We start from the raw sequence: 112,639 nt of genomic DNA on the forward strand, positions 1-112,639 counted from the left end.
CGGGAAGAGCTGCCACTTGACGCCGAGGAAGTACTGCGCGATCGGTGCCAGGACGATGGTCGGAATGCCCAGCACCAGCAGGGTGAGCACCAGCGTCGAGTTGTCGAAGATGCTGGCCCGGCGGATGCCGGCGATCACGCCGGCGGTGACGCCGAAGATGATGGCCACGGCCAGCGCGATGAGCGCCAGCCGCACGGTGACCGGCCAGGCCTGCTGAAGGATGTCGCCGATCTGCCGGCCGGTGAGCGACTGGCCCAGGTCGCCCTGGAGCAGGTTCTTGACGTAGTCGAGGTAACGGTAGAAGAAGCCGCCCACGCCGGTCTGGTCCAGGTGGTACTTCTGCGTCAGGTATGCCCGCTGGGCCGCCGTCACCGGCCGCTCCCCGGCGAGGGCCTGGATCGGGTCGCCCTGCCCGGCGAACATCAGCGCGTAGACGATCAGCGTGGTCCCGAAGAACGCGAGGACCATCTGCAGAAGGCGCCGCAGGATGAAGCGGAACATGCTTCCCAGTCTCTCTGGAAAAACGCAAATGGTGCGCTGGATGACATCTCTGGCGTACCGGAAGTTGGCGAGCCTGCCCTCCGGTCCGGACCTGCCACGTGCTCGGGCCACCCGGGTTGCCCCGGGTGGCCCGTGCCGCGGTCAGGTCAGCTGGCCGCCTCGATCTTGACGAGGTTGACCCGCTGGAACAGGTCCATCTGGACGTTCTTGACCTTGCTGGAGTGCCCGTACACGTTCTCGCCGAAGCGGAGCGGGATCACCGGCATGTCCTTGGCCAGGATGTCCTCGGCCTGCTGGTACTTCTTGATCGCCTCGGCCTGGGTCGGCGCGGCCGAGCCCTCCTTGACCAGGCGGTCGAACTCCGGGTTGCTGTAGCCGTAGTAGTTCGACGAACCGTTGGTGCTGTACAGCGGCCCGAGGTAGTCCTCCATGGACGGGTAGTCCATGACCCAGCCCATCCGGAACAGACCCACCGGCTGCTTCTTCTCGACCTTGGTCAGGAGGTCGGCGAACTTCGGCTCGGCCGAGCCGACGCAGTCGACGCCCAGGTTGGCCTTGAGCTGGTTGCAGGTCGCGTCGACCCAGTCCTTGTGACCGCCGTCCCCGTTGTAGGAGATGGTGATCTTCGACGGGCCGCCGGCGGCCTGGTAGAGCTTCTTGGCCTCGGCCGGGTTGAACTGACCCGCGGCGCCCGTGGTGTTGTCCCGGTAGCCCGGCAGGACCGGCGAGACGAACGAGCGGGCCGACTGCTGCGACCCCTTGAAGATCGACTTGGTGATCTCGTCACGGTCGATCGCCATCGAGATCGCCTTGCGCACGTCCGGGTTGCTGTAGTCCTTCTCGAAGGTGGGGAAGGCCAGGAACTGGAACGACGACATCGGGCTGGTCTGGTAGTTGTCGCCCAGGTCGGTCGGCGCGGTGCTCAGGTTCTCGGTCGGGATCGTCGGCAGCACGTCGAGGTTGTCCGACTGCAGGTCCGAGTACGCCGCGGTGAGCTGCTGGTAGACCCGGAACTCGACGTCCTTCACCTTGGGCTTCTCGCCCGGGTAGGCGTCGTAGCGCTCGACGTCGAGCTTGCTGTCGTGCTGCCAGGTGCCCTTCATCTTGAACGGGCCCTGGCCGATCGGCGCCTGCTCGTACGAGTCGTTGAGCACGCCCGGCGCGGAGAACGCGGCCTCCGGCAGCGGGTAGAACGCGGTGTAGCCGAGCATGGACTTGAAGTCGATGTACGGCTCGGCGAGCGTCACCTGGAAGGTCAGGTCGTCCACCTTCTTCAGGCCGGACATCGTCTTGGCCTTCGGCTTCTCGCCCTGCAGGTCCTGGTAGCCCGCGATCTTCTCGAAGAAGTAGCTGGCGCCCTGGCCGTTGGGCGCGTACGCGCCGTAGTTCCAGGCGTTGATGTAGTCGTCGGCCGTGACCTTCTCACCGTTGTGGAAGGTGAACCCGTCCTTGAGCTTGATCGTCCAGACCTTGTTGTTGTCGGACGGCGTCACCGACTGGGCCGCGACCTCGTACGGCTTGTTCTGCGCGTCGTAGTCGACGAGCGGGCTGAACAGGCCGGCGAGCACCTGCGAGCCGGACGTTTCGGTGGTGTTGGTCGGAACCAGGTGCTGCGGCTCAGAAATCTGGATACTGACCGCCGCATCCTGGGCGCTGCCGCTCGATCCGCCGTTCCCACCGCTGCCGCAGGCCGCCAGGCCCAGCGTCACCACGAGCGGGAGGGCGGTCCAGGCGGCGAGTCTACGAACACGCATGGACTCTCCTCATCTCCTCACGCTGCGCAGTCAGGCCCGGCGCTGGGTAACGCTGCGCAACGATCGGTAACGGTAGGTCGCGGTCGGCCCGGTCGACAACGAGTGCGTTGCGAAGCGATAACGGAACGTGCCGACACGGCTTGTCGGCGCCGGCCGGTTCTGGTAAGGCGCGAGCGGTTCAAGGGCTGCCACCATGGCCTTCCCGACCGCCGCGTTGTGCCGCCCCGGGCCCGTCGCCGTCACTTCCGGTGAGTCTGCGACCGCCGTCCTGGCCGTCCCGCCTGGCATCGGCCGTCCCGATCCGGCTGTGGCGCGATACACAGATGGTCACTCTCGGTGACTATCCCCACGTCACGGTTCGTCACCGTTCACCGTCGTCGGCCCCGCGGGCTCGGGGCGTGAGACGATCCAGTCGTGACGGCGACGATCCTGGACGGCAAGGCGACCGCGGCGGAGATCAAGGACGAGTTGCGGGCACGGGTCAAGGCGCTGGCGGAGCGCGGCATCACCCCCGGGCTGGGCACGGTCCTGGTCGGGGAGGACCCCGGCTCCCAGGCGTACGTCAACGGCAAGCACCGGGACTGCGCCGAGGTGGGCATCGCCTCGATCCGTCGGGAGCTGCCCGCCGACGCGACCCAGGAGCAGCTCGACGCGGTGCTCACCGAGCTGAACGCCGACCCGGGCTGCCACGGCTACATCGTCCAGCTGCCGCTCCCGGCCCACCTGGACACCCAGCGGGCGCTGGAGCTGATCGACCCGGACAAGGACGCCGACGGCCTGCACCCGGTCAACCTGGGCCGGCTCGTGCTCGGCTACGACGCCCCGCTGCCCTGCACCCCGCGCGGCATCGTCGAGCTGCTCCGCCGGCACGACGTGCCGCTGCGCGGGGCGAAGGTGGCGCTGGTCGGCCGGGGCAACACCGTCGGCCGCCCGCTCGGCCTGCTGCTCACCCGGCGCAGCGAGAACGCCACCGTGACGCTCTGCCACACCGGCACGCTCGACCTCGCCGCGCACACCCGGGAGGCCGACATCGTGATCGTCGCGGCCGGCGTGCCGGGCCTGCTCACCGCCGACATGGTCACCCCGGGCGCGACAGTGGTGGACGTCGGCATCACCCGCGTGATCGGGGCCGACGGCAAGGGCCGCTACACCGGCGACGTGGACCCGGAGGTCGCCGGGGTGGCCGGGAAGCTGGTGCCGATGCCGGGCGGCGTCGGCCCGATGACCCGGGCCATGCTGCTGACAAACGTCGTCGAGCGGGCCGAGCGGCAGCACTGAGTCGCCCAGGCACGTCATAACCGTCCGCCCCTGGCCCGATCGGTGCCAGGATGGCTGATACGGTCCGGAAAACCGACTGGTATCAGGGAGTGGGACGACCATGGGTAAGAAGGTCACTGTCGTCGGGGCCGGCTTCTACGGCTCCACCACCGCACAGCGCCTGGCCGAGTACGACGTCTTCGACACCGTCGTGATCACCGACATCGTGGAGGGCAAGCCGGCGGGTCTCGCGCTGGACCTCAACCAGTCGCGCGCCGTCGAGGGCTTCGAGACCAAGGTCGTCGGCGTCACCACCGGCCCGAACGGCGAGGGCTACGAGGCCATCGAGGGCTCGGACGTCGTCGTCATCACCGCCGGCCTGCCCCGCAAGCCGGGCATGAGCCGGATGGACCTGCTGGAGACCAACGCCAAGATCGTCCGCCAGGTCTCCGAGAACGTCGCCAAGTACGCCCCCAACGCCGTCGTCATCGTCGTCTCCAACCCGCTCGACGAGATGACCGCGCTGGCCCAGCTCGCCACCCAGTTCCCGAAGAACCGGGTGCTCGGCCAGGCCGGCATGCTCGACACCGCCCGGTTCACCAACTTCGTGGCCGAGGCGCTGAACGTGCCGGTGAAGTCGGTGAAGACCCTGACCCTGGGCTCGCACGGCGACACCATGGTCCCGGTCCCGTCGAAGAGCACCGTGAACGGCAAGCCGCTGCGCGAGTCCATGCCGGCCGAGCAGATCGAGGAGCTGGTCGTCAAGACCCGCAACGGTGGCGCCGAGGTCGTCGCGCTGCTGAAGACCGGCTCGGCGTACTACGCCCCGTCGGCCGCCGCCGCCCGGATGGCCAAGGCCGTCGCCGAGGACTCCGGCGAGGTCATGCCGGTCTGCGCCTGGGTCGACGGGCAGTACGGCATCTCCGGCGTCTACCTGGGCGTCGAGGCCGAGATCGGCGCCGAGGGCGTCAAGCGGGTCGTCGAGACCGACCTGGACGCCGACGAGCTGGCCGCCCTGAAGGAGGCCGCCGAGGCCGTCCGCGCCAAGCAGGCCGACGTAGCCAACATGTGACCCCAGAACCACCCCGGAGGGGCGGGCCGGCCAACGCCGACCCGCCCCTCCGCACATCCCGGCCCCACCCCCGGCCGGTTGATCATGAAGTTATTGCCACCCGCCTCGGCGTGTCGTGGCAATAACTTCATGATCACCGGGGCTGGGCGGGGGTGGGGTGGGGGTCACGGTGGGGGGTGAAGGGGTTGCCCAGGTGGGGGGTGGCCAGGGTTGCCGGGGTTACGGCGCGCAGCAGGCGGGTGCGGGTCGTTGCTGCCTGCGTCGGGTTTTCCTCGTGGGCGTAGGCCAGCGTCGGGTCGAGCAGTTGGAGGGTGTGCACCAGGAGGTCGCCGGTCACCAGGAGGCGGTCGGTGCCGTCGTCGACAAGCACGGACTGGTGGCCGGGGGTGTGGCCGGGCGTGCTCAGCACGCGTACCCCTGGGGACAGGGTCATGTCGCCGTCGACCACCCGGAGCTGGCCGGCGGCGCGCAACGGCCCCAGGAGCCGGGCCGGCAGTTCGGGGTGGAACAGCTCCAGCGCGGCCAGTTCGGCGCGCTGCACCAGGTGGTCCGCGTTCGGGAAGAGCGGGCCCGCCCAGCCGATGTGGTCGGTGTGCAGGTGGGTGAGCACCACGGTGCGGACGTCCGCCGGGTCGATGCCGGCGGCGGCCAGCTCGGCCGGCAGCCGGCCCGGCACCGGGGCCCAGCTCGCGGCGAGCGCGTCGGCCGGGCCGATCCCGGCGTCCACCAGGGTGACCGGCCCGTCCCCGGCTCGCAGCGCGAACGCGCGGAACGGCAGCCACCAGCGGCCGTCCGGGGTGACGCTGTCCGGGTCCCGCAGGTCGGCCTCGCGCCACTGCTCCACGGTGGCGTCCGGGAACGCCTCGGCGCGCGGCTGGAAGAAGGGACCCGCCCCGTCGACCAGGGCGGTGACCGTGATAGACCCGACCGTGTGAGTCAGCGGCATCCGGGAAGGATGTCACCGCGGCCCGTCCCGGGCGACCCCGTTTCCCGCGGGGTGAGGCCGGCTGGGGAGCCCCGGTCAGTTTCCAGTACGCTCGTACTGCTTGAGCACGTGTCCCCCGAGAGGAGCGCCGGCCGATGGCGAAGATCAAGGTAAACAACCCGGTCGTGGAGATCGACGGCGACGAGATGACCCGGATCATCTGGAAGCAGATCCGGGAGCAGCTGATCCTGCCGTACCTCGACGTCGACCTGCACTACTACGACCTGTCGATTGAGAACCGCGACGCGACCGACGACCAGGTCACCGTCGACGCCGCGAACGCCATCAAGGAGCACGGCGTCGGCGTCAAGTGCGCCACCATCACCCCGGACGAGGCCCGGGTGGAGGAGTTCGGCCTGAAGAAGATGTGGCGGTCGCCGAACGGCACCATCCGCAACATCCTGGGCGGCGTGGTCTTCCGCGAGCCGATCATCATGTCGAACGTGCCGCGGCTGGTCCCCGGCTGGACCAAGCCGATCGTCATCGGCCGGCACGCGCACGGTGACCAGTACAAGGCGACCGACTTCGTCGTTCCCGGCCCGGGCAAGGTGACGATCACCTACACCCCGGCCGACGGTGGCGCCCCGATGGAGATGGAGGTCGCCAACTTCCCGGGCGGCGGCATCGCCATGGGCATGTACAACTACGACGAGTCGATCCGGGACTTCGCCCGGGCCTCGTTCCGGTACGGCCTGGACCGCAAGTACCCGGTCTACCTGTCGACCAAGAACACCATCCTCAAGGCGTACGACGGCCGGTTCAAGGACCTGTTCGCCGAGGTGTTCGAGAACGAGTTCCGGTCGGAGTTCGAGGCCGCCGGCATCACGTACGAGCACCGGCTGATCGACGACATGGTCGCCGCCGCGCTCAAGTGGGAGGGCGGCTACGTCTGGGCCTGCAAGAACTACGACGGTGACGTGCAGTCCGACACCGTCGCGCAGGGCTTCGGCTCGCTGGGCCTGATGACCTCCGTCCTGCTCTCCCCGGACGGCCGCACCGTCGAGGCGGAGGCCGCGCACGGCACCGTCACCCGGCACTACCGGCAGTGGCAGAAGGGCGAGAAGACCTCGACCAACCCGATCGCCTCGATCTACGCCTGGACCCGGGGCCTGGCCCACCGGGGCAAGCTGGACAACACCCCGGCGGTCACCGAGTTCGCCAACACCCTGGAGCAGGTCATCGTGGAGACCGTCGAGGGCGGCCAGATGACCAAGGACCTCGCGCTGCTCATCTCGCGGGACGCCCCGTGGCTGACCACCGACGAGTTCATGAACGCGCTGGACGAGAACCTGGCCCGCAAGCTGTCGGCCTGACCGTCACGGTTCGCACCGGAGCCCCGCCGGCCTGGCCGGCGGGGCTCCGTCGTGTCGGCCGGTGGCGTCACCCGGGGCGGGCACGCCTCGTTGAACAGGGTGGACGTGATGCCAGTCCCGTCCAGGAAGGTTGACCGCGGTCGTCTCGCGCCTTGAGCGCCGATCAGCCAACCTTCCCGGCTGTCGCGCACAGCCAGCCGTCCCTTCCCTCGCGGGGGGCCCTGTCCCGGGCCCCCCGCGCCCTGTTGTGGGGCGGGCGGTCAGGCGGCGCGGAGCAGTTCCGCGGCCCGCTCGGGGGCGATGTCGTTGATGAAGACGCCCATCCCCGACTCGGAGCCGGCCAGGTACTTCAGCTTGTCCTTCGCGCGCCGGATGCTGAACAGCTGCAGGTGCAGGTGCCCCAGCTCCCGGTCGACGTGCACCGGCGCCTGGTGCCAGGCGGCGATGTACGGCATGGGCATGTCGAACAGCCCGTCGAAGCGGCGCAGCACGTCCAGGTAGAGCGGGCCGAAGGCGTCCCGCTCGGCGTCGTCCAGGGCGGGGATGTCCGGCACCGGGCGGTGCGGCGCCACGTGCACCTCGAACGGCCAGCGGGCCGCCGCCGGGACGTACGCCGTCCAGTGCTCGTTGCTCGCCACCACCCGGTCGCCGGCGGCGCGTTCGGCGGCGAGCACGTCGGCGTAGAGGTTGCCCCCGGTGCGCGCGAAGTGCCGGCGGGCGGCGGCCAGCATGGTGCGGGTCCGCGGCGTGACGAACGGGTACGCGTAGATCTGGCCGTGCGGGTGGTGCAGGGTCACGCCGATCTCCACGCCCCGGTTCTCGAACGGGAAGATCTGCTCGACGCCGGGCAGCTCGCTCAGCGCCGTGGTGCGGTCGGCCAGCGCGTCGAGCACGGTGCGCACCCGCGCCGGGGGCAGGCCCGCGAACGAGGCGTTGTGGTCGTCGGTGAAGCAGACCACCTCGCACTTGCCGCGCCCGGGCCGGACCGGGGTGAACGGGGTGATCTCGGCCGGCTCCTCGGCGACCCGCTGGCTGAGCGACGGGAACCGGTTCTCGAAGACGACCACGTCGTAGTCGGGGGCGGGGATCTCGCTGAGCCGGTCACTCCGGGAGGGGCAGAGCGGGCACTGGTCGGCCGGGGGGAGGAAGGTCCGGGTCTGCCGGTGGACCGCGACCGCCACCCACTCGTCGGTCAGCGGGTCGTACCGGAGCTGCGAGGCGTGTGGCGGCGGGGGCAGCTCCCGCCGGTCCGGCTGGTCACGGACCGCGTCGTCCCGCTCGTCGAAGTAGATCAACTCGCGGCCGTCGGCCAGCTCGATCTGCGTACGCTTCACTCCGCACCCTCCGTGCCCGCCACGATCACCAGCTCGCCCACCCTGTCCTCGAGTACCCGTCGCGCGTCCGGTGCCAACCGGTCGTCGGTGACCAGCACGTCCGCCGCGTCCAGGCCGACGATCGAGGAGATGCCGACCGTGCCCCACTTGGTGTGGTCGGCGAGCACCACGAGCCGGTCGGCGGCCGCCACCAGCGCCCGGTCGGTGTCCGCCTCCATGAGGTTGGGGGTGGTGAAGCCGGCGCGCTCACTGATCCCGTGCACGCCGAGGAAGAGCAGGTCCAGGTGGAGCGCGCCGATCGCGGCCACGGCCAGCGGGCCGACAAGGGCGTCCGAGGGGGTGCGCACCCCGCCGGTGAGCACCACGGTCTGGTCCGGCCGGCCGCCGACGTGCAGGATCTCGGCCACCGGCAGGGAGTTCGTCACCACGGTCAGGCCCGGGACGTCGGTAAGGCGGCGGGCCAGCTCGGCCGTGGTGGTGCCGGCGGAGAGCGCGATGGCCGCGCCGGGGCGTACGAGCTGCGCGGCCCGGTCGGCGATGGCCGCCTTCTCCCCGGACTGCCGCACCGACTTGGCCCGGAAGCCGGGCTCGTCGGTCGAGCCGGGCCCGGCCAGCGTCGCCCCGCCGTGCACCTTGGCGAGCAGGCCCTGCTCGTGCAGCGTCTCCAGGTCGCGCCGGATCGTCATGTCCGAGACGCCGAACTCGGCGGCCAGCTCGGTGACCCGGACGCCTCCGACGGCGCGGACCCGTTCCAGGATGACCGCCTGCCGCTGCCGTGCCAGCACCCGCCGTCACCTCCCGACTCCCGACCCCGTCTCCACGCGGTCGAACGCGTTCCAACAAAGACGAACACTACCGCGCAGCGGAGGACAACGGAAGCAGACGCGGAACCGCCGCCGTCCCGGGGAGCGGGGCGGCGGCGGCCGGTGGGTCGGTGGTGCGGGATCAGGCGGGCTGGAGGCGGGGCTCCACCCAGCCGGTCTCGGTGAGGTGTTCCATCACCCGCTGCACCGCCTCCTCGACGGTCATGTCCGTGGTGTCCACCACCAGGTCGGCGTCGGTCGGCTCCTCGTACGGGTCGTCGATCCCGGTCATCCCGGTGATCAGGCCGGCCCGGGCGCGCGCATACAGGCCCTTGCGGTCGCGCTGCTCGCAGACCTCCAGCGGCGTGGCCACGTGCACCAGCAGGAAGCCGGCACCGGCGGCCTGCGCCATCTCGCGGGCGGTGGCGCGGGCGGCCGCGTACGGGGCGATCGGGCAGCAGATGCCCACGCCCCGGTGCCGGGCGATCTCGGCGGCCACCCAGCCGATCCGGCGCACGTTGAGGTCGCGGTCGGCCTTGCTGAAGCCCAGCCCGGCCGAGAGCTCGCGGCGCACCACGTCGCCGTCGAGCAGGGTGATGGTCCGGTCGCCACCCTCGCGGAGCACGTCGGCCAGGCCGCGGGCGATCGTCGACTTGCCGGAGCCGGACAGGCCGGTCAGGAAGATCACCAGGCCGCGGTGCCGGCGCGGCGGGCGGGCCCGGGCCAGCTCCTTGGCCACCGCCGGCGGCGTGTGCCACTCGGGCAGCGGGAAGCCCCGGTCCAGCAGGTCGTCGATCTCCTCCTGGCTGAGCGCCAGCCGCCGGTTGCGCGGCGGGATGTCCTCCCGCCAGCGCCACTGCCCGTCCCGGTTGTCGTAGGCCAGTTCGCGGGGCACGAGCACCCGCAGGCCGGCCCCGGAGAGCATGCCCTCGGTGGAGAGCAGGTGGGTCACCCCGTACGCGGCGGCGACCCGCGCCCGCAGCAGCGCGTCGCTGATCTCGTCGCGTCGCTTCGCCAGCGGCACCGCCACCAGCGTGGCCGGGGGCATCCGGTCGCGGGCGGCGAACACGCTGCGCACCAGCGCCTCGGCCGGCAGCCCGCCGATCGCCTCCTCGCCCGCCGGGATCAGCACCAGCAGGTGCGCGCCGAGCGTGCGGGCGGCGTGCGCGATCTGCGCGAGCTGCGGCCGGTGCAGCGGACGGTCGGCGAAGACCCCCAGCACCCGCCCCGGGGGCAGCAGCCCCCGCACCTCGTCCGGGCTGCGCCGCAGCCGCTGGAACGGCCCGTGACCGCCGTCGCCCAGCCGGCGGACCGCCCCGCCCACCCCGGCCGTGCCCTCGCGGACCTGCCAGACGTCGGTCACGTCCATGGCGGCCACCGGGGCGCCCTCGCCGTCGGTGAGCACCAGCGCCCGGCGCAGCGGGTCGTCCAGCACCAGCCCGTCGGCCAGCGCGGCCGGCACCTGGAGCGTCACCGGCACCGGCCACGGCGTGCCGTCGGCGAGCCGCCCGCGCCGGCCCAGCGAGGCCAGGTCGGCCCGCGTCATGAAGCCCGTCAGCGGGGCGTACGCCCCGGTCAGCAGCAACTCCAGATCGGCCAGCTCAGCGGGCCTTGGCGCGTACGCCGGCGCGTCCCGCAAAACGTCCTCGGGCAGCACCCACCCGTTGCTCATCGAACCCCCAACTCACCGGCCGGCACACAGTTTCTCAGCCCACCGGCGATCGGTCGAGAGCGCCACTCCACCTCCCGGTCACCGGCCGGCAAACCGGCCGTCGCGGGGCGTGTCAGCCGGCGGCGGTGAGCGGGGCCGCGCCGAACGAGACGGCGAACCGCTCGCACCAGATCGAGACGCTGGTCAGCCCGGTGAAGTCGGTCCCGGCCGGTATCTCGTACGCCTGGTCGCCGCGGTTGCCCTTGAGCGGGCCGAGCGCCACGTGCCGGCCGTCGTCGAAGACGTGCCACCCGGACGGCCCGGTGCGAACGGGCTGGTCGGTCAGCCAGACCTGAAGATCCGGACCGTTCGAGGTGTCCAGCCCGACCAGTTCCAGCCGGTGCCGGCCGTCGGCGGTGCGGACGATCCGGGCCGCACCGCGGGTCTCGTGCTCGTGGCTGACGAAGTCGCCCCGGCTGACCAGCACCGGCCCGGTGGACGCGGGGGAGGCGGACGGCGTGGCGGCGGACGGCGTGGCGGCGCCGGGCGGGGGCGCCGGCTCGGCGGAGACCGCCGTGAGCTCCTCGTGCACCTCGGTGTCGGTGACCAGCCTCCACGGCTGGAACCAGTACAGGCCGGCGGCCGCGCCGGCGGCGAGGACGGCGACCGCGACCCAGGTCAGCGGCGCGCGTAGCAGGCGGATCGGCATGCGTCGAGTCTCCCGGCGCGGCGGCCCCCGGTCACCGGTCCGGCCGCTTACGGAAGCCTTACCGACCCGTCCGGGCGGAATCAGGGGCAACCCCGAGCGTTTCCCTGTGTCCAGGGGGGCCCGGGCTTCCTACGCTGGGCGTCGTGACACTGCTCGCGACCGAGTCGCTGACCAAGACGTACGGAGGCCGGGTCACCGCGTTGGCCGACCTCACGGTGTCGGTCGAGCCGGGGATCATCGGACTGGTGGGCGCGAACGGCGCCGGCAAGTCCACCCTCATCAAGATCCTCCTGGGCCTGCTCGCCCCGACCAGCGGTCGGGTCTCCGTGCTCGGCCTCGACCCCACCACCGACCCCGCGGCCGTCCGGGCCCGGGTCGGCTACATGCCCGAGCACGACGCCCTCCCGCCCGACCTCTCCGCCGCCGAACTGGTCACCCACCTCGGCCGGATCAGCGGGCTGCCCCGCACGGTGGCCCGGGAGCGGGCCTCCGAGGCGCTGCGGCACGTCGGCCTGCACGAGGAGCGGCACCGGGCCGTCGGTGGCTACTCCACCGGCATGAAGCAGCGGGTGAAGCTCGCCCAGGCCCTGGTGCACGACCCCGACCTGCTGCTGCTCGACGAGCCGACAAACGGCCTCGACCCGGCCGGCCGGGACGCCATGCTGGCCCTGATCCACCGGATCGGCACCGAGTTCGGCATCTCCGTGGTGGTCTGCTCGCACCTGCTCGGGGAGGTGGAGCGGATCTGCGACACCCTGGTCGCCATCGACGGCGGCCGGCTGCTGCGCGCCGACCGCATCTCCGCCATGACCACCGCCACCGACGTGCTCGCCGTCGAGGTGAGCGAGGGCACGGACGAGCTGGCCGCCCGGCTCGCCGCGCTCGACCTGCCGGTGTCCCGGGAGGGGCGGCTGCTGCTCGTCCCGCTCGCCGACGACGGCACCTACGACCTGATCATCGGCGCCGTCGCCGAGCTGGACCTGCCGCTGCACCGGCTCGACCAGCGGCGGCACCGGGTGGCCGAACTCTTCGCCACGAGGGAGCCCAGCCATGTCTGAGCCGACCGGCGTCATCCACGACATCGGCTACCAGCGCTACACCGGCCCGCGGCTCGGCCGCCGGCACGTGTTCGGCGCGCTCTACCTGCACGGCCTGCGCACCGCCTTCGGGCTGGGCCGGTCCGCCAAGGCGAAGATCTTCCCCTGGCTGGTGATGGGCATCGTGCTGATCGTCGCCGCCGGGCTGACCGCGGTACGCACCCAGACCGGCCAGGTCGTCATGACGTACGCCCAGTTCGCCGACTCGATGAGCTGGCTGGTCATCTTCTTCGTCGCGGTGGTCGGGCCGGAGCTGGTCTCCCGCGACCTGCACAGCGGCGTGCTGCCGCTCTACTTCTCCCGCCCGCTGCCGCGCGGCGACTACGCGCTGGCCAAGCTCGGGTCGCTGGCCACCGCGCTCTGGCTGCTGCTCGGGGCGCCGCAGCTGGTGATGTTCCTGGGCGCCGCGTTCACGACCAAGGACGGGATGGGCGGGGTCTGGGACGAGCTGCTCGACCTGCTGCCCGGCCTGCTCTACGCGGCGCTCTGGGCGGTGGTCTTCGCCTCGGTCGGGCTGCTCATCGCCTCGCTCACCGGCAAGCGGGCGTTCGCGGCCGGCGGCATCGTGGCCGTGTTCCTGATGACCGCCCCGATCGTCGGCATCCTGTCGATCATGCCGTCCCGCACGGTCAACGAGTTGTCGATGCTCGGCTCGCCCACCGCCCTGATCCACGCCGTCGGCGAGTACACCCTCGGCGACCTGCTCGTACCCGGTGGGAACAAGGACTATCAGATCGGCGGCTTCGGGCCGGTCTACGTGGCCGCCGCCGTGCTGCTGGTGGCCGGCTGCGTCACCCTGCTGCTGCTGCGATACCGGAAGGTGGCCGCCCGATGACCACGATCAGCGCGGAACCGGCGGCCCCGGCCACCCCCGCCTCCACCCTCGACCTCGCCGGCGTCTCCCGCTGGTACGGCAACGTGGTGGCGGTCAACGACGTCACCATGCGGCTCGGGCCCGGCGTGACCGGCCTGCTCGGCCCGAACGGCGCCGGCAAGACCACCCTGCTGCACATGATGGCCGGCTTCCTCTCCCCGTCCCGGGGCGCGGTCACCCTCGACGGAGCGCCGACCTGGCGCAACCCCGAGGTCTACCGGCGGCTCGGCCTGGTCAGCGAGCGGGAGGCGGTGCACACCTTCCTCAGCGCGTACGAGTTCGTGCTGGCCAGCGCCAAGCTGCACCGGCTGCCCGACCCGGAGGCGGCGGCCCGGCGGGCCATCGCGCTCGTCGAGATGGAGGACGCGCAGGACCGGAAGATCGGCACCTACTCCAAGGGCATGCGGCAGCGCACCCGGGTGGCCGCCGCCCTGGTGCACGACCCGCGGGTGCTGCTGCTCGACGAGCCGTTCAACGGCATGGACCCGCGGCAGCGGCTGCACATGATGGGCCTGCTGCACCGCCTCGGCGACGCCGGCCGGACCATCCTGTTCAGCTCGCACATCCTGGAGGAGGTCGAGCAGGTCTCCGGCACGGTGCAGGTGATGGTCGCCGGACGGCTGGCCGCCTCCGGCGACTACCGCACCATCCGCCGGCTGATGACCAACCGTCCGCACGTCTTCCGGGTCCGCTCCACCGACGACCGGGCCCTCGCGGTCGCGTTGATGGCCGAGGAGTCGGTGACAGGTGTGGAACTGGGCCGGGACGGGCTGACCGTGCGGGCCGGCGACTACGGCGCCTTCACCCGGGCGCTGCCGAAGATCGCGCTGGCCCGGAGCCTCCGGGTCCGGTCGCTGACGCCCGAGGACGAATCGCTGGAGAGCGTCTTCTCCTACCTGGTGGGGAGCTGAACGATGTCGACCGTTTCCTGGATCACCGCGCGCGGCCTGTTCGGCAGGCGCCGGTTCCTGCTGCTCCTCCCGCTGCCCGGGCTGCTCCTGGCCCTGGCGATCCTCTCCCGCTCCCTCGGCGTCGACCCGGGCGAGTGGGGGCCCGCCGTGCTGGTCGGGCTCGGCCTGGCCGTGGTGCTGCCGGTCGTCGCGCTGATCGTCGGCACCGGCGTGCTCGGCGCGGAGATCGACGACGGCACGGTGGTGCACATCCTGACCAAGCCGCTGCCGCGCTGGCAGATCGTCCTGCCGAAGCTGGCGGTGGCCGCCGGCGTCACGGCGGTCACCGTCGCCGTGCCGCTCTACGTCGCGGGCGTGCTCGCCCATTCGGTACGCCTCGGTCTGGCGCTCGCCGCCGCCGCGTCGATCGGGGCGCTGGCGTACTGCGCGTTCTTCGTCGCGCTCAGCCTGCTCACCCGGCGACCGGTGCTGCTCGGCCTCGTCTACGTGCTGATCTGGGAAGGGTTGCTCGGCAACTTCGTGAGCGGCACGAAGGTGCTCTCCATCCAGCAGTACGTGATCGCCCTCGCCGACCGGATCGCGCCGACCGAACTGCTCGCCACGGACGTGTCGGTGCCGGTCGCCGCGGTGATGAGCGCGCTGATCGCGGTGGGCTTCACCGTCCTGGCGATCGACCGCCTCCGCTCGTTCAGCGTGGCCGGCGAGACCAGCTGACCCGCGGCACCGGGCCCCGCCCGACGCGACCGGTCGAGGTCGGTCGGGCGGGGCCACCGTGCGGCAACTCAGAAGGCGCAGGCCACGACGAGTTCGGTGGTGCGGTCGGGCAGCAGGTCGAGCTTGGCGATCCGGCCCGCCGCCCGCACGTCGTCGGCCACCAGCGTGAGCCGGTCGAGCAGGGCGGCCGGCCCGAGCGCCTCGGCCAGCGGAACGTCCGCCTTCATCGACAGCTTCCGCTCCGACTTGGCCCGGCGCACCTGGCCCAGCGCGTCGGCGGCCAGCCGCAGCAGCTCCGGGTCACCCGGCCCCTGCACCGCCCGGCCCACCTCGTACGTGGTGGGCCAGGTCGCCCGGTGCACCGAGCCGTACCGCCACCACGACCAGACCTCCTCGGTGACGAACGGCAGCACCGGAGCGAAGAGCCGCAACTGCACCGAGAGCGCGGTGGCCAGCGCCGCCCGGGCCGAGTCGGCCCCCGGCCCGGTGCCGTAGGCGCGCTCCTTCACCAACTCGATGTAGTCGTCGCAGAACCGCCAGAAGAACGCCTCCGTGGCCATCAGCGCGGCCGTGTGGTCGTAGCCGTCGAAGGCGGTGGTCGCGGTGGCGACCACGCCGGACAGTTCGGCGAGCATGGCGGTGTCCAGCGGCGCGGTCGCCGGGGCGCGCAGCGCGTCCGCGGCGCCCAGCCCGAGGGCGAACTTCGACGCGTTGAGCAGCTTGGTGGCGAGCCGGCGGCCCACCTTGATCTGTGCCGGGTCGAAGGCCAGGTCCATGCCGGGCTTGCCGCTGGCGGCCCAGTAGCGGACCGCGTCCGAACCGTGCTGCTCCAGCAGGCCCATCGGGGTGACCACGTTCCCCTTGGACTTGGACATCTTCTTCCGGTCGGGGTCGAGGATCCAGCCGGAGAGCACGGTGTCCCGCCAGGGGAGCACACCCTGCTCCAGGTGCGCCCGGACCACCGAGGCGAAGAGCCAGGTGCGGATGATGTCGTGCCCCTGGGGGCGTAGGTCCATCGGGAACACCCGGCGGAACAGGTCCTCGTCGGTCTCCCAGCCGCCGACGATCTGCGGGGTCAGCGACGAGGTGGCCCAGGTGTCCAGCACGTCCGGATCACCCACGAAGCCGCCCGGCACCCCGCGCTGCGCCTCCTCGTAGCCCGGCGGCGGCTCGCTCGACGGGTCGATCGGGAGCACCGATTCGTCCGGTGTGAGAGGCTGGGACCAGTCCGGCTCGCCAGCGTCGTCGAGCCGGTACCACACCGGCACCGGCACGCCGAAGAAGCGCTGCCGACTGACCAGCCAGTCACCGGTCAGGCCGCCCACCCAGTGCTCGTAGCGGTGCCGCATGTGCTCCGGCGCCCAGCGCAGCTCGCGCCCCCGGGCCAGCAACTCCTCGCGCAGGCCGGCATCCCGGCCGCCGTTGCGCAGGTACCACTGCCGGGTGGACACGATCTCCAGCGGCCGGTCGCCGCGCTCGTAGAACTTCACCGGATGCGTGATCGGGCGCGGCTCGCCCACCAGGTCACCGGCATCGCCCAGCAGTTCGACCACCGTCCGCCGGGCGCCGTTCACGGTCTGCCCGGCCAGGGCCGCGTAGGGCTCGGCGGGCACGCCGGCCGGCGGCTCCGGCAGCAGCCGGCCGTCCCGGCCGATCACCACCCGGGTGTCCAGCCGCAGCTCCCGCCACCAGGTCACGTCGGTCAGGTCGCCGAACGTGCAGACCATCGCGATGCCGGTGCCCTTGGCCGGATCGGCCAGCGGATGCGCCCGCACCGGCACGTCGACCCCGAAGACCGGGCTGCGCACCGACGCGCCCACCAGGTCCGCGTAGCGCTCGTCGTCCGGGTGGCACACCAGCGCCACGCAGGCCGGCAGCAGCTCCGGCCGGGTGGTGTCGATCAGCACCTCGCGCCCGGCCGGGCCGTGGAAGCGCAGCCGGTGGTAGGCGCCCGGCCGCTCCCGGTCCTCCAGCTCGGCCTGGGCCACCGCCGTGGCGAACCCGACGTCCCAGAGCGTCGGCGCCTCGGCCTGGTACGCCTCACCCCGCGCCAGGTTGCGCAGGAACGCCCGCTGGCTGGTCGCCCGGGCCGCCCGCCCGATCGTGGTGTAGGTGAGCGACCAGTCCACCGACAGCCCGAGCCGCCGCCACAGCGCCTCGAAGACCTTCTCGTCCTCCGCGGTGAGCACCTCGCACAGCTCGATGAAGTTGCGCCGGGAGATCGTCGTCGGGTCCTTCCGCGCCGCCTCGCTCACCGGCGCGGCCGGCGGCCGCCAGTCCGGGTCGTAGGGCAGGGCCGGGTCGGGGCGCACCCCGTAGACGTTCTGCACCCGCCGCTCGGTGGGCAGGCCGTTGTCGTCCCAGCCCATCGGGTAGAAGACCGTCCGGCCGCGCATCCGCTGGAACCGGGCCACCGTGTCGGTGTGCGTGTAGGAGAAGACGTGCCCCATGTGCAGCTCGCCCGATACGGTCGGCGGCGGCGTGTCGATCGCGTAGACCTCCGACCGCTCCTTGCCGCGGTCGAACGCGTACGTCCCGTCCTCCTGCCAGCGGCGCGCCCAGGTCTCCTCGATGCCGTCCAGGGTCGGACGCTCGGGGACGCCGGCGCGGGCCGTCCTCGCCGTGTCGGTCATCAGCCGATCGTAGGCAGCCGATCCGTGCCGCTCCACGCCTTTCGGCCTCGTGGCGGTATCCGGCGCGCCGCCATCATCGGGGCCGGTCAGATCAGAGAGTCGCGCCACTGGCGGTGCAGGGCGGCGTACCGGCCGCCGGCGGCCGCCAGTTCGGCCGGGGGCCCGTCCTCCACGATCCGGCCGCCGTCGAGGACCAGCACCCGATCCGCGATCTCCACGGTGGAGAGGCGGTGCGCGATCACCAACGCGGTGCGGTCCCGCAGGACGCTGTGCAGCGCCCGCTGCACCAGGCGCTCGGTCGGCACGTCCAGCGACGAGGTGGCCTCGTCGAGGATGAGCACCCGCGGGTCGGCCAGGAACGCCCGGGCGAACGCGACGAGCTGTCGCTGCCCGGCGGAGAGCCGGCCGCCGCGCCGGTGCACGTCGGTGGCGTACCCGTCGGGGAGCGCGGCGATGAAGTCGTGCGCGCCGATGGCCCGGGCGGCGGCCTCCACGGCGGCGTCGTCGGCGTCCGGCCGGCCGAACCGGATGTTCTCCGCGACCGAGCCGCTGAACAGGTGGTTCTCCTGGGTGACGAGCACCACCGCCCGGCGCAGTTCGGCGTCGGCCAGGTGCCGCAGGTCCACCCCGTCCAGGCTGACCGTGCCGGACGCCGGGTCGTGGAACCGGGCCAGGAGCTTGGCGATGGTGGACTTGCCGGCGCCGGTCGGCCCGATCAGCGCGACGGTCTGCCCGGCCGGCACGGTCAGCTCCAGCCCGGACAGGATCGGCGCCTCCGGCCGGTAGCCGAAGTGGACCCGGCGGAACACCACGGCGCCCCGCCCCGGCCCGGCGGGCAGCGGCACGGGCCGCGCCGGCTCGGCCACCGCCGGCCGCTCGTCGAGCACCCCGGCCAGCTTCTCCAGCGCGGCGGTGGCCGACTGCAACGCGTTGTAGAACTGGCTCAGCTCCTCCATGGGCTCGAAGAACCGGCGCAGGTAGAGCAGGAACGCGGCGAGCACACCGACCTCGGTGCGCCCGCCCAGCACCCGCCAGCCGCCGTAGCCGAGCACCGCCGCGGCGGTCAGGTTGCCGATCAGCCGGATGCCCGGCGAGTAGACCGCGATGAGCCGGAACGCGTGCAGGCTGGCCTGCCGGTAGTCGTCGTTCACCGCCGCGAAGATGCGCTGGTTGCGGGGCTCCCGCCGGTAGGCCTGCACCGCCCGGATCCCGCGCAGCGACTCGACGAAGTGCACGATGACCAGCGCCACGGCCTCCCGGGTCCGCCGGTACGCCCCGGCGGAGGCGCGGGCGAACCAGCGGGACAGCGCGAACAGGAACGGGAAGGCGAGCAGGGTGACGGCGGCCAGCGGCAGGTCGAGCCAGAGCAGGATGCCCGCCACCGACAGCACCGACAGGGCGGCCATCACCAGCTTGTCGATCCCACCGTCGACAAGCTCGGCGATCGAGTCCAGGTCGCTGGTCAGGCGGGACACCATCCGGCCCGAGGTGTAGCGCTCGTGGAAGCCGACGTCGAGGTGGAGGAAGTGGCCGTACACCCGCTGGCGGAGGTCGACCAGGACGGCCTGGCCGATCCGGGCGGCGAGGGCGAGGAAGGCGCGCCGGGTGGCGTACTCGGTGCCGGTGGCGACGATGAAGGCGGCGGCGACGGCGACCAGCGGGCCGGGGTCGCCGGCCCGCAGCGGTCCGATGCCCCGGTCGATACCGAGCATCACCAGGTACGGGCCGGCCATCGCGGCGGCGTTCTGGGCCAGCAGCAGCGACACCGCCAGGCCGAGCCGCGCGCGGTGCGGGCGGAGCAGCTCGCGGAGCAGGGCCCGGCTGCGGGCCCGGAGCCGCGCCACCGCCTCGGGCGACGAGTCCTCGGCCCGGCTGCGGTCGGCGTCGGGGTCGACGGCCCGCCCCCGCCACCGGGCCAGGTCGGGGTCGGGGTCACCGCGCTGCCGGGCCGGGTCCGGCTCGCCGCGCTCGCGGGACGGGTCGGGGCCGTCGCGCTGCCCGGACGGGTCGGCGTCGGGGTCGCCGCGCTGTCGGGGCACGCGGGGGGCGGACCCGCTCACGAGCGCACCAGGCCGACGCCGTCCGCCCACCGTTCCGGCTCGGCGGAGAGCACCGCCCGGTAGGCCGGCACCCCGGCCAGCAGCTCCGAGTGGGTGCCGACGGCGACGATCCGGCCGCCGTCGAGCAGCGCCACCCGGTCGGCGAGAGCCACCGTGGACGGCCGGTGCACCACGAGCAGCGCGGTGGTGTCCCGCAGCACCCGGCGCAGGGCCGCCTCGACCAGCGCCTCGGTGTGCACGTCGAGCGCGGACAGCGGGTCGTCGAGCACGAGCAGCGCGGGCCGGCCGAGCACCGCGCGGGCCAGCGCGAGCCGCTGCCGCTGCCCGCCGGACAGGGAGAGCCCCTGCTCGCCGACCCGGGTGGCCAGCCCCCACGGCAGGTCGTACGCGAACTCCGCCTGGGCCAGCGCGAGCGCGGCCCGGACCTCCTCCTCGCCGGCGTCCGGCCGGCCCAGCGTCAGGTTCTCCCACACCGACATGGAGAACAGGGTCGGTTCCTCGAAGGCCACCCCGACCAGCCGGCGCAGCGAGTCGAGCCGCAGGTCGCGCAGGTCGTGCCCGTCCAGGGTGATCCGGCCGCCGGTCACCTCGTGCAGCCGGGGGACCAGGGACAGCAGGGTGCTCTTGCCGCAGCCGGTCGCCCCCACCAGGGCCAGCGTCTCGCCCGGCTCAACGGTCAGTTCCACCTCGCGCAGCACCGGCGCCGGGCTGCCGGGGTAGCGGAAGCTCACCCGCTCGAAGCGGAGCCGGCCGCGCACGTCGGCCCGGCCCACGGCGCGGGCGTGCGGGGCGTCCACGATGCTGGGCGGGGTGTCCAGCACCTCCTGGATCCGGTCGGCGGCGGTCGCCGCCTCCTGCCCGTTCGCGATGATCCAGCCGAGCGACTGCACCGGCCAGATCAGCATGAGCTGCAGGCTGACGAAGGCCACCAGCTCGCCGATGGTGAGCCCGCCCCCGGCCACGGCGGCGGCGCCGGCCACCAGCACCACTCCGAGGGTCAGGTTGGGCACCAGGTCGAACAGCGCGGAGGTGCGGGCCAGCAGCCGGGCCTTGCCGATCCCGGTGTCGTGCAGCCGGCGGGCGCCGGTGGCGAAGCGGGCGGCCAGTTCCGGCCCCCGTCCGTACGCCCGCGTGGTGCGCAGACCCTGCGCGGTCTCCTCCACGAGCGTGGCCACGTCGCCCTGCTGGTCCTGCATCCGGCGGGACGCCGCGTGGTAGTGCCGGGCGAACCGCCGGCTGATCAGGAACAGCGGGACCGCGCTGGCGGCCACCAGCAGGCCGAGCCACGGGTGCAGCCGGATCAGCAGCACCACCACGGCGGCGTAGGTGATCAGGTTGAGCACCAGGAAGAGCAGGCCGAAGGAGAGGAACCGGCGGATCACCGAGAGGTCGCTGGTGATCCGGGAGAGCAGCTGGCCGGACTGCCACCGGTCGTGGAAGCCGGCCGGCAGGCGTTGCAGGTGGGCGTAGATGTCGGCCCGGATGGCCGCCTCCATGCCGACCGAGGAGGAGGACTGGGTCCACCGCCGGATGAAGATCAGCACCGCCTCGGCCAGGCCGAGCAGCAGGGCCAGGGCGCCGAGCCGGAGCAGCCCGGCCACGTCGTGCCGGGCCACCGGCCCGTCCACCACCCGCTGCACCACGAGGGGCACGGCAAGGCTCGCCGCCGTGGCGGCCAGCGCGGCCAGCAGCAGCCACGCGAACTCCGCCGCGTGCGGGCGGAGGTAGGCACGCAGTCGCCAGAGGTTGTGCAGCGGGTGGGGACGGGCGCCGTGACACGCCGCGGGGTTGCCGTCGCTCTGCGCAGGCACTACCCGACGGTAGCGGCACCGGGCGACAGTCTGGCTGTCAGCTAGCCGTCACGCGTCCCTCATGCCCGAGAAGCCACTTCTTCACGTCCAGACCCCAGCGGTAGCCGCCGAGCGTGCCGTCGGTGCGCAGCACCCGGTGGCAGGGCACGAAGAGCGCGGCGGCGTTGCGGGCGCAGGCCGCCGCGGCGGCGCGGACCGCGGCCGGCCGACCGGCCAGCGCGGCGAAACCGGTGTACGTCACCGGGTCGCCCGGCTTGACGTCGCGCAGCACCTGCCAGGCGTGCCCCATGAATGCGCCGCCGGTGCGCTGCTCGACCGGGACCGTGTCGATCGCGGCCAGGTCCCCGGCCAGGTAGGCGCGCACGGCGGCGGTCACCGGCCCGAGGTCGGCCCGCTCGCGCAGCGCGCCGCGCAGTCCGGGGTGGACCAGGGGCACGAGGGAGGCCGGGTCGGCGGTGAAGCCGGCGGCGCGTACCGCCCCGTCGGGTCCGGCCAGCACGCTGAGCGGGCCGGCGGGGGTGTCGATGACGGTGCTGTCCAGTGTGGTCATGCCGCTCTCCAGAGTCGGATCACCGCGTACGACCGCCAGGGGCGCCAGCGGTCCGCGTACGCGTTCAGGGTCTTCGGGTCGTCGGGCAGGCCGAGCGCGGCGGCGCCCCGGCGTACGCCCAGGTCGGTGGGGAGGAGGACGTCGGGGTCGCCGAGCGCGCGCATGGCCACGTAGCCCGCGGTCCACGGCCCGACGCCGGGCAGCGCGGTCAGCCGCCGCACCGCTTCCTCCCGGTCCCCGCCCGGGGCGAGGTCCAGCGAGCCGTCGGCGACGGCCCGGGCCACCGCCCGGATCGTCTCCCGCCGTGCCGCCGGCATCCGGAAGGCCGTGTCCCCCGCGGAGAGCACCTCCTCCGCGGTCGGGAACGCCCGCAACCCCCACGGTCGATCATGAGGTTCGCCGCCGTTCTGGAGATCGACCTCGCCGCCAACCTCATGATCGACGGTCGGGGTGGTGGTGGCCGCCAGGAGGTGGGTCAGGGTTGTTCTCGCCGAGCGGAGGGAGATCTGCTGGGTCGTTATCGCGCGGACGGCCATTTCGAAGCCGTCCACGGCGTGCGGGAGGCGGACGCCCGGTTCGGCCTCCACGGCGGACGCCAGGGTGGGGTCCGCCGCCAGGGTGGCGTCGACCGCGACCGGGTCGGCGTCCAGGTCGAGCAGGCGGCGGCAGCGGGCCACCGCCGGGGCCAGGTCGCGCATGTCGGCCAGCCGCAGGGTCGCGGCCACGTGCCCGTCGGCCGGGGTCAGCGACACCGTGCCGGGCCCGTGCGGCAGGCGCAACCCCCGGTGGTACGCCCCGTCGCGCACCTCCTCGACGCCGGGCAACGCGCGCAGCGCCAGGAAGTCCAGCAGCGCTCCCGCGTGCAACGGCGGCCGGTACGCCAGCCGCAGCGTGATGGTGCCCGCCCCGCCGACCGCCCGCCGCCCGCCCCGGCTGACCCGCAGCTCGGACGGGGTGGCCCCGTACACCTCGCGGACGGTGTCGTTGAACTGCCGGACGCTGCCGAACCCGGCGGCGAACGCCACTTCGGCCAGCCCGAGCCCGGTCGTCTCGATGAGGATGCGCGCCGTCTGCGCGCGCTGCGCGCGGGCCAGCGCCAGCGGCCCCGCGCCCAGTTCGGCCCGGAGCATCCGGTGCAGGTGCCGCTCGGTGTAGCCGAGCCGCGCCGCCAGCCCCGGCACGCCGTCCCGGTCCACCACGCCGTCGGCGATCAGCCGCATCGCCCGCCCGACCACATCGGCCCGGACGTCCCACTGCGGCGAGCCCGGGGCGGCGTCGGGGCGGCAGCGGCGGCAGGCCCGCAGCCCGGCGCCCTGCGCCGCGGCGGCCGACGGGAAGAACCGGACGTTCTGCCGCTTCGGCGTCGTCGCCGGGCAGGACGGCCGGCAGTAGATCCCGGTCGACGTCACGCCGGTGTAGAACCAGCCGTCGAACCGCTGGTCGCGGCTGTCGACGGCCCGGTAGCACCGCTCGAAGTCGAGTTCCATGACACCGATCCTGCCTCGCAGGTCGGGCCCTCGGCTGGCGGGATTCGGACGCGGCCGTGCGCGGCCGTCTCCGGCGCTCGCTTACGCGGCGGGCGCGGCCGCCCTCGGCGCTCGGCGGACGCGTCACCGCGGCCGCCTTCGGCGCTCGCGGACGCGGCGCTCGCGACCGCCTTCGGCGCTCGTCGCGGCCGTCGGTGGAACGCCACGGAGGTCACCGGGTCAGGACACCTCCATGGCGTTCCACTCACCGTCGGGGCGCCCGGTCGCGGAGCAGGGTGACCCGGCCGGGCGCCGCCCGCGAACCAGCCCGGATCAGCCGCGCGGGGTCGGGGTGGGGGTGGGCCAGGGCTCGCCCGGGCCGCTGGGGGAGGGGACCGCCGTCGGGTCGCCCGGACCGCTCGGGCTCGGCACGGGGGCTCCGGGCCGGCTCGGCCGGCCCGGCGGTGTGGCGCTGGGGGAGGGCGCCGGTTCGCCGGGCGGGCTCGGCACGCTGGTCGCCGTGCCGCTCGGGGACGGGACGACCGTGGGTTGGGCGGGGGACGGTGGCGCGGTGGTGCCCGCGGGGGCCGGCGGCGCCGACGGGGCGGCCGGGCGGGGCGCGTCCCCGCCGCCGGCCGCCAGCGCGATCGGCGCGCCGATCAGCACGGCGGCCACCGCGCCCGCCGCGCCGAGCGTCAGCGTGGTGCGCCGGCGGTTCCGGAACCGGCGTTCCGCCGGGGTCAACGGGTCCTGCACTGTGGGTGCCTCCTCGGCCAGGTCGGAGAGGGTGGCGCGGATGAGGTCCTCGAAGGGCGTGGTCACCGCCGTACCTCCAGGAGTTCGACGTCCGGCAGCAGTTGGCGCAGCCGGGTCACCGCACGATGGGTCCGGCTGCGTACGGTGCCGACCGTGCAGCCCAGCGCCTCGGCGACCTGGGTCTCCGTGAGGTCCTCGTAGTAGCGCAGGACCAGCACCGTGCGCTGGGCCGGCGGCAGCAGCCGCAGCGCCGCCCGCATCGCCAGGCGTACGTCGGTGCCGCCGCTCGGGTCCGGCTGGACCGCCTCGTCGGCCCCGGTGAGCGCCCTCTCCCGGCGTCGCCCCAGCCGCCGCCACCAGCTCACCTGTTCCCGGTACATGACCGTGCGCAGGTAGCCCTCCGGGTCGGCGTGCCGCAGCGCCCGCCATCTCGGGATGGTCCTGGCCAGCGCCGACTGGAACAGGTCCTCGGCCGCGTGCCGGTCGCCGGTGAGCAGGTAGGCCACCCGCATCAGCGCCGGCGTGCGGCTGGTCACGAACTCGGCCAGCCGGGCCCGGTCGTCCTCGTCCACCCACCCTCCCGCTCGTCGTCGTCACAGATACAGACGCCCCAGCTCAGGCCAGCTATCCCTGGCGTGGCAACGGATTCCGCCGGAGAAAGTGTCGGTAGTGGCCGGTACGGTCCCGCCACCAACTCAAGAAAAGGTGCGGGGCATGGCGAGCGTGGCCGGGCGGGGTGTCCGCTGATGCGGTCGGGGCGGACACGGCTGGACGGTGTGGTGGTGCAGGGCTTCTACGACCGGATGCGGGTGGTGGCGCCGGCCGCGTACGGGGCGATCGAACGGGACCGGGCCGACGACCCGGGGCGTGCCTTCGCCGACACCGCCTGCGGCCGGCTGGTCGGCTCGCTCGACGCGGCCGGGCTGCGGGCGCTCGGCATGTGGGCGCACCACTGGTGCATGCGCTTCTACGACGACGACACCCGGGTCGGCCTGCGGCTGGTCCGGGAGCTCGCCGGTCGCGCCGGGCTGGGCTGGACGGTCGACGAGGTGCGCTGGCTGCTCGACCAGTCCTACGCGGCGGCGCCGTCCGCCGCGCACCGGTTCACGCTGCCGCTCGCCGCGGCGGCGGAACTGCCGCCCGGCGCGCTGCCCGAGGGCGTGGCCGCCGACGCCCCGGCCGACGCCTGGCGCCGGCTACGCGCCGGCTGACCCACCAGCCGACGACGCACCGGCTGACCCACCAGCCGACCGCGCGCCGGCTGACCCACCAGCCGACGACGCGCCGGCTGGCCGACGTGGCGCCCGTGCGCCTGCTGCTCGACCTGTCGGCCGGGCGCCGGCCGACCCACCCGCTGGCCGCGCGCCGGCTGGTCGGCCCGTCGGCCGCGCGCCGCCCGGTCGGGGAGTTGGCCGAACACCATGGCGGCGACCGCCACCGCGAAGCCGGTGAGCTGGGTCGGGCTGAGCGCCTGCCCCAGCACCAGCCAGCCGAGGGTCGCGGCGGTCAGCGGGCTGAGCGCGCCGAGCACCGACACCCGGGTCACCGGCAGCCGGGCCGCGCCCCGGAACCACAGCGCGTACGCCAGCGCGGTCCCGGCCAGCCCGAGCCAGGCGTACCCGAGCAGGGCCGGCCCGTCCGGCGCGGGCGGCGCGCCCTCGACGGCGGCGGCGACCGGCACGATCAGCAGGCCACCGGCGACGAGCTGCCAGCTGGTCGCGGCCAGGGTGCCCACCCCGGGCGGCCGGCCCCAGCGGCGGGTGAGCACCAGCCCGGCGGCCATCGCCGCGGTGCCGGCCAGGCCGGCGGCGACGCCGAGCGGGTCGAGGCCGGCGCCGGGCCGGAGCACCACGAGGGCGACCCCGGCCGGGGCGGCGAGGGCGGCGAGCAGCGCCGGCCGGCCGGGCCGGTCGCGGAGCAGGGCGACGGTGAGCACGGCGACCAGCAGCGGCTGGGCGGCCCCGAGCACGGCCGCGGTGCCGCCGGGCAGCCGGTACGCGGCGACGAAGAGCAGCGGGAAGAACGCCCCGATGTTGAGCGCGCCGAGCAGGGCGGCCCGCCCCCACCAGACGCCGTGCGGCCGCCGGCGGGTCAGCGCGAGCAGCAGCAGGCCGGCCGGCAGGGCGCGGATCGCGCCGGACCAGAGCGGCCGGTCGGCGGGCAGCAGCTCGGCGGTGACCAGGTAGGTGGTGCCCCAGGTGGTGGGGGCGACGGCGGTGAGCGCGGCGTCGGTCCAACGGCGGGTCATGACGACCTTCTTCCCTCGCTGCTAAGTAGCTTACGACTAAACTAATCAGTCCCGAGCGAAAGGGGAAGTGCGAGGTGCGGCACAATCGACAGCCGTGGCAACGGACGACGTGGATCTGATCGTCGAGCAGTGGCGGCGGGAGCGGGCCGGCATGCGGCCCGAGCCGATGGCCGTCTTCGGCCGCATCTACCGGCTGGCCCGGCTGGTCGGCGACCGCCAGGAGAAGGTGTACGCCGGCTGGGGCATCGGCCGGGGCGAGTTCGACGTGCTCGCCGCGCTGCGCCGGTCCGGCCCGCCGTACACCCTCGCGCCGAAGGCGCTCGCGGCCTCGCTGATGCTCACCTCCGGCGGGATGACCGGCCGGCTCGACCGGCTGGAGCGGGCCGGCCTGGTTCGGCGTGCGCCCGACCCGGCCGACCGGCGGGCGCTGCGGGTCAGCCTCACCGACGAAGGTCGCCGGGTGGTCGAGGAGTCGGCCGAGGCCGGGCTGGAGGTGCAGCGGCGGATCCTCGACGCGCTGCCCCCGGCCGACCGGGACCGGCTGGCCGATCTGCTGCGCGACCTGCTCGCCGCGGCGGAGGCGGAGCCGCCGGATCGGGCAGGATGATCTCCATCGTCACCGACCGGAAGGACGGCCATGCCCGCCACTGAACCGACAATCGTCGCCACCAGCATGGGCTTCTTCAGCCGGCACCGCGGCCCCTGGGACGCCCGGCCCAGCCAGCTCTTCGACCTGATGGCCGATCTGGCGCAGGCCGGCGAGGCGCCCCGGGTCTGCTACCTCAACCAGGCGGTGGGCGACCAACCCACCTCGTTCACCGTCTTCTACGGCGCCTTCGCCGGCACCCGGTTCCGCCCGTCCCACCTGGCGCTCTACCCGATGCCCAACGTCGAGGACATCCGTGCCCACCTGCTCGCCCAGGACATCATCTGGGTCGGCGGCGGCAGCGTGGCAAACCTCTGCGCGGTGTGGCGGGTGCACGGCCTGCCGGAGATCCTGCGCGAGTGCTGGGAGGCCGGCGTGGTGCTCGGCGGGGTCTCCGCCGGGTCGATCTGCTGGCACGTCGGCGGCGCCACCGACAGCTACGGCCCGACCCTGCGGCCGTTCACCGACGGGCTGGGCTGGCTCCCGTACGGCAACGGCGTGCACTACGACAGCGAGGACCAGCGCCGGCCGCTCATGCACCGGCTGGTGGGCGACGGCACGCTGCCGACGAGCCACTGCACCGACGACGGCGTCGGGCTGATCTACCGGGGCACCCGGCTCGCCGAGGCCGTCGCCGACCGGGAGGGCGTGGCCGCGTACGAGCTGACCCGCGCCGAGGACGGCACCGTGCGGGAGACCCGGATCGAGCCGCGCCTGCTGCCCTCCTGACCGGCGGGCGCGCCGGCGGGCGGTGACCGCCGTCCCTTTTCCGGCGCGGGCGGACCTGCCTGCCCGGTGCCGGCGGCGAACCGCGTAAGCTGGCTCGTCGTGAGTCTCACCATCGGCATCGTCGGCCTGCCCAACGTGGGCAAGAGCACCCTGTTCAACGCGCTGACCAAGAACGACGTGCTCGCCGCGAACTACCCGTTCGCCACCATCGAGCCGAACGTCGGCGTGGTCGGGCTCCCCGACGAGCGGCTGAACAAGCTGGCCGAGATCTTCTCGTCGCAGAAGGTGCTGCCGGCGCCGGTCTCGTTCGTCGACATCGCCGGCCTGGTCCGGGGCGCCTCCAAGGGGCAGGGCCGGGGCAACGCGTTCCTGGCCAACATCCGCGACGCCTCGGCGATCTGCCAGGTGGTGCGGGCCTTCTCCGACCCGAACGTGGTGCACGTCGACGGCAAGGTCTCCCCGGCCGACGACATCGAGACGATCAACACCGAGCTGATCCTGGCCGACATCCAGACCCTGGAGAAGGCGCTGCCCCGGCTGGAGAAGGAGGCCAAGCTCCGCAAGGACCGGGCCGCCGCCGTCGAGGCCGCCAAGAAGGCCGTCGAGGTCCTCGACGGCGGCACCACCCTGTACGCGGGCGCCGCCGCCGCCAAGATCGAGCTGGAGCACCTGCGCGAGCTGCACCTGCTCACCACGAAGCCGTTCCTCTACGTGTTCAACGTCGACGAGGCGGAGCTGGGCAACGCCGAGTTCCTCGACGAGCTGCGCGGCCTGGTCGCCCCCGCCGAGGCGGTCTTCATGGACGCCAAGATCGAGTCCGAGCTGGTGGACCTGCCCGAGGAGGAGGCCCGCGAGCTGCTGGAGTCGATCGGGCAGTCCGAGCCGGGGCTGGACCAGCTCGTCCGGGTCGGCTTCCGCACGCTCGGGCTCCAGACGTACCTGACGGCCGGCCCCAAGGAGGCGCGGGCCTGGACCGTCCCGGTCGGCGCGACCGCGCCGGAGGCCGCCGGGGTGATCCACAGCGACTTCCAGCGCGGCTTCATCAAGGCCGAGGTGGTCTCCTACACCGACCTGGTCGAGGCCGGATCGATGGCGGCGGCGAAGGCCGCCGGCAAGGTCCGGATCGAGGGCAAGGAGTACGTCATGCAGGACGGCGACGTCGTGGAGTTCCGCTTCAACGTCTGAGCCTGGCCCGCGTGGGGCACAACCGGGCCCTCAGGGCCAGTGCGACGTGAAGATCCAGTCGAGGCCGTCCTCTCCCTGGCTGTCGAGGTGTTCGGCACGGTGGAGGCCGGCGCGCACAGCGACCCGCTGGGAGCCTGTGTTCCCGGGGCGGACCCGGGCGACGACCGGATGGCCGCGACCGTGCGCGCTGGCCCAACCGACGACGGCGGTGGCCGCTTCGGTGGCTATCCCATCGCCCCAGGCGGACGGGTCGAGGCGATAGAACAGGTTGAGGACCTCGCGGCGCCGCAACGCCATGACCTTGATGCCGCAGAAGCCGAGGCGCTTCCCATCGGCATGGACGACCCCGTACCCGAAGCCCCAGCGCTGCCAGTGCTCGTCCCACCGCCGGTAGCGGTCCTCCGCCTCGGCGCGGGTGCTCAGCATGTCGCTCGGGTTGTGGGCACAGGCTCGCGGGTCACTGTGGATGGCGTGGATCAGGTCGATGTCGGCGGGAGTGGGGCGGCGCAGTGACAGCCGTGGGGTCACCAACTCCTCGTTGCCGAAGCCTCGATCGCCCATCACGGCACTGTACGAGCCGTCGCTGGGAGCGCGGAGTGTCGGTGCCCATGGTTAGCCTGCTGGCGTGGCTGAATTCACTGACGCCGATCTGCGCGGCTCCCGGTTCGAGCGCGTCGACCTCAGCGGCGCCCAGCTGAGCACCGTCGATCTGTCCGGCGCCCGGTTTCGCGGGGCCGACCTGAGCGGGGTCACCATGCGCGGCGTCGATCTGGTCGGCGTGGACATCCACGGCGAGATCGAGAACCTGACGATCAACGGCGTCGACGTCGGGCCGCTGGTCGAGGCGGAGCTGGACCGGCGGCACCCGGACCGGGCCAGGATGCGTCCGACCGACGCGGCCAGCTTCCGCGAGGCGTGGGACATTCTCGAGCGGCTCTGGGGCGAGACCGTCGAACGGGCCGGCCGGCTGCGACCCGAGCTGCTGCACGAGTCGGTCGACGGTGAGTGGTCGTTCATCGAGACGCTGCGGCACCTCGTCTTCGCCACCGACTCGTGGGTGAGGCGGGCGATCCTCGGCGACCCGTTGCCATGGGACCCTCTGGACCTCCCCTGGGACGAGATGCCGGACCTCCCCGGTGTGCCACGGGACCGGGCGGCTCGACCGTCCCTCGACGCGGTTCTGGCGCTGCGCCGCGACCGGATGTCCACCGTGCGCCAGGTCATCGAGGGCCTGACCGACGAGTCGCTGGACGCCCACACCGCGCCGGTGGAGGGCCCCGGATGGCCGGAGCCCCGCAGCTACCCGGTGCGGAAGTGCCTGCTGATCGTCCTCAACGAGGAGTGGCAGCACCGGCTCTACGCCGTACGCGACCTGGCCATCCTGGAGGCACGCGAGGCTGGCTGACGGGGGTCAGCTCGGGGTGAGGAGGCAGAACTCGTTGCCTTCCGGGTCGGCGAGGACCTTCCACGGGACATCCAGGTCGACGGCGGTGGCGCCGAGCGTCCGCAGCCTGGCCGCCTCGACCTCCAGGTCGTCACCCGGGTACGGGCGGACGTCCAGGTGGACGCGGTTCCACACGGTCTTCGCGTCGGGTGTGCGGACGAACCGCAGATAGGGGCCGACGCCCTTGGCGGAGCGCAGCACCGCCTCGTGGTCGGTCACCTCATGCAGAATCCAGTCCATGGCCTCGCCCCAGAAGCGGGCCATGGCTCGTGGGTCCGCGCAGTCGACCACCACGGCGGCGATCGGTCCGGTGTCCCGGTAGAGCTCCCGGGGCTCCAGCACGCAGAACTCGTTGCCCTCCGGGTCGGCCAGGACCGTCCACGGGACGTCGCCCTGGCCCACGTCGGCGGGCGTCGCGCCGAGATCCTTGAGGCGTGCGACCAACTCCGCCTGGTGGGCCGCCGAGGTGGTGGCGAGGTCGATGTGGACCCGGTTCTTCACCGTCTTGGGTTCCGGGGAGACGACGAGGTCGACGCAGACGGCCACGGGGTCGGGGTAGACGAAGCCCTCGGGTTCGAGGTTGGTCACGCCGGGTCCCTCGCTGGAGACCTCCCAGCCGAGCACCTCCGCCCAGAAAGCGCCCAGCGCTGAGTCGTCCCGAGCCTTCATGTTGATCTGCACAAGCCGCGTCGCCATGCCGGCGATCTTAGGGACCCGTCGAGCCGGCGGCGGTGCCCGGAGTGCCCTGAAGTGTAGACGGCTCACTCAGCCCTCGGTCGGGACGAGGATCCGCTCGTGCAGGGCGTCCCGGCAGCGCAGCAGGCGCACGGTGATCTCGTCGAACAGCGCGGGATCGGTCCGGCCGCCGCGCCACACGGCCCGCAGCGCGGCCTGGCCCACGGCCAGTTGGGTGGCCGCCCCCTCGACGAGGTTGGCGTACTCGTCGCGGACCGCCGGCCCGGCGGACCGCGCCGCCTCGCGGGCCGCGACCAGCGGCGCTCCGGTTCGCGCGAAGATCGCGTCGGCGTCCGCGTCACTCGCGCCGATCCGGGACAGCATGTGTTCCAGGTCGGTCGCCGCGACGGTCATCCGACCGACCGCCACCAACGTCTCCTCCGCCAGCTTCACCACGCCGCGACCCTACCGCCGCCCGGACGCCGAACGTCAGCCCGCGCGCAGGGCGTCGTCCACTCCGGTCTCCCGGCGGCCCAGGTGGACGGGGTCGCGGCCGGAGACCACGTCCACCGCGGCCTTCACGCACGCGCCGTACTCCCGGGTGGCGCTGATCCGCCAGCGGTCCGCGTACCGGCGGGCGGTGTCGTCGCCCACGCCGTTGGCCGCCACGCCGAGGTGCCGGCAGAGGGCGACGGCGCGGGGCAGGTGGAAGGACTGGGTCACCACGGTGGCCCGTTCCACGCCGAAGACGCGCCGGGCCCGTGCGCAGGAGTCGTAGGTGTCGAAGCCGGCGTGGTCCAGCACCACCTTCTCCGCCGGCACGCCCCGGTCGACAAGCCAGCGCCGCATCGCGTCGGGCTCGTCGTAGTCGTAGTTCATGTGGTCGCCGGAGACCAGGATGACCCGGACCTTGCCGGCGGCGTAGAGCCGCTGGGCGATCTCCAGCCGGCCGGCGAGGAACGGCGACGGGGTGCCGTCGGCCTCCACCTTGGTGCCCAGGACCAGGGCGACCGGGGCTTCCGGCACGTCGGCCTCGGCGAACAGGTGCCCGTCGGCGCCGTCGCGGACCCACACCACGCAGGCCGCGGTGCCGGCGGCCAGCAGCGCCGCGCCGGCGACGACCACCACCAGGGCACGGCGGATCCGGCGTACGGTCGGTCTGCGGCTGGTGCGCCACTCCCTGACCCTTGCGAACAGCCCCCGCATGCGGGCGATTCTGTCAGGTGGCGGCGAGCACCGGGTTCCCTGCGGCAGGAGGAGGACGAGATGGCGAAGCGGCATCCCGCGCTGGCGCGGCTCGACGTGCTCGTCGGCCGGTGGAGCGTGCAGCCCGAGGTGGAGGGCCTGGGCGTCGGCTGGACGGAGTTCGCCTGGGTGGAGGACGGCCGGTTCCTCCGCCAGTTCAGCGACGCGGAGCCGGTGCCGGAGACGGCGCCGCGGGCCTGGCGGGAGAACAACCCCATGCCCACCACCCAGCTCATCGGCCTGGACGACGCGGGGGAGGAGTTCACGGTGCTCTACGCCGACGCCCGCGGCGTGCACCGGGTCTACCGGATGACGTTCGGCGACGGCCATTGGCGGATGTGGCGGGCGGCGCCCGGCTTCCACCAGCGGTTCACCGGGACGCTGCGCGAGGACGGCACCGCCATCGACGCCCGCTGGGAGCGGTCCGAGGACGGTGCCGACTGGGCGCTCGACTTCCGGTTGGCCTACCGGCGCTGACCGCGTCCTCGCCGCCGGGTCACCGCGTCGCCCGGGCGAGCACGATCAGCTCTCCGTCGTCGCTCGCGCCGGCCGGCTCTCCGGCCCAGCCGCCGAGCACCCGTTCGACGGTGAAACCCGCCCCGGTCAGGGCGGCCCGCAGTTCCGCCTCGGTGCGGAAGCGCAGCGTGCCGGGGCTGCGCATCTCCGTGCCGTCGGGCAGCAGGTAGTGGTGCAGGAAGCCGACCAGGCCGTCGCGGACCTCGGTCAGCTCGGTCCAGCCGTCCACGGTCGTACCGTCGGGCAGGGTGAGCCGGCGGCGGGAGTCGGCGGGGTTCCAGCGCTCCCAGCGGCGCGCGGCCGGATCGCGCGAGTCGAACGCCAGCCGGCCGCCGTCGACAAGGGCCCGGCGCAGGTGCCGGAGGGTGTCCGCCCACGCCGCGTCGTCCCGGATCTCCTGCGCCACGTGGCTGGTCAGCACGGCCACGTCGTACGCCGCGTCGGGCAGCGCGGCGGCGGTGCCGGAGATCCAGGTGAGCCGGTCGCCGCCGGGCTTGGCCCGGGCCGCGGCGAGTGAGCCGGGACCCGGGTCGACGCCGGTGACCCGGTGACCGGCGGCGGCCAGGGCCAGGGTGAGCCGGCCGGTGCCGCAGCCGAGGTCCAGGACGCGGAGCGGCGCCGCCCCGACGAAGCGGAGGAAGAAGTCGTCGTCGCGTCCCCACGCGTTCTCCGCGTCGTAGAGCGCCGCCGGCAGGTCGACCGGCACCTCAGGAGATGTGGTGGAGGATGACGTTGTGCACGTGGTGGGCCTTCTGCGCGCCCCGGAACTCCACCTCGTAGGTGTGTGTGCCGACGTGGACGGCGATCGCGCCGGTGGAGAAGAACGAGCCGCCCCACGACTTGTTGCTCACCACGCTCACGCTGGTGATCTTCGCGTACGGGATGCTCGTGATGGCGTACCGCTTCCCGACGAAGGAGCGGTCCTGGATGATCACCCGGCGGTCGGTCAGGCCGATGAAACCGGTGCCCGTGCCGATCGCGTCGTAGACGGCGATGATCTGCTCGCCGGGCAGGAGCCCGCTCTGGATCTGCTGGAACTGTTCCCTGCGGTCGTACGTCGGGTCGGCCATGTCCCCGACGGTAGGCGGAGCGCGCCAGCCGGAAACGCCGGCAGCCCCGTCCTGCTGGACGGGGCTGCCGAGGTCAAGGTCAGTGGTCGACGCGCGGGTCGTGGTCGCGGCTGCGGCTGCCGGCCTTGGCCAGGCCGCGGCTGATCAGGTAACCGACGGTCAGCAGGGTGATGTACCACCAGGCCTTGTCGGCGGCGAAGTAGTCGCCACCGTTGTTCGAGGCGCCGTCGCCGACGGCGTTCGAGGCGATCAGAACGCCGATGACGGAGAGCAGGTAGACGGCCAGCTCGGTGGTCTTCCAGGCCGGCTTGGTCTCCTCCCCGTGCCGGTGCAGGTGCCGGACGTCGCGGTCGACGTGGTCGGTGTGCACGTGGTCGGTTGCCCGGTTCGTGGCCGCGGTGGGCGTCGTCATGGTCAGCTCCTAAAAGGGGTTATCGCACATTCCGTCGCTTTCGGGAGCCTTGCGGCTCCCTGTCACGGAAGTCCTACCCAGTTGGAATTAGTTGCTAACCGGAAACTTTCAGGAACCTGCCAGGAAACCGCTCAGGGGGCGGTGACCGCGCGGACCGCGTCCTCGATGCGCGCGGCCAGCAGCACCTCACCCTCGGTGAGCGGCTCGCCGTCGCCGTGGCCAACCTTGATGTGGGTGCGGTCGGCCCGGCGGCTGATGTCCGGGCGCAGGCGCAGCGCGTCGGCCACCACGGCGACCCGCTCGGTGAGCGCGGCGTGCTGGGTGTCGTCGAGCACGAGCGTGCGTCGGATCTGCTCGCCTTCGCGGGTCCAACCGGACAGCAGGGCGAGGGCGTCGCTGAGGTAGTCGTGCTTGGCCCGGCCGTTGAACAGCACGCGCATCACCGCACCTCCCAGGCGTCGTTGCCGGCTTGTGGCCAAATCGTCGCCATCCCGTGTCCCAGTCGACGCCCTCTAGTCTGTCGCCGCACAGATGGTGTGTCCACGCCCACACTTCCGTGTTCTGCTGACCTGACGGTCGACTCAGCTACCCAAACCGCCGATTGATCTGGCACGCTGGACGCCCGTGCGGACCGAACGGGTAAGCGGGAACGGGCAGGACCGGCGGGAGCCGAGAGTGGTCGTCGGTGCGGCGATCATCATGGACGGCAGGGTCCTCGCCTGCGAGCGCTCCGCGCCACCGGAGGTGGCCGGTCGCTGGGAGTTCCCCGGCGGCAAGGTGGAGCCGGGCGAGATCGAGACCGACGCGCTGGTCCGCGAGTGCGCCGAGGAACTCGGTGTCCGCGTGGAGATCGGCGACCGGCTCGGCCGCGACGTGCGGATGGCCCACGGCCGTTCCGTCCTCCGGGTGTACCTGGCCCGCCTGCTCCACGGTGACGAGCCCAAGGCCCTGGAGCACTCCGAACTGCGCTGGCTCTCCGCCGCCGAACTCGACACCGTCGACTGGCTGCCGGCCGACGTGCCGATCGTCGCCGCCCTGCGCCCGCTGCTCGCCGGCGGCTGAGCGCCGGAAGCGGACGCGAGGGCGGAAACGGGACGGGGGCCGGCGGCATGTGCCGCGGCCCCCGTCATCGTTGTCGGCGTGCTGCTCAGTGCTTCGGCTCGTCCTGCTGCGGGTGGGCGAAGTTCAGGTGCTCCGGCGGCAGCGGGAAGGTCACGTCGTCGCCGAACGGCGACGGCGCGGCGGCCCGGTCGAAGGTCAGTTCGGTCAGCGGCAGCTTGCCGTTGACGTCGACCGCGGGGGCGGTCGGGTGCGGCACCTCGCGGTGCCAGTTGACGCCCTGCTGCGCCTGCCGCTCGGCCACCGCGTCGTGCGAGCCGCCGGCGTGCGAGTGCACCCCGCCGTGGGCGGCGCTGGCGGTCACGGCGCCGCTCGAATGCCCGCTGGTCACGCTGGTCTGAGGCACCTGACCCCTCCGGAAGATCTTGCTACCAAGCCACACAAGGGGATCGTACCTGCGGTCGACGACCCGCTCCTTCATGGGGATGATCCCGTTGTCGGTGATCTTGATGTGCTCGGGGCAGACCTCGGTGCAGCACTTGGTGATGTTGCAGAAGCCGAGACCCATCTCGGACTGCGCGTACTCCTTGCGGTCGGTCTTCGCGTCGAGCGGGTGCATGTCCAGCTCGGCGGCCCGGATGAAGAACCGGGGACCGGAGAACGCCTGCTTGTTCTCCTCGTGGTCGCGGATCACGTGGCAGACGTTCTGGCAGAGGAAGCACTCGATGCACTTGCGGAACTCCTGCGAGCGCTCGACGTCGACCTGCTGCATCCGGTAGTCGCCGGGTGCCACGTCGGCCGGCGGCGCGAACGCCGGGGTCTCCCGCGCCTTCTCGTAGTTGAACGAGACGTCGGTGACCAGGTCCCGGATGACCGGGAAGGTGCGCAGCGGCGTGACCGTGACGGTCTCGCCCTCCTCGAACGTCGACATCCGGGTCATGCAGCTCAGCCGGGGCTTGCCGTTGATCTCCATGGAGCAGGAGCCGCACTTGCCGGCCTTGCAGTTCCACCGGCACGCCAGGTCCGGCGCGTCGGTGGCCTGGAGCCGGTGGATCACGTCGAGGACGACCTCGCCCTCGTTCACCTCGACGGTGTAGTCCTGCAGGTCGCCGCCGTTCTCGTCGCCCCGCCAGATGCGGAAGGGTCGCTTGGTTCCCATCAGTTGCCCGCCTCCTCGGTGAGGGCGTCGAACTCGGCGAGTTCCTCGTCGGTCAGGTACTTGGCCAGCTCGGCCCGGTCGAACAGGGAGATCAGCTCCGGGCGCATCTTCGGCAGCGGCTTCTGGGTCAGCCGGACCGCGTCGCCGTCGAGCGAGCAGACCAGGTTGACCCGCCGCCACTTCGGGTCCATGCCCGGGTAGTCCTCCCGCGTGTGCCCGCCGCGCGACTCCTGCCGCTCCAGCGCGGCCTTCGCGGTGCACTCGGAGACCACCAGCATGTTGCGCAGGTCCAGGGCGAGGTGCCAGCCCGGGTTGTAGCGCCGGCCGCCGGCCGCGCTCACCTTGGCCACCCGCTCGCGCAGCTCGGCCAGCCGGGCCAGCGCGTCGACAAGCTCGCCCTCCCGCCGGATGATGCCGACGAGATCGCCCATCACCGCCTGGAGGTCCTGCTGGAGGGTGTACGGGCTCTCGCCGGTGTCCCGCTGGAGCGGGGCCAGCGCCGTCTCCACCGCGGCCTCCACCGCCCTCACCGACACCGCCGGGCGCGAGGTGAGCTGATCGGCGTACGAGGCGGCGTGGCCGCCCGCCCGCTTGCCGAAGACCAGCAGGTCCGACAGTGAGTTGCCGCCGAGCCGGTTGGAGCCGTGCATGCCGCCGGAGACCTCACCGGCGGCGAAGAGACCGCGCACGGTGCCGTACGCCGCGCCGGAGTCCGGGTCCACCTCGACGCCGCCCATCACGTAGTGGCAGGTCGGGCCGACCTCCATGGGCTCCTTGGTGATGTCGACGTCGGCCAGCTCCTTGAACTGGTGGTACATCGAGGGCAGCCGGCGGCGGATCTCCTCGGCCGGCAGCCGGGAGGCGATGTCCAGGAAGACGCCGCCGGCCGGCGTGCCCCGACCGGCCTTGACCTCGCTGTTGATGGCGCGGGCGACCTCGTCGCGGGGAAGCAGCTCCGGCGGGCGCCGGTTGTTGTCCGGGTCCTTGTACCAGCGGTCCGCCTCGGCCTCGTTGTCCGCGTACTGCTTGCGGAACACGTCGGGGACGTAGTCGAACATGAACCGCTTGCCCTCGGAGTTCTTCAGCACCCCGCCGTCGCCGCGGACCGACTCGGTGACCAGGATGCCCTTCACCGAGGGCGGCCAGACCATGCCGGTCGGGTGGAACTGGAGGAACTCCATGTTGATAAGCGTCGCGCCGGCGCGCAGCGCGAGGGCGTGACCGTCCCCGGTGTACTCCCAGGAGTTCGAGGTGACCTTGTAGGAGCGCCCGACGCCGCCCGTCGCGAGGACCACGGCCGGGGCCTCGAAGAGGATGAACTCGCCGGACTCGCGGTAGTAGCCGAACGCGCCGGCGACGCGGTCGCCGTCGAGCAGCAGCTCGGTGATGGTGGTCTCGGAGAAGACCCGGATCCGGGCCTCGTAGTCGCCGAGCTCCCGCTTGTCCTCCTGCTGGAGCGAGACGATCTTCTGCTGGAGGGTGCGGATCAGCTCCAGGCCGGTCCGGTCGCCGACGTGCGCCAGCCGCGGGTACTCGTGGCCACCGAAGTTGCGCTGGGAGATCTTCCCGTCCTTGGTGCGGTCGAAGAGCGCCCCGTACGTCTCCAGCTCCCAGATCCGCTGCGGCGACTCCTTCGCGTGCAGCTCGGCCATCCGGAAGTTGTTGAGGAACTTGCCGCCGCGCATGGTGTCCCGGAAGTGGACCTGCCAGTTGTCCCGGGAGTTCACGTTGCCCATGGCGGCCGCCGCGCCACCCTCGGCCATCACCGTGTGCGCCTTGCCGAACAGCGACTTCGAGATGATCGCGGTCTTCTTGCCGGCCAGCCGGGCCTCGATCGCCGCGCGCAGGCCGGCGCCGCCGGCCCCGATCACGACGACGTCGTAGTGGTGTCGTTCGATTCGCGTCTCAGTCATGTCCAGGCTCTCAGTTGATGAACCGCAGGTCGTTGAACCAGCCGGCCGCCACCGCCATGACGTAGAAGTCGGTCAGCGCCAGGGTGCCGAGGGTGATCCAGGCGAGCTGCATGTGCCGGACGTTCAGCCAGGACACGCCGGTCCAGGCCCGGTAGCGCAGCGGGTGCTTGGAGAAGTGCTTGAGCCGCCCGCCGATGATGTGCCGGCAGGAGTGGCAGGAGATGGTGTACGCCCAGAGCATCACCACGTTGACCAGCAGGACGATGTTCCCCAGGCCGAAGCCGAAGCCCTTGGGCGAGTGGAACGCGTAGATGGCGTCGTAGGTGTTGATCAGCGAGATGATCGCGGCGGCGTAGAAGAAGTAGCGGTGCAGGTTCTGGCCGAGCAGCGGGAACCGGGTCTCCCCGCCGTACGCCTGGTGCCCGTCCGGCACGGCGCAGGCCGGCGGCGACAGCCAGAACGACCGGTAGTACGCCTTGCGGTAGTAGTAGCAGGTGAGCCGGAACAGCAGCAGGAACGGCAGGGTCAGCGCCGCGTCCGGGATGATCCACCAGCCCGGCAGGAAGCTGCCGAAGTGCGAGGAGCCCTCGACGCACCGCTCGGTGACGCAGGGGGAGTAGAACGGCGTCAGGTAGTGGTACTGGTCCACCCAGTACCACTTGTGCATGAAGACCCGGACGGTCGCGTAGATGACCCAGGCGCTGAGCCCGACGACGGTGATCAGTGGCGCGAACCACCAGCGGTCGGTCCGCAACGTCTTGGCCGCTATCGCGGCGCGTGCCCGCGCCCCTCGCGGCCTCGTTGCCGTTGATGTCATTCGAGTCGTCTCCCTGACGGCGCCCTTCGCGAGGGCGGCGGATCACACCTTCCATACCGGTCAGCGGACCGGCGAGACCGCGTCCACTGCCACGTCTTGCGCACGCACAGGCCGCACCGGCGAACCGGCGCAGCTAAGTGACACACGTTACGCCGATCTTCGCGGCGCGGCCGCGCAACGCAGTGTCCCGTGTGTCCGGGAGGTTGGAAAGACCCGAACCAAGATCAATATCTTGAGCCGTCAGCCGGAGGCGCCACCGGTGAAGTTCCAGGACGCCAGCCGCAGCGCCGGAGCCTCCCACCAGGAGCCGTCCATCCGGTCCGGTTGACGGACCGGCGCCCGCCCGAGGCCGAGCACCCGGCCCGGACCCAACGCCCGCGGGTACGACTCGGTGAACCGGAAGTCCCGCACCGCCCGGGTGGGCACCCCGTCCTCCACCAGCCACACGCCGTTGCGGGTCAGCCCGGTGACCACCAGTTGCTTCGGATCGAGCACCCGGGTGTACCAGAAATCGCTGACCAGCAACCCCCGTGCCATCCCGGCGACCAGCGCCGCGGTGTCCGGGTCGGCCACCGCGCCGGTCACCCCGGCGCTGAGCTGCCCGGCGGCCACCCCCGTCGGGGCGCCGGTCGGCAGCAGGCGGAGGTTGTGCGGCAGCGGCCCGAAGGTCGACGCGCCGACCATCCCGTGCCCGGTGGACCCGGTGCCCGCCTCGGCGCCGCTGCGCCGGTCGTGCGCCACCGCGCGGGTGGTGCCCGCCTCGACCAGCGGCAGCGCCCGCCGGGGTGTGCCCTCCAGGTCGTACGGCAGCCCGGAGGCGTGCGGCGGGTCGTCCACCAGGGTCACCGCCGGGTCGAACTGGGCGGCGCCCGGCTCGGCGAAGGACTGCCGCTCGGCGTACCGCTTGCCGTTGAAGCCGTACCAGGCGAGGTTCTGGAGGAGGTCGGCCACGGCGGCGGGTTCGAGCACCACCTCGTAGCGGCCCGGGGGCAGCTCGACCGGGTCGGCCGCGGCCCGCGCCTTCGCCGCCGCCCGCGCGCCGAGGGCTCCGCCGTCGAGGTCGGCGAGACGGTCGGCGGACTGCCGGGCCACCCCGTCGGCGCCGCCGGCCCGGGCGATGCCGTCCATGGCCGCCTCGGCCGCCCGCCCCACCGCGGAGTGTCCGGCCGAGTTGGCGAACGCCCCGGACCGGTACGCCGTCCGGCAGTAGCCGGCCGCCTCCAGCCCGTCGACCGCGTCCACGAAGGCGCGTACCCGGGCGGCCCGCTCGTCGGGCGAGGCGGCCGCGGTGGCCTCGTCGACGGCCGCGCCGGACGGGACCGGCGTGGGCGGGGTGAGCCCCGGCCAGGCCGGGTCCGGCGGGCAGAGCCGCGCCGCGGAGAGGGTGCGCTCGACAAGCGCGGTCAACCCGTCGGGGTCGACCAGGCTGCCGCTGCCCGCGGCCGTCCGGCCGTCGGCGTGCAGCCGGAGCCGGACCGTGGTGCCCGACTCGGCGACGTTCTGGTGGATGAACGAGTTGGCGAACCGGGTCAGCGCCAGGTCGGCCCGGGTCACCACCACCTCGGCCTCGGCGCCCGGCCCGGCCAGCCGCCGGACCAGCTCGACCACACGGCCGGCGAGGTCCACCTCGGTCATGCCCGCACCCCCACCCGGACGTCGCGGAAGCGGGCCGGCGCGGCCGGATGGCCGGTGTGCCCGGTCTGGCCGGGCTGGCCCTTGCCGCAGTTCGGCGTGCCCCACGGCACGATCTCGGACGAGAGCATGTCCATGGAGCGCCAGAACACCGGCCCGATCCCGGTGTAGGTCGGGTTGCGCAGCATCCGCCCCCGCCGGCCCTTCTTCACCTCCCAGCCGACCTCGCAGCCGAACTGGAAGTTGAGCCGCTTGTCGTCGATCGACCAGGACCGGTTGATGTCCATGAGCACCCCGTCGTCGGTGGCGGCGATGATCTCGTCGAGCGTGTGCGGGCCCGGCTCCAGGCCCACGTTCGTCATCCGCACCATGGGCAGCCGGGCCCAGCCGTCCGCCCGTACGCTGCCGCCGTAGTCGAGGCCCGCGACGGCGGCCGAGTCACGGCCGGCGAGCACCCCCACCCAGCGCCCCTCGCGGACCGCGTCCCGCCTGGCCGCCGGGGAGCCCTCGTCGTCGAAGCCGAAGCTGCCCAACGCGCCGGGGATCGTCGGGTCGATGGTGACGTTCATGAGCTCCGAGCCGTACCGCAGCGTGCCGAGCCGGCTCAGGTCCAGCCAGGACGTGCCGGCGAAGGCGGCCTCCCAGCCGAGGATCCGGTCCAGCTCGATGGCGTGCCCGACCGACTCGTGGATCTGGAGGGCGAGCTGCTCGCCGCCGAGGATGAGGTCGGTCTCGCCGGAGGGGCACTCCGGGGCGGTGAGCAGCTCGCGGGACTCCTCGGCGATGCGGGCGGCGTGTGCGGCCAGGTCGAGCGACGTGACAAGTTCCCAGCCGGTGGTGCCGTACTGCCCGCGGTAGCTCGGATAGGAGCGGCGCTGTGTCTCGCCGTCGCCGATCGAGGTGGCCGAGATGCCGCCGCCGCACTCCCGGATGCGCTGGTCGATGCGGTGCCCCTCGCTGGAGACGAACCACTTGGTGGTGTCCCAGATCTGGTAGAGCCCCTCGGCCAGGTCGGCGCCGTGCTCCCGCATCGTCGCCGTGGCGCGTACCAGCAGATCGCCCTTGTCGGTGAGCGGCACGCCGAGCGGGTCGACCTCGCAGGTCGAGGCCCAGCTCGCCACCGTCGCCTCGACCGCGACCAGGTCGATCGGCGGGCCGGGGACCCGCGCGCTCGCGGTGGCGATCGCCGCGGCGCGCCGGCCGGCGTCGCGCGCCGCGGCGTCCGACAGCTCGGGTACGGCGTGGAAGCCCCAACTCGACCCGACCAGGGCGCGGACGCCCAGCCCGATGCTCTCGTCCTGGGTCAGCTCCTCGATGTCCCCGTTCCGGGCCGACATCGACTCGTAGCGGCGGTGCATCACCCGCGCGTCCGCGTACCGGGCTCCCGCGTCGAGGGCGGCCTGGACGGCGGCTGTCGCCGCGTCGAATCCCGTCATGCGCCGACCCTAGGCGACCGGCCCGACATCCGTCAGGAGACGAGATCGTTCGGTCGGATCGTCTCCCGCACCGCCTCCGTCAGCTTGAGCACCGAGCCGGCTGGCCAACGACTCGACAAGTGGTCGCCGTGAATGTCCCAGGTGAGGACTGTTCAGGTCGGAAACCCAGTCGTTACGCTCAGGCCGCTGACAGGCCGCCGCTTGTAGCTTATTTTCGCCTCCAGGAGTTTGCTGTAGGTTCTCTTCACCACTGAGGGAGGCGGTCATGGGCAGGTCGGAGTCGGTGCCGTCCGGGGAGCCGGACCGTCCCGAGGTGCCGGAGCAGCGCTCCGGCGAGGGCCCCTATCTCCAGGTCACGGACCTGCGGGTGCGGTTCGACACCGAGGACGGCGTGGTTCGCGCGGTGGACGGGGTGTCGTTCTCGGTGGAGCGCGGTCGCACGCTGGGCATCGTGGGGGAGTCGGGGTCGGGCAAGAGCGTCACGTCGCTGGCGATCCTGGGTCTGCACAACGCCAAACGGGCCACCATCACCGGGGAGATCTCGGTGGGTGGTCGTCAGGTGGTGGGGCTGCCGGAGGAGGAGGTGCGGCGGCTGCGGGGCCGGGACATGGCGATGATCTTCCAGGATCCGCTGTCGGCGCTGCACCCGTACTACACGGTGGGGAAGCAGATCGCGGAGGCGTACCGGGTGCACCACCCGCGGGCGGGGAAGCGGGAGGCGCGGACCCGGGCGGTGGACATGTTGGGTCGGGTGGGGATTCCGCAGCCGGGGAAGCGGTTCGATCAGTATCCGCACGAGTTCTCCGGGGGTATGCGGCAGCGGGCGATGATCGCGATGGCGCTGGTGAACGATCCGGATCTGTTGATCGCCGATGAGCCGACCACGGCGTTGGATGTGACGGTGCAGGCGCAGATCCTGGATCTGCTCAGCGATCTCCAGGCGGAGTTCCGGTCGGCGATCATCCTGATCACCCACGACCTGGGCGTGGTCAGCCAGGTGGCTGATGACGTGCTGGTGATGTACGGGGGTCGGGCGGTTGAGCACGGGAGTGTGGAGCAGGTGTTGCGGCGGCCGCAGCATCCGTACACGTGGGGGTTGTTGTCGAGTGTGCCGTCGTTGCACGGCGACGCCGACGCGGACCTGATCCCGATCAAGGGCAACCCGCCGTCGTTGATCAATCTGCCGTCGGGGTGCGCGTTCCATCCCCGCTGCCGGTATGCCGGCCGCAACGGTGACCGCTCCCGCACCGAGGTGCCCGAGCTGCGGGCGGCCGGGGAGGCGGGGCACCTCGTGGCCTGCCACCTGCCGGCCGAGGAGCGCACCCGGCTCTACCAGCAGGACATCGCCCAGGTGGGAGTGGCCCGATGAGCACCGAGACCGAGCCGCTGCTGCGCGTGCGGGGGCTGACCAAGCACTTCCCGGTGCGCGAGGGCTTCCGCGCCAAGGGCGCCGTCCGGGCGGTCGACGGCCTGGACTTCGACGTCCGCCCCGGCGAGACCCTCGGTCTGGTGGGGGAGTCCGGCTGTGGGAAGACCACCACCGGTCGGATGCTGGTGCGGTTGCTGGAGCCGACCTCCGGCAGGATCGAGTTCGCGGGGCGGGACATCACGCACGCCCGGCGGGGTGCGTTGCGGCCGTTGCGGCAGGACCTGCAGATCATCTTCCAGGACCCGTACGCGTCGCTGAACCCGCGGCACACCGTCGGGCGGATCGTGGCCATGCCGTTGCAGGTCAACGGGATCAACCCGCCGGGCGGGATCAAGAAGCGGGTCCAGGAGTTGCTGGAGCTGGTCGGGTTGAACCCGGAGCACTACAACCGCTACCCCCACGAGTTCTCCGGCGGGCAACGCCAACGCATCGGCATCGCCCGCGCCCTGGCCCTGCGGCCGAAGCTGATCGTCGCCGACGAACCCGTGAGCGCGCTCGACGTGTCGATCCAGGCCCAGGTCATCAACCTGCTACGCGACCTGCAACGCGACCTCGACCTGGCCTTCGTCTTCATCGCCCACGACCTGGCCGTCGTGCGGCACTTCTGCCACCGCGTCGCCGTCATGTACCTCGGCACAATCGTCGAGATCGGCGACCGCGACGACATCTACACCCGCCCCCAGCACCCCTACACCCGGGCCCTGCTGTCCGCGATCCCCGACGTCACCACCCTCGGGCCCGCCGGGCGCATCCGGCTCACCGGCGACGTGCCCACCCCACTCAACCCGCCGTCGGGCTGCCGCTTCCGCACCCGCTGCTGGAAAGCCCAGGAACGCTGCGCCACCGACGAACCCGCCCTGGTGCCCCGGGACGGCGGTAGGCAAGCGACCGCCTGCCACTTCCCGGAGACGGGAACGATCAGCCAGGGCGCCGGACCGGTCGCCGTGACCGCCGAGGAGGTGTCGAAATGAGCCTGTCCCCTGTCGAGGGCGTGGCGCTCGCCGAGATCGAGTCCAGCGGTGAGAGCCCCGAGGAGAAGGGACTCGTCGGGCGCTCGCCCGGCCAACTGGTCTGGAGCCGGCTGCGCCGGGACCGCACGGCACTGGTCAGCGGCATCGTGCTGGCACTGTTCATCGTCGCGGCAGTGGCCGCGCCGCTGCTCGAGCGGCTCTACGGGGTGTCGCCGAGTCAGCAGTTCGGCGACCTGCTGGACAGCACCGGCATGCCGCTCGGCTACGTCGGCGGGGTCAGCGGCGACCACTGGTTCGGGCTCGAACCCGGCCTGGGCCGGGACATCTTCATCCGGATGATCTTCGGCATCCGCACCTCGCTGCTGATCGCGCTCGGCGCCGCCGTCGTCACCACGGCGATCGGCGTCGTGCTCGGCATCGTCGCCGGCTACCTGGGCGGCGTGGTCGACTCGGTGATCATGTGGGTCACCGACGTCGCCCTGGCGATGCCGTTCCTCATCTTCGCGTTGGCCGTGGTCCCGACGTTCTCGCTGCGGTTCTACGGTCCCCGGGACGCGGTGCCCACCTGGTTCGCGGTGGCCACGTTGATCGTGGTGTTCGCCGCCTTCGGCTGGACCGGTACGGCGCGGCTCGTCCGCGGGCAGGTGGTGTCGCTGCGCGAGCGGGAGTTCGTCGAGGCCGCCCGGGCCAGTGGCGCCGGGCTCGGCCACATGCTCTTCCGGCAGTTGCTGCCGAACATCTGGGCGCCGATCCTGGTCGCGTTCTCCCTCGCGGTGCCGTCGTACGTGACCGGTGAGGCGGCGCTGTCCTTCCTCGGTGTCGGGCTGCCCGAGTCGGTGCCCAGCTTCGGTCGGATGATCTATCGCAGCATCGACTACCTGCAGACCGACCCGGCGTACGTCTTCTTCCCGGGCATCACCATCTTCGCGCTCGTGCTGGCGTTCAACCTCTTCGGCGACGCGCTGCGCGACGCGCTCGATCCGAAGTCGTCACGGTAAGGGGTTCGGCGCCATGGTGCGGTTCCTGCTGAAGCGGCTGCTGCTGGCGGTCTCGGTGCTGCTCGCGGTGAGCATCGTCAGCTTCCTCATGTTCTTCGCGCTGCCGCGCGACCCGGTGACCGGCATGTGCCCGAAGAACTGCAACGCCGAACGCCTGGAGCGGGTGCGGACGGAGTTGGGGCTGAACGACCCGAAGCCGACGCAGTACGCCAACTACATGAAGGGCATCTTCGTCGGCCGTGACCTGGGCAGTGCCCAGGGCGGCGAGTGCGAGGCGCCCTGCCTCGGCTACTCGTACGTCAACAGCGAGGCGGTCAGCGACACCTTCGCCCGGGTGCTGCCGGTGACGTTGAACATCGTGCTTCCCGCGGCCGTGCTCTGGCTCGCTCTCGGGGTGGGGCTCGGGATGATATCCGCGCTGCGCCGGGGCTCGCTGCTCGACCGCGTCTCGATCGGACTGACGCTGACCTTCGCCTCGTTGCAGCTCTACTTCGTCGGCGCCCTGCTCTTGCTGATCTTCGTCTACACCCTCAAGATCCTGCCCACGCCGCGGTACGTGCCGTTCCTCGACAACCCGGTGGAGTGGGCGCGCGGGCTGGTGCTGGCCTGGGTGACCCTGGCGCTGCTCTTCTCCGCGATCTACGCCCGGCTGTCCCGGGCGCAGATGCTGGAGACGCTCTCCGAGGACTTCGTCCGCACCGCCCGGGCCAAGGGCGTGGCGAAACGCAAGGTCTACGGCCGGCACGCGCTCCGGGCGGCCATCACGCCGATCGTGACCATCGCCGGCATCGACGTGGGCGCGGCGCTCGGCGGCACGGTCATCACCGAGACGACGTTCGGCATCCAGGGGCTGGGGCGTACCGCCGTGGAGGCGGTCCGCCAGGGGGATCTACCGACCATCATGGCCACCGTGCTGATCTCCGCGCTCTTCGTGGTCGTCGCGAACATCGTGGTCGACCTGCTCTACGCGTACATCGACCCGCGGGTGCGCCTCGGCTGAGCTCGCGTGTCGCCGTCGATTCGTTATCTGCCCGAAATTTACCGCGGATGAAAGCTGAGCGAAGCTTTTCTTCATCGGACCCGGAGGAGTGAGCATGCGAGCAAGACTCGCCACCGCCATGGGCGGTGCGATGGCACTGGTGGTCGCACTCAGTGCATGCAGCAAGAACACCGGCGACAACGCCGACAACGTGGACACCAACAAGCCGCGCAGCGGCGCCATCGCGACCGACCCCAAGGACTCGCTCGGCCCGGCGGCGGAGGTTCCCGGCGCGGCCAAGGGCGGGACCTTCTACATCCTGCGCGAGAACAAGATCTCCCACCTGGACCCCCAGCGGGTCTACTCGTTCGCCGGCCTCATGGGCAGCCAGCTCTACGCCCGGTTCCTCACCACCTTCAAGGACGACGGCAAGGGCAACGTGACCCTGGTCGGCGACCTGGCCGAGACCCCGGGCAAGAACGTCAACAACGACTGCAAGGTCTGGGAGTTCAAGATCAAGCAGGGCGTCAAGTTCGAGGACGGCCGGCCGATCACCTCCAAGGAGATCGCGTACGGCATCGCCCGCTCGTTCGACCCCGACCTGACCGGTGGCCCGACCTACATCCAGGAATGGCTGGCCGACAGCCCGCAGTACGACACCAAGTGGAACTTCAAGGCCAACAAGACCTCGTTGCCGCCGGGCCTCAGCACCCCGGACGCGCAGACGCTGCGCTTCGAGTTCAACAAGCCGCGCTGTGACCTGCCGTTCGCCGTGTCGCTGCCGGCCACCGCGCCGCTGCCGCCGGACAAGGACACCGGCGTCAACCTGGACAACCAGCCGTTCTCGTCCGGCCCCTACAAGTTCACCAAGATCACGCCCGGCGTGGAGATGGTGCTGGAGCGCAACGCGAACTGGGACCCGGCGACCGACCCGGTGCGTCACGCGTACCCGGACAAGTTCGTCTGGTCGCTCGGGGCGGACCAGGCCACCCAGACCAACCGGGTCCTCGCCGGCACCGGCAACGACGCCGCGGCCGTGGCCACCGGCGGTGTGCCGTCCGAGCTGATCGCGAAGGTCACCGGCGACCCCAAGCTCAAGGAGCGGATGATCGTCGCCGCCACGCCGAACGCGTTCCACCTGAGCATCAACACGACCCGGGTCACCGACCTGTCGGTGCGGCAGGCCATCAACTACGCGATCGACCGCAGCAGCATCACCAAGAACCTCGGCGGCCCCTACGGCGCCGTGCCGCTCACCACCCTCCTGCCGCCGACCACGCTCGGCTACAAGCAGTTCGACGCGTACCCGGCCGGTGAGAGCGGCAACCCGGAGAAGGCGAAGGAGCTGCTCGCCGGCAAGCCCGTGAACCTGGTGCTCGGCACCGGCGACGAGACCTGGCAGCAGGAGACCGCCACCCAGGTCAAGGCCGCCCTGGAGAAGGCCGGCTTCACCGTCACCATCAAGCCCATCCCTGCGGACGGCTACCTCGACTTCGTGAAGAAGAAGAGCAACCCGTGGGACATCTGGGTCGACTCGTGGGCGGCCGACTGGCCCAGCGGCGCGGCGATCCTGCCGGTGCTCTTCGACGGTCGCGCCATCAAGGCCGAGGGCAACAACAACACCTCCCAGCTCAACAACGACGCCATCAACGCCGAGTTCGACCGGGTGCTCGCGCTCGACCCGGCCAAGCAGGCCGAGGAGTGGAGCAAGGTGGACGAGAAGCTCATGAAGGAGTCGGCGCCGGCGGTCCCGCTGTACAACGAGGTCGTCTCCGTCGCGCACGGCGAGAAGGCCGGTGGCCTCTTCATCGGCAGCATCTTCGGCTGGCCCAGCTTCGTGAACGCCTACGTGAAGCAGTGACGGCCTGACGTGCGGGGCCCCGGCCGATCCGGCCGGGGCCCTCGCGCGTCACAGGTGCCGGCGGACGAAGTCCAGCTCCAGCCGGAGCAGCCGCTCGGCCACCCCGCCGGCGGCCATGTGGGTGGCACCGGTGAGCGGCAGCACGGCGTGCGGCCGGCCGGCGGCCAGCAGCGCCGCCGAGAGCCGCAGCGAGTGCGCGGCCAGCACGTTGTCGTCCACCAGGCCGTGCACCAGCAGCATGGGCCGGGCCTGTGCCGGGTCGCCGACCGGCTCGGCGGCCAGCTCGACAAGCGAGTGGTGGGCGTACACGTCCATCCCGTCGTCCGGCATCCCCAGGTAGCGCTCGGTGTACGCGGTGTCGTACAGCGTCCAGTCGGTGACCGGCGCGCCGACGACCGCGCACCGGAACAGCTCCGGGTGGCGCAGCACCGCGAGCCCGGCCAGCCAGCCGCCGAACGACCAGCCGCGCACCGCCACCCGCTCCAGGTCCAGGTCCGGGTGCTTGCCGGCGAGCGCGGTCAGCGCGTCGACCTGGTCGGTCAGGATCACGTCGGCGACCCGCCGGTGGATCGCCTTCTCGAAGGAGGGGGCGATGCCGGGGGTGCCCCGGTTGTCGATGGTCACCACGGCGAAGCCCTGCTCGGCCCACCACTGCCGTTCCAGCCAGGCCCCCCGCGCCGCGATCACCTCCTGGTGGCCCGGGCCGCCGTAGATGTCCAGCAGCACCGGCAGCTTCGTGCCCTTCACGTGCTCACCGGGGTAGAGCACCGCGCTCGGCAGCCGCCGGTCGGTCACCCGGACCAGCGTGGGCCGCGGCGCGTACGGCGGGGTCGCCGCGCGCGAGGCCAGTTCGCCCACCTCACGGTCGCCGTGCCAGACCCGCCACCGGGTGCCCGGGTGCTCCAGCGAGGCCACCCCCACGACCAGCGTGCTGCCGCCGATCGCCGCGGTGTGCCAGCCGGGGTCGCTGCCCATCCGGCGGGCATCCACCCCGCCGCCGATCGCCGTCCGCACCCGGTAGAGGTGACGCTGGCTCGGCTCGCCCTCGCTCGCCTCCACGAGCAGGTCCGCCGCCGAGTTCGGGCCGGCCGGCAGCCGGCCCACCACCCGCCGCACGTAGAGCGAGGGCGGGGTGAGCAGGGTGCCGTCGGCGAACAGGCAGCGGGCGTCGTACCCGTCGTGGGCCAGCTCGCCGCCGACCAGCACCCGGCCGTCGGGCAGATGGGCCGGGGTGCCCGGGATGGGCTCCACCCAGCGCGGGTCGGCCAGCTCCGCGTGCACCTGCGTCTCCCCGGTGCGCGGGTCCACGGCCAGCACCAGCCCGTGCTGCTGCGACCGCCGCAGCACGGTGATCAGCGGGCCGCCGTCGGCCCAGTCCACCGACGTGAGGTACGGGTAGGTCTCCCGGTCCCAGTGCACGTCGACCCAGCCGCCGTCGAGGTCGAGCAGGTGCAGGCTGACCTCCGCGTTCGGCCCACCCGCACGGGGGTACGCGACGGACGTCGGCGGGCTCGTCGGGTCGGACGGGTCGTGCAGGTACCAGCGGTCCAGCCGGGACTCGTCCACCCGCGCGGCCAGCACCGAGCGCCCGTCGGGGGACCACCAGTAGCCGCGGAACCGGCCGAACTCCTCGGCCGCGATGTGCTCCGCCAGCCCCCAGGTCACCCCGCTGTCCTCGCCGGCGAGCAGGTTGTCCGTGCCGTCCGGTTCGACCACGCGCAGCTGGCCCCGGCGTACGCCCTCGGCGGCGTCGGTCACGTAGGCCAGCCGTTCGCCGGTCGGGTCGGGACGCGGGTCGATCACCGGGCCGACGGCGGCCACCTCGACCACGTCGCCGTGCACCAGGTCGGCCCGGAACAGGCGGCCGGCGAGCGCGAACGCGGCCACCCGGCCGGCGCCGTCCAGGGCGTACGAGCCGATGCCTGCGGCGCTGAGCCGCAGCCGCTCGCGCAGCGCCCGCTCGCCCGGCGCCAGCTCGACCGGTTCGCCGTCCGTGCCGAGCAGCACCGCCGGGTCGGCGACGAGGTGCTCCTCGCCGGAGGCGACGTCGAGCAGCCAGAGCGCGTCGGCCGGGTCCTCCGGCCCCGACGAGCGCAGGAAGATGACCCGGGAGCCGTCGTCGGCGACGGAGACGGAGCGCGGCGCCCCGTGGCTGAACCGACGGGTGCGGGCGGCCAGCTCGGGAAAGTCCACGCCTGTAGAGAGTAGGCGCGCGCCGGGCGTGATGTGGCCGACCTGGGCGGACGCGTAAGCGCCGAGCGGGCAGGACCGCCGGTTAGAGTGACGGGCGTGACGACGCTGCCCGACCGACGCCTGCTGCTGGTCCACGCGCACCCCGACGACGAGTCCATCGGCACCGGCGCGACGATGGCGCACTACGCCGCCACCGGCGCGCACGTCACACTGGTCACCTGCACGCTGGGCGAGGAGGGCGAGATCCACGTGCCGGCGCTGGCCCAGCTCGCCGCGGCCGAGGCCGACCAGCTCGGCGGCTACCGGATCGGCGAGCTGGCGGCCGCCTGCGCGGCGCTGGGCGTCACCGACCACCGCTTCCTCGGCGGCGCGGGCCGCTACCGCGACTCGGGGATGATGGGGCTCGCCACCAACGAGCACCCCCGGGCGTTCTGGCAGGCCGACCTCGACGAGGCCGCCGGTTACCTGCTGGAGGTCATCCGCGAGGTCCGCCCGCAGGTGATGATCACGTACGACCCGAACGGCTTCTACGGACACCCCGACCACATCCAGGCGCACCGGGTGGCCATGCGCGGCGTGGAACTGGCCGCCGCCGAGGGCATCGCCCCGGCGAAGGTCTACTGGACCGCCATGCCGCGCGGCGTGCTGGAGGCCGGCCTGGACGCGTTCACCGAGGCGTCGGACAACCCCTTCGCCGGCATCGAGAGCGCGGACGAGCTGCCCTTCGGCACCCCCGACGAGGGGATCGCGGCGCGCGTCGACGCCACCGACCAGCACGTCGCCAAGGAGGCGGCGATGCGGGCCCACGCCACCCAGATCCCGGCCAACTCCTGGCTCTACTCGATCGCCGGCAACTTCGGCGCCGAGTTCATGGGGGTGGAGTACTTCACCCTCGCGGTCGGCGAGAAGGGCCCGGGCAGCGGCCCGTACGGCTGGGAGGACGACCTCTTCGCCGGGTTGGCGCTGGACGGGCCGGACCGGTTCCCGGTCACGGCGGCCGGCCTCCGGTGACGCTGCCCGCCGTACCCATGTCGGTCGCCCCCGAGCAGGAGCCCGCCGCGCCGCCCGAGCCGTCGGGCCGCGCGGTCGACCTCGTGCTGCGCGTCGCCGGCGGGGTGGTGGCGGTCTGGGCCGGCGTCCTCGCCGCGGTGCTCGACCTGCTCTTCGCCACCTGGGCCTGGGAGGTGGTCCAGGGCCGGTCCGGCGGTGCCGGCAAGGCCCTGGTCGGCACCTCCCTGGCGGTGGGCGGGATCGCCGCGGCGGTGGTGCTGACGGTGTTGGTGAGCTGGTTCGCCCACGTGGCGGTCGGCACCCGCTGGGCGGCGGCGCTGCCGGCCCTGCCCTGGTTCGTGGTGATCGTCGCGGGCGGTTTCCGCACCGTCGAGGGCGATCTCGCGCTCAGCGGCGACAACGTGCTCGGCCTCGGGCTGATCGTGGCGGGCGCGATCACCTTCGCGGTGATGGGTTTCCGGCAGATCGTGGTGCCGCCGGCCGTCCGCTGAGGGTGCAGACGCCGCACAGGTTGCGGTGGTAGATATCTCTGCCAGGAGCCCACCGTGGGGGCGGGCGGTACGGCGGGAGGCGTGCGATGTTCCAGCGGTGGCGTGCGGTCGGCGTGCTGGCGGCAGCGTTGTTCGTGGTCAACGTGGTGGCCCGGCTGGTCATCAAGTTCGCCTACCCGGACGACGACACCGCCGCCGGCCGGGTCTCGCTGGTGATGTTCCTGGTGATCGGGCTGATCCTGGCCGCCACGGCGTTCCGCTGGGGCGCGGACCGGCCGGCCGGCCACTGGGCCGGCGACCTGGCCGTCGCGGTGGTCGCGGCGCTGGCGCTGACCGTCTTCGTGGGCCCGTTGCTGGTCGGCGAGAACCCGTTCGAGGGCGGCGCCGGGCTCTTCTTCGCCCAGATCTGGCTCTACCTGGCGTCCACCGCGGCCGGTGTGCTGGTCGGCTACCTGACCCTCACCGCGCTGGGCCGCGACTACCGCTCCCGCCAGCTCAAGCGCTACGCCGAGCTGAAGGCGACAAAGCCCCGCAAGGTCGTCCGCCGCTGAGGCGGACCCCGCCCGGCGTCGGCCCTGGGGGCGCGGCGTCCGGGCGGGATCGGTCCGCTGCGGCGTGCGGCTGTCGTGCGCCGGCTACGGCCGTGGCTGCCGCGTGCCGGGCAGGGGCGGCGAGTCGACCGACTCGACGGCCTGGCCCCCGTCGGTCGTGATCATGGTGCCCTCCGGCGTGACCACCTCGTCCACCCGGTCCACCTCCGGCGGCACCATCGAGGCCACCACCCGGTCCGCCGCCGCCAGGGTCGACGCCCCGTGACGGGTGTCGCCGGTGACCCGGACCGGCTGCCGGTCGCCCGCGTCCGCGCCGGCGTCGTGGGCGCCCGACCGGCGTCCCGGGACGCGGGCGCCGGCGCCGGCGTCCGCCGCCTCCCGCGGTGCGGGCGTGCGGGCGGCCGGGGCCGCCGGCAGCGCCGGCAACGGGTTCGCCTCCGTCCCGGCGCCCTCCAGCTCCGCGGCGCGGCGCTCGATCTCCTCGACCTCCGGGGCCTGCGGCGCGACGTCCGCCAGTTCCGCCGCCCGCCGCTCCACCTCCGCGAGCTCCGTCGCGTCCGGTGCCGCGCCCGCCGGCGTCGCCGCACGGCGCGTGGTCGAACCCGAACCGCTGCGCGAGCCCGAGTTGCTGCGGGAGCCGGAACTGCCACTGGAGCCGGAGCTGCCATGAGAGGCGGAGCTGCCTCGCGAGCCGGAGCTGCCCCGCGAGCCCGAGCCGCCGCCGGAACGGGTGGTCTTGCGGCCCTCGCGCAGGGCCCGGATGAGCGCGTCGACCAGGTCGGGCTTGCGCATGTCGGCGGTGCCGGTGACGCCGCGTCGGCGGAGGCGGTCGCGGAGCTGGTCGACCGTGAGGCGGGCGATCTCGCTCTCGTTGACGTCGGGGGTGTTCGGTGTCTGGTTGCCGGGCCGCTCACCACCCGACCGGCGCGCGGTCGAGCCGGAGCCCGAGCCGCCGCGAGAGCCGGAGTTGCCGCCTGTGCCGGAGCCGCTGCGGGACCGGGTGGTCGTGCGGCCCTCGCGCAGGGCCTGGATGAGCGCGTCGACCAGGTCGGGCTTGCGCATGTCGGCGGTGCCGGTGACGCCGCGTCGGCGGAGGCGGTCGCGGAGCTGGTCGACCGTGAGGCGGGCGATCTCGCTCTCGTTGACGTCGGGGGTGTTGGGCGTCTGGTTGCCCGGCTGCTCCCCGCCGTTGCCGCGACCGCGGGGCGCGGTGCCCGGGCGGCCGCCGGTGCCGCGCCGGCCGGGTCCGGAGGCGGGCGAGGACCGGTCGCGACCGGAACCCGAGCCGCCCCGTGAACGGGTGGTCTTCCGGCCCTCGCGCAGGGCCTGGACGAGCGCGTCGACCAGGTCGGGCTTGCGCATGTCCGCCGTGCCGGTGACACCGCGTCGGCGGAGCCGGTCGCGGAGCTGGTCGACCTTCAGGCGGGCGATCTCGCTCTCGTTGATGTCGGGGGTGTTCGGCGTCTGGTTGCCGGGCTGGTTCTTCGTCGCCGCCGCGCCGCTGCCGCGCCGCGCCGTGTGCTGCTTGGCCATCGAGCAGGTCCTTCCTCACCGGGGTACGGCTCTCTCCGTACCCCGGACGACCTGCCGGAACCCTTCGATCAGTCCGGGGCGACGCGGGTCAGGTAGGTGTGGTGGGTGGTGAAGCCGAGCCCCTGGTAGAGGGCCACGGCGCCGGTGTTGCGCTGCTCCACCTGGAGGAACGCGTGGGTGGCGCCCTCCGCGCGGCCCCAGTCGGCCAGCGCCCGCATGACCGCGCCCGCGAACCCGCGCCGCCGGGCCTCCGGCAGCACCTCGATCAGCGTGAGGCCGAGCCAACGTCCCTCGCCGGTGACCGTGCCCCGGCCCACCGCGAGCAGCCGGCCGTCCACGTGCAGGTGGGCGAAGCGGATCCGGTCCACGGCGGTCAGCACGTGCCGGGCCTCGTCGGGCAGCCCACCCTTGCGGCCGGCGGCCACCGCCAGCCACTCGGCCGAGGGCGTCGGGGCCAGCCCGACCGGGGGCAGGTCGGGGCGCCCCGGAGGCAGCGCGGTGAGCGGCGCGGTCTGCACCAGCACCGGCGGCCGGGCCGTCCAGCCCCGCGCGTCCAGCTCGGCGCCGACCGGCGCGGCCAGCGGCAGCGGGGTGTTCACCATCGCGGGCTGGCCGCGCTCGGCGTACCAGCGCTGCACCGCGTCCAGCGCGGCGGGCAGCGGGCGGTCCGGGTCGCCGACCGGCAGCGCGCTGTTCGCCCGGCCGGTCCAGCCCGCGGCGCTGCGCAGCAGCCAGTCGCCGAGCCGCCCGCGTACCGGGGCGGGCCACGCCTCGTCGGCGGCCAGCTCCAGCGCGACGACGGCGGCGGCGGTCGGCCGGCGGGCCGGCGGCACCCGCTTCGCCCGGTGCACCTGGTCCACCGGGACCCGCAGCCGGCCCCGGTCGGTGGCCAGCGTGATGTGGGTCTCGCTCAGCTCGACCAGTTCGCCGAGCGCGTCCGAGAAGAGCGGTCGGCCTTCGCGAATCCCCACAATCCGGCGGACCACGATCCGGTGTCCCACGTCCTGCTGTCGGAGCACGATCGACCCCCTCCCCGGCGAGATACTAGGCTCTAACCGTCGCGGATGATCGCGACGAGTCTTGCGGAGGAGAAGACCGGTGACCTACATCATCGCCGAGCCGTGCGTGGATGTGCTCGACAAGGCATGCATCGAGGAGTGCCCGGTCGACTGCATCTACGAGGGCAATCGGATGCTCTACATCCACCCCGACGAGTGCGTCGACTGTGGTGCCTGTGAGCCGGTCTGCCCGGTCGAAGCGATCTTCTACGAGGACGACGTCCCGGAGCAGTGGAAGGACTACACCGGGGCGAACTACGAGTTCTTCGAGGACCTGGGCTCGCCGGGCGGCGCCTCCAAGATCGGCAAGGTGGAGAAGGACGCGACCTTCGTGGCCGCGCAGCCGCCGCGCGGAGAGGGCCACTGAACCGGCCCGCGCCGGTCTCGTCGCGGCTGCCCGACTTCACCTGGGACACCCTGGACGCCGCGGCCGCGACGGCCGCGGCGCACCCGGACGGTCTCATCAACCTGTCGATGGGCACGCCCGTCGACCCGGTGCCGGCGCTGATCCGGCAGGCGCTGGCCGACGCGTCGAACGCGCCGGGCTACCCGCTGACCGCGGGCACCCCCGCGCTGCGGGACGCCATCGCGGCCTGGGTGGCCCGCGCCTGCGGTGCGGGCGTCGACGGGCTCGGTGTGCTGCCCACGATCGGCTCCAAGGAGCTGGTCGCCTGGCTGCCCACGCTGCTCGGTGTCGGCCCCGGAGACGTGGTCGTGGTGCCGTCGATCGCCTACCCGACGTACGAGGACGGGGCCCGGCTGGCCGGCGCCACCACGGTGCGCAGCGACTCGCTGACCGCCCTGGGCCCCGACCCGCGCGTCCGGCTGGTCTGGGTGAACTCGCCCGGCAACCCCACCGGTCGGGTGCTGCCCGCCCGTCACCTGCGCAAGGTCGTCGACTGGGCGCGCGAGCGCGGCTCGGTGGTCGCGAGCGACGAGTGCTACCTGCCGCTGGGCTGGGACGCCGATCCCGTCTCGGTCCTCTCGCCGGAGGTCTGCGGCGGGTCGTACGAGGGCGTGCTGGCGGTGCACTCGCTCTCCAAGCGCTCCAACCTGGCCGGCTACCGGGCCGGCTTCGTGGCCGGTGACCCGGCGCTGGTGGCCGAGCTGCTCAAGATCCGGAAGCACGCCGGGATGATCGTGCCGGCCCCTGTGCAGGCGGCAATGGTGGCCGCGCTGGGCGACCAGGCGCACGCCGACGCGCAGCGGGAGCGCTACCGGGTCCGGCGGGAGAAGCTGTACGCCGCGTTCACCGGCGCCGGGTTCACCGTCGAGCACTCCGAGGCGGGGCTCTACCTCTGGATGACCCGGGACGAGGACTGCTGGGACACCGTCGACTGGCTGGCCCGCCGGGGCATCCTGGTCGCCGCCGGCGTCTTCTACGGCCCGGCCGGTGCCCGGCACGTCCGGGTGGCGCTCACCGAGTCGGACGAGCACGTGGACGCCGTCGCCGGCCGGCTCGCCCAGCTCTGACGGTCCCGGCGGCCGGCCCGCGCGGGTCCGGCCGCTGTGACGACACGGCGGCCGACCCCCGGAGAGGGCCGGCCGCCGCGGCGCATCAGTCGTTGATCTGCTCGAACACCCGCAGCAGCGTGTCCCGGCTGTGCTTCTCCAGGAACTCGCTGGCCATCAGCTCCTGCACCTGCACGGTCCGGCCGTCGTGGAGGGTGATGACAGCCTTCAGCGGCACCCGCTTGGTCACCTCGACGGAGCGGATCTCCTCGTAGGGCAGGAACGGGTTCCGGCTGGCCACCTCGGCGACCGGCGTCGCGCTCAGCACCTCCTTGAGGCGCTTCTCACCCTCGTGCGCCTTCCCCGGGTCGGGGACCAGGACCAGGCCGTTGTCCAGGACGTACACGTCGTGCTCCCGGCCGTCGATCTTGATGTTGGCGAGCGCGGCGATCAGGTCGGCGTTCCGCGCCGAGGCCCGGGTCTGGACCACCGTCGACTGCCGCACGTCGACGCCCAGCTCGGCCAGCCGGGCGAGCGCCACGTCCAGGGTCTCCGGGGCGACCGCCAGCTTGGCGATCTCGGCCAGGTCCCACGGCTCGCCGGAGCGACCGACCAGCCGGGCGGGTTCGGACCAGGAGAGCTGCCAGTACGCCCGGCCCGAGCGGACCGCCGCGTTGTCGAGCAGCGTCTCCATCGGGCCGGCGAAGGCGGCCGCCGCCTCCCGGCGGGTGGCGTCGGTGAAGAACTGCTCGGCGAACTCACCGAGCCGGCCGGCGCGGACCAGTTCCAGCACGGTGGGCAGGCCCGGCTCCGGCGTGCCGGTGAACCGGCCGACCGCGCGGTAGATCCGGTCCGCCTGCTGCTGCACCCCGGCGGCGATCGACTCGGCGATGAACTCCGGCCAGGGCAGCAGCCGCCGGGAGCCGTGCGCGACGATCAGGCTCTGGAGTGCCCGGCCGGCGCCCACCACGTCGGAGAGCAAGGTCCAGGCCGGCCGGTCGTCCGGCGTGACGTGCACCGGAGGGATCTGGTCCATCGCAGCGACGCGGGCGCCGATCGGCGGGTGGGTGTCCCAGCGGGACGCCGGCCCCTCCGGGGCGTTCTCCCGCAGCTTGTCGATCTCGTCCCGACGCGCCTGGAGGAGATGGCCGAAGCCGCCGAAGAAGTCGTCCGGCGCCAGCCCGACCGACCAGCCCGGGTCGACGTACCGGGTCTCGTAGAAGCGCCAGGCCGCGTCGAGGGCGGGCAGGGTCCGCAGCGCCGAGGCCGCGGCCTGGTGCCCGGCGATCCGCACCGACGCGCGGTCCGCCTCCAGCTCCTGGCGACGCGACGCGGCGTTGTCGACAAGCAGGTAGAGCTTCGCGTACTGCTTGAAGACCCAGCCGATCGGGTTGCGCGGGCTGATCCGCTCGATGGTCTCGCCGATGGCCAGCCGGCCCCGGTAGGCGACGCCGCCCAGCCGGGTGTGCTGGCCGGAGTAGTGGCCCAGCTCGTGCGCCAGCACCGAGCGGAGCTGGTCGATCCGCATGGCCTGGAGCAGCGGCAGTCCGACGTAGAGGGTGCGCCGGCCACCGATCAGACCGAGCAGGCGGCTCTGCTCGCCCACCGCCGCGTTCACCTCGGGCACCAGGCGGATCTCGTCGGGCGCGCGGGTGCCCACCGCGGTGGCCAGCTCCCGCACCGTGGCCCAGAGCCACGGCGCCGCCCGCTCGTCCAGGATCAGGCCGGGCGCCGGCTCGTTCTTCGTACGGATGGCCTTCCAGAGCCCGACCCCGACGGCGCCGAGGGCGACGACCAGCGGGAGCAGCAGCTTGCCGGTGACCAGGCCGTTGGTGTGGCTGAACAGCCAGACGCCGAGCGCGGCCACGGCGGCGAGCTGGAGCAGCGCGACGACGTAGAAACCGATCAACATGACCACCGAGGCGAGCGCCCGGTACGTGGCGGACATGTGCTTCCTTTCCCCCGCTTGGACCGGCCCGTCCGGTGGGCCGCCGGGGGACCGTACGACGTGAGCGCTGCTCGGACAACCCCCTTCCGTGCCCATCCGGGCCGCCCTACGATCTCCGTCGACACGCACGGGGGAGGACGAGAGCATGTGGCCGTTCCGGCGGAGGACGAAGCAGCAGAGTGGACCGGCGTTGCCGCTCGACTGGACGATGGGTGACCCGGCCGCCGGGGCGCTGTTCGAGGCGCTGGCCCGGCGGGACTGGCGGGCCGCCCGGGACGTGCTGGTCACCGTCACCGACCCGGACCACCAGGCGTTCTGCCTGTACGCCGCCGGCCGCGTGCCGGGCGTGCAGGAGTGGATCGGCGAGTGGGCCGACGCCGAGCCGCGCGCCACCCTCCCGCTGCTGGTCCGGGGCACCCACGCGGTGCACTGGGCCTGGGAGGCCCGGGGCGGCGCGTCCTCCTCGCTGACCAGCCAGGAGCAGTTCCGCGAGTTCCGCAAGCGGCTGACCTTCGCCGAGAACCTGCTGGACGAGGTGGCCGCGCGGGACCCGGACGACACCACCGCCCGGGCCTTCCTGGTCACCTCCGCGCGGGGCCGCCAGGTGGACCGGGACGAGGCGGCGCGGCGCTTCGCCGACGTGGTCGCCCGGCACCCCTGGCACCGGCTGGCACACGTCCAGATGCTCCAGTACCGGTGCGCCAAGTGGTTCGGCAGCGACGAGGAGATGTTCGAGTTCGCCCGGAGCGCGGCGGCGAAGGCGCCGGCCGCCAGCGGCCTGACCCATCTGGTCGCGGCGGCCCACCTGGAGATGTGGTTGAAGCTGCCGGCCGGCGAGGACGACGCCCACCTCCGCGATCCCGAGGTGCTCGCCGAGCTGCGCGCCGCGGCGGACCATTCGGTGCGCCACCCGGAGCACGGCCGGTACCCGGGCTGGCCGCAGCCGCACAACAACTTCGCCATGTGCTTCGCGGTGGGCGGTGACCACGCCGCGGCGGCGGAGCGCTTCCAGGCGCTCGGCGACCTGGTCACCGAGCTGCCGTGGTCGTACCTCGGGGATCCGGGGAGCGCGTTCACCCGCTGGCGGCGGACGGTGACGGACAGCCAGGGCTGAGCGCCGGACGGTATCCTCGGCGGGACTTGCAGCGGGGCCGGGTCGGCTCCGGACGACGGGACGCCGAGGTGGGCCGATGGTGGGCGGGGCCGGCGGGCAGGCACGCGTGGCGGTGGTCGGCACCGGCCTGATCGGGGGGTCGGTGCTGCTCCGGCTCCGCGACGCCGGGGTCGACGTGGCCGGCTGGGACCCGGATCCGGCGACCCGGCGGCGGCTCGGCGAACAGGGCGTCGGCGCGCCGGACACCGTCGAGGAGGCGGTCGCCGGCCGGGACGTGGTGTTCCTCTGCGGCCCGCTGCCCACCCTGCCCGCCACGCTGGCCCGGGTGGCCGCGACCACCGACGACAGCTGCGTGCTCACCGACGTGGGCAGCACGAAGGCCGAGGTGGCCACCGCCGCCACCACGCAGGGGCTCGGGCACCGGTTCGTGCCCGGCCACCCGATGGCCGGCGCCGACCGGGCCGGTCTCGGCGCGGCCAGCACCGGGTTGCTCGACGGGGCGGCGTGGGTGCTCTGCCCGGGGCCGACCGGGATGGCCGCGTTCCGGCGGCTCGCCGCGCTGCTCATCGACGTCTTCCACGCCCGGGTGGTGCCGATGTCCGCCCCGGAGCACGACAGCGCCGCCGCGCTCGCCTCGCACCTGCCCCACCTGCTCGCCGGCGCGCTGGCCGGCACTGTGCAGCGCTCGGCCCTGCGCGACGCGGTGCTGGCGCTCGCCGCCGGCAGCTTCTCCGACGGCACCCGCGTGGCCGGCGGCCCACCCGAGCGGACCGCGAACATGCTGCTCGGCAACCGGGAGCGGGTGCTGGCCGAGCTGGACGCGGTCCGGGCCTACCTCGACGACCTGGCCGAGGCGCTGCGGGCCGGCGACCCCGGGAAGCTGGCCGGCCGGCTGGCCGAGGGCCGCACCGCACGGGTCGCCCTGCGCGGGCGCGCGTTCACCGCCCACCGGCGGGAGTTCCCGGCCGCCGCCGACCACGCCGGTGAGCTGGCCTACCTGCGGGAACTGGGCGCGGCCGGCGGCCACCTGACCGGCTGCCGGGTGGCGGGCGGCGCGGTCACCTACACGGCGCACCTTCCGGTCACCCCGCCACTAGGCTGAGGACCATGGCGGACGCACCGGTCGTGGCGGTACGCGGCGAGGCGTACCGGGAGGTGGCTCCCGAGCTGGCCCGGTTCACGGTGACCGCGACCGCGCGGGACCGCGACCGGGAGACCACGCTGACCCGGCTGGCCGAGCGGACCGCCGCCGTGCGGGTGCTGCTCGACGCGGCCGAGCCGGCCGTGGAGCGGCGGGAGACCGGCCAGCTGCGGGTCTGGCCGGAGACGAAGCGCTCGGGTGAGCGGGTGGTGGCCTACCACGGCAGCGTGACCACCACTGTCACCGTCGTCGACTTCACCGCCCTCGGCGAGCTGATGCTGCGCCTGGCCGACCAGGAGCAGGTCGAGGTGGCCGGCCCGTGGTGGTCGTTGCGGCCGGACAGCCCGGCGTACCGGGAGGCCCGGCACGCCGCGATCGCGGACGCCCTGGCCCGTGCCCGGGAATACGCCGAGGCGCTCGGCGCCCGGGTGACCGCCCTGCTGGAGCTTGCCGACACCGGCCTGACCGCCGCCCCGCCCATGATGTCCAAGGCGGGCTTCGCCCGGGCCGGGGAGGCCGCCCCCGAGCTGGAGCTGGATCCGCAGCCGCAACCGGTGCAGGCGGCGGTCGAGGCCCGGTTCACCATCAGCGAACCGGTGCTCGGCTGATGCCGCCCGCGCAGGTGCTCCCGCTCGGCGAGCTGGTGGACCGGGCCCGCGCCCTCGCCGCGGACGGCCCGCGCCAGCTGCTCGGCGTCGCCGGGGCGCCCGGGGCGGGCAAGTCGACGCTGGCCGAGCGGCTCGTCGCCGAGGTCGGTCCGACCGCCCGGCTGGTGCCGATGGACGGCTTCCACCTCGCCCAGTCGGAGCTGGTCCGGCTCGGCCGGGAGGCGCGCAAGGGCGCGCCGGACACCTTCGACGTCAACGGCTTCGTCTCCGTCCTGCGCCGGCTGCGCCGGCTGGAGCCGACCTCGGTGTGGGCGCCGGCGTTCCGCCGCGACCTGGAAGAGCCGGTCGCCGGGTCGATCGAGGTGCCGCCCGAGGTGCGGCTCGTGGTGACCGAGGGCAACTACCTGCTGCTGCGCGACGACCCGTGGGAGGAGGTGCGCACGCTGCTGCACCAGATCTGGTTCCTCGACCTGGACGCGGAGCTGCGGGTGCGCCGGCTCACCGCCCGGCACGAGGCGTACGGGAAGTCGCCGGAGCAGGCCCGTGCCTGGGCGCTCGGCAGCGACGAGGCGAACGCCCGGCTGGTCGCCGGCACGGCCGAGCACGCCGACCTGGTGGTCCGGCTAGCCGACCCGCTGCCGGGGTGACGGCACGGCCCGGCGCAGCAGCCGGGCCACCACCGCCCGCTCGCGGATGAACTCGGCCGCCTCCGGATAGCCGCTGTGGTTGCGGATCGGCGGGTCGGCCACCTCGCCCCCGGTGGGGTGCAGCGCCTCGGGGTCCACGACCGGCACGTCCCGTTCCCCGGCGCTGACCTGCCAGCCCAGCGGGTCGGTGTCGCGCCAGAAGTTGGTCCAGGCGACGTGGCCGCCGGGCCAGGTGAGCGCCCGGGCCAGGGTGCGCAGCCGCTCCGGGCCGAAGTACGCGGGAAAGACCCGGCCGTAGAGCCGGGTGAGCTGGCAGCCGTAGGAGAAGAACCAGATCCGGCGCCGCCAGCGACGGGGCAGCTGGAGCAGCATGGCGGCGCAGATGACGGTGCCCTGGCTGTGCCCGGAGAGGATCACCCCGTCCATCCGGTCGGGGTGCAGCGGGGGGAGCGCGAGCAGCCCGGCGACCCGGGTCTGGAGTTCCGGCACGGCGCGCTCGGCGTAGCTGGGCGGGGCGAGCGGGTGTGCGGCGCGGGGCCAGAAGGTGCCGACGTCCCAGATGACGCCGACCGAGCGGCGCACCGTGTCGGTGCGGTAGACCAGCAGTCCGAGGGCGCTCATCACCACGGGCAGCCAGCCGAGCATGGTGTCGCCCTGGTTGGCCGTCCAGTGGACGACTGTCTGCCAGCCGGAGGGGGCGAGCGGGCTGGGTCGGCTCCGGGACAGCGCGGCCGCGCAGCAGAGCGTCACCAGCACCACGGAGACGGTCGCGTAGCAGCCGACAAGCCGGGCCGCGTGCTCGCCGACCAGCCGGTGCAGCGCGCGGAACGTGCTGACGTCGCGGCAGCGGCGCCTGTCGTGCGCGGAGAGGCCCTCGCCGTCGGTGGTGAGCGCGGCGTACTCGGCCCGGCGCAGCGACTGGAGCAGCACGCCCGCCCGGACGAGCAGCGCGAGCAGGGCGACCAGGCCGATCACGCAGGCCAGCCCCGCCCAGAAGACCGCGAGCGGGGGCACCACGCGGCTGTGGCCGCTCGGGTCGGCGCGGCTGTCGAGCCGGTCGCTGACCCAGTAGAGCAGGCCGGCGCAGTAGGCCACGGCCATCAGCCAGCCGAAGCCGGCGATGAGCGCGGGCGCGCGTCCGCCCCAGGCCAGATCGGTGTACGCGCCGAGCGGCTGCACCGGCACTGCCGGCCGGGTGCGCGGCAGCAGCAGCCCGGTCAGGGCGACCGCGATGGCCGGCACGGCGAGCATCCAGACGCTCAACCCGTCCGGTGCGCCGGGCAGGCCGGGCAGGCCGCGCTCGATCCAGGCCACCCCGAGCGGCAGCAGCGCGCTGCCGGCCACGGGGCCGACCAGCGCCCGCCGCCCGGAGCGGTTCACCGCGCCGATGGTGACCAGCAGCAGCAGTTGGTACGTGGCGAGCCAGGCGACCGCCGTGTCGTACCCGGGCAGCGACCGGTCGGTCCGGCAGCCGGCGATGCCCGGGTCGGCGACGCACCCGGTGGGCGGCCGGTACGCGGACAGCGGCCGGCCGGCCGGACCGTCGGGCAGGAGCAGGAGGGTGAACGTCCCGACCAGCCCCAGCCCGGTGAGCAGGGCGACGGCGGCGCTCCACCGGCCGAGCGGGGTGGCGCCCTGCCGCCGGGTCAGCCAGGGCCGGCCCAGGGCGACCACCGCGACCGCCACGACGGTCGTGAGCACCCCGACGGTGCCCCAGGCGACCGCGGCCCGCGGCCCGCGGGGCGGGTCCATGATGATCACCGCGGCCACCGGCACCGCCGCCGCGACCACCGCCCCGGTGCACAGGTGCAGCACGGCCGCCCGGCGCAGTTGCCCCTCGCCGTTCCAGAAGGTCGGGTCCTGGAGCGGGTTCTCCAGCGGCTCCGGCCGCTCGATCGGGAAGCCGTCCTGGCCGGGGTGCGGTTCGGCGGGCATCTCCGCCTCGTACTGGTAGGTGCGCCAGGCGACCAGGCCGAGGCCCGCCAGCAGGAGCAGCGGCAGCAGCAGCCCCACGGCGAGCGCCCGGGTGTCCTCGCCCCACCACTGGTTGCCGAGGAACTCCCACGGGCCGGGGAGGTGGCCGAGGCAGTCCGGGCCGACGCACTGCCAGCCGATCAGGTCCACGCCGATGCCGGTCGCCGTGAGGACCAGGGTGGCGGTGAGGCTCAGGCAGAACAGCCGGATGAGCCAGGCCGTGATCCCGGAGCGGCTGGCCCAGCGTTCCTGGTCCGGGTCGGCCGGGATGCCGGTGCGGGCGTAGAGCGCCACGTTGGCCAGGGTGAAGGGGAGCAGCAGCGTCCACAGGGCCCGCTCGACGTCGCGCCGGGTCCGCGCGCCGGAGGTCAACTGCCCCCAGCTGTACGCCTCGACCGTGATCGGGTCGTCCCGGCCGGCGGTGCTGGCGCGGTAGAAGCCGGTGACCGCCCCGCCGGCGACCAGCCCGGGCTGCGCCCCGTCACCGCCGGGGCCGGGGCGCAGCCCGAGCAGTTGGTCGGGCGGGGTGTTCGACACCCCGTGGACCCGCAGTTCGAGCACCCGTTCCATCGCGCCCCCTGGGTGAACCGTTCACTACCCAGAGTGCACCCTCCGTGCGGAATCCGCACTCCTGCCGAAGGGTCGTTTTGGCAGCTCAGATGGGCTGTTCGAGGTTCCGGACCGGGCGGGCGGGGTTACCCAGGGCCACCACATTGGGGGGAAGGTCCCGGGTCACCACGGCGCCCGCGCCGACCACCGTGTTCTCCCCGATGGTCACGCCGGCCAGCACGATGACCCCGCCGCCGAGCCAGACGTTGTCGCCGATGGTGATGGGCTCGGCCGCCTCCCACTTGTCCCGCCGGGCCGCCGGCTCGACCGGGTGGGTGGCGGTGAGCAGTTGGACGTTGGGTCCGATCTGGACGTCGGCGCCGATGGTGATCCGGGCGACGTCCAGGAACACGGCGTTGAAGTTGACGAAGCAGCGCGGCCCGAGGTGGGTCTGGTGGCCGTAGTCGCAGTGGAACGGTGGCCGGACCCAGGTGTCCTCGCCGACCGAGCCGAGCAGTTCGCGCAGGGCGGCGAGGCGCCCCTCGGGGTCGTCGGCGGAGCTGCGGTTGAAACGCTCGTTGAGCCGGGCGGCCCGGTCGAGGTCGGCGGTGATCTCGGGGTCGTCGGCGATGTAGGGCTCGCCGGCGAGCATGCGGTCCTTCATGGCGGTCATCCGGGGATCATGCCGGCCCTGGCGGTGGATGAGGTACCGGTTCAGTCGGATTGGCGACTTCCGATTGCATACGCGGTATGCAATTCTGGCTCTCTGCGTCGATGTACCCCCATCGATGAAGACGCCTGACGAAGGAGGAACGTTGCGCCGAAACCGAAGAAGAATCGCCGGCCTCGGCCTCACCCTGGGGCTGGCGCTGGGCGTGCCCCTGCCGGCCTCCGCCGCCCCGCCGGCGGCCCCGGACGGCACCACCGCCCCCGCCGCGGCGCCCCGCGCCGGCACGCCGGTCACCGTCACCCTGATCACCGGCGACCGGGTCACCGTCACCGGGGGCGGCCAGGCGGCGGTCCGTCCGGGCGCCGGCCGCGCCGGAATCGGCTTCCTGGTCGGCCGGGAACGTGGCCACCTCACCGTGGTGCCGCAGGACGCGCTGCCCCTGGTCCGGGCCGGCCGGGTCGACCGGCGGCTGTTCGACGTCACCGGACTGGTGGCGGCCGGCTACGACGACGCCCGGCGGGACACGCTGCCGCTGCTGGTGTCGTACCGGCCGGGATCGGCCCGGCGGGCGGCGGCCTCCGTGGCCGGCACGCGGGCGACCCGCGACCTGCCGGCGATCGGCGGCGCGGCGGTGGTCGCGACGAAGGCCGACGCCGGCGCGGTCTGGGGCGCGGTCAGGGCGGACCGGGCCGGCGCCCGGGTCGACGCGGCGGGGGATGTCGACCGGATCTGGCTGGACGGCCGGCGGCGGGTGACGCTGGACCACAGCGTGCCGCAGATCGGCGCCCCCACCGCCTGGGCCGCCGGCTTCACCGGCAAGGGGGTCAGCGTCGCGGTGCTCGACACCGGCGTCGACCTCAGCCACCCCGACCTGGCCGGCAAGGTCGCCGACGCGCGCAACTTCAGCGAGGCGGTCGAGTCGGACGACATGGTCGGGCACGGCACCCACGTCGCCTCGATCATCGCGGGCAGCGGGGCCGCCTCCGGCGGGAAGTACCGGGGCGTCGCCCCCGACGCCACGCTGCTCTCCGGCAAGGTCTGCGAGAACCAGGGCTGCACCGAGTCGGCGATCCTCGCCGGCATGCAGTGGGCCGCGGCCGAGAAGCACGCCACTGTTGTCAACATGAGCCTCAGCGGCGCGGACTTCCCCGAGGTCGACCCGCTGGAGCAGGCGGTCGAGACGCTGACCGCGCAGACCGGCACCCTCTTCGTGGTGGCCGCCGGTAACGACGGCGCCGACGGCTCGGTCGGCTCGCCGGCCACCGCCGACGCCGCGCTCGCGGTCGGCGCGGTCGACCGGGACGACGCCCTGGCCGACTTCTCCAGCCGCGGGCCCCGGGTCGACGGCGGGCTCAAGCCCGACATCACCGCCCCCGGCGTCGAGATCGTGGCCGCCCGGGCCGCCAACGGCGCCATCGGCGACCCGGTGGGGGAGAAGTACGTCTCCCTCTCCGGCACCTCGATGGCCACGCCGCACGTGGCCGGCGCGGCGGCGCTGCTCGCCCAGCAGCACCCCGGCTGGACGGCGGGGCGGTACAAGGCCACCCTCATGGCCTCGGCGAAGCCGCACCCCGACCAGACGGCGTTCCAGCAGGGCGCGGGACGGGTCGACCTGGCGCACGCGATCACCGAGCAGGTGACCAGCGACCCGCCGAGCGTCTCGTTCGGGGTGGCGGCCTGGCCGCACGGCGACGACCAGCCGACCGCCCGGACGGTCACCTACCGCAACGGCGGGACCGCCCCGCTCAGCCTCGAGCTCACCGCCGAGGCCACCGGCCCGGACGGCCGCGCCGCACCGGCCGGCATGTTCACCCTCGGCGCGTCCCGGCTCACCGTGCCGGCCGGCGGGACGGCCCAGGTCACCGTCACCGCGGACACCCGGCTCGGCGGCCTGGACGGCTACTGGACCGGCCGGCTGGTCGCCCGCGCGGGCGGCGCGACAGCCGTCACCCCGCTGGCGGTGAACCGCGAGGTGGAGAGCTACGACCTGACCGTCGCGCACCGGGACCGGGCCGGCACGCTCACCGGTGACTACTTCACCACCCTGATCGGGCTGGACGGCGTGGTGTACCGGGACGTCTACGACCCGGACGGCGAGGCGCGGATCCGCCTCCCGAAGGGCCGGTACGGCGTGAACAGCCTCATCTACCGCCCCGGTGACGAGGGCTGGACCGACGTGTCCATGCTGGCGCAGCCCGAGCTGGTGGTGAGCGGCGACCAGCGGCTCACGATCGACGCGAGGCGGGCGAAGCCGGTCCGGTCCACCGTGCCGCAGCGCGGCGCGGCCCCGCTGCTGATCGACCTCTCGGCCAACTGGTCCACCGACGACTTCTCCGCCGGGTTCGGGCTCTGGGCGTCGAGCTTCGACGGCCTCTACAGCGGACAACTCGGGCCCGCTGTCTCCGACTCCCTCTTCGTCGGCGCGCTGGCCAGCCAGTGGACCGAGCCCACGGCACCGGAACGCAGCCCGTACTTCTACGCCCTCAGCGAGGTGTTCCCGGGCCGGATGCCGACCGGGTACGTCCGGCACTACCGGCCGGCCGACCTGGCCACCGTGACGCACCGGTTCGCGGCCGGCTACGCGGGGCTGGAGAACGAGCGGATCGTCTTCCCGGAGTCCGACTACAACATCGGCGGTTCGGCGATCGTCGTCCCCGTGCCGGTGCCGGGCAGGCGGGTCGAGCACTACAGCACGAACCGCACCCGCTGGAGTTCCGAACTGGACTTCGGCCAGCGGGGCGAGGACGGCTGGCTGGAGGTGCGGGCGGTCCTGGCGTCGGTGCCCACCCGGTACCGGGCCGGCCGGACCTACCGGGAGGACTGGAACAGCGCGCCCTACGGGCCGTCGTTCCCGCAGCCGCGCTGGCCGGAGCAGGGCATCACGCGCAACGGCGACACCCTCGCCGTCGACCTGCCGCTGCACAGCGACGCCGCCGGCCACCCCGGCGGCTCGCTCAACGACACCGAACGAACCGCCCTCTACCGCAACGGGAAGCTGCTCGCCGAGCAGGCCACCCCCGGGTACGGCGATTTCCCGGTGCCGCCGGGCGCGGCGAGCTACCGGCTGGAGACCTCGGCCACCCGGGGCTTCACCGACCTGAGCACCGAGGTGTCGGCGAGCTGGACGTTCCGCTCCCGGCACGTCCCGGGTGACGACTGGGTGCGGCTGCCCGCCATGGCGGTCCGCTTCGCCCCGCCGCTGGCCGTGGACAACAGCGCACCGGCCGGCCGGAGCTTCACCATCCCGGTGACGATCCAGCGGCAGCCCGGCGCGCCGGCCGCCCCGGTCGCGGCGCTGACCGTCGACGTCTCGTACGACGGCGGGAAGACCTGGCGGAGGGCGGCCCTGCACCGGCAGGGCGCGGGCTGGGCGGCCATCGTCCGGCACCCGGCCGGCCCCGGCTACGTCTCGCTGCGGGCCGCCGCCCGGGACGACGCCGGCAACACGGTCACCCAGCGGATCATCCAGGCGTACCGCCTGCGGTGAACCGGTCGTCCGGGCCCGCGGTGGTCCGGACGGCGGGCGGGCCGGGGTGTCGTGCCCCGGCCCGCTCCGCGCCGCCGGTCAGTCGTTGGCGTGCAGCGCCGCGTTCAGCTCGATGCCCCGGCCGGTGCGCGGCTTCGCCTCCAGCGCGCCGGTCACCGAGTTGCGCCAGAACAGCAGGCCGTCCACCCCGGACAGCTCCCGGGCCTTGACCACCCGGCCGTCCGGCAGGCTGATCTTGGAGGCGGCGGTGATGTAGCAGCCCGCCTCCACCACGCAGTCGTCGCCCAGGGTGATGCCCACCCCGGCGTTCGCGCCCACCAGGCTCCGCTCGCCGATGCGCACCTTCTCGGTGCCGCCGCCGGAGAGGGTCCCCATGATCGACGCGCCGCCGCCGATGTCGGAGCCGTCGCCGACCACCACGCCCTGCACGATCCGGCCCTCGACCATCGAGGTGCCCAGCGTGCCCGCGTTGAAGTTGACGAAGCCCTCGTGCATCACGGTGGTGCCGGAGGCCAGGTGCGCGCCGAGGCGGACCCGGTCGGCGTCGGCGATCCGCACGCCGGCGGGCACCACGTAGTCGGTCATCCGGGGGAACTTGTCGACCCCGTGGACGCTCAGGTGGCGGCCGGCGGCCCGCTCGATGACCCGCAGCTCGTCGACCCGCTCCGGGGGGCACGGCCCGGCCGACGTCCAGGCCACGTTGGCCAGCTTGCCGAAGATGCCGTCGAGGTTCACCTCGTTGGGCCGCACCAGGCGGTGGGAGAGCAGGTGCAACCGGAGGTACGCGTCGGCGGCGTCCTTGATCGGGTCGTCCAGCGAGCCGATCACGGTGACCACCTGGACGGTACGCAGGCCGGGCAGCGCCCGCTCGCCGATCGCGCCGGGCGGCAGGTCGAGCACGTCGGCCTGGTCCTCGCCGGGGACCAGCGGCAGCTCGCCGAGCCCCAGCTTGCCGGTCGGGTACCAGGTGTCCAGCACCTGGTCTTCAGCGGTGATCGTGGCCAGGCCGATGCCCCAGGCAGACTGTGCGGTCGTCACGAAAATGACGGTACCGTGCCACACATGCAGAACCCGTTGACCCCCGAGGTCTTGGCCGATCCGGTGGCGCTGACCCGCGCGCTGGTCGACATCGAGTCCGTCTCCCTCAACGAGAAGGCGATCGCCGACTGCGTCGAGGAGGTGCTGCGCGGCGTGCCGCACCTCACCACCTACCGGCACTCCAACACGGTCATGGCGCGTACCGACCTGGGCCGGGCGCAGCGGGTGGTGCTCGCCGGCCACCTGGACACCGTCCCGCTGAACGACAACTTCCCGTCGACCATGCGCGGCGACCTGATGTACGGCTGCGGCACCTCCGACATGAAGTCCGGCGTGGCCTTCGCGCTGCACCTGGCGGTGACCCTGCCCGACCCGCGCTACGACGTCACCTACTTCTTCTACGAGGCCGAGGAGATCGAGTCGAGGTACAACGGCCTCACTCTGGTCTCCCAGGCGCACCCGGAGTGGCTGGAGGCCGACTTCGCGGTGCTGCTGGAGCCGACGTACGGGATCGTCGAGGCGGGCTGCCAGGGCACCATGCGGGCGATCGTCACCACGCACGGCGAGCGGGCCCACGCGGCCCGGTCCTGGCACGGGGTGAACGCCATCCACGGCGCGGGCGAGGTGCTGCGCCGCCTGACCTCGTACGAGGCGCGGCGGGTGACCATCGAGGGCTGCGACTACCGCGAGGGCCTGAACGCGGTGCGGATCACCGGCGGGGTGGCGGGCAACGTCATCCCGGACCGCTGCGAGATCGAGATCAACTACCGGTACGCCCCGGACCGTGACCCGGCCGCGGCCGAGGCGCACCTGCGGGAGGTCTTCGCCGGCTTCGAACTCGCGGTCACCGACGCGGCGGCCGGCGCGGCCCCGGGCCTGGACAACCCGCCGGCGCAGGAGTTCCTGGCCGCGGTCGGCGCGGCCCCGATCGGCAAGCTGGGTTGGACGGACGTGGCCCGGTTCGCGGCCATGGGCATCCCCGCGCTGAACTTCGGTCCGGGCGACCCCAACCTGGCCCACCACAAGGACGAGCACGTCGAGCTGACCAAGATCCGCGACGGTGCGGCCACCCTGCACCGCTGGCTCGCCTCGTCCTGAGGAGACGACCGGGGGCCCGCGTCGCCGACGCGGACCCCCGGATCGACCGGCCGGACCGTCAGACGGTGCTGGTGAGCGGCGTGTCCGTCTCGGTGCTCTCGCCGGTGAGGTCGGTGTGGTGGGCTTCCATCATCCGGGCGCGGCGGCGCTCGGCCACCACGTCACGGATCCGCCGCTGCATCTGCCGGCGGATCCGGATCATCTCGCTGTTGCTGATCAACGCTGGCTCCTCCCCCGAAGGCGCGTCGCCGGGGCATACCCGGTATGTGAATAGTAAGACGTACGAGCGAGCGATTTAGTTGCCCATGATCACGAAGAATTTCTCCGGCTCGGCCGCCTCCGCACCGCGCCGCCCCGCCTCCACTACGGTGGCCCCATGAGCCAGAGCGACGGACGGCCGGCCGGCCACGGGCCGAGCGGGGAACGGCACCGGGGCGCCGTCACGCTGCGCAACCGGGCCATCCCCACCAGCACCGCCGACCAGCGGCTGCTCGACTCCCGGGGCCGCGGCGACTGGAAGACCAAGGACGCCTGGCGGGCGCTGCGCATCCTGTCCGAGTTCGTCGAGGGCTTCGACACCCTCGCCGACCTGCCGCCCGCGGTCAGCGTCTTCGGCTCGGCGCGGAGCAAGCCGGAGAGCTTCGAGTGCCGGCTGGCCGAGGAGCTGGGCGGCGCGCTGGCCCGGGCCGGCTACGCGGTGATCACCGGTGGCGGGCCGGGCGTCATGGAGGCGGCCAACCGGGGCGCCGGCCAGGCGGGCGGGCTCTCCGTGGGGTTGGGCATCGAGTTGCCGTTCGAGCAGGGCCTCAACGACTGGGTCGACCTGGCCATCGACTTCCGCTACTTCTTCGCGCGCAAGACGATGTTCGTCAAGTACGCCCAGGCCTTCGTGGTGCTGCCCGGCGGCTTCGGCACCATGGACGAGCTGTTCGAGGCGCTCACCCTGGTGCAGACCGGCAAGGTGACCCGCTTCCCCGTGGTGCTGATGGGCGTCGACTACTGGCGGGGCCTGCTCGACTGGCTGCGGGACAGCATGGCCGCCGAGGGCAAGATCGGGCCTACCGACCTGGACCTGATCTGCCTCACCGACGACGTCAACGAGGCGGTCCGGCACATCGTGGAGGCCGAGGCGGTGCTCTCCGCCGAGCAGGAGGCGGTCCGCGAGGAGGCGGTCGCCCGGGTGGCCGCCGACCAGCAGGCCGCCGCCGAGGCCGCCCCCGAAGGGCCGGCGGAGCAGGGCTGACATGGCCAACGTCTGCGTGTTCTGCGCGTCCTCACGTACCCTCGACGCCCGCTGGCTGGACCTGGCCACCGAGACCGGCGCGGCGCTCGCCCGGCGCGGGCACACCCTGGTCAGCGGCGGCGGGTGCGTGGGGATGATGGGCGCGGTGGCCGACGGGGCGCGGGCAGCCGGCGGCCGGACGCTTGGTGTCATCCCGCAGGCCCTGGTCGATTTGGAGGTCGCCGACCTGGCCTCCGACGAGCTGCTGGTCACCGACGGGATGGCCAGCCGCAAGACCCTGATGATCGACAAGTCGGACGCGTTCGTCGCCCTGCCCGGCGGGCTCGGCACCCTGGACGAGCTGTTCGAGGTCTGGACGACCGCCACCCTGGCCATGCACGCCAAGCCCATGGTGCTGGTGGACGCCGACGGCTTCTACCGCCCCCTCCTCGACTGGCTGCGCACCCTTGCCGACCAGCACTTCCTCAAGCCCGCCGGCCTGGACCTCCTCCTGGTGGCCGACACGCTCCCGGAAGCCCTCGACCTCCTGGACGCCCGCCTCATCTGACCCGCCCCCGCTGGTCGCGCCCACCGCGGTCGATCATGAGGTTGACGGCGGAGTTGATCTCCCTGGATGCCGCCAACCTCATGATCGACGTGAGCTGGCGTGGGGCGGCGGGCGGCGGGTTTTCCGGTGTCGTACCGGCGTGGTGGGATGTCGGGGATGCAGGCGTACCGGTTGGTGCGCCGGCCCGGTGGTGTGGGGGCGGGGGTCCCCCAGGTCGCCGGGGCGGGGCAGGGGGGTGGTCGGTCCGGTGGGCCGGCCGGCACGGAGCCGCGATCCGGGGGGTCCGCGGGCGATGCCGCGCACCCGCCGCCGCTCCGGCCGGATCCCGTGCAGGCCGAGGTCGTCGCGCACACCGACGGGCCGATGCTGGTCGTCGGCGGCCCCGGCACCGGCAAGACCGGCACCCTGGTCGAGGCGGTCGCGGCCCGGGTGGCCGAGGGCGTCGACCCGGAGCACGTCCTGGTGCTGACCTTCGGCCGGCGGGGCGCCACCGACCTGCGCCACCGGATCGAGGCGCGGATCGCCGGCGACGGCCACCGCGTCGTCCGCGAGCCGCTGGTGCGCACCTTCCCGGCGTACGCCTTCGGGCTGCTCCGCCGCGCCGCCGCCGAGCGCGGCGAACCCTCGCCCCGGCTGCTCACCGGCCCCGAGCAGGATCTGATCATCCGCGAGCTGCTCGACGTGGTGGGCGAGGAGCCGGGTGACGACCCGGTCGGGTGGCCGGAGGATCTGCTCCCGGCACTGCGCACCCGGGCCTTCGCGCAGCAGCTCCGCGACCTGCTCATGCGCGCCGCGGAGCGGGGCGTCGGCCCCGTCGAGCTGGCCCGGCTGGGGGAGAAGCTGGGTCGCGCCGACTGGCCGGCCGCCGCCCGCTTCCTCAGGGAGTACGTGGCCGTCCTCGCCCTGCGCGACGTGAGCAACCGGGGCTCCATCGCGTACGACCCCGCCGAGCTGGTCCGGGCCGCCACCGGCATGCTCCTCGACGACCCGGAGCTGCTGGCCGCCGAGCGCCGCCGGCTGGCCCACGTCTACGTCGACGAGCTGGCCGACACCGACCCCGCCCAGCTCGACCTGCTCGCCGTCGTGGCCGGCGGCGGCAAGTCCCTGGTCGCCTTCGCCGACCCGGACTCCTCCACGTACGCCTTCCGCGGCGCCGACCCCACCGGGGTCACCACCTTCCCGCACCGGTTCCGCACCGCCTCCGGCGCGCCGGCCGCCCAGGTCACGCTGACCACCTCCTACCGGGCCGGCCCGCGGCTGCTGGCGGCGACCGCCCGACTGGCCCGCCGGCTGCGCGGGCCGGCGGCGCACCGGCGGCTGCGCCCGCTCCCCGACGCGCCACCCGGCACCGTGGAGGTACGCACCTTCCGCTCGGCCACCAGCGAGTCCGCCTGGCTGGCCCACGCCCTGCGCGAGGCACACCTGCTCGACGGCGTGCCCTGGTCCCGCATGGCGGTGCTGGTCCGCTCCACCGGCCGTCAGCTGCCCTCGCTGCGGCGCGCCCTGCACACCGCCGGGGTGCCGACCGTGGTGCACGGCGAGGACCTGCCGCTGCACCTCCAGCCCGGCGTGGCCCCGCTGCTGCTCCTGCTCCGCTGCGCGCTCGACCCCGACCGGCTCGACGAGGAGTCGGCGGTCGCCCTGCTGCACTCGCCGCTGGGCGGCGCGGACCCGCTCGCCGAGCGGCGGCTGCGCCAGGGGCTGCGGGCGCTCGCGCTGGCCGCCGGCGACCGCCGCCCCTCCGGCGAGCTGATCGTGGAGGCGCTACGCGACCCGGCCGAGCTGGCCACCGTCGAGCGGCGCTGGGCCGCCCCGGCGCAGGCCGTGGCGCACCTGCTGGACACCGCCCGGCAGGCCGCCGCCACCCCCGGGGCGACCGCCGAGGACGTGCTCTGGGCGGTGTGGCGCGAGAGCGGCCTCGCCGAGCGCTGGGCCGGTGCGATCACCCGCGGCCGGGCGGCCACCGGGGAGCACGAGACCGCGCAGCGCTGGCGGGCCGAGGCCGCCGACCGCGACCTTGACGCCGTCATGGTCCTCTTCGACGCGGCGGCCCGGTTCACCGACCGGCTGCCCGGCGCGCGCACCGAGGTCTTCCTCGACCACGTGCTCGGCCAGGAGCTGCCGGCCGACACGCTCGCCGCCAGTGCCGACCGGGGCGAGGCCGTACGCCTGCTCACCGCGCACGCCGCCAAGGGCCTGGAGTGGGACCTGGTGGCCGTCGCCGGGGTACAGGAGGGCGTCTGGCCGGACCTGCGGCTTCGCGGCAGCCTGCTCGGCTCCGAGCGGCTGGTCGACGTGCTGGCCGGGCGCGCCGACGGCGCCGGGCTGCGGGCCAGCCTGGTCGGGCAGACCTCGGCGCTGCTGGACGAGGAGCGCCGGCTGTTCCACGTCGCCGTGAGCCGGGCCCGGCGCCGGCTGCTGGTCACCGCTGTCGCCTCGGCGGCGGTCGGCGGCGACGACCACGAGGAGCAGCCCAGCCGCTTCCTGCACGAGCTGGCCGCCATCGACCCGCCCGCCGTCGGCGGAGGCGGCACCGCACCGCCCGGCCCGGACCCCGGACCGCGCCCGAGCGGCCCGACCGGCGGCACCCCGACCGGCCACGGTCCGACCGGCGGCGCCCCGACCGGCGGCGCCTCGACCGGCCACGGTCCGACCGGCGGCGCCGCAGCCGGCGTGGCGCCGGACGGGCCGGTGCCGGTGGGGGACGAGGACCCGCAGGACGGCACGCCGGGCGCGCTGCCGGTCACCCTGCCGCCGCGCGGGCTCACCCTGTCCGCGCTGGTGGCGGAGCTGCGTACCGCGGTCACCGACCCGGCGGCGCCGGTCACCCGGCGGCGCGCGGCGGCGGCCGAGCTGGCCCGGCTGGCCGCCGCCGGGGTGCCCGGGGCGCACCCGGACGACTGGTGGGGGCTTCGTGGCCTTTCCGACGACCGGCCGCTTGTCGACGAGGGCGAGCCGGTGCGGGTCACCCCGTCGGCCATGGAGAGCGCGCTGCGGTGCAGCCTGCGCTGGCTGCTGGAGCGCCACGGCGGCAGCGCCCCGGCCAGCGCCGCGCAGGGTGTCGGCAACCTGGTGCACGCCGCCGCCATGCTGGCCGAGGACGCCAGTGTCGACCGGACCGCCCTGCTGGAGTACGTGGCCGCCCGGTTCGACGCCATCGAGCTGGCCGCCCGCTGGATGGTCGGCCCGGAACGGGCCCGCGCCGAGGCCATGGTGGACAAGCTGCTGCGGTGGCTGGCCGGCAACCCGCGGCGGCTGCTCGCCATCGAGCACGAGTTCGCGGTCCGCCTCGACGACCCGCGGCGGCCGGTCGAGCTGACCGGCCGGGTCGACCGGCTGGAGGTCGACGCCGACGGGCGGCTCGTGGTCATCGACCTGAAGACCGGCAAGTCCACGGCGGTCACCGAGCGGGAGGTGGCCGAGCACCCGCAGCTCGGCGCCTACCAGGCGGCCGTGGAGGCGGGGGCGTTCGCCGACTTCGGCGAGGAGTCCGGGGGCGCCGCGCTCGTGCAGCTCGGCACCGGTGCGAAGGACGCCAAGGAGCAGGCGCAGCCGGCCGCCGGGGAGGGTCCCGAGGCCGGCTGGGCCACCGCGCTGGTCCGGCGTACCGCCGACACGATGGCCGCCGCCACCTTCGCGGCCGTCGCCAACTCGAAGTGCCGGGTCTGCCCGGTGCGGACGAGCTGCCCGGTCTCCGGCCAGGGTCGCCAGGTCGTCGAGCCGCCCACGGAGCAACCATGACGACGCAGCCGACCCTGTTCAGCGCCACCGCCACGCCGGCGCCCCGGACCGCCGACGCGGGCCCCCGCTACACCCCGGTCGAGCTGGCCAAACTGCTCCGGCTGCCGGCGCCCACCCGGGAACAGGCGTCGATCATCGCCGCGCCGGTGGAGCCGCTGCTGGTGGTGGCGGGCGCCGGCTCGGGCAAGACCGAGACGATGGCCGCGCGGGTGGTCTGGCTGGTCGCGAACCAGTACGTCCGCCCCGAGCACATCCTCGGCCTCACCTTCACCCGCAAGGCCGCCGGCGAGCTGGCACACCGCGTACGCACCCGGCTCGACCAGCTCATCCGCCGGCTCGGCCGGCAGGGCCGGGACCCGCACGAGGACCCCCTCGCGGGCGAGCCGACGGTCTCCACCTACCACTCCTACGCGGGCCGGATCGTCACCGAGCACGGGCTGCGCGCCGGCTACGAGCCGACCACCCGGCTGCTCACCGAGGCGTCCCGCTGGCAGCTCGTCGACCTGCTGGTTCGCAACTACGACGGCGACATGTCCGAGGTGGACCGGATGCCGTCCACCATCACGGACGCGGTGCTCGCCCTGGCCGGCGAGCTGGACGAGCACCTGGTCGACCCGGACGAGCTGGCCGCCTGGACCGGCCGGTTCTTCGCCGAGGTGCAGTCCCGGCCCGGCCGGGTCTACGCCGACGTGCGCAAGGCCCTCCAGCTCCAGCAGACCCGGCTGAAGCTGCTCCCGCTGGTCCGCGCGTACGCCCGGCGCAAGGACGACTTCGAGGCCATGGACTTCGCCGACCAGCTGGCCCGGGCCGCCCGGGTGGCCCGCGACCACCCTGGCGTCGGCGTGATCGAGCGGGACCGGTTCCGGGTGGTGCTGCTCGACGAGTACCAGGACACCAGCCACGCCCAGGTGGTGCTGCTCAACGCGCTCTTCGGCGGCGGCCACCCGGTGACCGCGGTGGGCGACCCCTGCCAGTCCATCTACGGCTGGCGGGGGGCCAGCGCCGGCACGCTCGACCGGTTCCCCACCGAGTTCGCCCGCACCGACGGGGCCCCCGCCGAGGTGCTCGGCCTCACCACGAGCTGGCGCAACCGGCCGGAGATCCTCGGCGTCGCCAACGCGCTCTCGGTGCCGCTGCGGGCGGCCGGCGCCCGGGTGCCCGAACTGCGCGCCGCGCTCAGCGTCCGCGACCCCATCCCGCACCGCAGCCCCGGCGGGCGGGCCGCCGGCACCGTGCACTGCGCGCTGCTGGAGACGTACGCCGACGAGGCCGAATGGATCGCGGACAGCGTGCTGTCCGCCTGGCGGGGCGCGGCCGGGATGCCGGACTCCCTGCCCGAGCACATCCCGGCGCACCGGCGCCCCACCACGGCCGTGCTGGTCCGGCTGCGCAGCCAGATCCCGGCGATCGAGGCGGCGCTGCGCGCCCGGGGGCTGCCGGTCGACGTGGTCGGGCTGGGCGGGCTGCTGGACACCCCGGAGGTCCGGGACGTGGTCTGCACGCTGCGGGTGCTCGCCGACCCGACGGACGGGGCGGCGCTGCTGCGGTTGCTCACCGGCGCGCGCTGGCGGATCGGGCCGCGCGACCTCGTCGCCCTGCACCGGCGGGCCCGGGCCATCGCGCGGGCCCGGCGGGAGGTGACCGGTGACGACGGGCCGGAGATCACCGTGGACGCGCTGGACGAGGCCACCCTCGTCGAGGCGCTGGCCGACCTGGGGCCGGCGCAGGCGTACTCGGCGGAGGGGTACGCGCGGCTGCGGTCGTACGGGATGGAGCTGGCGCTGCTGCGCTACCGGCTGGACCAGTCCCTGCCGGAGCTGATCGCGGACATCGAGCGCACCATCGGCCTGGACGTGGAGGTGGCGGTCCGGGCCGGCCGGGACGGCGCCGGCGACGCCGGGCTGGCCCGCGCCCACCTGGACGCGCTCGGCGACGTGGCGGCCCGGTTCAGCGGCGAGACCCCCGGCGCCACGCTGGCCGGGTTCCTCGCCTACCTGGCCGCCGCCGAGGACGAGGAGCGCGGCCTGACCCCGGGCGAGGTCGAGGTGGTGGAAGGCGCGGTGCAGATACTCACCGCCCACGCCGCCAAGGGGCTGGAGTGGGACGTGGTGTCGGTCGCCGGGCTGACCCGGGGCGTCTGGCCGGGGCCGGTGCGCAACTCCGACCACTGGCTGGGCGGGCTCGGCGTGCTGCCGTTCCCGCTGCGCGGCGACGCGGACGGGCTGCCCGAGCTGGGCCTGTCCGGGGCGGAGGACCAGCGCGGGGTGGCCCGGGCCGTGGAGGAGTTCACCGACGCCTGGCGGGCGCACGACGAGCGGGAGGAGCGCCGCCTGGCGTACGTGGCGGTGACCCGGCCCCGCCGGCTGCTGCTCTGCTCCGGCTACTGGTGGGGGGAGGGGACGAAGCGGTTCCGCGGCCCCTCGGTCTTCCTCCGCGAGGTGCACGACGTCTGCCTGGCCGGCGGGGACGGCCACCTGGTCGACGCCTGGGCGCCCGAGCCGGCCGGGGACGCGGTCAACCCGACCACCGAGACGGTGCTGCGGGCCGAGTGGCCTGCCGACCCGCTCGGCGCCCGCCGTCCGGCGCTGGCCGAGGCCGCCGCCCTGGTCCGCCGCTACCTGGCCGACCCCGAGGCGGCCCGCCGCGAGGAGTCCCTGCTGGCGGCCGCCGCGCCGCCCACGCCGGCACCCGCCGACGACGCGGCCACGCCGGCACCCGCCGGGGACGCCGGCACGACGGCGCCCGTCGAGGACGCCGAGGTGGCCCGCTGGCGGCGGGAGGCCGACCTGCTCCTCGCCGAACGGGCCGAGCTGGCCCGGCGGGCCGAGGCGGTCGAGGTGGAGCTGCCCGGGCACCTGTCGGTGACCCAGCTCGTGGCGCTGCGCCGCGACCCGGAGGCCCTGGCCCGGACGCTGCGCCGCCCCATGCCCACCGAGCCCAACCCGTACGCCCGGCGGGGCACCGCCTTCCACACCTGGCTGGAGCAGCGCTTCGGCGCCGACCGGCTGCTCGACGTGGACGAACTGCCCGGCGCGGCCGACGACGACGCCGCCCCGGACGAGGCGCTCACCGAACTCCAGGAGCGCTTCCTGGCCAGCGAGTGGGCCGACCGGGTGCCGGTGGAGGTGGAGGTGCCCTTCGCCACAGTGATCGCCGGGGTGGTGGTCCGGGGCCGGATGGACGCCGTCTTCGCCCGTCCCGGTGGCCGCTTCGACGTGGTCGACTGGAAGACCGGCCGGCAGCCCGCCGGGCGGGAGGCGGACGCCGCCGCCGTGCAGCTCGCCGTCTACCGGCTGGCCTGGGCCGAGCTGGCCGGGGTGCCGGTCGACCGGGTCGGCGCCGCCTTCCACTACGTCCGGGACGGGGTGACCGTCCGCCCGGCCGACCTGCTCGACGCCGAGGGGCTGACCGCGCTCGTCGCCGCGGTACCGGAATTTTCGACAGAGGGCGCGGCGTTGCGGAGATCGTGGTAGGTTAGGCGCGTTGCAGTTTTGGTTTCCAGAGACTCTGTGTGCGCCTGGCGGATTGTGGCCCCAGGCGCTCTTTGTTGTGTCCGGAGTTCTCCGGGCGGGGCGACCAGCAGCGACAGGTACACCGCGCACACGCGTGCGGCGTGCTCCTCTTCGGTCCGCAACAGGTGCGGGTCCGAACGTTCCGTCAAGGAGACGAAACACATGGCAATTGGCACCGTCAAGTGGTTCAACGCTGACAAGGGCTTCGGCTTCATCACCCCGGACGACGGCGGCGCCGACGTCTTCGCCCACTTCTCGGCGATCCAGACCTCCGGCTACCGGAGCCTGGACGAGAACCAGCGGGTCGAGTTCGAGGTGACCCAGGGCCAGAAGGGCCCGCAGGCGGAGAACATCCGTCCGCTCTGATCTTCGGATCATCCGGTAACACCCATCGCGCCCCCCGGGCGCGGTGACGGGCCGGTCCGCTGCGCCGCCCACCCGCTCCGCGGGACGTGGCGTGCTGCGGCGGGCCGGCCCGTACCTTTCGGTTCGTGCTTGTGACCACCGGCCACGCCGGTGACGCGCCGCTCGTCGGCGCCCTTCCTCGACACGTGCCGCGTCGAGGAAGGCTTTTCGCATGACCATGACCGTTCCCACCTTCGCCGCCACCGGCCTGGCCCCCGCGCTGGTCACCGAGCTGGCCGCGCAGGGCATCACCGAGCCGTTCCCCATCCAGGCGGCGACGCTGCCGGACTCGCTGGCCGGCCGCGACGTGCTCGGCCGCGGGCGCACCGGCTCGGGCAAGACGCTGGCCTTCGGGCTGCCGCTGCTGCACCGCACGGCCGGTCGCAAGGCCCGCCCGGGCCGCCCGCTGGCGCTGGTGCTGGTGCCCACCCGCGAGCTGGCCCAGCAGGTCACCGCGGCGCTCACCCCGTACGCCCGGGCGCTCGGCCTGCGCTGCGCCACCGTGGTCGGCGGGCTCTCCCTCCAGCGGCAGGCGGACGCGCTGCGCGCCGGCGCTGAGGTGCTGGTGGCCACCCCGGGCCGGCTGCACGACCTGATCGACAGGCGCGACGCCCGGCTCGACCAGGTGGCCGTCACCGTGCTCGACGAGGCCGACCAGATGGCCGACATGGGCTTCCTGCCGCAGGTGACGAAGCTGCTGGAGCAGGTCGACCCGAACGGCCAGCGGATGCTGTTCTCGGCCACCCTGGACGGCGGCGTGGACCGGCTGGTCCGCCGCTTCCTGAGCAACCCCGTGTCGCACTCCGTCGACCCGGGCACCGCCACGGTGACCGCCATGACCCACCACGTGCTGCACGTCGAGGCGGAGGACAAGCCGGCCGCGCTGGCCCACATCGCCGCCCGCGAAGGCCGCACCATCCTGTTCATGGCCACCAAGCACCGCGCCGACCGGGTCGCGCGCCAACTGCTCGCCAAGGGGGTACGCGCCGCCGCGCTGCACGGCGGCAAGACCCAGCCGCAGCGCACCCGGATCCTGGAGCAGTTCCGCACCGGTCACGTCACCGCGCTGGTGGCCACCGACGTGGCGGCCCGGGGCATCCACGTGGACGGGCTGGACCTGGTGGTCAACGCCGACCCGCCGACCGAGGCGAAGGACTACCTGCACCGGGGCGGCCGGACCGCCCGGGCGGGGGAGTCCGGCACCGTGGTCACACTGGTCCTGCCGGAGCAGCGCCGGGACGTCTCCCGGCTCATGACGGTCGCCGGCATCACCCCGCACACCGCCCGGGTACGCCCCGGCGACGAGGAACTGACCCGCGTCACCGGCGCCCGCCAGCCCACCGGCGTCCCGGTCACCCTCACCCCGCCGCCCGCGCCGCACGCCGCCGCGGCCTCGCGGCCGTCCCGCTCCCGCCGCCCGCGCCGCCGGGGCTGATCCCGACGTCAGGACGCGGCGGCGCGGTCGGCCAGCAGGTCGGCGAGGGTGGTCCGGTCGACCACCAGGGCGATCGCGCCGTCCACCGCCAGCCAGACGTCCCGCAGCCCGGCGGCCACCCCGTGGTAACCGGCGTGGTCGGCGGGCATGCCCCGGACGCTCGTCAGCGCGCCGCCCACCGCCCGCAGCACGTCACCGACGCTGATCTCGGCGGCCGGGCGGGTGAGCGCGTACCCGCCCTCGTTGCCGCGGTGGCTGTGCAGCAGCCCGGCCCGACGCAGGTCGAGCAGGATGCCCTGGAGGAAGCTGAGCGGGATGTCCTGGCGCTCGGCCAGGCTCGCCGCCTTGACCAGCTCGCCGGCGCCGAACCCCCCGTCGCCGGTGGACCCGGCGGCGTCGGCGACGGCGAGCATGGCCCGGAGCGCGTAGTCGGCGCGCGCGGAGACGTACACGGCGTCAGTTGCCGGCCTGGTCCAGCACGCCCCAGCGGCGGCGGATCGCCTTGTCGGCCGCGCCGAACGCGGCGTCCACCAGCAGGCCCACCACCAGGATGACGATCATGATGGCCATCAGCCGGGGCGCCTCGCTCAGCTCCCGGGCGTAGGTCAGCTGCGCGCCGATCGAGGTCCGGGTGGCGATGACCACCAGCAGCTCGCCGGCCATCAGGCTGCGCCAGGCGAACGCCCAGCCCTGCTTGAGTCCGGCCACGATGGCCGGCAGCGCGGCCGGCGCGATGACGTACCGGTACAGGTCCAGCCCGCGGGCGCCGAGGTTGCGTCCGGCCCGGACCAGCAACGGCGGCACGTAGTCCACGCCGTGGATGACGCCGTTTGCCACCGACGGCGCCGCGCCGAGCACCACCACGAAGAAGATGGCCTGCTCGCTGAGTTGGAAGAGCAGGATCGCGAGGGGGAACCAGGCGATCGACGGCATGGTCTGCAACGCGGTGATCATCGAGCCGAGCGCGGCGCGGAGCACCTTCACCCGGGCCACCGCGAGACCGAGCAGCAGGCCGACGGCGACCGCGGCGGCGAAGCCCACGGCGGCGCGGCGGGCCGTGGTGGCCAGGCCGTGCCAGAGCGCCGGGCTGGCCACGTAGTGGCCCAGGTCCTCGAAGACGACCACCGGCCCGGGCAGCGCCCACGGGTCCTTCCAGCCGGTCCAGACCACGGCCTGCCAGAGGGCGACGGCCAGGGCCAGCGCGGCCAGCTTCGGCCAGGTGGTCGACCAGACCCGGCGCAGCCGGGACGGCGCCTTCTCCCGGCCGGCGATCTCCAGGGCGTCCAGGCCGGAGATCTCCGCGTCGGTGCGCGGCGCTCCAGCGAGCGTGTCACTGGCCATGGCGGCCCACCTCCGTACGCAGCCGGTCGGTGACGTCGGCGGCGATGGCCGCGATCTCCGGCGAGTCGATCCGCCGGGGTCGCGGCACGTCGACCTCGGTGGAGTAGATGATCCGGCCGGGCCGGCTGGACAGCAGGATGATCCGGTCGGCGAGGCGGGCCGCCTCGCGGACGTTGTGGGTCACGAAGATCACGGTGAGCTTCCGCTCGGACCAGATCCGCTCCAGCTCGTCGTGCAGGATGTCCCGGGTCATGGCGTCGAGCGCGCCGAACGGCTCGTCCATCAGCAGCACCGGGGTGTCCAGGGCCAGGGTGCGGGCCAGCGCGACCCGCTGCCGCATGCCGCCGGAGAGCTGGTGCGGGCGCTTGCGGGCGAAGTCGGCCAGGTGGACCGTCCGCAGCAGCTCGGCGACCCGAGCCCTGCGCTCGTTGCGGGGCAGCCCGCGAAGCTTGAGCGGCACCTCCACATTGCCCTCGACGGTGAGCCACGGGAAGAGCGCCGACTCCTGGAACATGAGGCCGGGGTTGACCCCCTCGCCCAGGTCGATCCGGCCGCCGCTGGTCCGGTCCAGCCCGGCCACCAGGTTGAGCAGGGTGCTCTTGCCGCAGCCGGACGCGCCGACCAGGCAGACGAATTCGCCGGGGGCCACGTCCAGCGAGACCCCGTCCAGGGCCAGGACGGCGTGCTCGCCCTGGCCGTACACCTTTGTCACGCCGCGCAGCGCGACCGAGCCGGTCGCGCTGCGCGGGGTCGTCGTGGTCGACGTCACGGCTGGACGACCTCGGCCTTGCCCTGCGCCTTGAGCACCTCGTTGAGGTACTTCAGGTCGTAGAGGCCGTTCAGGTCCACCGGCTGGGTCAGCCCGACGGCGACGGCGTGGTCCAGCCCGGCCTTCAGCGAGGACGGGATGGGGTCGTTGGTGAACTCCAGCGTGGGCCAGGCCTGCTTGATCAGCTTGAGGTCCAGCGGCTTGCCGGTGATCTTGCCGATGTGGTCGGAGATGGCCTGCTGCGCCTCGTCCGGCTTGCTGTTGACGAACTCGTTCGCCGCGACCTGCCCCTCGACGAGCTTCTTCACCACGTCCGGGTGCGCCTTGAGGAACTTGGTGCTGACCAGCAGGTTGGTGATGACGAACTTCTTGTCCGGCCAGAGGTCGCGCTCGTCGACGAGCACCTTGCCGCCCGCGTTGACCAGCCGGGAGACGAAGGGCTCGGGCACCCACGCGCCGTCGATGGCGCCGGTGCCGAAGGTCTCGACGGTCTGCGCGTTCTCCTGGGGGACCACCTTGACGTCGCCGCCGCCCTCCTTGGTGGTCTGGAGGCCCTTCTCCTTGAGCCAGTAGCGCAGCGCGACGTCCTGGGTGTTGCCGAGCTGCGGCGTGGCGATCTTCTTGCCGCGCAGCTGCTCCACCGAGGTGATCTCCGGCTTCACCACCAGGGCCACGCCGCCGGACGCGGCGCCGGAGACGACCCGGACCGCCTCGCCCTTGGACTTCGAGAAGGCGTTCACCGTCGGGTTCGGACCGATGTACGTGGCGTCGAGCGCGCCGGAGAAGACCGCCTCGATGGCCGCCGGGCCGGCGTTGAAGGTCTTGGTCTCCAGCGTGACGCCGCTGCCCAGCTTCTCCTTGAAGATGCCCTTCTCCACGCCGACCACGGCCGGCGCGTGGGTGATGTTCGGGAAGTAGCCCAGGCGCAGCGTGACCGGACCGGAGCCACCGGCGGCGTCGTCGCTGTCGTCGCCGCAGGCCGCGGTGGCGCCCAGGGTGGCCGCGCCGACCACGGCGAGGGTGGCCAGGGTGACCAGGCGGCGGAAGGGGAGCCGTCTCATCGTGTATCCAATCCGCAGTATTCCTACTTAGTTGGTAGGAAGACTGGGGCAGGCGCCGAGCGGCGTCAAGACCCATCCAGAATCCGGGACGCGCGACCTGGGGATTCTTGGCAATTCCCACCTGTTCGGTGGAGATAGTGGCGCCGGTCGGCCCCCGCTCCACACCGCCGTCCGGTGGGCCCGCGCACACCGCCGGTGCGGGCGCGGCGGACGCGTTAGGGTCGATCACGTGCCGACGCGGAGAGCGAGAATTCCAGCGACGAAATACCCGGTCGAGCGGTTCACCCTCGACAACGGCCTGCGGGTGGTGCTCACCCCCGACCGCAGCGCCCCGGTCATCGGGGTGGCGGTGGTCTACGACGTCGGCATCCGGTCCGAGCCGGAGGGGCGCACCGGCTTCGCCCACCTCTTCGAGCACCTGATGTTCCAGGGCTCGGAGAACCTGGAGAAGCTGGCCCACTTCCGGCACGTCCAGGGCGCCGGCGGCACCTTCAACGGCTCCACCCACCTCGACTACACCGACTACTACGAGACCCTGCCCAGCAACGCGCTGGAGCGGGCGCTCTTCCTCGAGGCCGACCGGATGCGCGGCCCCCGGCTGACCGAGGAGAACCTGCGCAACCAGGTCGACGTGGTCAAGGAGGAGATCCGGGTCAACGTGCTCAACCGGCCGTACGGCGGGTTCCCCTGGCTCACCCTCCCGCCGGTCATGTTCGACACGTTCCCCAACGCGCACGACGGCTACGGCTCCTTCGACGACCTGGAGTCCGCCACCGTCGGTGACGCGGCCGACTTCTTCCGCCGCTACTACGCCAGCGGCAACGCAGTCCTCGCGGTCAGCGGGGACGTCGACGTGGCCGAGGCGACAGCGCTCATCGAGCGGCACTTCGGCGACGTGCCGGCCCGCCCCGCCCCGGAGCGCCCCGACTTCGCCGAACCCGACCTCACCGCCGAGCGGCGCACCTCGTACACCGACCAGCTGGCCCCGCTGCCGGCGGTGGCCGGCGCCTGGCGGGTGCCCGACCCGGTGACCGACTTCGCCGGCTACCTGCCGTACGTGGTGCTGGCCGAGGTGCTCACCGACGGCGACGCCTCCCGGCTTGTCGAGCGGCTCGTCCAGCGGGACCGCTCGGTCACCAGCCTGGGCGGCTACCTCGGCTTCATGGGCGACCCGTTCGACGTGCGCGACCCCACGGCGCTGCTGCTCCAGGCCCACCTGCCGCCCGGCGGCGACGTCGACAAGGTGCTGCGCACCGTCGACGAGGAGCTGGACCGGCTGGCCACCGACGGGCTGACCGAGGGGGAGCTGGCCCGTACCCAGGCCCGGATGGCCACCCACCTGCTGCGGGACACCGACGCGGTGCTCGGCCGGGCGCTGCGGATGGCCGTGCTGGAACAGCAGCGCGGCGAGCCGGGCCTGCTCAACGACCTGCCCCGGCTGGTCGGCGAGGTGACCGACGAGCAGGTCCGCGCCGCCGCCGCCACCCTGCGGCCGGAGCGCCGCGCGTCCATCGAGGTCATCGCCGGAGGCGCCCGATGACAACCGTCGAAACGGGTACGCGGCCGCTGCCGGCGCTCGGGCCCAACCGCAGGCTCAAGCTGCCGAAGCAGGCCGAGCGCACGCTCGACAACGGCCTCACCGTGATCGCGGTACGCCGCAGCGCGATCCCGCTGGTCGAGCTGCGGCTCTGGATGCCGTTCGGGCGTACCCACCTGGCCCGTGGCGGGATGCTGGCGCAGACCCTGCTCTCCGGCACGGAGACGCACACCGCGACCCAGCTCGCGGCGGAACTGCAGAAGGTCGGCGGCGGGCTCTCCGCCGGCGTCGACCCGGACCGGCTGATGCTCTCCGGGGCGAGCCTGGTCACCGGCCTGGACCGGATGCTGGAGCTGCTCGCCGACGTGCTCACCGGGGCGACCTACCCGGCCGACTGGGTGGAGACCGAACGGGACCGGCTGGTCGACCGGATCCAGGTGGCCCAGAGCCAGCCCGCCCACCTCGCCCGGACCGCGCTGCTCAAGCGGATCTACGGCCGGCACCCGTACGCCGTGCAGACCCCCGAGCCCGACCAGGTGCGGGCGGTGAAGCCGCCGGTGCTGCGGCGCCTGCACGCCGAGCGGGTGCACCCGGCCGGCGCGGTGCTGGTGCTGGTCGGCGACGTGCAGCCGGAGCGGGCGCTGGACGCGGCGGAGCGGGCTCTCTCCGGCTGGCAGGGTGACGGGCAGCCGGCCGAGCTGCCGCCCGCGCCGCCGCTGGAGCCCGGCCCGCTGCTGCTCGTCGACCGGCCCGGCTCGGTGCAGTCCTCGCTGCGGATCGCGCTTCCCGCGGTACCCCGGACCCACCCCGACCACGCCGCGCTGCAACTGGCCAACCTGGTCTTCGGTGGCTACTTCTCCTCCCGCTGGGTGGAGAACATCCGGGAGGACAAGGGCTACACGTACGGGCCGCACTCGCTCGTCGAGCACTCGGTGGCCGGGTCGGTGCTGGTCGCCGCCGCCGAGGTGGCCACCGAGGTGACCGCGCCCGCCCTGCTGGAGACCCTGTACGAGCTGGGCCGGCTGGCCACCGTGCCGCCCAAGCCGGACGAGCTGGAGCAGGCCCGCCAGTACGCCCTCGGCACCCTCCAGCTCGGCATGTCCACCCAGGCCGGGCTGGCCTCGCTGACCAGCGCGTACGCCGGCAACGGGCTGCGCCTGGACTTCCTCGCGGAGCACGCCGCCCGGCTGGCCGCGGCGACCGTGGACGACGTGACCGCGGCGGCGGCCCGCTACCTGGCGCCCGCGCAGGCGGTCACGGTGGTGCTGGGCGACGCCGAGCGGGTGGCCGACAGCCTCGCCACGCTCACCCCGGTCCGGACGGAGTCCTCATGACCGGCGAGCCCGCCCCACCGCTGGCCCGGTCCACGCTCGACCGGGCGGCGCACCGGCGGACCGACCCGGGCTGGCTCGCCGAGGCGTGGGAACAGGCCCGCGTGCTGGTGCTGGACTCGGCCGACGAGGGCCGGGCCCTGGTCCGTGGCGAGGCGGCCCCGCCGGAGCTGGTGCTGGTCGGCCCCGGCGAGCTGCCCGAGGTGCCCCGGTCGGTGCCGATGTTCCTCGGCGTCGAGGCGGACGGCGTACCGGTCTTCGCGGTGGACTCGCCGTTGCCCGAGCTGGCCGGCACCCGCCGGGTCAACCTGCGCGAGGTCGGCCACCTGCTGACCGACCGGGACGCCGGGATCTTCACCACGGCGCTGGCGCTGACGAACTGGCACACCCGGCACGGCTACTCCTCGTCCACCGGGCATCCGACCGAGGTGGACGAGGCCGGCTGGTCCCGGGTCGACCCCGGCGGCGGCCGGATCTGGCCGCGTACCGATCCGGCCATGATCGTGCTGGTGCACGACGGCGTCGACGGCCCGGACGGGCGCTGCCTGCTCGGCAACAACGCCACCTGGCCGAGCACCCCGGGGCTGCGCCGCTACTCCTGCCTCGCCGGTTACGTCGAGCCGGGGGAGTCGGCCGAGGCCGCCGTGCTGCGCGAGGTCCGCGAGGAGGTCGGCGTCGAGGTCGAGGAGATCGGGTACGCGGGCAGCCAGTCCTGGCCGTTCCCCGGTTCCCTGATGCTCGGCTTCCTGGCCCGCGCCGACGCCGACGCGCCCATCCGGGTGGATCCGGCCGAGATCGCCCACGCCCGCTGGTTCACGCGGCGGGAGATCGGCGCGGCGCTGGCCGACGAGCCGGTCCGGGTGGAGGGCGGCGACCGCCTGCTCCTCCCGCCGCCGTCATCGATCGCCCTGTTCCTGGTCCACCGCTGGCTCGACGGCCACTGCTGACCGGAGCGCACGCGGACCAGCGGGACCGAAGCCCGAGACCAACCCCCGTGATCATGAAGTTGGCGGCGACACATCGGGCGAGTCGCGCCGCCAACTTCATGATCACCGGGAGGTGTGGGGACACGGGCCGGATGCGGCCGGAATGCGGCCCCGGCCCGGGACCGTCGTTGCCGCGGCGGTCTCGGGCCGGGAACACGGGCCGTCGTGGCCGGATGAGGCATGGAACGCGGCGGGGGAGCCGGTCCGGCCACGACGGGCGTCGGTGGCGGGTCAGCCGCCGTCCCGGTGGTACGGGTGGGCCGGGTCGAGGTCCGAGATCGGCAGCACCTTGACCCGGTGCCGGCCGGCCCGGACGGCGCCCACGCTGGAGAGCGCCCGGGCGAGCAGCAGGGCCGCGTCGCGGTCCTCGGCGTGGACGACCTGGCGGCGCGGTTCCGGCGCGCTGGTCTCGTCCCGCAGCCGGCCCCCGCCGGCCCAGGCGGCGGCGATGTCGGTGTCGGCGGCGGCACGGATTTCGGTGCGGACGATCAGGAACCGCATGGTGTCCCCCGGTACGGACGGACGGATGCACTCTGCAACTTCCACGTCACTCTTGCGTCATGTTACGCCCGCGCTTGGTGACAGCAAGTGAAACTCGCCTATTGCCCGCGCCCTCGACCGATCGGGTGACCCCAGCTCGGCACGGTTGTCGGGGGTGGACGCGCAAGGGGCCGCCGGTGTCGCACCGGCGGCCCCGCGACCTCGCCGGATCAGTTCAGGTCGAACTGGCCGTTCTTCGCGCCGGCGATGAAGCCGAGCCAGCCGGCCCGGTTGAACAGCAGCACCGGCCCGCGCGGGTCCTTGCTGTCCCGCAGCGCGACGGCCGCCGGCCCGGTGTGCAGCGGCGCCATCTCCACGCAGTTCGAGGTCTGGCTGCGGGTGCTCTTGCGCCAGGCGAGGCCGGCGGGCTGCTCGGACGTGCTGTTGCGGATCTCGTTCATGGTTCTGCTCCTGGTCTGGAGTGCTCCGATGGGGACGAGTGACGCCGCGGGCCGCACGGGTGTCCGTGGATCACCGGTCCGTCGTCAGGCGCCCCGAGTCGCGGCGGCGCTGGGTCGGCGCCGTTGCCGGCCCGAACGCCACTGTGGACTCGGCTGCCGTGCCGGTCAGCCGTCCCGTCGCCTCGATCAGCCAGGAGAGGGTGTCCGATGCGGAGAGCGCCGCCGAGCATAGCCACTCGAACACCACTTTATAGCGATTTAGGGTGTTTGCCTCGGTCGACATGACGTCGGTGAAGCCACCTTCGATGGCCAGCGTCTCCGGATCGAGCGGATCGGCGAACCGGTAGACCGAGAAGGCGGTGGGTGGCAGGTACCAGTCACCCACCCGGGTGTCCCGCAGCAGCAGGTGCAACGTCACGTTCGGCAGCATGGCCAGCTCGCAGAGGTGGACGATCTGCTCGTGCAGCACCTCGGGCGGGCCGGCCCGGCGCCCGAGCGCCGCCTCCTCCAGCACCGCCGTGTAGCGGGGCGCGTCGGGGGAACGGTTCAGCAGCGACTGGCGGGCCTGCCGCGCGCGTACCTCGGTCTCCGGGTCCTCGGTCTCCTGGTCGCCGGCCTGCTCGGCCACCCGGGCCGCGGACATGATCCGGTGCCGGGCGTACCCGGGGGTCTGCAACAGCCCCGGCACCAGCACCGGGTTGTACTCGGAGATCTCCGCGCACCCCGCCTCCAGCTCGGCGAAGCCGCGCTGCTGCTGGGTCATCACGGGGAAGTTGCGCAGCCAGCCGCGCATGTCGCCGGCCTCCTGGGTGATTCCCAGCAGCTCCTCGCGCAGCTCACCCTCGGCGCCGTAGAGGGTCAGGAGGACGCCGACGTCGTCCGGGTCGGGGCGACTGCGCCCGTTCTCCAGGCGGGACAGCTTGGAGGCGGAGGCCCAGCCGATCCGCTCGATGACCTGGTCGCCCGTCAGGCCGGCCTGCTCACGCAGCCGGCGCAGCTCGGTGCCGAGCCTGCGACGGCGCAGGATCGGACCTGGTGCGGCAGGAGGCACGGTGTCCTCTTTCCCGTCGACCGTCGCAGGACGCGACGGTAACTGTATGAAATTCGCCCCCCACGGTCAGTATGGACGGCGCGACCGGCGCCGGAGGTTCCGGCGGGGGCGTGTCACGCGACAAAAAGAGGACCGTGGAGGGGTGCCTTCACCGGCGCGCCCGCCCCGACGCGCCCATGGCGCACGCCCGCCGGAGGGAACCCGATGCGCACCGTCCTGCGCCGCCCCGACTTCCGTCTGCTCTTCGTCGCGCTGCTGGCCAGCATGGCGGCCGAGTCGATCCTGCTGCTGGCCCTGGCCGTCTGGGTCAAGGACCTGACCGGGTCGGACGGCATGGCCGGGGCCACCATCTTCGCCGTCATCGCGCCGATGGCGCTCGCGCCGCTGGTCGGCTGGGTGGTCGACCGCTGCCGCCGCCGGCCCTTCTTCGTGGCCGCCAACCTCGGCACGGCCGTGCTGCTCTGCCCGCTCTTCGCGGTCCACGACCGCGCCGACGTCTGGGTGATCTACGTGGTGGCGGGGCTCTACGGGCTGTCGTACATCACGCTGAGCGCGGTGCTCAGCGGGCTGATCCGGCACCTGGTGCCGAGCGAGCTGCTGGCCGACGCCAACGGGGTGCTCCAGACCGTCCGGCAGGGACTGCGGCTGGTCGGCCCGCTGGCCGGAGCCGGGCTCTACGCCGCGGTCGGCGGCTGGCTGCTGGTCGCCCTGGCCATGACCGGCTTCCTCACCGCCGCGGCGGTGGTCGGCCTGCTCCGGGTCACCGAGACCACGCCGGCCCGGTCCGCGCGCCGCTGGCCGGCCGGGCTGGGCGCCGGGCTGCGGCACCTGGCCGGCGACCCCGCGCTGCGCCGGGCCCTGCTCGGGTACGGGCTGGGCTCGCTCATGATGGGCTTCACCGAGTCGCTGATCTTCGCGTACGTCGACCTGGGGCTGGGCCGGGACGCCGCGTTCGTCGGCGTGCTCGTCACGGTGCAGGGGGTCGGCGGGCTGGTCGGCGGGCTCTTCTCGGCGGCGGTGGTGCGCCGGGCCGGTGAGGTGGGCGCGCTCGCCGCCGGGGTGAGCTTCTTCGGACCGGCCGCGCTGGCGCTCGCGTACCCCCGGCTCTGGCTCGGTGTGGTGGCGCTGCTGCTGGCCGGGGTCTCCCTGCCGCTGACCATGGTCGGGTTGAACACGCTGATCCAGCGGCGGACGCCGCCGGGGCTGCTGGGCCGGGTCGCCGCCGCCGCGGAGGCGGTGGTGAGCGGCCCGCAGGCGGTCTCCATCGGCGCCGGCGCGCTGCTCGTGGGTGTCTTCGACTACCGCCTGCTCTTCGCCCTGGTCGGGGTGACCACCACGGCCGCCGGCCTGTACCTCTGGGGCGGCCGGCGGCTCACGACGCCCCGGCCCGTCCTGGTCCACGTCCCGGTCCCGCGCCGCCCGCTCGACCGCGAGGTGCTCGCCGCGCCCCGCCGTCGCCGGGCGCCGTGAGACGCGACGAGCGGCCGACCCCGGTTCGGGGTGGCCGCTCGTCGCAGGTGCGGGTGGGTCAGCCGGGAAGGCTGGCCAGGTGCTGCTTGACCTGGGTGATCGAGGGGTTGGTCAGGGCGCTTCCGTCATCGAACCGCAGCGTCGGGACGGTCTGGTTGCCGCCGTTGACGCTCATCACGAACTCCGCGGCCTTCGTGTCCTGCTCGATGTCGACCACCTCGTACGCGATGCCCTCCCGGTCGAGCTGCGACTTCAGCCGGTGGCAGTAGCCGCACCACGGGGTGGAATACATCGTCAACATGGTCAGGTCCTCCAAGGGGTGACTCGCGCCCGGTCCGATCAGGCCAGGCTAACCGCTGCAACATCGCCGGAGGCTGGAATGATTCCTGGCTGTGGTGGTTCACTCAGCGGCGGAACGGGTGCTGGCCGGCCTCGACCCGGAGCAGCGGTCCGCGGTGACCGCCCCGGCCGGCCCGGTCTGCATCCTGGCCGGCGCCGGGACCGGCAAGACCCGGGCGGTGACCTCCCGGATCGCCCACCGTGCGCTCACCGGCGACATCTCCGCCCGGCACGTGCTGGCGGTCACCTTCACGGCCCGGGCCGCCGCCGAGATGCGAAGCCGTCTCGCCGTCCTCGGGGTGCCAGGTGTGCAGGCGCGCACCTTCCACGCGGCCGCGCTGCGCCAGGTCCGCTACTTCGCGCCCCGGCTGCTGGAGGGGCGGGCCATGCCCGAACTGCTGGACAGCAAGGTGCGGGTGGTCACCCTGGCCGCCGCCAAGGTGGGCCTGCGCGCCGACCGGGCCGCCGCCCGCGACCTGGCCGGCGAGATCGAGTGGGCCAAGTCGTCGCTCGTCGAGCCCGGTGAGTACGTGGTGGCCGCGGCCAAGGCGCTGCGCGAGACCCCGTACGAGCCGGCCAAGGTCGCCGACGTCTTCGCCGCGTACGAGCGGCTCAAACGCGGCAACGGGGTGATCGACTTCGAGGACATGCTGCGCGCCGCGGTCTGGGGCATCGAGGAGCACGCCGACGTCGCCGAGCAGGTCCGCGGGCAGTACCGGCACCTCGTGGTCGACGAGTACCAGGACGTCAACCCGCTCCAGCAGCGGCTGCTGGACGCCTGGCTCGGCGGCCGGGACGACCTCACCGTGGTGGGCGACGCCAGCCAGACCATCTACTCGTTCACCGGGGCGACGTCCTCCTACCTGGTCGACTTCCCGCGCCGCTACCGGGGCGCCACGGTGGTCCGGCTGGTCCGCGACTACCGCTCCACCCCGCAGGTGGTCGGGCTGGCCAACGCGGTGATCTCCCAGGCCCGGGGCGCCGAGGCGCGGCTCCGGCTGGAACTGCACGGCCAGCGCCCGCCCGGCCCGGAACCCGATCTGCGGATCTTCACCGACGAGCCGGCCGAGGCCAACGCGGTCGCCGCCCGCTGCCGGGCGCTGATCGACGGCGGCACCCCGGCGCGGGAGATCGCGGTGCTGTTCCGGACCAACGCGCAGTCCGAGGCGTACGAGAAGGCGCTCACCGAGGCCGCGGTCCCGTACGTGGTGCAGGGGGCGGAGCGCTTCTTCGAGCGCCCCGAGGTGCGCCAGGCGATGATCGCGCTGCGCGCCGCCACCCGGTCCATCCCGGGGGAGACCCCGCTGCCGGCCGCCGTCGTGGAGGGGCTCGCCGCGGTCGGCTGGGCGCCCGACGCGCCCCCGGCCGGCGGGGCCGCGCGCGAGCGCTGGGAGGCGCTCGCCGCCCTGGTCCAGCTCGCCGAGGAGTACGCGGCGACGCCCGAGGTGGTGCCGATCGGCGAGGCCGTCGCGATCGAGCGCCCGGTCACCCTGGGCGACTTCAACGAGGAACTGGCCCGGCGGGCCGCCCAGCAGCACGTGCCCACGGTGGAGGGGGTGACGCTGGCCTCACTGCACTCGGCCAAGGGTCTGGAGTGGGACGCCGTCTTCCTCGTCGGCCTGGCCGAGGGCACCCTGCCCACCACGTACGCGAAGACCCCCGAGCAGGTCGAGGAGGAACGCCGCCTGCTCTACGTCGGGATCACGCGGGCGCGGGAGTGGCTCTGGCTGTCGTACGCGACGGCCCGTTCGCCCGGCGGCCGGGCCCGGCGGCCGTCCCGGTTCCTGCCGCAGCTGGACCGCTCCGGCGGCGGCGAGCGGGCCGGCGCGGGCGCGGCCCGGCGCACCGAGCGGCGGCGCGCCCAGGTGGTGTCCTGCCGGATCTGCGGCGCCACCCTGCTCGCCGGGGCGGATCGGAAGCTGGGCCGCTGCCCGACCTGTCCGTCCGATCTGGACGAGGAGCTGTACGAGCGGCTGCACGAGTGGCGGCAGCGGGTGGCCGGCGCGCAGAAGGTGCCGGCGTACGTGGTCTTCACCGACGCCACGCTCACCGCGCTGGCCGAGCGGAAGCCCGGACGCACCGAGGAACTCATCGCGATCGCCGGGATCGGGCCCCGCAAACTGGGCCTTTACGGCGATACGGTGCTGGCCCTGGTGGCCGGTGCGGGGGTGGACGATGTCTGCCCGCAGAAAAGTTTCGAAATCTAGCCGTAAATCGTTTGCCCTCGCCCCGAGGCGAGGAATAGCCTCAGGACACACCTCGCGAGCGGCGCCATTCTGGCTGCTCACGGGGGATGAGTCCATGGTCGGCACGAGGAACGTTGAGGGAGGTGGCACCCGTGGAGATCTTCACCTATGAGCGTCCGGCGGCGATGCCAGCTGCCTGCGCTCCGCTGTCGTCCGTCCGGGTGGCCCTTGCCGCTCGACCGTCGGCTCCGCAGGTGCACCAGGTCCAGGTTCAGGCCGAGCTGAACCTGACCGTCGCGCCGCTGGCGGAGATCGAGGGGACCAGTGGCTTCACGGGCATGGGCATCGGTGACGTCAAGAAGCGCACGGATGTCCGCGGCGTTCCACCTCGAGGTAGACCGGTCTGATCCAGACCACCGGCTCACCTCGAGGCCGCGGAACCCGCACACCGGGATCCGCGGCCTCAGTTTTTTTGCACCGCCGTAGTGCCGAAGTAATGCGATCCACGAGATCGAAGTGAGAGAGAGGTGACCGGGAGATGAGTCTGGCGTTGGCCCCGCTCGACGTGAGTGTCGACGTGGAGGCGAACCTGCCCTGCCGGAAGTTCGACCCCGACCTGTGGTTCTCCGACTCGCCTGCCGAGCTCGAGCTGGCCAAGTCGCTCTGCGGGGACTGCCCGCTGCGCGTCGAGTGCCTCGCCGGCGCGGTGGAGCGGGCCGAGCCCTGGGGCGTCTGGGGCGGCGAGATCTTCGAGCGTGGCGCGGTCGTCCCGCGCAAGCGGCCCCGTGGCCGTCCGCGCAAGGAGGACCTCGCCCGTGACGCCCAGCTTCGGGTCGAGGCGGAGGCGCGACTGGCGGCCAGTGGGCTGTCCGAGTCGCGTAGCTCCGTCCGGCTGGCAGCCTGACACAACCCCGTCCGACGTCCCCGCCGGTGACACTCACCGGCCGCGAGAAAGCCGAAACCATGCTGCACCTGCCGAATGGAACCGAGATGCAACTACTCCACGAAGCGTTGTCCCGGGCGCGAATGCGCCGGCCTCAGGCCGGCACCACCACGCGCACTGAGGCAGCCCGTTCCGCCCGTACCGTCGCCATGCGTAGCCGCAGCCAGTCGGCTCGCGACCTGGGCGTTCTCTAGTACCCACACCACGGAAGGGGCGGCGACCGGATGGTCGCCGCCCCTTCGGCGTGTGCGTCGGTCAGCTCACCGGGGCGAAACCGGGCAGCCAGCGCTCCAGGATGGCCCGGTAGGGCGCCTTGGCCTCCAACTGGCAGAGCACCCCGATCGAGCCCAGCGTCACCCGGTGGATCATCAGGTACGACGGCGGCAGGTTGAGCTGCCGGCTGAGCTGGTAGGTGGGGGAGCGCGGGCTGGCCAGCCGGGCCGCCTCGCCGCGCAGCCAGGCCCGGGTGAACCGGAACTCGTCCGCGGAGATCGGCTCCAGCATCGGCCGGAGGAAGTCCAGCACCCCCTCGGCGTCGATCGGCTCGGTGGGGCTCACGAAGCCCTCGTCCCGCAGCCCGGCCACCACGGCGTCCGCGTCGCCGCGCAACGCCAGGGCGGCGATCCGGCCGATCGGCTCCGGGGTGCCCTCCGGCATCCGGGCCACCGCGCCGAAGTCGATCACGCCGAGCCGGCCGTCCGGTAGCAGCCGGAAGTTGCCCGGGTGCGGGTCGGCGTGCAGCAGCCCGGCCCGCATGGGCGCGGAGAGGTGCAACTCGGCCATCAGCCGCCCGGCCTCGTCACGCTGCTCCTCGGTGCCCTCCCGGATGATCTGCGACAGCGGGGTGCCCTCGACCCACTCGGTGATCAGCACCCGGGGCGCGGCGTCGAGCACCTCCGGGATGTAGATGTCCGGATCGTCCGCGTACGCGGCGGCGAACGCGCGCTGCGACTCGGCCTCCAGCTCGTAGTCCAGTTCCTCGGTGATCCGTTCGCGCAGCTCCACCAGGAGCGGCTTCACGTCCAGCCCGGGCTGGATCGCGCGGAACATGCCGCCCAGCCGGGAGAGCTGCTTCAGGTCGGCGAGCAGGGCGTCCCCGGCGCCCGGGTACTGGATCTTCACGGCCACGTCCCGGTGCCGCGGGCCGCCGTTCGGCCCGTACCCCGGATCACGCCAGACCGCGCGGTGCACCTGGCCGATGCTGGCCGCGGCGGCCGGGGTGTCGTTGAACTCCACGAACCGGTCCCGCCAGTCCGGCCCGAGCTGCTCGGCCAGCACCTTGTGCACGGTCGCCGCGGGCAGCGGCGGGGCGGCCTCCTGGAGCTTGGTGAGCGCCTGCCGGTAGGGGGCGGCGATCTCCTCCGGAAGCGCCGCCTCGAAGACCGACAGGGCCTGACCGAACTTCATGGCCCCGCCCTTGAGCTGCCCGAGCACGCTGAACAGCTGCTCGGCGGTGCGCTGCTGGATCTCGGCGGAGATGACGTCGGACGCGAGCCCGGTGACGCGCTTGCCCATGCCGAGGACGGTCCGACCGGCGAAACCGAGCGGTAGAGCGGCGAGCTTGGCGGTCCGGGACACGGCCCGGCGCGGGATGTCGGTCACCCGGTCATTGTTACCGACTCGAGGGGCCCACTGCTGCTGTGCGGCCCGGAGCGGGCGCGCCCGACCGGATCGGGCGACGCCCGGAGCACTCGCAGGAGGGGTGCGGCGGCCACCGGCGGTGCCGGAAGCGGCCCGGCCCCGGAATCTCCACGGCGCAGCCGAGGGTCTCCGGGGCGCCCCCGTCGAGCTGCGTCAACACCTCGGCCGCCGCGTAGGCAGTCGCCGCCAGCCGGGTGGTGGCCGCACAGGCCCGGTCGCCGTCGTCGGCCGCGAGCTGGGCGGCGAGCGCCGGCCACTCCGGGTCGCGGTCCGTCCGGTGCAGGTCGAGGCAGCGCAGGCACGGGCCCACCGGCGGACGGACCAGCGGGCCGATCACCGGCACGCCGCCGCGCAGGTCGACGAGGAGATGAGGCTGGCGGCGCCGCGCGTACCCGGCGGCGAGCAGGGCCGCCGGGCGGTCCGCGCCGAGCTGGACCACGAGGTCGGCCCGGTCCGGCCGGAGCGGGCCGGTCGCCGTGCCGGGCGCGCACCGGGCCAGCGCCGCGCGGACCGCGGGCGCCAGCGGGCGGCCCAGCTCCGCGCCGGTGAGGCCGGTCCCGACCAGGTCACCCGGGCGGACCGGCCCGGCCAGCTCGGGTACGACGTGCCCGACGCCGGCCTGCGCCAGCGCGACGGCCACCGCCGCGCCGAGCCGGCCGGCCCCGGTGACCAGCACGCGGGCTGCCCGGCGGCGGCGCAGCAGCCGGGCCGGCGTGCCGGGCAGGTCGGTCGCGGTCAGGGCCAGGGCGTCGGCCTCGCCGGCGAGCCGGGCCCGGACCGGCCCGGTGAGGTCGCGGGGGAGCAGGCTCTGCGCGGGTACGACGAGACCGGCGGCCCGGAGCGTGTCGAGCAGCACCCGGGCCTCGGCCGGAGGCACCCGCGCGGCGGTGGCCGCCGTGAGCACGGCCCGCTCGCTCCGGGAGCCGTCCAGCAGGTCGAGCAGGCGCGTGGCGCCCGGGCTGGTCACCTCGAGCAGCACGGCCCGGCCGGGCTCGACCCCGAGCTGGAGGGTGTGGCGGTCCCGCCAGAGCCGGGTCAGGCCGGGCAGCAGCGTCGGACGGGCGAGGGGCATGGGGTCGCTCACGCCACGAATCGTGACCGTGTCCGCGCTCTCCGTCGATCGTTGTCCACAGGTGCGCCGGGCTGTGGCCAGCGTTGTCCACAGGAAAACCCGGGTTGTCCACAACTCGCCGGTAGCCGGTGTCAGCTATGCGACGGGGGAGGGGTGGCCGCCGGCCACCCCTCCCCCGTGCGACCCGGACGGGTCAGACCTTGGCCTTGCCCAGGATGCGGTTCACTGTTGTGCCGCACACCGGGCACTTGCCCTTGGCCATGTTCATGCCGGTCTTCGAGACCTCCACGCGCCCCTCGAAGTCCCGCTTCTCCTTGCACTTCACGCAGTAACCGTTGTAGGTCTGGGCCTGGTCGGCCACGGTAGCCCTCCTCGTCTCGTCCGCCGGACGCCTCCGGCGGGTTTCCCTGCGGCGGGCCACGGGTGGCGCCGGCGCCGGGGGGTTCTCCACGGTCACTCGCGTGACCGCTGGTTGGCGGACCCTACCCAGGTCTGGGCGGTTCCATGTCAGCTGTGCGTCGACTCTGTGAGCAAGTCGACGGCAAGAGTGTGCATGCCGAGTTACGTCGGATAAGTCAGTTTCGCGGGGACACGCCGGGTGAATGCCCTCAGATCCCCCTTCGGGAGGCCCCCAGCGCGACAGCCCGTCCGTAGATCACTTAACGTTGACAGGGGTCGGCAGGTGATGGTCAACTGCCGCCGCAAAGAATTTTTTCGGGACTCCTGGCGACCAAACGCCATTTTCCGGGCGCGTGTCGCCGTGTTGACTCTTGCGGACCCCTGGTCAGTACGCATTAGCTTTCCCTCGTGACAGTCATCCGAGGCTGCGCGGACCAGTGATGGCCGGGACGCGGAAGCCCGTCGTCGAAGTACGGCGCAGCCAGCGCCGGCGGCGCACGGTGTCCGCGTACCGCGACGGGGAGCGCGTCGTGGTGCTCATCCCCGACCAGTTCTCCCGTGCCGAGGAGAGCGAGTGGGTCGACCGGATGCTGGCCCGGCTCGCCGCCCGCGAAGGCCGGCTCGCCCGCTCCGACGCCGAACTGCTGGCCCGGGCCACCCGACTGATCAACCTCTACCTGCCCGAGCACGGGCCGGCCGCCGTCCCGGCCAGCGTCCGCTGGGTGACCAACCAGAACGGCCGCTGGGGTTCCTGCACCCCCGCCGACCGCACCATCCGGATCTCCCACCGCATCCAGGACATGCCCGACTGGGTGATCGACTACGTGCTGCTGCACGAGCTGGCGCACCTCGTCGTGCCCAGCCACAACGCCGAGTTCTGGGCCCTGGTCGGCCGCTACCCGAAAACCGAGCGCGCCCGCGGCTACCTGGAGGGCGTAGCCGCCACCTCCGGCGTCCCCCTGACCGACTGATCCACCCGGTCTCCCCACATCCCGCGGCTCTCCGCGGCCCCGCGCTCCTGTGGCCCCGCACCCCGTGCGGCCGCGGCCGCGCGGCCTCGCGCTCCCGCCCCTCGCGGCCCCCGGCCCCGCGTCGATCATGAAGTTAGCGGTGCCGTTCGCCCGTTTTGTCGCGGCTAACTTCATGATCGACGTTGCGGTTCTGCCGATCTTGGAGAGTTACCGTCGCGGCGCCTGATACACGCATGGCGTTCCGCCGACGCGGATGCAGGGCCGGATGGTCGGTCACGGGAGCCGGCACGTGGAGCACATGCGGCGGGCGCCGCCGCGCGGTCAGGGTGGGCGCGGACAGCGGGTTAGGGTCGTCGGGTGGTTCGACGTGTGGTGGTGGCGTTGCTCGCGCCGGTGAACTGGACGCCGCCGGGGATCGATCCGACCCGGTGGCGGAGCGCGCTCGCCGAGGACGTGGTGGACCTGCTGGCCACGCTGAACGAGGTGGAGACCGCCGTGGCGGTGACGCCGGAGGATCGCTGGCTGGCCGACGCGGTGGTCTGGCCCGGCACGGCCGTGCACGAGGTGCCGGAGCCCACGGTCGACGCGGTGTTCGCCACACTGACCGGGTACGACCAGGCGGCCGTGGTGGCGGCCGACGCCCCGGATGTGCCGGGCCTCACCCTCGGCAAGCTGCTCCGGCCGCTGTCCAGCCGTCCGGTGGCGGTGGCCCCGGTGGAGGGGAGCGGGTCGGGGCTGCTCGGGGTGGCCGCTCGGCTGCCCGCGCCGGCGTGGTTGCCGGCGCTTGACCTGGACACCGCCGCGCCGGCAGAGGTGCGTGCCGCCGCACCGCGCCCGGGAGACGTGGCGGTCACCGCGGGCTGGCGCCGACTGCGCGGCCCGGCCGACCTGGCCAGCCTCGATCCGGCCTTCGAAGGCTGGGAGGCCACCCGCGCCGTCCTCTCCGGCCAGCCCGGCTGACGCCGGCGCTCCCCTCGCAGAATGACCGACTCCGCCGGGTCCTGTTAGGGACAAGCGCTGCCCCTCGCGCCGGAGCAGCCGAGCAGAGGCGCTGCAGGCACTGACCGTTGCGTCGGAGGCTGCAGAGCGGGAGTGGGGGGCGGACGCGGCGGGGCCCGCACGAGAATTCGTGCGGGCCCCGGTGACGTGTGGCGTCAGGACTTGTCGTCGTCCTCGCCCGGGGTCTGCTCCTCCGGCGCGCCGGGCGCGGTGAAGTCGAAGTTCGCCAGCTCCTCGTCCAGGTCGCTGGTGGTCGCGGCGAACGCCTCCGGGTTGGCGAAGTCGTCGTCGGAGGGGAGCAGGTCGGGGTGGCCCCAGACCGCGTCCCGGCCGGCGATCCCGCGGTGCTCGGTGAGGGCCGACCAGAGCACTGTCGCCTCGCGCAGCCGGCGCGGCCGCAGCTCCAGGCCGACGAGGGCGGCGAAGGTCTGCTCGGCCGGACCGCCGGCGGCCCGGCGGCGGCGGAACGCCTCGCCGAGGCGTACGACGTTGGGCAGCCGGTCGCCCGCGGCGCTGTCGACCACGTGGCACACCCAGCCCTCGACCAGGGCGAGCACGGTCTCCAGCCGGGCCAGCGACGCCTTCTGCGCCGGGGTGTCCTCGGGCGTGAAGATGCCCTCCAGGGCGATCGCCTGCATGGACTCCGGGTCGGTCGGGTCGACCCGGCCCATCGCCTCCTCGATGGCCTCCCGGTTGACCCGGATGCCGGCGGCGTAGTTCTCCACGGCGGTGAGCACGTGCCCGCGCAGCCACGGGACGTGCTGGAAGAGTCGCTGGTGGGCGGCCTCGCGCAGGGCCACGTAGAGGCGTACCTCGTCCTCGGGCAGTTCGAGGCCCTCGCCGTACGCCCGGATGTTGGCCGGGATGAGCGCGGCCGTGCCGGCCGGGCCGAGCGGCAGGCCGATGTCGCCGGCGGAGAGCACCTCGGCGGCGAGCGAGCCGAGTGCCTGGCCGAGCTGGCCGCCGAAGAGCGCGCCGCCCAGCGTGGCGACCATCGACTGCATCGGGCCGAGCTGGGCCCGGGCCTCCGGCGGCACGAGGTCGCCCATGGCGCCGACCATGCGGCTCGCCACCGGGTCGCAGAGCTTGCGCCACACGTCGAGGGTCTTGTAGATCCACTCGTTGCGGTTCCAGGCGACCGAGGTCCGGATGCCGGAGGGCCACGAGGTGGCCGGCTCCAGCCAGAGGTCGGCGATGCGCAGCGCCTCCTCCACCGCGTTGCGTTCGAACGGCGAGACCGCCGGGTCGCCGGCGGCGGCGAGCTGGCTGGCGGCCACCTGCCGGGCGAGGTCCCAGTTGACCGGTCCGCTGCCCGGCGCGGAGAGCAGGTGCTGCAACTGCGACATGAACTGCTGCATCTGCGCGGGATCGTTGGGGTCTGGTGGTTGCCCACCCGGGAGCGCGAAGCCGAACGGAATATCAGGCACGACCTCTACGGTACGCGTGCCGCGCCGCAGGTCGTGGCGTCGGCGTTGCGCTGAGGGCGAAGTCCGGTGCTCACCGCGCCGGACCTTCCGGGCCGGATCGGTACGCTCTGGCGCATGAGACGTCGCGGCGTGACCGTACTCCTCGGTGCACTGCTCACCGCCCTGCTCAGCGTCGGCGTGCTGAGCGTGCCCATCCCGTACGTGGTGCTCGGTCCCGGTCCGACCGTGAACACCCTCGGCAGTGCGGACGGCAAGGAGATCATCCAGGTCACGGGCCGGTCGACGTCCACCTCCGCCGGGCAGCTCCGGCTCACGACGGTCGGCGTGCAGCCCACCGTCCGGCTCCGGTCGGCGCTGGCCGGCTGGTTCTCGAAGGACGAGGCGGTGGTGCCGCGCGAGCTGGTCTACCCGCCGGGGGAGTCGCAGGAGGAGGTCGAGAAGCGCAACGCCGAGGACTTCCAGAACTCGCAGACCAGCGCGGAGACGGCGGCCCTGCGGGAGCTGGGTTACCCGATCCGGGTGCTGGTGAAGGCGGTCACCGCGGGCGGCCCGTCGGTCGACGTGCTCAAGCCCAACGACGTGATCACCTCGGTGAACGACCAGCCGGTGACAAGCGCCGCGCGGCTCACGGAGCTGATCCGCGCCAAGCCGGCCGGCACCGCGCTGAAGATCGGCTACACCCGTGCCGGCGCGCCGGCCACCGCCACGGTGACCAGCCGCGAGCAGGACGGCCGGCCGCGCATCGGCGTCGAGATCGACCAGCAGCAGCCGCACCCGTTCACCCTCAAGATCGACCTCGGTGACATCGGCGGTCCCAGCGCCGGGCTGATGTTCACGCTCGGCATCATCGACAAGCTGGAGCCGCAGGACCTGACCGGCGGGAAGATCATCGCGGGCACCGGCACCATCGACGACGAGGGCCGGGTCGGCCCGATCGGCGGCATCGCGCAGAAGCTCGTCGGTGCGAAGGAGGCCGGAGCGAAGGTCTTCCTGGTGCCCGCCGACAACTGTGCGGAAGCGGTCCGCAACCCGCAGCCGGACCTGCCGCTGCTGCGGGTGGCGACGCTGGACGACGCGCTGACGGCCCTGGAGAAGCTGCGCGCGGGAGGGCAGCCGACCCGCTGCTGAGGGCCCGCGACGGGTCACCGGACGATCGTGACGTGACCTTGACCCGACGTGTTCAGCAACACCCCGTACTCTGGGTGCCTGGTCGGAGCCGGTCACATCGAGCGTGCGGAGCCAACAGTGGTCATGCGGAGCAGCCCCCTTCCGAGGATGAGCCGGCGCGGACGCGTCACCATCGGGGTCCTGATCGGGGTGTTCGTGTTCTTCACCCTGCTCGGGTGGGGGGTCAACGCCTGGACCGACTGGCTCTGGTTCGACGAGGTCCGCTACACCCAGGTCTTCACCGGCGTGCTCGCCACCCGGCTGCTGCTGTTCCTGGTGATCGGGCTCGGCATGGCGGCGATCGTGGCGGGCAACCTGTGGCTGGCGTACCGGCTGCGGCCGCAGCTCCGCCCGCACTCCGCCGAGCAGGCGACCCTGGAGCGCTACCGGATGCTGCTGAGCCCCCGGCTCGGCACCTGGATCGCCCTGGCCTCCGCGGTCATCGGGCTGTTCGCCGGCCTCTCCGCGCAGAGCCGGTGGAGCCAGTGGCTGCTGTTCCGCAACGGCGGCAGCTTCGGCGTGAAGGACCCGGAGTTCGGCATCGACGTCGGCTTCTACGTCTTCCAGCTGCCGTTCTGGCGCTACCTGCTCGGCGTCGGCTTCACCGCGGTGGTGCTCGCGCTGCTCGGCGCGCTGGCCGTGCACTACATCTTCGGCGGGGTGCGGCTCCAGGGCGTCGGTGACCGGATGACGAACGCCGCCCGGGCCCACCTCAGCTCGCTGGTCGCGGTCTTCGTGGTGCTCAAGGCCATCGCGTACGTGCTGGACCAGCGGGCCATGCTGCTGGAGTACAACGAGGGCGCCAAGCTCTACGGCGCCGGCTACGCCGACATCAACGCGCTGCTCCCGGCGAAGGAGATCCTCGCCTGGATCGCCGTGGTGGTGGCCATCGCGATCATCGTGTTCTCCAACGCGTGGATGCGGAACCTGGTCTGGCCCGGCATCGCGCTCGCGCTGCTCGGCGTCTCGGCCGTGGCGATCGGCGGCATCTACCCGTGGGCCGTGCAGACCTTCGAGGTCAAGCCGAGCGCCCGGGACAAGGAGGCGCCGTACATCGAGCGCAGCATCGAGGCGACGCGGGCCGCGTTCGGCCTGACCGGCACGAAGAGCACCGGGTACGCGGCGGACAACCTCATCCCGCCGGCCAGCCTGGCCACGGACACCTCGGTGGTGCAGAACGTCCGGCTGCTCGACCCGCAGCTGGTCTCCGAGACGTACACCCAGCTCCAGCAGGTCCGCGGCTTCTACGACTTCGGCTCGAAGCTGGACATCGACAGGTACGCGGTGAGCGGCAAGACCTCGGACTACGTGGTCGGGGTGCGCGAGATCAACTACGGTGAGCTGCCCAACAACAACTGGATCAACCGGCACACCGTCTACACCCACGGGTACGGCCTGGTGGGGGCCCCGGCGAACCAGGTGGTCTGCGGCGGCCAGCCGTACTTCGTCTCCGGCTTCCTCGGCGAGAAGGCCCAGGAGGCGTGCTCCTCGCAGACCGAGCAGATCCCGGCCCAGCAGCCGCGGATCTACTACGGCGAGCGGATGGAGGCCGACGACTACGCGATCGTCGGGCAGACCGGTGACCGGAACGTCGAGTTCGACCGCCCGACCTCGACCGGCGGCGAGCAGTACTACACCTACACCGGCGAGGGTGGCGTCGAGATCGGCTCGTTCAGCCGGCGGCTGCTCTACGCGATCAAGGAGCAGGAGTCGAACTTCCTCCTCTCCGAGGCGGTCAACGACGACTCGAAGCTGCTCTACGTGCGCAACCCCCGGGACCGGGTGGAGAAGGTCGCGCCGTTCCTCACGCTGGACGGCGACCCGTACCCGGCGGTGGTGAACGGTCGGGTCCTCTGGATCATCGACGGCTACACCACGGCGGCGACCTACCCGTACGCGGAGCGGGTCAACCTGCAGGCGGAGACGACCGACGAGCTGACCGGGCGGGGCACCTTCCAGCTGGCCCGGGAGAACGTCAACTACATCCGCAACTCGGTGAAGGCGACCGTCGACGCGTACGACGGCACGGTCAAGCTGTACGCGTTCGACGACACCGACCCCGTGCTCAAGGCGTGGAACAAGGCGTTCGGCGGCGAGCTGGTGCTGCCCAAGGGCGACATCCCGCCGGAGCTGGCCGAGCACTTCCGCTACCCGGCCGACCTGTTCAAGGTGCAGCGCAACCTGCTCACCAAGTTCCACGTCACCGACCCGGGCGACTTCTACTCCGGCCAGGACTTCTGGCAGGTGCCGAACGTGCCGGACGCGCCGGACAGCGGGCAGAAGCAGCCTCCTTACTACCTGTTCACCCAGTTCCCGGGGCAGGAGTCGCCGCGCTTCCAGCTCACCGCGGCGGTCACCCCGAACGGGCGGCAGAACCTGGCCGCGCTGGTCACCGGGTCGTACGTCGACGGGCGGCCGCAACTGGAGGTGCTGGAGCTGCCGGACCAGACCCGGATCTCCGGGCCGACGCAGGTGCACCAGCAGATGACGAACAACGGCGACATCCGGCAGCAGCTCAACCTGCTCTCCTCCAACCAGGCGCAGGTGCAGTACGGCAACCTGCTCTCGCTGCCCTTCGCCGACGGCATGCTCTACGTCGAGCCGGTCTACGTGAAGAGCAGCAACCAGGACGCGTACCCGCTGCTGCAGAAGGTGCTGCTCTCCTACGGCGACGGCGGCTCGTACGTGGTGCTCGCCAACAACCTGAGCGACGGCATCAAGCAGCTCGTCGAGCAGGGCAAGCGGGCGGCGACCGGCACCCCGCCGCCGAGTACCGGCGACAACCCGCCGACGACCGGCGGCACGTCCCCGCCGGTGCTCACCGGCGAGCTGGCCGAGGCGGCCGGCAAGGTGCAGAGCGCGATCGCCGAGGTCAAGGCCGCGCAGGCGTCCGGCGACTTCGAGCGGTACGGGCGGGCGCTGAAGGCGCTGGACGAGGCGATGGCCGCGTTCCAGCAGGCCCAGGCGGCGGCCAACCCGTCGCCCGGCCCGGCCCCGAGCGGCAGCGCGTCCGCGTCGCCACCGGCCTCGCCCTCGTCCTCGCCGTCACCGAACGGCTGACGCCGAGCCGACCACGCGAGCCCGTGGTCCGTGACCCGTAACGGTCCGGACCGCGGGCTCGTGTCGCTTACCGGACGGAACACCCGCAACCCGGTGCCCGCTTCCACCGTCATCAGAGCAGGTGGTCGACAGGGAGGCGGGAGCCACGATGCGCGATGCGAACAGCTTCGACGACTTCTACCGCAGCACGTCGGGTCGGTCTCTCCGGTACGGCCGCGCGGTGGCCGGTGACGCCGGTGAGGCACAGGACCTCGTCCAGGAGGCGTACGCCCGGGCCTGGCGGCAGTGGGGGAAGCTCGCCGCGCACCCCGCGCCGGAGGCGTGGCTGCGGCTGGTGATCAACCGGCTGGCCACCGACCGCTGGCGGCGGCTGCGTGGCTGGCGTCTCGCGGCGAGCCGCACCGGCCCACCCGACGACGTGGGGCCGCCGGGTGAGGACACCGTCCTGCTGGTCGGGGCGCTCCGGCGGCTGCCGGCCCGGCAACGGCAGGCCCTCGCCCTGCACTACCTGCTCGACCTGTCGGTGGAGGAGATCGCCCGGGAGGCCGGCGTTCCCGCCGGCACCGTGAAGTCCTGGCTGTCCCGGGGCCGGGCCCGGCTGGCCGAACTGCTGCCCGGCGTGGCCGCCGAGGAACTGGAGGTGAATGATGTCGCGTGACCTGAACCGCCTCTACCGGGCGCTCGCCGCCGACACCGACGAGCGGGTGCTCCCGACCCCGGACCGGGTCCGCCGGCGGGCCGACCGCCGGGCCCGGCAGCGGGCCGCGGTAGGGGCGCTGACCGTCGCCGTGCTGGTCGCCGGCACCGCCGCCGGCACGCGGTGGGTGCTCGCCGCGGGGCCGGACGTCGACCTGGCACCGGCCACCACCACCGGCCCTCCGTCGCCCACCACGGCCCTGCCCGCGCCGACGCCGAGCCGTACCGCCTCACCTCCCGCGCGTACCCCGGACGCGCCGCCGAAGACGAGCGCCCGGCCGCCGGCCGCCAGCCCGACGAGTATCCCGGACCGGGCGTTCTTCGCCCTGGCTGCGGCCAACGACGCCGGCACCGGCAGTGTGTTCGGCTCCGGACCGGTGCTGCCGGCGCTCTGCGGCGCCAAGCCCGGCGAGGAGGGGATCGTCACCCGCCGCGCCCGGTACCTGGCGTTCAAGCTCGCCGGCACGCCGGAGGGACACGTGCTGGACGGCAGCTACCAGCACAGCATCACCGTCTACCGTGACGGCCGCGCCGACGACGCCATGGCCGAGCTGAGGCGGGCCGTGCGTGACTGCCCGACCCAGCCGGGGTCGGACGGTGGCGAGGGACTCACGTCGACTCAGCGGCTGCTGCCCGACGCCGGCTACGGCGACGAGTCGGTGCTGTTCGAGCTGCGCCGGCCCACCACGGACTACGAGGGTGCCCCGGGCGTGGCGGAGGTGGTCCGACTGGTCCGCGCGGTACGCATCGGGAACGTGGTGACGGTGCTCTGGGAGCGGGGCTGGGAGGGGACGTCCAGCCCGCGGTCCCAGGTCGACAAGGACAGCCGGCGAGCCGTGTCGGCGATCCGCGACTGGTTGCGCTGAGTGCGCCCCGGGCCCGTTTTGCGGGTCCGGGGCCCCGTACGCTACGGTTAACGGGCCGACGCGGGGTGGAGCAGCTCGGTAGCTCGCTGGGCTCATAACCCAGAGGTCGCAGGTTCAAATCCTGTCCCCGCTACTCGTCACGAAGGGCCCCGGAGTTCGCTCCGGGGCCCTTCGCCGTGCCGGCGGCGCCGCCACGGCGACCGTGACCCTCGACACCCGACGGGATCGCGGAACCCGGCTGATCTCCACGGCGGACATGAGATAGGCTGTGAAAGCCGACGCGGGGTGGAGCAGCTCGGTAGCTCGCTGGGCTCATAACCCAGAGGTCGCAGGTTCAAATCCTGTCCCCGCTACTCGTCGCGAAAGGCCCCGGAGTTCGCTCCGGGGCCTTTCGCCGTTTCCGGCTGCACATGATCCGGCCCGTCCGTCCTGCCCCGGTTGCGCTTCTCGGCGAGGATGGGGGCATGTCTGGATGGAACAGATGGTGGGGCCGCCTCAGCGCGGTCCTCGGTGCGGTCGTGCTCTCGGTGTTCGTGCCGGTCGCGGCCTGGGCCTCCACGGGTACGGGGGAACTGGTGGTGGAGGCCGCCCGGCGGCGGTCCCGGGGAGGCGGCTTCGGCTTCCTCGGGCTGCTCTGCTGCCTGGCGGTGGTCGTGGTGATCGTGCTGCTGGTGCTGCGCCTGATGCGGGGCCGGCGCGGCGGTCCGCCGCGCTGACGGGAACCGGTCCGCCCGCCGCGCCCCGGGCGCGGCGGGCGGCGGTCACTCGGCCAGGGCCGCGGTCGCCTGGGCCATGAAGCGCGAGGTCGCCGTCCGGGCGCCCGAGCGCTTGGCGCGGATGCTCTCGGCCGCGTCGATGAGCAGGGTACGCACCTTGGCGTGCCCCTTCGGCGGTGGCGCGGGCGCCGGCCCGGTCAGCTCGTCCAACTCGGCGCCGAGGGCCACCACCCGCTTCTCCGCACGGTCGGTGACGCCCTCGACGACGAACGTGCGGACCGGTACGGCGGCGTTCAGGCCGCGCTCGATGCCGAGGATCCGGCCGGCCGCAACGTTTGTGGTCAGGAAGTTGATCACGTCGACGACCACGCCCGGGTGGCGGCTGCCGCGGAAGGCGGCCCAGTACATGGACGCCCGGGGCCACTGCGCCGCGGGCGTGCCCGGGAAGGCGGTCAGGCCCAGCTCGTCGTCGGTGAGCCGTTGCAGCTCCGGCAACTGGTGCGACCAGGCGAACGACGCGGCCGCGTGGCCGGTCACGACGAGCTGGCGGGCCAGCTCGCCGGTGTCGGCCTGCTCCACCAGCCCGGCGCTCGGCGTGGCCCGGTCGGAGCGGGCGACCTCCCAGAACTCGAACCAGTCGAGCAGCTCGCCGGAGCTGAAGCCGAGCTGCCGCCCCTGGTACAGCTCGCTGCCCTGGCCGCGCAGCCAGAGCCACAGCGCCCGGTAGTCGCCGGAGGGGTCCATGGTGCCGGCCACCCGGTTGCCGGAGGCGCGGGTGACCCGGGCGGCCCAGCGCGCGTACTCCCGCCACGACATGCCGGTGTGCGGCTCGGGCTGCCCGAGCCGGCGCAGCAGGTCCCGGTTGTAGACCAGCGCCGCGCTGGTCTGCGCCGCGGGCACCGCCACGGTCCGCTCGTCCACCCGGCCGTAGCGGGCCAGGTGTTCCGGCAGGCCGCGCAGGTCGAGCCGGTTGTCGGCGACGTAGGTGCTGAGGTCGAGGACGATCTCCCGGCGGGCGTACTCGGTGAGCAGGGTGTCGTCGATCTGGAACAGGTCGGGCACGTTGCCGCCGGTGGCCTGGGTGGCCAGCCGGTCGTAGTAGCCGGTCAGCCCCTGCCAGGTCACCCGGAAGCTGACCCGGGGGTTCTCCTGGGAGTAGAGGCGCAGCGCCCGCTCGGTGGCCTCGGCCCGCCGGGCCCCGCCCCACCAGAACACCGACAGCTCGATGGGGCCGTCGTCGACCGGGGTGTCGTCCTCCGGGCCGCAGCCGGACAGCCCGGCGGCGAGCAGCGGCAGCCCGGTCAGCGCGCCGAGCAGCCGCCGCCGGTCGACGCCGGGGCGGGGTACGGACTGCGGTGCGCGCACGGGTTTCTCCCGGGATGCGGGCGGCTGCTGCGGACGGATCATTTACACAGGCCCCGGGCGGGGGTGTCAACGCCGGTGCGGACGGGACGGCCGGTGGCCGCACCGGGCGGCGGCCCACACCCATGGTGTACTAGCGCCGTGGAACTTCTGCACTCGGGCAAGGTTCGGGACGTCTACGCCGACGGCGAGGACCTGATCCTGGTCGCCTCCGACCGCATCTCCATCTACGACGTGGCGCTGCCGACCCCGATTCCGGACAAGGGCCGCCTGCTCACCGCGCTGTCGCTGTGGTGGTTCGAGCAGCTGGCCGACCTGGTGCCGAATCACGTCATCTCCGCCACCGACGTGCCGGCGGAGTTCGCCGGCCGGGCGATCCGCTGCCGGCGGCTGGACATGGTCCCGGTCGAGTGCGTCGCCCGCGGCTACCTCACCGGCGGTGGCTTCGCCGAGTACCAGCGCACCGGCGCGGTCTCCGGTGTCGAGCTGCCCCGCGGCCTGGTGGAGGCGTCGATCCTGCCCGAGCCGATCTTCACCCCGTCGACCAAGGCGCCCAAGGGCGAGCACGACGAGCCGATCACGTACGCCGAGGTGGTCGACAAGGTGGGCGCGGAGACCGCCGAGCGGCTGCGGCAGATCACCATCGACGTCTACCGGCGGGGGGCGGAGATCGCCGCCGACCGGGGCATCCTGATCGCCGACACCAAGATCGAGCTAGGCTGGGCGCCGGACGGCACCCTGGTCCTCGCCGACGAGCTGCTCACCTCCGACTCGTCCAGGTTCTGGCCGGCCGAGTCGTACCAGCCGGGCCGCGCCCAGTTCTCCTTCGACAAGCAGTACGTGCGGGACTGGGCCACCGGCAGCGGCTGGGACCGGCAGCCGCCGGCCCCCGAGGTGCCGGCCGAGGTGGTCGAGGCGACCCGGGCCCGCTACGTCGAGGTCTACGAGAAGCTCACCGGCAACCGCTGGGACTGAGTCACTCCACCCAGTCGAGGGTGCGCTGCACGGCCTTGCGCCAGTTGCGCAGCTCCCGCTCCCGGTGCGCCGGGTCCATCTCCGGCGTCCACTGCGCGTCCGACCGCCACTGGGCGCGCAGCGTGCCCAGGTCCGGCCAGAAGCCGACCGCCAGGCCGGCCGCGTACGCGGCGCCGAGGCAGGTGGTCTCGGTGATCCGGGAGCGGACCACCGGCACGTCGAGGACGTCGGCGAGGAACTGCATGAGCAGGGCGTTGCCGGTCATCCCGCCGTCCACGCGGAGCCGGCGCAGCGCCACGTCGGAGTCGGCGTTCATGGCGTCGACCACCTCGCGGGTCTGCCAGGCCGACGCCTCCAGCACCGCGCGGGCCAGGTGCCCCTTCGTGATGTAGCCGGTCAGCCCGGCGATGACGCCGCGGGCGTCGCTGCGCCAGTGCGGGGCGAAGAGCCCGGAGAAGGCCGGCACCACGTAGCAGCCGCCGTTGTCGTCGACCGTGCGGGCCAGCTCCTCGACCTGGGGGGCGGTGGAGATCAGGCCGAGGTTGTCGCGCAGCCACTGCACCAGCGAGCCGGTGACCGCGATGGCGCCCTCCAGGGCGTACACGGCGGGGTGGCCGTCGATCCGGTAGGCCACCGTGGTGAGCAGGCCGTGCCGGGAGGGCACCGGGCTGGCCCCGGTGTTGAGCAGCAGGAAGCTGCCGGTGCCGTAGGTGCACTTGGCCTCGCCGGGCTGGAAGCAGGTCTGCCCGAACAGGGCGGCCTGCTGGTCGCCGAGGGCGCTGGCCACCGGCACCGCGGCGAGCACCCCGTCGGCGGTGCCGTAGACCTCGGCGGAGCAGCGGATCTCGGGCAGCATCGCGGCGGGGATGCGCAGCGCGTCGAGCAGCTCGGGATCCCAGTCCAGGGTCTCCAGGTCCATGAGCATCGTGCGGCTGGCGTTTGTCACGTCGGTGACGTGCCGCCCGGTGAGCTTCCAGATCAGCCAGCTGTCCATGGTGCCGAAGAGCACCTCGCCCCGCTCGGCCCGGTCGCGCAGCCCGTCGACGTGGTCGAGCAGCCAGCGCAGCTTCGGGCCGGCGAAGTAGGTGGCCAGGGTCAGGCCGGTGCGGGCGCGCAGCCGCTCCTCGTCGTACGCCTCGGCCAGCTCGCGCAGCAGCGGCCCGGTGCGGGTGTCCTGCCAGACGATGGCGTTGGCCACCGGGCGGCCGGTGG

The 112,639-nt window shown here is 73.5% G+C and carries 100 protein-coding genes, 2 tRNA genes and 1 pseudogene (2 of these 103 cut by a window edge); 53 read left to right on the top strand and 50 right to left on the bottom strand.

Annotated features, from left to right (window positions below; translation table 11 throughout):
- Both GA0070603_RS24190 and GA0070603_RS24195 read right to left on the bottom strand, forming a co-directional pair.
- Positions 1 to 501: the 5' portion of an ABC transporter permease gene (locus GA0070603_RS24190; RefSeq protein WP_091318238.1), read on the bottom strand. Its footprint begins 438 nt before the window's first position; 501 of the gene's 939 nt are visible here — the first part of the coding sequence; its start codon is at positions 499 to 501; its stop codon lies beyond the left edge, outside the window.
- A 146-nt stretch (positions 502 to 647) separates the two neighbouring features.
- The gene (locus tag GA0070603_RS24195; RefSeq protein WP_091318240.1) at positions 648 to 2,255 is read right to left on the bottom strand and encodes a peptide ABC transporter substrate-binding protein; all 1,608 of its coding nucleotides are present in this window, start codon (positions 2,253 to 2,255) and stop codon (positions 648 to 650) included.
- A 414-nt stretch (positions 2,256 to 2,669) separates the two neighbouring features.
- On the opposite strand from GA0070603_RS24195, the gene GA0070603_RS24200 reads away from it, so the two are divergent.
- Positions 2,670 to 3,533, top strand: a complete 864-nt coding sequence (locus tag GA0070603_RS24200; RefSeq protein ID WP_091318243.1) for a bifunctional methylenetetrahydrofolate dehydrogenase/methenyltetrahydrofolate cyclohydrolase — start codon at positions 2,670 to 2,672, stop codon at positions 3,531 to 3,533.
- Between the two features lie 100 nt (positions 3,534 to 3,633).
- Positions 3,634 to 4,584, top strand: a complete 951-nt coding sequence (mdh, locus tag GA0070603_RS24205; RefSeq protein WP_091318246.1) for a malate dehydrogenase — start codon at positions 3,634 to 3,636, stop codon at positions 4,582 to 4,584.
- Between the two features lie 133 nt (positions 4,585 to 4,717).
- On the opposite strand, the gene GA0070603_RS24210 is transcribed toward mdh, so the two are convergent.
- Complete coding sequence (locus GA0070603_RS24210; RefSeq protein WP_091318249.1) at positions 4,718 to 5,530, bottom strand: MBL fold metallo-hydrolase; 813 nt, start codon at positions 5,528 to 5,530, stop codon at positions 4,718 to 4,720.
- A 134-nt stretch (positions 5,531 to 5,664) separates the two neighbouring features.
- Between GA0070603_RS24210 and GA0070603_RS24215 the strand changes: the two genes are divergently transcribed.
- A complete protein-coding gene (locus GA0070603_RS24215) occupies positions 5,665 to 6,882 on the top strand; it encodes an NADP-dependent isocitrate dehydrogenase (protein ID WP_091318251.1) in 1,218 nt (405 codons plus the stop codon).
- Positions 6,883 to 7,142: 260 nt separating this feature from the next.
- On the opposite strand, the gene galT is transcribed toward GA0070603_RS24215, so the two are convergent.
- From galT to GA0070603_RS24235, 4 genes are all read right to left on the bottom strand, one after another.
- Positions 7,143 to 8,216 carry a galactose-1-phosphate uridylyltransferase gene (gene galT, locus GA0070603_RS24220; RefSeq protein WP_091318254.1) on the bottom strand — a complete coding sequence of 358 codons (1,074 nt, stop codon included), beginning with the start codon at positions 8,214 to 8,216 and terminating at the stop codon, positions 7,143 to 7,145.
- Positions 8,213 to 9,001, bottom strand: coding sequence for a DeoR/GlpR family DNA-binding transcription regulator (locus tag GA0070603_RS24225; RefSeq protein WP_091318256.1), 789 nt, complete (start codon positions 8,999 to 9,001; stop codon positions 8,213 to 8,215). Before GA0070603_RS24225 ends, galT begins: the two co-directional genes overlap by 4 nt.
- Positions 9,002 to 9,161: 160 nt before the next feature.
- A complete protein-coding gene (cysC, locus tag GA0070603_RS24230) occupies positions 9,162 to 10,691 on the bottom strand; it encodes an adenylyl-sulfate kinase (RefSeq protein WP_091318258.1) in 1,530 nt (509 codons plus the stop codon).
- A 112-nt stretch (positions 10,692 to 10,803) separates the two neighbouring features.
- A complete protein-coding gene (locus tag GA0070603_RS24235) occupies positions 10,804 to 11,379 on the bottom strand; it encodes a DM13 domain-containing protein (protein WP_091318261.1) in 576 nt (191 codons plus the stop codon).
- A 143-nt stretch (positions 11,380 to 11,522) separates the two neighbouring features.
- Between GA0070603_RS24235 and GA0070603_RS24240 the strand changes: the two genes are divergently transcribed.
- From GA0070603_RS24240 to GA0070603_RS24255, 4 genes are read left to right on the top strand one after another with little or no spacing between them, the layout of a single operon-like run.
- Positions 11,523 to 12,437 (top strand): ABC transporter ATP-binding protein, encoded by a 915-nt coding sequence (locus tag GA0070603_RS24240; RefSeq protein WP_091318264.1) that lies wholly within the window; start codon positions 11,523 to 11,525, stop codon positions 12,435 to 12,437.
- Positions 12,430 to 13,311, top strand: coding sequence for an ABC transporter permease (locus tag GA0070603_RS24245; RefSeq protein ID WP_091318266.1), 882 nt, complete (start codon positions 12,430 to 12,432; stop codon positions 13,309 to 13,311). Before GA0070603_RS24240 ends, GA0070603_RS24245 begins: the two co-directional genes overlap by 8 nt.
- Positions 13,308 to 14,261 carry an ABC transporter ATP-binding protein gene (locus tag GA0070603_RS24250; protein WP_091318269.1) on the top strand — a complete coding sequence of 318 codons (954 nt, stop codon included), beginning with the start codon at positions 13,308 to 13,310 and terminating at the stop codon, positions 14,259 to 14,261. The genes GA0070603_RS24245 and GA0070603_RS24250 overlap by 4 nt, the downstream gene beginning before the upstream one ends.
- A gap of 3 nt (positions 14,262 to 14,264) precedes the next feature.
- Entirely contained in the window at positions 14,265 to 14,975 is a 711-nt protein-coding gene (locus GA0070603_RS24255) for an ABC transporter permease (RefSeq protein ID WP_091318271.1), read from the top strand.
- Between the two features lie 68 nt (positions 14,976 to 15,043).
- On the opposite strand, the gene valS is transcribed toward GA0070603_RS24255, so the two are convergent.
- The 7 genes from valS to GA0070603_RS24290 all read right to left on the bottom strand — a co-directional run bounded on the left by valS (position 15,044) and on the right by GA0070603_RS24290 (position 24,823).
- Positions 15,044 to 17,608 carry a valine--tRNA ligase gene (gene valS / locus GA0070603_RS24260; RefSeq protein WP_091318274.1) on the bottom strand — a complete coding sequence of 855 codons (2,565 nt, stop codon included), beginning with the start codon at positions 17,606 to 17,608 and terminating at the stop codon, positions 15,044 to 15,046.
- Positions 17,609 to 17,694: 86 nt separating this feature from the next.
- Positions 17,695 to 19,647: an ABC transporter ATP-binding protein gene (locus tag GA0070603_RS24265; protein WP_425270518.1), complete on the bottom strand. Its 1,953-nt coding sequence runs from the start codon at positions 19,645 to 19,647 to the stop codon at positions 17,695 to 17,697.
- Between the two features lie 17 nt (positions 19,648 to 19,664).
- Positions 19,665 to 21,479 (bottom strand): ABC transporter ATP-binding protein, encoded by a 1,815-nt coding sequence (locus GA0070603_RS24270; protein ID WP_091318276.1) that lies wholly within the window; start codon positions 21,477 to 21,479, stop codon positions 19,665 to 19,667.
- Positions 21,480 to 21,516: 37 nt separating this feature from the next.
- Positions 21,517 to 22,029: a methylated-DNA--[protein]-cysteine S-methyltransferase gene (locus GA0070603_RS24275; RefSeq protein ID WP_091318280.1), complete on the bottom strand. Its 513-nt coding sequence runs from the start codon at positions 22,027 to 22,029 to the stop codon at positions 21,517 to 21,519.
- Complete coding sequence (locus GA0070603_RS24280) at positions 22,026 to 23,516, bottom strand: DNA-3-methyladenine glycosylase 2 family protein (RefSeq protein WP_091318283.1); 1,491 nt, start codon at positions 23,514 to 23,516, stop codon at positions 22,026 to 22,028. The genes GA0070603_RS24275 and GA0070603_RS24280 overlap by 4 nt, the downstream gene beginning before the upstream one ends.
- A gap of 312 nt (positions 23,517 to 23,828) precedes the next feature.
- Entirely contained in the window at positions 23,829 to 24,317 is a 489-nt protein-coding gene (locus GA0070603_RS24285) for a hypothetical protein (protein WP_208862945.1), read from the bottom strand.
- Complete coding sequence (locus GA0070603_RS24290; RefSeq protein WP_091318285.1) at positions 24,314 to 24,823, bottom strand: SigE family RNA polymerase sigma factor; 510 nt, start codon at positions 24,821 to 24,823, stop codon at positions 24,314 to 24,316. The genes GA0070603_RS24285 and GA0070603_RS24290 overlap by 4 nt, the downstream gene beginning before the upstream one ends.
- Positions 24,824 to 24,997: 174 nt before the next feature.
- Between GA0070603_RS24290 and GA0070603_RS32180 the strand changes: the two genes are divergently transcribed.
- Positions 24,998 to 25,462, top strand: a complete 465-nt coding sequence (locus tag GA0070603_RS32180) for a hypothetical protein (protein ID WP_244282600.1) — start codon at positions 24,998 to 25,000, stop codon at positions 25,460 to 25,462.
- Positions 25,463 to 25,680: 218 nt separating this feature from the next.
- On the opposite strand, the pseudogene GA0070603_RS32185 reads toward GA0070603_RS32180, so the two are convergent.
- A pseudogene (locus GA0070603_RS32185) lies at positions 25,681 to 26,499 on the bottom strand (EamA family transporter); the annotation flags it as partial.
- 94 nt (positions 26,500 to 26,593) lie between these two features.
- On the opposite strand from GA0070603_RS32185, the gene GA0070603_RS24300 reads away from it, so the two are divergent.
- The 3 genes from GA0070603_RS24300 (at position 26,594) to ychF (ending at position 29,059) form a co-directional block, all read left to right on the top strand.
- A complete protein-coding gene (locus GA0070603_RS24300; RefSeq protein ID WP_091318287.1) occupies positions 26,594 to 27,106 on the top strand; it encodes a MarR family winged helix-turn-helix transcriptional regulator in 513 nt (170 codons plus the stop codon).
- A gap of 30 nt (positions 27,107 to 27,136) precedes the next feature.
- Positions 27,137 to 27,874: a Type 1 glutamine amidotransferase-like domain-containing protein gene (locus GA0070603_RS24305; protein ID WP_091318290.1), complete on the top strand. Its 738-nt coding sequence runs from the start codon at positions 27,137 to 27,139 to the stop codon at positions 27,872 to 27,874.
- Between the two features lie 99 nt (positions 27,875 to 27,973).
- A complete protein-coding gene (gene ychF / locus GA0070603_RS24310) occupies positions 27,974 to 29,059 on the top strand; it encodes a redox-regulated ATPase YchF (protein ID WP_091322271.1) in 1,086 nt (361 codons plus the stop codon).
- A 30-nt stretch (positions 29,060 to 29,089) separates the two neighbouring features.
- Here the strand turns inward: ychF and GA0070603_RS24315 are convergent, their stop codons facing one another.
- Complete coding sequence (locus GA0070603_RS24315) at positions 29,090 to 29,620, bottom strand: GNAT family N-acetyltransferase (protein ID WP_091322273.1); 531 nt, start codon at positions 29,618 to 29,620, stop codon at positions 29,090 to 29,092.
- A gap of 64 nt (positions 29,621 to 29,684) precedes the next feature.
- Between GA0070603_RS24315 and GA0070603_RS24320 the strand changes: the two genes are divergently transcribed.
- Complete coding sequence (locus GA0070603_RS24320) at positions 29,685 to 30,464, top strand: pentapeptide repeat-containing protein (RefSeq protein ID WP_091318292.1); 780 nt, start codon at positions 29,685 to 29,687, stop codon at positions 30,462 to 30,464.
- 6 nt (positions 30,465 to 30,470) lie between these two features.
- On the opposite strand, the gene GA0070603_RS24325 is transcribed toward GA0070603_RS24320, so the two are convergent.
- From GA0070603_RS24325 to GA0070603_RS24335, 3 genes are all read right to left on the bottom strand, one after another.
- Positions 30,471 to 31,199: a VOC family protein gene (locus GA0070603_RS24325; protein WP_091318295.1), complete on the bottom strand. Its 729-nt coding sequence runs from the start codon at positions 31,197 to 31,199 to the stop codon at positions 30,471 to 30,473.
- 69 nt (positions 31,200 to 31,268) lie between these two features.
- Positions 31,269 to 31,634: a hypothetical protein gene (locus GA0070603_RS24330; RefSeq protein WP_091318297.1), complete on the bottom strand. Its 366-nt coding sequence runs from the start codon at positions 31,632 to 31,634 to the stop codon at positions 31,269 to 31,271.
- 33 nt (positions 31,635 to 31,667) lie between these two features.
- Positions 31,668 to 32,384 carry a SanA/YdcF family protein gene (locus GA0070603_RS24335; protein ID WP_091318301.1) on the bottom strand — a complete coding sequence of 239 codons (717 nt, stop codon included), beginning with the start codon at positions 32,382 to 32,384 and terminating at the stop codon, positions 31,668 to 31,670.
- Positions 32,385 to 32,444: 60 nt separating this feature from the next.
- Here GA0070603_RS24335 and GA0070603_RS24340 point away from each other — a divergent pair, with 60 nt between their 5' ends.
- Complete coding sequence (locus GA0070603_RS24340) at positions 32,445 to 32,900, top strand: hypothetical protein (protein WP_091318303.1); 456 nt, start codon at positions 32,445 to 32,447, stop codon at positions 32,898 to 32,900.
- A 19-nt stretch (positions 32,901 to 32,919) separates the two neighbouring features.
- On the opposite strand, the gene GA0070603_RS24345 is transcribed toward GA0070603_RS24340, so the two are convergent.
- The 4 genes from GA0070603_RS24345 to GA0070603_RS24360 all read right to left on the bottom strand — a co-directional run bounded on the left by GA0070603_RS24345 (position 32,920) and on the right by GA0070603_RS24360 (position 34,861).
- Complete coding sequence (locus GA0070603_RS24345) at positions 32,920 to 33,645, bottom strand: class I SAM-dependent methyltransferase (protein ID WP_091318306.1); 726 nt, start codon at positions 33,643 to 33,645, stop codon at positions 32,920 to 32,922.
- A 1-nt stretch (position 33,646) separates the two neighbouring features.
- Positions 33,647 to 34,009 carry a PH domain-containing protein gene (locus GA0070603_RS24350; RefSeq protein ID WP_091318309.1) on the bottom strand — a complete coding sequence of 121 codons (363 nt, stop codon included), beginning with the start codon at positions 34,007 to 34,009 and terminating at the stop codon, positions 33,647 to 33,649.
- 79 nt (positions 34,010 to 34,088) lie between these two features.
- Complete coding sequence (locus tag GA0070603_RS24355; RefSeq protein WP_244282601.1) at positions 34,089 to 34,421, bottom strand: hypothetical protein; 333 nt, start codon at positions 34,419 to 34,421, stop codon at positions 34,089 to 34,091.
- Between the two features lie 131 nt (positions 34,422 to 34,552).
- Positions 34,553 to 34,861 carry a 4a-hydroxytetrahydrobiopterin dehydratase gene (locus GA0070603_RS24360; protein WP_091318311.1) on the bottom strand — a complete coding sequence of 103 codons (309 nt, stop codon included), beginning with the start codon at positions 34,859 to 34,861 and terminating at the stop codon, positions 34,553 to 34,555.
- Positions 34,862 to 35,045: 184 nt separating this feature from the next.
- On the opposite strand from GA0070603_RS24360, the gene GA0070603_RS24365 reads away from it, so the two are divergent.
- Positions 35,046 to 35,483, top strand: coding sequence for a (deoxy)nucleoside triphosphate pyrophosphohydrolase (locus GA0070603_RS24365; protein WP_279627502.1), 438 nt, complete (start codon positions 35,046 to 35,048; stop codon positions 35,481 to 35,483).
- 85 nt (positions 35,484 to 35,568) lie between these two features.
- Here GA0070603_RS24365 and GA0070603_RS24370 read toward each other — a convergent pair whose 3' ends face one another.
- From GA0070603_RS24370 to GA0070603_RS24390, 5 genes are all read right to left on the bottom strand, one after another.
- Positions 35,569 to 36,639, bottom strand: a complete 1,071-nt coding sequence (locus GA0070603_RS24370; protein ID WP_091318316.1) for a succinate dehydrogenase/fumarate reductase iron-sulfur subunit — start codon at positions 36,637 to 36,639, stop codon at positions 35,569 to 35,571.
- Positions 36,639 to 38,552: a fumarate reductase/succinate dehydrogenase flavoprotein subunit gene (locus GA0070603_RS24375; RefSeq protein WP_091318318.1), complete on the bottom strand. Its 1,914-nt coding sequence runs from the start codon at positions 38,550 to 38,552 to the stop codon at positions 36,639 to 36,641. The genes GA0070603_RS24370 and GA0070603_RS24375 overlap by 1 nt, the downstream gene beginning before the upstream one ends.
- A gap of 10 nt (positions 38,553 to 38,562) precedes the next feature.
- Positions 38,563 to 39,369 (bottom strand): succinate dehydrogenase subunit SdhC, encoded by an 807-nt coding sequence (locus tag GA0070603_RS24380; protein ID WP_091318321.1) that lies wholly within the window; start codon positions 39,367 to 39,369, stop codon positions 38,563 to 38,565.
- 240 nt (positions 39,370 to 39,609) lie between these two features.
- Positions 39,610 to 41,004, bottom strand: a complete 1,395-nt coding sequence (locus GA0070603_RS24385; RefSeq protein WP_091318324.1) for a TldD/PmbA family protein — start codon at positions 41,002 to 41,004, stop codon at positions 39,610 to 39,612.
- On the bottom strand, positions 41,001 to 42,437 hold the full coding sequence (locus tag GA0070603_RS24390) for a TldD/PmbA family protein (RefSeq protein ID WP_091318326.1): 1,437 nt from the start codon (positions 42,435 to 42,437) through the stop codon (positions 41,001 to 41,003). The genes GA0070603_RS24385 and GA0070603_RS24390 overlap by 4 nt, the downstream gene beginning before the upstream one ends.
- Positions 42,438 to 42,702: 265 nt before the next feature.
- Between GA0070603_RS24390 and GA0070603_RS24395 the strand changes: the two genes are divergently transcribed.
- The 5 genes from GA0070603_RS24395 (at position 42,703) to GA0070603_RS24415 (ending at position 48,675) form a co-directional block, all read left to right on the top strand.
- Positions 42,703 to 43,806: an ABC transporter ATP-binding protein gene (locus GA0070603_RS24395; RefSeq protein ID WP_091318328.1), complete on the top strand. Its 1,104-nt coding sequence runs from the start codon at positions 42,703 to 42,705 to the stop codon at positions 43,804 to 43,806.
- Positions 43,803 to 44,837 carry an ABC transporter ATP-binding protein gene (locus tag GA0070603_RS24400; RefSeq protein WP_091318331.1) on the top strand — a complete coding sequence of 345 codons (1,035 nt, stop codon included), beginning with the start codon at positions 43,803 to 43,805 and terminating at the stop codon, positions 44,835 to 44,837. Before GA0070603_RS24395 ends, GA0070603_RS24400 begins: the two co-directional genes overlap by 4 nt.
- Entirely contained in the window at positions 44,834 to 45,835 is a 1,002-nt protein-coding gene (locus tag GA0070603_RS24405) for an ABC transporter permease (RefSeq protein ID WP_091318334.1), read from the top strand. The genes GA0070603_RS24400 and GA0070603_RS24405 overlap by 4 nt, the downstream gene beginning before the upstream one ends.
- A 13-nt stretch (positions 45,836 to 45,848) precedes the next feature.
- Positions 45,849 to 46,835, top strand: coding sequence for an ABC transporter permease (locus GA0070603_RS24410; RefSeq protein ID WP_091318336.1), 987 nt, complete (start codon positions 45,849 to 45,851; stop codon positions 46,833 to 46,835).
- Positions 46,836 to 46,929: 94 nt separating this feature from the next.
- Positions 46,930 to 48,675, top strand: a complete 1,746-nt coding sequence (locus GA0070603_RS24415; protein ID WP_091318338.1) for an ABC transporter substrate-binding protein — start codon at positions 46,930 to 46,932, stop codon at positions 48,673 to 48,675.
- 48 nt (positions 48,676 to 48,723) lie between these two features.
- Here the strand turns inward: GA0070603_RS24415 and GA0070603_RS24420 are convergent, their stop codons facing one another.
- On the bottom strand, positions 48,724 to 50,868 hold the full coding sequence (locus tag GA0070603_RS24420; RefSeq protein ID WP_091318341.1) for a S9 family peptidase: 2,145 nt from the start codon (positions 50,866 to 50,868) through the stop codon (positions 48,724 to 48,726).
- 87 nt (positions 50,869 to 50,955) lie between these two features.
- On the opposite strand from GA0070603_RS24420, the gene mshB reads away from it, so the two are divergent.
- The 3 genes from mshB to GA0070603_RS24435 all read left to right on the top strand — a co-directional run bounded on the left by mshB (position 50,956) and on the right by GA0070603_RS24435 (position 52,921).
- The gene (gene mshB, locus GA0070603_RS24425; RefSeq protein ID WP_208862946.1) at positions 50,956 to 51,879 is read left to right on the top strand and encodes an N-acetyl-1-D-myo-inositol-2-amino-2-deoxy-alpha-D-glucopyranoside deacetylase; all 924 of its coding nucleotides are present in this window, start codon (positions 50,956 to 50,958) and stop codon (positions 51,877 to 51,879) included.
- A gap of 17 nt (positions 51,880 to 51,896) precedes the next feature.
- Complete coding sequence (locus GA0070603_RS24430) at positions 51,897 to 52,370, top strand: hypothetical protein (RefSeq protein ID WP_208863072.1); 474 nt, start codon at positions 51,897 to 51,899, stop codon at positions 52,368 to 52,370.
- 86 nt (positions 52,371 to 52,456) lie between these two features.
- On the top strand, positions 52,457 to 52,921 hold the full coding sequence (locus GA0070603_RS24435) for a hypothetical protein (protein ID WP_091318348.1): 465 nt from the start codon (positions 52,457 to 52,459) through the stop codon (positions 52,919 to 52,921).
- A gap of 84 nt (positions 52,922 to 53,005) precedes the next feature.
- Here the strand turns inward: GA0070603_RS24435 and GA0070603_RS24440 are convergent, their stop codons facing one another.
- Together GA0070603_RS24440 and GA0070603_RS24445 are read right to left on the bottom strand one after the other, a co-directional pair.
- Complete coding sequence (locus GA0070603_RS24440) at positions 53,006 to 54,454, bottom strand: hypothetical protein (protein WP_091318351.1); 1,449 nt, start codon at positions 54,452 to 54,454, stop codon at positions 53,006 to 53,008.
- A 68-nt stretch (positions 54,455 to 54,522) separates the two neighbouring features.
- Positions 54,523 to 55,473: a GNAT family N-acetyltransferase gene (locus GA0070603_RS24445; RefSeq protein WP_091318353.1), complete on the bottom strand. Its 951-nt coding sequence runs from the start codon at positions 55,471 to 55,473 to the stop codon at positions 54,523 to 54,525.
- Positions 55,474 to 55,552: 79 nt separating this feature from the next.
- Between GA0070603_RS24445 and fdxA the strand changes: the two genes are divergently transcribed.
- Both fdxA and dapC read left to right on the top strand, forming a co-directional pair.
- Positions 55,553 to 55,879 (top strand): ferredoxin, encoded by a 327-nt coding sequence (gene fdxA / locus GA0070603_RS24450; RefSeq protein WP_007464872.1) that lies wholly within the window; start codon positions 55,553 to 55,555, stop codon positions 55,877 to 55,879.
- The gene (gene dapC / locus GA0070603_RS24455) at positions 55,876 to 56,985 is read left to right on the top strand and encodes a succinyldiaminopimelate transaminase (RefSeq protein ID WP_091322277.1); all 1,110 of its coding nucleotides are present in this window, start codon (positions 55,876 to 55,878) and stop codon (positions 56,983 to 56,985) included. The genes fdxA and dapC overlap by 4 nt, the downstream gene beginning before the upstream one ends.
- Positions 56,986 to 57,070: 85 nt before the next feature.
- Here the strand turns inward: dapC and GA0070603_RS24460 are convergent, their stop codons facing one another.
- The gene (locus GA0070603_RS24460) at positions 57,071 to 58,912 is read right to left on the bottom strand and encodes a M48 family metallopeptidase (protein ID WP_091318356.1); all 1,842 of its coding nucleotides are present in this window, start codon (positions 58,910 to 58,912) and stop codon (positions 57,071 to 57,073) included.
- A gap of 145 nt (positions 58,913 to 59,057) precedes the next feature.
- Between GA0070603_RS24460 and GA0070603_RS24465 the strand changes: the two genes are divergently transcribed.
- The 4 genes from GA0070603_RS24465 to GA0070603_RS24480 all read left to right on the top strand — a co-directional run bounded on the left by GA0070603_RS24465 (position 59,058) and on the right by GA0070603_RS24480 (position 62,422).
- Positions 59,058 to 60,026, top strand: a complete 969-nt coding sequence (locus GA0070603_RS24465) for a hypothetical protein (protein WP_091318358.1) — start codon at positions 59,058 to 59,060, stop codon at positions 60,024 to 60,026.
- Positions 60,027 to 60,102: 76 nt separating this feature from the next.
- A complete protein-coding gene (locus tag GA0070603_RS24470; RefSeq protein ID WP_091318360.1) occupies positions 60,103 to 61,128 on the top strand; it encodes a prephenate dehydrogenase in 1,026 nt (341 codons plus the stop codon).
- A 5-nt stretch (positions 61,129 to 61,133) separates the two neighbouring features.
- A complete protein-coding gene (locus GA0070603_RS24475) occupies positions 61,134 to 61,775 on the top strand; it encodes an SIMPL domain-containing protein (protein WP_091318363.1) in 642 nt (213 codons plus the stop codon).
- On the top strand, positions 61,775 to 62,422 hold the full coding sequence (locus GA0070603_RS24480; RefSeq protein WP_091318366.1) for a nucleoside/nucleotide kinase family protein: 648 nt from the start codon (positions 61,775 to 61,777) through the stop codon (positions 62,420 to 62,422). Before GA0070603_RS24475 ends, GA0070603_RS24480 begins: the two co-directional genes overlap by 1 nt.
- Here GA0070603_RS24480 and GA0070603_RS24485 read toward each other — a convergent pair.
- Together GA0070603_RS24485 and GA0070603_RS24490 are read right to left on the bottom strand one after the other, a co-directional pair.
- Positions 62,399 to 64,966: a hypothetical protein gene (locus tag GA0070603_RS24485; RefSeq protein WP_091318368.1), complete on the bottom strand. Its 2,568-nt coding sequence runs from the start codon at positions 64,964 to 64,966 to the stop codon at positions 62,399 to 62,401. The two genes, GA0070603_RS24480 and GA0070603_RS24485, sit on opposite strands and share 24 nt — an antisense overlap.
- A gap of 85 nt (positions 64,967 to 65,051) precedes the next feature.
- Positions 65,052 to 65,618 (bottom strand): sugar O-acetyltransferase, encoded by a 567-nt coding sequence (locus tag GA0070603_RS24490; RefSeq protein ID WP_091318370.1) that lies wholly within the window; start codon positions 65,616 to 65,618, stop codon positions 65,052 to 65,054.
- Positions 65,619 to 65,760: 142 nt separating this feature from the next.
- Between GA0070603_RS24490 and GA0070603_RS24495 the strand changes: the two genes are divergently transcribed.
- Positions 65,761 to 69,102 carry a S8 family serine peptidase gene (locus tag GA0070603_RS24495; protein WP_091318373.1) on the top strand — a complete coding sequence of 1,114 codons (3,342 nt, stop codon included), beginning with the start codon at positions 65,761 to 65,763 and terminating at the stop codon, positions 69,100 to 69,102.
- A 78-nt stretch (positions 69,103 to 69,180) separates the two neighbouring features.
- On the opposite strand, the gene dapD is transcribed toward GA0070603_RS24495, so the two are convergent.
- A complete protein-coding gene (gene dapD / locus GA0070603_RS24500) occupies positions 69,181 to 70,140 on the bottom strand; it encodes a 2,3,4,5-tetrahydropyridine-2,6-dicarboxylate N-succinyltransferase (protein ID WP_091322279.1) in 960 nt (319 codons plus the stop codon).
- A 24-nt stretch (positions 70,141 to 70,164) separates the two neighbouring features.
- On the opposite strand from dapD, the gene dapE reads away from it, so the two are divergent.
- Positions 70,165 to 71,238, top strand: a complete 1,074-nt coding sequence (gene dapE, locus GA0070603_RS24505; RefSeq protein ID WP_091318375.1) for a succinyl-diaminopimelate desuccinylase — start codon at positions 70,165 to 70,167, stop codon at positions 71,236 to 71,238.
- Between the two features lie 58 nt (positions 71,239 to 71,296).
- On the opposite strand, the gene GA0070603_RS31600 is transcribed toward dapE, so the two are convergent.
- Positions 71,297 to 71,458: a hypothetical protein gene (locus tag GA0070603_RS31600; protein ID WP_167544584.1), complete on the bottom strand. Its 162-nt coding sequence runs from the start codon at positions 71,456 to 71,458 to the stop codon at positions 71,297 to 71,299.
- 156 nt (positions 71,459 to 71,614) lie between these two features.
- Here GA0070603_RS31600 and GA0070603_RS24510 point away from each other — a divergent pair, with 156 nt between their 5' ends.
- From GA0070603_RS24510 to GA0070603_RS24535, 6 genes are all read left to right on the top strand, one after another.
- Positions 71,615 to 72,481, top strand: coding sequence for an LOG family protein (locus GA0070603_RS24510; protein WP_091318378.1), 867 nt, complete (start codon positions 71,615 to 71,617; stop codon positions 72,479 to 72,481).
- A 1-nt stretch (position 72,482) separates the two neighbouring features.
- Entirely contained in the window at positions 72,483 to 73,028 is a 546-nt protein-coding gene (locus GA0070603_RS24515) for an LOG family protein (RefSeq protein WP_091318380.1), read from the top strand.
- A gap of 156 nt (positions 73,029 to 73,184) precedes the next feature.
- Positions 73,185 to 76,769 (top strand): ATP-dependent helicase, encoded by a 3,585-nt coding sequence (locus tag GA0070603_RS24520; RefSeq protein WP_091318383.1) that lies wholly within the window; start codon positions 73,185 to 73,187, stop codon positions 76,767 to 76,769.
- Complete coding sequence (locus tag GA0070603_RS24525; protein ID WP_091318386.1) at positions 76,766 to 80,242, top strand: ATP-dependent helicase; 3,477 nt, start codon at positions 76,766 to 76,768, stop codon at positions 80,240 to 80,242. Before GA0070603_RS24520 ends, GA0070603_RS24525 begins: the two co-directional genes overlap by 4 nt.
- Positions 80,243 to 80,443: 201 nt before the next feature.
- Positions 80,444 to 80,647, top strand: coding sequence for a transcription antiterminator/RNA stability regulator CspE (gene cspE / locus GA0070603_RS24530; protein WP_013288421.1), 204 nt, complete (start codon positions 80,444 to 80,446; stop codon positions 80,645 to 80,647).
- A 211-nt stretch (positions 80,648 to 80,858) separates the two neighbouring features.
- Positions 80,859 to 82,121 carry a DEAD/DEAH box helicase gene (locus GA0070603_RS24535; protein ID WP_091318388.1) on the top strand — a complete coding sequence of 421 codons (1,263 nt, stop codon included), beginning with the start codon at positions 80,859 to 80,861 and terminating at the stop codon, positions 82,119 to 82,121.
- 8 nt (positions 82,122 to 82,129) lie between these two features.
- Here the strand turns inward: GA0070603_RS24535 and GA0070603_RS24540 are convergent, their stop codons facing one another.
- Genes GA0070603_RS24540 through GA0070603_RS24555 form a run of 4 tightly spaced genes read right to left on the bottom strand, consistent with a single transcriptional unit; the run spans position 82,130 to position 85,292 of the window.
- Positions 82,130 to 82,573 (bottom strand): RrF2 family transcriptional regulator, encoded by a 444-nt coding sequence (locus GA0070603_RS24540; protein ID WP_091318390.1) that lies wholly within the window; start codon positions 82,571 to 82,573, stop codon positions 82,130 to 82,132.
- Positions 82,574 to 82,577: 4 nt separating this feature from the next.
- Positions 82,578 to 83,462: an ABC transporter permease gene (locus GA0070603_RS24545; protein ID WP_091318392.1), complete on the bottom strand. Its 885-nt coding sequence runs from the start codon at positions 83,460 to 83,462 to the stop codon at positions 82,578 to 82,580.
- Complete coding sequence (locus tag GA0070603_RS24550; protein ID WP_091318394.1) at positions 83,452 to 84,231, bottom strand: ABC transporter ATP-binding protein; 780 nt, start codon at positions 84,229 to 84,231, stop codon at positions 83,452 to 83,454. Before GA0070603_RS24550 ends, GA0070603_RS24545 begins: the two co-directional genes overlap by 11 nt.
- On the bottom strand, positions 84,228 to 85,292 hold the full coding sequence (locus GA0070603_RS24555; protein WP_091318396.1) for an ABC transporter substrate-binding protein: 1,065 nt from the start codon (positions 85,290 to 85,292) through the stop codon (positions 84,228 to 84,230). Before GA0070603_RS24555 ends, GA0070603_RS24550 begins: the two co-directional genes overlap by 4 nt.
- Before the next feature lie 229 nt (positions 85,293 to 85,521).
- Here GA0070603_RS24555 and GA0070603_RS24560 point away from each other — a divergent pair, with 229 nt between their 5' ends.
- Genes GA0070603_RS24560 through nudC form a run of 3 tightly spaced genes read left to right on the top strand, consistent with a single transcriptional unit; the run spans position 85,522 to position 89,107 of the window.
- Complete coding sequence (locus tag GA0070603_RS24560; protein ID WP_091318398.1) at positions 85,522 to 86,832, top strand: M16 family metallopeptidase; 1,311 nt, start codon at positions 85,522 to 85,524, stop codon at positions 86,830 to 86,832.
- A complete protein-coding gene (locus GA0070603_RS24565) occupies positions 86,829 to 88,163 on the top strand; it encodes a M16 family metallopeptidase (protein ID WP_091318401.1) in 1,335 nt (444 codons plus the stop codon). The genes GA0070603_RS24560 and GA0070603_RS24565 overlap by 4 nt, the downstream gene beginning before the upstream one ends.
- Positions 88,160 to 89,107 carry an NAD(+) diphosphatase gene (gene nudC, locus GA0070603_RS24570; protein WP_091318404.1) on the top strand — a complete coding sequence of 316 codons (948 nt, stop codon included), beginning with the start codon at positions 88,160 to 88,162 and terminating at the stop codon, positions 89,105 to 89,107. The genes GA0070603_RS24565 and nudC overlap by 4 nt, the downstream gene beginning before the upstream one ends.
- A gap of 270 nt (positions 89,108 to 89,377) precedes the next feature.
- On the opposite strand, the gene GA0070603_RS24575 is transcribed toward nudC, so the two are convergent.
- The 3 genes from GA0070603_RS24575 to GA0070603_RS24585 form a co-directional block, all read right to left on the bottom strand.
- The gene (locus GA0070603_RS24575) at positions 89,378 to 89,647 is read right to left on the bottom strand and encodes a hypothetical protein (RefSeq protein WP_091318406.1); all 270 of its coding nucleotides are present in this window, start codon (positions 89,645 to 89,647) and stop codon (positions 89,378 to 89,380) included.
- A 209-nt stretch (positions 89,648 to 89,856) separates the two neighbouring features.
- Entirely contained in the window at positions 89,857 to 90,087 is a 231-nt protein-coding gene (locus GA0070603_RS24580; protein WP_091318409.1) for a DUF397 domain-containing protein, read from the bottom strand.
- A 70-nt stretch (positions 90,088 to 90,157) separates the two neighbouring features.
- On the bottom strand, positions 90,158 to 91,138 hold the full coding sequence (locus tag GA0070603_RS24585; RefSeq protein ID WP_091318412.1) for a helix-turn-helix domain-containing protein: 981 nt from the start codon (positions 91,136 to 91,138) through the stop codon (positions 90,158 to 90,160).
- A gap of 204 nt (positions 91,139 to 91,342) precedes the next feature.
- Here GA0070603_RS24585 and GA0070603_RS24590 point away from each other — a divergent pair, with 204 nt between their 5' ends.
- A complete protein-coding gene (locus GA0070603_RS24590; RefSeq protein WP_091318414.1) occupies positions 91,343 to 92,608 on the top strand; it encodes an MFS transporter in 1,266 nt (421 codons plus the stop codon).
- A 58-nt stretch (positions 92,609 to 92,666) separates the two neighbouring features.
- Here the strand turns inward: GA0070603_RS24590 and GA0070603_RS24595 are convergent, their stop codons facing one another.
- A complete protein-coding gene (locus GA0070603_RS24595) occupies positions 92,667 to 92,909 on the bottom strand; it encodes a mycoredoxin (protein ID WP_091318416.1) in 243 nt (80 codons plus the stop codon).
- Between the two features lie 91 nt (positions 92,910 to 93,000).
- On the opposite strand from GA0070603_RS24595, the gene GA0070603_RS24600 reads away from it, so the two are divergent.
- The 3 genes from GA0070603_RS24600 (at position 93,001) to GA0070603_RS24610 (ending at position 96,037) form a co-directional block, all read left to right on the top strand.
- The gene (locus GA0070603_RS24600) at positions 93,001 to 95,154 is read left to right on the top strand and encodes an ATP-dependent DNA helicase UvrD2 (RefSeq protein WP_091318418.1); all 2,154 of its coding nucleotides are present in this window, start codon (positions 93,001 to 93,003) and stop codon (positions 95,152 to 95,154) included.
- Positions 95,155 to 95,285: 131 nt separating this feature from the next.
- On the top strand, positions 95,286 to 95,540 hold the full coding sequence (locus GA0070603_RS24605) for a hypothetical protein (RefSeq protein WP_091318421.1): 255 nt from the start codon (positions 95,286 to 95,288) through the stop codon (positions 95,538 to 95,540).
- A gap of 131 nt (positions 95,541 to 95,671) precedes the next feature.
- Positions 95,672 to 96,037: a WhiB family transcriptional regulator gene (locus GA0070603_RS24610; RefSeq protein ID WP_013288404.1), complete on the top strand. Its 366-nt coding sequence runs from the start codon at positions 95,672 to 95,674 to the stop codon at positions 96,035 to 96,037.
- Positions 96,038 to 96,331: 294 nt separating this feature from the next.
- On the opposite strand, the gene GA0070603_RS24620 is transcribed toward GA0070603_RS24610, so the two are convergent.
- The 3 genes from GA0070603_RS24620 to GA0070603_RS31605 all read right to left on the bottom strand — a co-directional run bounded on the left by GA0070603_RS24620 (position 96,332) and on the right by GA0070603_RS31605 (position 99,150).
- The gene (locus GA0070603_RS24620; protein ID WP_091318426.1) at positions 96,332 to 97,678 is read right to left on the bottom strand and encodes an ABC1 kinase family protein; all 1,347 of its coding nucleotides are present in this window, start codon (positions 97,676 to 97,678) and stop codon (positions 96,332 to 96,334) included.
- Positions 97,679 to 97,688: 10 nt separating this feature from the next.
- Positions 97,689 to 98,789, bottom strand: coding sequence for a TOMM precursor leader peptide-binding protein (locus tag GA0070603_RS24625; protein ID WP_091322281.1), 1,101 nt, complete (start codon positions 98,787 to 98,789; stop codon positions 97,689 to 97,691).
- 193 nt (positions 98,790 to 98,982) lie between these two features.
- Positions 98,983 to 99,150: a DUF5679 domain-containing protein gene (locus GA0070603_RS31605; RefSeq protein ID WP_012014940.1), complete on the bottom strand. Its 168-nt coding sequence runs from the start codon at positions 99,148 to 99,150 to the stop codon at positions 98,983 to 98,985.
- Between the two features lie 478 nt (positions 99,151 to 99,628).
- Between GA0070603_RS31605 and GA0070603_RS24630 the strand changes: the two genes are divergently transcribed.
- Positions 99,629 to 100,159: a M48 metallopeptidase family protein gene (locus GA0070603_RS24630; RefSeq protein ID WP_091318429.1), complete on the top strand. Its 531-nt coding sequence runs from the start codon at positions 99,629 to 99,631 to the stop codon at positions 100,157 to 100,159.
- A gap of 357 nt (positions 100,160 to 100,516) precedes the next feature.
- Positions 100,517 to 101,119: a hypothetical protein gene (locus GA0070603_RS24635; RefSeq protein ID WP_091318431.1), complete on the top strand. Its 603-nt coding sequence runs from the start codon at positions 100,517 to 100,519 to the stop codon at positions 101,117 to 101,119.
- A 194-nt stretch (positions 101,120 to 101,313) separates the two neighbouring features.
- Here the strand turns inward: GA0070603_RS24635 and GA0070603_RS24640 are convergent, their stop codons facing one another.
- Positions 101,314 to 102,516: a zinc-dependent metalloprotease gene (locus GA0070603_RS24640; RefSeq protein WP_091318434.1), complete on the bottom strand. Its 1,203-nt coding sequence runs from the start codon at positions 102,514 to 102,516 to the stop codon at positions 101,314 to 101,316.
- Between the two features lie 183 nt (positions 102,517 to 102,699).
- Here GA0070603_RS24640 and GA0070603_RS24645 point away from each other — a divergent pair, with 183 nt between their 5' ends.
- From GA0070603_RS24645 to GA0070603_RS24675, 7 genes are all read left to right on the top strand, one after another.
- Entirely contained in the window at positions 102,700 to 103,713 is a 1,014-nt protein-coding gene (locus GA0070603_RS24645; RefSeq protein WP_167544585.1) for a YlbL family protein, read from the top strand.
- A 123-nt stretch (positions 103,714 to 103,836) separates the two neighbouring features.
- Entirely contained in the window at positions 103,837 to 106,812 is a 2,976-nt protein-coding gene (locus GA0070603_RS24650) for a UPF0182 family membrane protein (protein WP_208862947.1), read from the top strand.
- A gap of 148 nt (positions 106,813 to 106,960) precedes the next feature.
- Positions 106,961 to 107,470, top strand: coding sequence for a SigE family RNA polymerase sigma factor (locus GA0070603_RS24655; protein WP_091318441.1), 510 nt, complete (start codon positions 106,961 to 106,963; stop codon positions 107,468 to 107,470).
- Positions 107,460 to 108,374, top strand: coding sequence for a hypothetical protein (locus GA0070603_RS24660; RefSeq protein ID WP_091318443.1), 915 nt, complete (start codon positions 107,460 to 107,462; stop codon positions 108,372 to 108,374). Before GA0070603_RS24655 ends, GA0070603_RS24660 begins: the two co-directional genes overlap by 11 nt.
- 59 nt (positions 108,375 to 108,433) lie before the next feature.
- Positions 108,434 to 108,507, top strand: a tRNA-Met gene (locus GA0070603_RS24665).
- A gap of 146 nt (positions 108,508 to 108,653) precedes the next feature.
- Positions 108,654 to 108,727 (top strand) — tRNA-Met (locus tag GA0070603_RS24670).
- Positions 108,728 to 108,838: 111 nt separating this feature from the next.
- Positions 108,839 to 109,090: a hypothetical protein gene (locus tag GA0070603_RS24675; protein ID WP_091318445.1), complete on the top strand. Its 252-nt coding sequence runs from the start codon at positions 108,839 to 108,841 to the stop codon at positions 109,088 to 109,090.
- A gap of 45 nt (positions 109,091 to 109,135) precedes the next feature.
- On the opposite strand, the gene GA0070603_RS24680 is transcribed toward GA0070603_RS24675, so the two are convergent.
- Positions 109,136 to 110,455, bottom strand: coding sequence for an ABC transporter substrate-binding protein (locus GA0070603_RS24680; protein WP_091318447.1), 1,320 nt, complete (start codon positions 110,453 to 110,455; stop codon positions 109,136 to 109,138).
- A 138-nt stretch (positions 110,456 to 110,593) separates the two neighbouring features.
- On the opposite strand from GA0070603_RS24680, the gene GA0070603_RS24685 reads away from it, so the two are divergent.
- A complete protein-coding gene (locus tag GA0070603_RS24685) occupies positions 110,594 to 111,427 on the top strand; it encodes a phosphoribosylaminoimidazolesuccinocarboxamide synthase (protein WP_091318449.1) in 834 nt (277 codons plus the stop codon).
- 1 nt (position 111,428) lies between these two features.
- On the opposite strand, the gene glpK is transcribed toward GA0070603_RS24685, so the two are convergent.
- On the bottom strand, positions 111,429 to 112,639 hold the 3' portion of the coding sequence (gene glpK, locus GA0070603_RS24690; protein ID WP_167544586.1) for a glycerol kinase GlpK. It continues 274 nt past the right edge of the window; the window shows 1,211 of its 1,485 coding nt (coding positions 275-1,485); its start codon lies beyond the right edge, outside the window; the stop codon is at positions 111,429 to 111,431.

It is taken from the genome of Micromonospora chersina, assembly GCF_900091475.1.
Lineage (GTDB): Bacteria > Actinomycetota > Actinomycetes > Mycobacteriales > Micromonosporaceae > Micromonospora > Micromonospora chersina.

Bases quoted from the DNA above. Each gene is read 5' to 3' on its own strand.
- GA0070603_RS24195 (WP_091318240.1), bottom strand. From the start codon at position 2,255: ATGCGTGTTCGTAGACTCGCCGCCTGGACCGCCCTCCCGCTCGTGGTG.
- mdh (WP_091318246.1), top strand. From the start codon at position 3,634: ATGGGTAAGAAGGTCACTGTCGTCGGGGCCGGCTTCTACGGCTCCACC.
- GA0070603_RS24210 (WP_091318249.1), bottom strand. From the start codon at position 5,530: ATGCCGCTGACTCACACGGTCGGGTCTATCACGGTCACCGCCCTGGTC.
- GA0070603_RS24215 (WP_091318251.1), top strand. From the start codon at position 5,665: ATGGCGAAGATCAAGGTAAACAACCCGGTCGTGGAGATCGACGGCGAC.
- cysC (WP_091318258.1), bottom strand. From the start codon at position 10,691: ATGAGCAACGGGTGGGTGCTGCCCGAGGACGTTTTGCGGGACGCGCCG.
- GA0070603_RS24235 (WP_091318261.1), bottom strand. From the start codon at position 11,379: ATGCCGATCCGCCTGCTACGCGCGCCGCTGACCTGGGTCGCGGTCGCC.
- GA0070603_RS24245 (WP_091318266.1), top strand. From the start codon at position 12,430: ATGTCTGAGCCGACCGGCGTCATCCACGACATCGGCTACCAGCGCTAC.
- GA0070603_RS24250 (WP_091318269.1), top strand. From the start codon at position 13,308: ATGACCACGATCAGCGCGGAACCGGCGGCCCCGGCCACCCCCGCCTCC.
- GA0070603_RS24255 (WP_091318271.1), top strand. From the start codon at position 14,265: ATGTCGACCGTTTCCTGGATCACCGCGCGCGGCCTGTTCGGCAGGCGC.
- valS (WP_091318274.1), bottom strand. From the start codon at position 17,608: ATGACCGACACGGCGAGGACGGCCCGCGCCGGCGTCCCCGAGCGTCCG.
- GA0070603_RS24275 (WP_091318280.1), bottom strand. From the start codon at position 22,029: ATGACCACACTGGACAGCACCGTCATCGACACCCCCGCCGGCCCGCTC.
- GA0070603_RS24280 (WP_091318283.1), bottom strand. From the start codon at position 23,516: ATGGAACTCGACTTCGAGCGGTGCTACCGGGCCGTCGACAGCCGCGAC.
- GA0070603_RS32180 (WP_244282600.1), top strand. From the start codon at position 24,998: ATGCGGTCGGGGCGGACACGGCTGGACGGTGTGGTGGTGCAGGGCTTC.
- GA0070603_RS24305 (WP_091318290.1), top strand. From the start codon at position 27,137: ATGCCCGCCACTGAACCGACAATCGTCGCCACCAGCATGGGCTTCTTC.
- GA0070603_RS24315 (WP_091322273.1), bottom strand. From the start codon at position 29,620: ATGGGCGATCGAGGCTTCGGCAACGAGGAGTTGGTGACCCCACGGCTG.
- GA0070603_RS24325 (WP_091318295.1), bottom strand. From the start codon at position 31,199: ATGGCGACGCGGCTTGTGCAGATCAACATGAAGGCTCGGGACGACTCA.
- GA0070603_RS24335 (WP_091318301.1), bottom strand. From the start codon at position 32,384: ATGCGGGGGCTGTTCGCAAGGGTCAGGGAGTGGCGCACCAGCCGCAGA.
- GA0070603_RS24340 (WP_091318303.1), top strand. From the start codon at position 32,445: ATGGCGAAGCGGCATCCCGCGCTGGCGCGGCTCGACGTGCTCGTCGGC.
- GA0070603_RS24350 (WP_091318309.1), bottom strand. From the start codon at position 34,009: ATGGCCGACCCGACGTACGACCGCAGGGAACAGTTCCAGCAGATCCAG.
- GA0070603_RS24355 (WP_244282601.1), bottom strand. From the start codon at position 34,421: ATGACGACGCCCACCGCGGCCACGAACCGGGCAACCGACCACGTGCAC.
- GA0070603_RS24360 (WP_091318311.1), bottom strand. From the start codon at position 34,861: ATGCGCGTGCTGTTCAACGGCCGGGCCAAGCACGACTACCTCAGCGAC.
- GA0070603_RS24370 (WP_091318316.1), bottom strand. From the start codon at position 36,639: ATGGGAACCAAGCGACCCTTCCGCATCTGGCGGGGCGACGAGAACGGC.
- GA0070603_RS24375 (WP_091318318.1), bottom strand. From the start codon at position 38,552: ATGACTGAGACGCGAATCGAACGACACCACTACGACGTCGTCGTGATC.
- GA0070603_RS24380 (WP_091318321.1), bottom strand. From the start codon at position 39,369: ATGACATCAACGGCAACGAGGCCGCGAGGGGCGCGGGCACGCGCCGCG.
- GA0070603_RS24385 (WP_091318324.1), bottom strand. From the start codon at position 41,004: ATGACCGAGGTGGACCTCGCCGGCCGTGTGGTCGAGCTGGTCCGGCGG.
- GA0070603_RS24390 (WP_091318326.1), bottom strand. From the start codon at position 42,437: ATGACGGGATTCGACGCGGCGACAGCCGCCGTCCAGGCCGCCCTCGAC.
- GA0070603_RS24395 (WP_091318328.1), top strand. From the start codon at position 42,703: ATGGGCAGGTCGGAGTCGGTGCCGTCCGGGGAGCCGGACCGTCCCGAG.
- GA0070603_RS24400 (WP_091318331.1), top strand. From the start codon at position 43,803: ATGAGCACCGAGACCGAGCCGCTGCTGCGCGTGCGGGGGCTGACCAAG.
- GA0070603_RS24405 (WP_091318334.1), top strand. From the start codon at position 44,834: ATGAGCCTGTCCCCTGTCGAGGGCGTGGCGCTCGCCGAGATCGAGTCC.
- GA0070603_RS24410 (WP_091318336.1), top strand. From the start codon at position 45,849: ATGGTGCGGTTCCTGCTGAAGCGGCTGCTGCTGGCGGTCTCGGTGCTG.
- GA0070603_RS24415 (WP_091318338.1), top strand. From the start codon at position 46,930: ATGCGAGCAAGACTCGCCACCGCCATGGGCGGTGCGATGGCACTGGTG.
- GA0070603_RS24430 (WP_208863072.1), top strand. From the start codon at position 51,897: ATGTCGGTCGCCCCCGAGCAGGAGCCCGCCGCGCCGCCCGAGCCGTCG.
- GA0070603_RS24435 (WP_091318348.1), top strand. From the start codon at position 52,457: ATGTTCCAGCGGTGGCGTGCGGTCGGCGTGCTGGCGGCAGCGTTGTTC.
- GA0070603_RS24440 (WP_091318351.1), bottom strand. From the start codon at position 54,454: ATGGCCAAGCAGCACACGGCGCGGCGCGGCAGCGGCGCGGCGGCGACG.
- GA0070603_RS24460 (WP_091318356.1), bottom strand. From the start codon at position 58,912: ATGTCCGCCACGTACCGGGCGCTCGCCTCGGTGGTCATGTTGATCGGT.
- GA0070603_RS24465 (WP_091318358.1), top strand. From the start codon at position 59,058: ATGTGGCCGTTCCGGCGGAGGACGAAGCAGCAGAGTGGACCGGCGTTG.
- GA0070603_RS24470 (WP_091318360.1), top strand. From the start codon at position 60,103: ATGGTGGGCGGGGCCGGCGGGCAGGCACGCGTGGCGGTGGTCGGCACC.
- GA0070603_RS24475 (WP_091318363.1), top strand. From the start codon at position 61,134: ATGGCGGACGCACCGGTCGTGGCGGTACGCGGCGAGGCGTACCGGGAG.
- GA0070603_RS24480 (WP_091318366.1), top strand. From the start codon at position 61,775: ATGCCGCCCGCGCAGGTGCTCCCGCTCGGCGAGCTGGTGGACCGGGCC.
- GA0070603_RS24485 (WP_091318368.1), bottom strand. From the start codon at position 64,966: ATGGAACGGGTGCTCGAACTGCGGGTCCACGGGGTGTCGAACACCCCG.
- GA0070603_RS24490 (WP_091318370.1), bottom strand. From the start codon at position 65,618: ATGACCGCCATGAAGGACCGCATGCTCGCCGGCGAGCCCTACATCGCC.
- dapE (WP_091318375.1), top strand. From the start codon at position 70,165: ATGCAGAACCCGTTGACCCCCGAGGTCTTGGCCGATCCGGTGGCGCTG.
- GA0070603_RS24510 (WP_091318378.1), top strand. From the start codon at position 71,615: ATGAGCCAGAGCGACGGACGGCCGGCCGGCCACGGGCCGAGCGGGGAA.
- GA0070603_RS24515 (WP_091318380.1), top strand. From the start codon at position 72,483: ATGGCCAACGTCTGCGTGTTCTGCGCGTCCTCACGTACCCTCGACGCC.
- GA0070603_RS24520 (WP_091318383.1), top strand. From the start codon at position 73,185: ATGCAGGCGTACCGGTTGGTGCGCCGGCCCGGTGGTGTGGGGGCGGGG.
- GA0070603_RS24525 (WP_091318386.1), top strand. From the start codon at position 76,766: ATGACGACGCAGCCGACCCTGTTCAGCGCCACCGCCACGCCGGCGCCC.
- cspE (WP_013288421.1), top strand. From the start codon at position 80,444: ATGGCAATTGGCACCGTCAAGTGGTTCAACGCTGACAAGGGCTTCGGC.
- GA0070603_RS24535 (WP_091318388.1), top strand. From the start codon at position 80,859: ATGACCATGACCGTTCCCACCTTCGCCGCCACCGGCCTGGCCCCCGCG.
- GA0070603_RS24545 (WP_091318392.1), bottom strand. From the start codon at position 83,462: ATGGCCAGTGACACGCTCGCTGGAGCGCCGCGCACCGACGCGGAGATC.
- GA0070603_RS24555 (WP_091318396.1), bottom strand. From the start codon at position 85,292: ATGAGACGGCTCCCCTTCCGCCGCCTGGTCACCCTGGCCACCCTCGCC.
- GA0070603_RS24565 (WP_091318401.1), top strand. From the start codon at position 86,829: ATGACAACCGTCGAAACGGGTACGCGGCCGCTGCCGGCGCTCGGGCCC.
- nudC (WP_091318404.1), top strand. From the start codon at position 88,160: ATGACCGGCGAGCCCGCCCCACCGCTGGCCCGGTCCACGCTCGACCGG.
- GA0070603_RS24575 (WP_091318406.1), bottom strand. From the start codon at position 89,647: ATGCGGTTCCTGATCGTCCGCACCGAAATCCGTGCCGCCGCCGACACC.
- GA0070603_RS24580 (WP_091318409.1), bottom strand. From the start codon at position 90,087: ATGAACGAGATCCGCAACAGCACGTCCGAGCAGCCCGCCGGCCTCGCC.
- GA0070603_RS24590 (WP_091318414.1), top strand. From the start codon at position 91,343: ATGCGCACCGTCCTGCGCCGCCCCGACTTCCGTCTGCTCTTCGTCGCG.
- GA0070603_RS24595 (WP_091318416.1), bottom strand. From the start codon at position 92,909: ATGTTGACGATGTATTCCACCCCGTGGTGCGGCTACTGCCACCGGCTG.
- GA0070603_RS24610 (WP_013288404.1), top strand. From the start codon at position 95,672: ATGAGTCTGGCGTTGGCCCCGCTCGACGTGAGTGTCGACGTGGAGGCG.
- GA0070603_RS24625 (WP_091322281.1), bottom strand. From the start codon at position 98,789: ATGCCCCTCGCCCGTCCGACGCTGCTGCCCGGCCTGACCCGGCTCTGG.
- GA0070603_RS24630 (WP_091318429.1), top strand. From the start codon at position 99,629: ATGGCCGGGACGCGGAAGCCCGTCGTCGAAGTACGGCGCAGCCAGCGC.
- GA0070603_RS24640 (WP_091318434.1), bottom strand. From the start codon at position 102,516: ATGCAGCAGTTCATGTCGCAGTTGCAGCACCTGCTCTCCGCGCCGGGC.
- GA0070603_RS24645 (WP_167544585.1), top strand. From the start codon at position 102,700: ATGAGACGTCGCGGCGTGACCGTACTCCTCGGTGCACTGCTCACCGCC.
- GA0070603_RS24650 (WP_208862947.1), top strand. From the start codon at position 103,837: ATGCGGAGCAGCCCCCTTCCGAGGATGAGCCGGCGCGGACGCGTCACC.
- GA0070603_RS24655 (WP_091318441.1), top strand. From the start codon at position 106,961: ATGCGCGATGCGAACAGCTTCGACGACTTCTACCGCAGCACGTCGGGT.
- GA0070603_RS24660 (WP_091318443.1), top strand. From the start codon at position 107,460: ATGTCGCGTGACCTGAACCGCCTCTACCGGGCGCTCGCCGCCGACACC.
- GA0070603_RS24675 (WP_091318445.1), top strand. From the start codon at position 108,839: ATGTCTGGATGGAACAGATGGTGGGGCCGCCTCAGCGCGGTCCTCGGT.